Annotated in this window: 122 protein-coding genes and 3 pseudogenes (1 of these 125 running past the window's edge); 32 read left to right on the top strand and 93 right to left on the bottom strand. The window is 37.9% G+C overall.

Going from position 1 to position 115343, the window contains the following annotated elements; translation table 11 throughout:
- On the top strand, positions 1-397 hold the 3' portion of the coding sequence (locus BANA01_RS04025) for a metal ABC transporter solute-binding protein, Zn/Mn family (RefSeq protein ID WP_082799378.1). The gene continues 704 nt to the left of window position 1, outside the view; the window shows 397 of its 1101 coding nt (coding positions 705-1101); the start codon falls outside the window, past its left edge; its stop codon occupies positions 395-397.
- 55 nt (positions 398-452) lie between these two features.
- Here BANA01_RS04025 and BANA01_RS04020 read toward each other — a convergent pair whose 3' ends face one another.
- Positions 453-1250: a CPBP family intramembrane glutamic endopeptidase gene (locus tag BANA01_RS04020; RefSeq protein ID WP_063251766.1), complete on the bottom strand. Its 798-nt coding sequence runs from the start codon at positions 1248-1250 to the stop codon at positions 453-455.
- Between the two features lie 341 nt (positions 1251-1591).
- Here BANA01_RS04020 and BANA01_RS04015 point away from each other — a divergent pair, with 341 nt between their 5' ends.
- Complete coding sequence (locus BANA01_RS04015; RefSeq protein ID WP_063251765.1) at positions 1592-2899, top strand: cytosine permease; 1308 nt, start codon at positions 1592-1594, stop codon at positions 2897-2899.
- Between the two features lie 314 nt (positions 2900-3213).
- On the opposite strand, the gene BANA01_RS04010 is transcribed toward BANA01_RS04015, so the two are convergent.
- Positions 3214-3507: a hypothetical protein gene (locus BANA01_RS04010; protein ID WP_063251764.1), complete on the bottom strand. Its 294-nt coding sequence runs from the start codon at positions 3505-3507 to the stop codon at positions 3214-3216.
- A 392-nt stretch (positions 3508-3899) separates the two neighbouring features.
- Positions 3900-4079: pseudogene (locus tag BANA01_RS04005) on the bottom strand (nitronate monooxygenase); the annotation flags it as partial.
- A gap of 206 nt (positions 4080-4285) precedes the next feature.
- Between BANA01_RS04005 and gltC the strand changes: the two are divergent.
- Entirely contained in the window at positions 4286-5197 is a 912-nt protein-coding gene (gltC, locus tag BANA01_RS04000) for a glutamate biosynthesis transcriptional regulator GltC (protein ID WP_063251762.1), read from the top strand.
- Positions 5198-5280: 83 nt separating this feature from the next.
- Here gltC and BANA01_RS03995 read toward each other — a convergent pair whose 3' ends face one another.
- The 17 genes from BANA01_RS03995 to BANA01_RS03920 all read right to left on the bottom strand — a co-directional run bounded on the left by BANA01_RS03995 (position 5281) and on the right by BANA01_RS03920 (position 23922).
- A complete protein-coding gene (locus tag BANA01_RS03995; protein ID WP_063251761.1) occupies positions 5281-5808 on the bottom strand; it encodes a YceI family protein in 528 nt (175 codons plus the stop codon).
- 617 nt (positions 5809-6425) lie between these two features.
- Entirely contained in the window at positions 6426-7844 is a 1419-nt protein-coding gene (locus BANA01_RS03990; RefSeq protein WP_063251760.1) for an MFS transporter, read from the bottom strand.
- Positions 7845-7988: 144 nt separating this feature from the next.
- A complete protein-coding gene (locus BANA01_RS03985; RefSeq protein ID WP_063251759.1) occupies positions 7989-9461 on the bottom strand; it encodes an aldehyde dehydrogenase family protein in 1473 nt (490 codons plus the stop codon).
- 42 nt (positions 9462-9503) lie between these two features.
- Entirely contained in the window at positions 9504-10640 is a 1137-nt protein-coding gene (locus BANA01_RS03980; protein ID WP_063251758.1) for an acyl-CoA dehydrogenase family protein, read from the bottom strand.
- A gap of 21 nt (positions 10641-10661) precedes the next feature.
- Positions 10662-11858 carry an acyl-CoA dehydrogenase family protein gene (locus BANA01_RS03975; RefSeq protein ID WP_063251757.1) on the bottom strand — a complete coding sequence of 399 codons (1197 nt, stop codon included), beginning with the start codon at positions 11856-11858 and terminating at the stop codon, positions 10662-10664.
- A gap of 32 nt (positions 11859-11890) precedes the next feature.
- Complete coding sequence (locus BANA01_RS03970) at positions 11891-12310, bottom strand: Zn-ribbon domain-containing OB-fold protein (protein WP_063251756.1); 420 nt, start codon at positions 12308-12310, stop codon at positions 11891-11893.
- An 11-nt stretch (positions 12311-12321) separates the two neighbouring features.
- Positions 12322-13485 (bottom strand): thiolase C-terminal domain-containing protein, encoded by a 1164-nt coding sequence (locus BANA01_RS03965; protein WP_063251755.1) that lies wholly within the window; start codon positions 13483-13485, stop codon positions 12322-12324.
- A 76-nt stretch (positions 13486-13561) separates the two neighbouring features.
- Positions 13562-13978, bottom strand: a complete 417-nt coding sequence (locus BANA01_RS03960; protein WP_063251754.1) for a MaoC/PaaZ C-terminal domain-containing protein — start codon at positions 13976-13978, stop codon at positions 13562-13564.
- Positions 13979-14038: 60 nt separating this feature from the next.
- Positions 14039-14488: a MaoC family dehydratase N-terminal domain-containing protein gene (locus tag BANA01_RS03955; RefSeq protein WP_063251753.1), complete on the bottom strand. Its 450-nt coding sequence runs from the start codon at positions 14486-14488 to the stop codon at positions 14039-14041.
- A 4-nt stretch (positions 14489-14492) separates the two neighbouring features.
- Complete coding sequence (locus BANA01_RS03950) at positions 14493-16679, bottom strand: acetate--CoA ligase family protein (RefSeq protein WP_063251752.1); 2187 nt, start codon at positions 16677-16679, stop codon at positions 14493-14495.
- 293 nt (positions 16680-16972) lie between these two features.
- Positions 16973-19021 (bottom strand): helix-turn-helix domain-containing protein, encoded by a 2049-nt coding sequence (locus BANA01_RS03945; protein ID WP_063251751.1) that lies wholly within the window; start codon positions 19019-19021, stop codon positions 16973-16975.
- Between the two features lie 172 nt (positions 19022-19193).
- A complete protein-coding gene (locus BANA01_RS03940; RefSeq protein WP_063251750.1) occupies positions 19194-20009 on the bottom strand; it encodes an SDR family NAD(P)-dependent oxidoreductase in 816 nt (271 codons plus the stop codon).
- A 23-nt stretch (positions 20010-20032) separates the two neighbouring features.
- On the bottom strand, positions 20033-20464 hold the full coding sequence (locus BANA01_RS03935; protein ID WP_063251749.1) for a MarR family winged helix-turn-helix transcriptional regulator: 432 nt from the start codon (positions 20462-20464) through the stop codon (positions 20033-20035).
- 409 nt (positions 20465-20873) lie between these two features.
- Positions 20874-21179: a hypothetical protein gene (locus BANA01_RS03930; RefSeq protein WP_063251748.1), complete on the bottom strand. Its 306-nt coding sequence runs from the start codon at positions 21177-21179 to the stop codon at positions 20874-20876.
- A gap of 467 nt (positions 21180-21646) precedes the next feature.
- Positions 21647-22195 carry an NAD(P)-dependent oxidoreductase gene (locus BANA01_RS30265; protein WP_218008375.1) on the bottom strand — a complete coding sequence of 183 codons (549 nt, stop codon included), beginning with the start codon at positions 22193-22195 and terminating at the stop codon, positions 21647-21649.
- Positions 22192-22479, bottom strand: a complete 288-nt coding sequence (locus BANA01_RS30260; RefSeq protein ID WP_218008374.1) for an NAD(P)-binding domain-containing protein — start codon at positions 22477-22479, stop codon at positions 22192-22194. The genes BANA01_RS30265 and BANA01_RS30260 overlap by 4 nt, the downstream gene beginning before the upstream one ends.
- A gap of 123 nt (positions 22480-22602) precedes the next feature.
- A complete protein-coding gene (locus tag BANA01_RS03920) occupies positions 22603-23922 on the bottom strand; it encodes a GntP family permease (RefSeq protein WP_063251747.1) in 1320 nt (439 codons plus the stop codon).
- Positions 23923-24218: 296 nt separating this feature from the next.
- Here BANA01_RS03920 and BANA01_RS03915 point away from each other — a divergent pair, with 296 nt between their 5' ends.
- A complete protein-coding gene (locus BANA01_RS03915; protein ID WP_063251746.1) occupies positions 24219-25100 on the top strand; it encodes a LysR family transcriptional regulator in 882 nt (293 codons plus the stop codon).
- 57 nt (positions 25101-25157) lie between these two features.
- Here the strand turns inward: BANA01_RS03915 and BANA01_RS03910 are convergent, their stop codons facing one another.
- From BANA01_RS03910 to BANA01_RS03900, 3 genes are all read right to left on the bottom strand, one after another.
- The gene (locus BANA01_RS03910) at positions 25158-26069 is read right to left on the bottom strand and encodes a nucleoside hydrolase (protein ID WP_063251745.1); all 912 of its coding nucleotides are present in this window, start codon (positions 26067-26069) and stop codon (positions 25158-25160) included.
- A 15-nt stretch (positions 26070-26084) separates the two neighbouring features.
- Positions 26085-26990: a ribokinase gene (rbsK, locus tag BANA01_RS03905; RefSeq protein WP_063251744.1), complete on the bottom strand. Its 906-nt coding sequence runs from the start codon at positions 26988-26990 to the stop codon at positions 26085-26087.
- 155 nt (positions 26991-27145) lie between these two features.
- Complete coding sequence (locus tag BANA01_RS03900; RefSeq protein ID WP_082799376.1) at positions 27146-29179, bottom strand: YhgE/Pip domain-containing protein; 2034 nt, start codon at positions 29177-29179, stop codon at positions 27146-27148.
- Between the two features lie 278 nt (positions 29180-29457).
- Here BANA01_RS03900 and BANA01_RS03895 point away from each other — a divergent pair, with 278 nt between their 5' ends.
- From BANA01_RS03895 to BANA01_RS03885, 3 genes are read left to right on the top strand one after another with little or no spacing between them, the layout of a single operon-like run.
- Positions 29458-30456 (top strand): ABC transporter ATP-binding protein, encoded by a 999-nt coding sequence (locus tag BANA01_RS03895; protein WP_063251742.1) that lies wholly within the window; start codon positions 29458-29460, stop codon positions 30454-30456.
- Positions 30453-31244, top strand: a complete 792-nt coding sequence (locus tag BANA01_RS03890; protein WP_063251741.1) for an ABC transporter permease — start codon at positions 30453-30455, stop codon at positions 31242-31244. Before BANA01_RS03895 ends, BANA01_RS03890 begins: the two co-directional genes overlap by 4 nt.
- A gap of 3 nt (positions 31245-31247) precedes the next feature.
- Positions 31248-32033, top strand: a complete 786-nt coding sequence (locus tag BANA01_RS03885) for an ABC transporter permease (RefSeq protein WP_063251740.1) — start codon at positions 31248-31250, stop codon at positions 32031-32033.
- A gap of 165 nt (positions 32034-32198) precedes the next feature.
- Here BANA01_RS03885 and BANA01_RS03880 read toward each other — a convergent pair whose 3' ends face one another.
- From BANA01_RS03880 to BANA01_RS29815, 6 genes are all read right to left on the bottom strand, one after another.
- Positions 32199-33464, bottom strand: coding sequence for a mechanosensitive ion channel family protein (locus BANA01_RS03880; RefSeq protein WP_063251739.1), 1266 nt, complete (start codon positions 33462-33464; stop codon positions 32199-32201).
- A gap of 253 nt (positions 33465-33717) precedes the next feature.
- Positions 33718-34518 (bottom strand): DUF817 domain-containing protein, encoded by an 801-nt coding sequence (locus BANA01_RS03875; protein ID WP_063251738.1) that lies wholly within the window; start codon positions 34516-34518, stop codon positions 33718-33720.
- 37 nt (positions 34519-34555) lie between these two features.
- The gene (locus tag BANA01_RS03870) at positions 34556-34774 is read right to left on the bottom strand and encodes a helix-turn-helix domain-containing protein (protein WP_063251737.1); all 219 of its coding nucleotides are present in this window, start codon (positions 34772-34774) and stop codon (positions 34556-34558) included.
- 10 nt (positions 34775-34784) lie between these two features.
- On the bottom strand, positions 34785-35261 hold the full coding sequence (locus tag BANA01_RS03865; RefSeq protein WP_063251736.1) for a DUF2975 domain-containing protein: 477 nt from the start codon (positions 35259-35261) through the stop codon (positions 34785-34787).
- 181 nt (positions 35262-35442) lie between these two features.
- Complete coding sequence (locus BANA01_RS03860) at positions 35443-36375, bottom strand: VOC family protein (RefSeq protein ID WP_063251735.1); 933 nt, start codon at positions 36373-36375, stop codon at positions 35443-35445.
- Between the two features lie 113 nt (positions 36376-36488).
- A complete protein-coding gene (locus tag BANA01_RS29815) occupies positions 36489-36665 on the bottom strand; it encodes a hypothetical protein (protein ID WP_169803645.1) in 177 nt (58 codons plus the stop codon).
- A gap of 145 nt (positions 36666-36810) precedes the next feature.
- Between BANA01_RS29815 and BANA01_RS03855 the strand changes: the two genes are divergently transcribed.
- The gene (locus BANA01_RS03855; RefSeq protein WP_063251734.1) at positions 36811-37503 is read left to right on the top strand and encodes a Dph6-related ATP pyrophosphatase; all 693 of its coding nucleotides are present in this window, start codon (positions 36811-36813) and stop codon (positions 37501-37503) included.
- A gap of 353 nt (positions 37504-37856) precedes the next feature.
- On the opposite strand, the gene BANA01_RS03850 is transcribed toward BANA01_RS03855, so the two are convergent.
- The 4 genes from BANA01_RS03850 to BANA01_RS03835 form a co-directional block, all read right to left on the bottom strand.
- Positions 37857-38918, bottom strand: a complete 1062-nt coding sequence (locus BANA01_RS03850) for an alpha/beta fold hydrolase (RefSeq protein ID WP_063251733.1) — start codon at positions 38916-38918, stop codon at positions 37857-37859.
- A 19-nt stretch (positions 38919-38937) separates the two neighbouring features.
- Complete coding sequence (locus BANA01_RS03845; protein WP_063251732.1) at positions 38938-39420, bottom strand: hypothetical protein; 483 nt, start codon at positions 39418-39420, stop codon at positions 38938-38940.
- 173 nt (positions 39421-39593) lie between these two features.
- On the bottom strand, positions 39594-40502 hold the full coding sequence (locus BANA01_RS03840; RefSeq protein WP_063251731.1) for an alpha/beta hydrolase: 909 nt from the start codon (positions 40500-40502) through the stop codon (positions 39594-39596).
- Positions 40503-40637: 135 nt separating this feature from the next.
- Positions 40638-40862 carry a YdbC family protein gene (locus tag BANA01_RS03835; RefSeq protein ID WP_063251899.1) on the bottom strand — a complete coding sequence of 75 codons (225 nt, stop codon included), beginning with the start codon at positions 40860-40862 and terminating at the stop codon, positions 40638-40640.
- Between the two features lie 179 nt (positions 40863-41041).
- On the opposite strand from BANA01_RS03835, the gene BANA01_RS03830 reads away from it, so the two are divergent.
- Positions 41042-41365 carry a BC1872 family protein gene (locus tag BANA01_RS03830; RefSeq protein WP_063251730.1) on the top strand — a complete coding sequence of 108 codons (324 nt, stop codon included), beginning with the start codon at positions 41042-41044 and terminating at the stop codon, positions 41363-41365.
- Positions 41366-41478: 113 nt separating this feature from the next.
- Here the strand turns inward: BANA01_RS03830 and BANA01_RS03825 are convergent, their stop codons facing one another.
- From BANA01_RS03825 to BANA01_RS03815, 3 genes are read right to left on the bottom strand one after another with little or no spacing between them, the layout of a single operon-like run.
- Entirely contained in the window at positions 41479-42117 is a 639-nt protein-coding gene (locus tag BANA01_RS03825) for an NAD(P)-dependent oxidoreductase (protein WP_063251729.1), read from the bottom strand.
- 29 nt (positions 42118-42146) lie between these two features.
- On the bottom strand, positions 42147-43208 hold the full coding sequence (locus tag BANA01_RS03820) for an LLM class flavin-dependent oxidoreductase (RefSeq protein ID WP_063251728.1): 1062 nt from the start codon (positions 43206-43208) through the stop codon (positions 42147-42149).
- A 17-nt stretch (positions 43209-43225) separates the two neighbouring features.
- The gene (locus BANA01_RS03815; protein WP_063251727.1) at positions 43226-44077 is read right to left on the bottom strand and encodes a VOC family protein; all 852 of its coding nucleotides are present in this window, start codon (positions 44075-44077) and stop codon (positions 43226-43228) included.
- 179 nt (positions 44078-44256) lie between these two features.
- Between BANA01_RS03815 and BANA01_RS03810 the strand changes: the two genes are divergently transcribed.
- Positions 44257-44574, top strand: a complete 318-nt coding sequence (locus BANA01_RS03810) for a winged helix-turn-helix transcriptional regulator (protein ID WP_063251726.1) — start codon at positions 44257-44259, stop codon at positions 44572-44574.
- 117 nt (positions 44575-44691) lie between these two features.
- Here BANA01_RS03810 and BANA01_RS03805 read toward each other — a convergent pair whose 3' ends face one another.
- From BANA01_RS03805 to rarD, 3 genes are all read right to left on the bottom strand, one after another.
- Positions 44692-45684: an LLM class flavin-dependent oxidoreductase gene (locus BANA01_RS03805; protein ID WP_063251725.1), complete on the bottom strand. Its 993-nt coding sequence runs from the start codon at positions 45682-45684 to the stop codon at positions 44692-44694.
- Between the two features lie 45 nt (positions 45685-45729).
- Positions 45730-46590 carry an HAD family hydrolase gene (locus BANA01_RS03800; RefSeq protein WP_157411715.1) on the bottom strand — a complete coding sequence of 287 codons (861 nt, stop codon included), beginning with the start codon at positions 46588-46590 and terminating at the stop codon, positions 45730-45732.
- Positions 46591-46777: 187 nt separating this feature from the next.
- Entirely contained in the window at positions 46778-47707 is a 930-nt protein-coding gene (gene rarD, locus BANA01_RS03795) for an EamA family transporter RarD (protein ID WP_063251724.1), read from the bottom strand.
- Between the two features lie 249 nt (positions 47708-47956).
- Between rarD and BANA01_RS03790 the strand changes: the two genes are divergently transcribed.
- Complete coding sequence (locus BANA01_RS03790) at positions 47957-49369, top strand: vWA domain-containing protein (protein WP_063251723.1); 1413 nt, start codon at positions 47957-47959, stop codon at positions 49367-49369.
- Positions 49370-49834: 465 nt separating this feature from the next.
- Positions 49835-49912: pseudogene (locus BANA01_RS30815) on the top strand (YjcZ family sporulation protein); the annotation flags it as partial.
- 256 nt (positions 49913-50168) lie between these two features.
- On the opposite strand, the gene BANA01_RS03785 reads toward BANA01_RS30815, so the two are convergent.
- Both BANA01_RS03785 and BANA01_RS03780 read right to left on the bottom strand, forming a co-directional pair.
- Positions 50169-50930, bottom strand: coding sequence for a TerC family protein (locus tag BANA01_RS03785; protein WP_063251722.1), 762 nt, complete (start codon positions 50928-50930; stop codon positions 50169-50171).
- A gap of 71 nt (positions 50931-51001) precedes the next feature.
- Positions 51002-51439: a MarR family winged helix-turn-helix transcriptional regulator gene (locus BANA01_RS03780; RefSeq protein ID WP_063251721.1), complete on the bottom strand. Its 438-nt coding sequence runs from the start codon at positions 51437-51439 to the stop codon at positions 51002-51004.
- Between the two features lie 194 nt (positions 51440-51633).
- Here BANA01_RS03780 and BANA01_RS03775 point away from each other — a divergent pair, with 194 nt between their 5' ends.
- A complete protein-coding gene (locus tag BANA01_RS03775; protein ID WP_063251720.1) occupies positions 51634-53055 on the top strand; it encodes a Na+/H+ antiporter NhaC family protein in 1422 nt (473 codons plus the stop codon).
- A gap of 122 nt (positions 53056-53177) precedes the next feature.
- Here BANA01_RS03775 and BANA01_RS29810 read toward each other — a convergent pair whose 3' ends face one another.
- The 4 genes from BANA01_RS29810 to guaD form a co-directional block, all read right to left on the bottom strand.
- Positions 53178-53336, bottom strand: a complete 159-nt coding sequence (locus BANA01_RS29810) for a hypothetical protein (protein ID WP_169803644.1) — start codon at positions 53334-53336, stop codon at positions 53178-53180.
- 59 nt (positions 53337-53395) lie between these two features.
- On the bottom strand, positions 53396-54085 hold the full coding sequence (locus BANA01_RS03770; RefSeq protein ID WP_063251719.1) for a DUF421 domain-containing protein: 690 nt from the start codon (positions 54083-54085) through the stop codon (positions 53396-53398).
- Positions 54086-54195: 110 nt separating this feature from the next.
- Entirely contained in the window at positions 54196-55446 is a 1251-nt protein-coding gene (locus BANA01_RS03765; RefSeq protein ID WP_082799373.1) for an ATP-binding protein, read from the bottom strand.
- A 277-nt stretch (positions 55447-55723) separates the two neighbouring features.
- Positions 55724-57079 (bottom strand): guanine deaminase, encoded by a 1356-nt coding sequence (gene guaD, locus BANA01_RS03760; RefSeq protein ID WP_063251717.1) that lies wholly within the window; start codon positions 57077-57079, stop codon positions 55724-55726.
- Positions 57080-57319: 240 nt separating this feature from the next.
- Here guaD and BANA01_RS03755 point away from each other — a divergent pair, with 240 nt between their 5' ends.
- Positions 57320-57736, top strand: a complete 417-nt coding sequence (locus tag BANA01_RS03755; RefSeq protein ID WP_063251716.1) for a DUF1284 domain-containing protein — start codon at positions 57320-57322, stop codon at positions 57734-57736.
- A gap of 56 nt (positions 57737-57792) precedes the next feature.
- Here the strand turns inward: BANA01_RS03755 and BANA01_RS03750 are convergent, their stop codons facing one another.
- Positions 57793-59160 (bottom strand): amino acid permease, encoded by a 1368-nt coding sequence (locus tag BANA01_RS03750; protein WP_063251715.1) that lies wholly within the window; start codon positions 59158-59160, stop codon positions 57793-57795.
- Between the two features lie 230 nt (positions 59161-59390).
- Positions 59391-59753 (bottom strand): group I truncated hemoglobin, encoded by a 363-nt coding sequence (locus tag BANA01_RS03745; protein WP_063251714.1) that lies wholly within the window; start codon positions 59751-59753, stop codon positions 59391-59393.
- Positions 59754-59921: 168 nt separating this feature from the next.
- Between BANA01_RS03745 and acpP the strand changes: the two genes are divergently transcribed.
- Positions 59922-60158: an acyl carrier protein gene (gene acpP / locus BANA01_RS03740; protein ID WP_063251713.1), complete on the top strand. Its 237-nt coding sequence runs from the start codon at positions 59922-59924 to the stop codon at positions 60156-60158.
- Between the two features lie 97 nt (positions 60159-60255).
- On the opposite strand, the gene qacH is transcribed toward acpP, so the two are convergent.
- The 6 genes from qacH to BANA01_RS03710 all read right to left on the bottom strand — a co-directional run bounded on the left by qacH (position 60256) and on the right by BANA01_RS03710 (position 64272).
- Positions 60256-60633, bottom strand: a complete 378-nt coding sequence (qacH, locus tag BANA01_RS03735; RefSeq protein WP_063251712.1) for a quaternary ammonium compound efflux SMR transporter QacH — start codon at positions 60631-60633, stop codon at positions 60256-60258.
- 209 nt (positions 60634-60842) lie between these two features.
- Positions 60843-61094, bottom strand: a complete 252-nt coding sequence (locus tag BANA01_RS03730; protein ID WP_063251711.1) for a hypothetical protein — start codon at positions 61092-61094, stop codon at positions 60843-60845.
- Positions 61095-61237: 143 nt separating this feature from the next.
- Complete coding sequence (locus tag BANA01_RS03725) at positions 61238-61795, bottom strand: cysteine hydrolase family protein (protein WP_063251710.1); 558 nt, start codon at positions 61793-61795, stop codon at positions 61238-61240.
- A 229-nt stretch (positions 61796-62024) separates the two neighbouring features.
- Entirely contained in the window at positions 62025-62264 is a 240-nt protein-coding gene (locus tag BANA01_RS03720; protein WP_063251709.1) for a hypothetical protein, read from the bottom strand.
- A 252-nt stretch (positions 62265-62516) separates the two neighbouring features.
- Positions 62517-63575, bottom strand: a complete 1059-nt coding sequence (locus tag BANA01_RS03715) for an LLM class flavin-dependent oxidoreductase (RefSeq protein ID WP_063251708.1) — start codon at positions 63573-63575, stop codon at positions 62517-62519.
- 127 nt (positions 63576-63702) lie between these two features.
- Positions 63703-64272 (bottom strand): TetR/AcrR family transcriptional regulator, encoded by a 570-nt coding sequence (locus BANA01_RS03710; protein WP_063251707.1) that lies wholly within the window; start codon positions 64270-64272, stop codon positions 63703-63705.
- A 151-nt stretch (positions 64273-64423) separates the two neighbouring features.
- On the opposite strand from BANA01_RS03710, the gene BANA01_RS03705 reads away from it, so the two are divergent.
- Both BANA01_RS03705 and BANA01_RS03700 read left to right on the top strand, forming a co-directional pair.
- Positions 64424-65341, top strand: a complete 918-nt coding sequence (locus BANA01_RS03705; RefSeq protein ID WP_411834765.1) for a DsbA family protein — start codon at positions 64424-64426, stop codon at positions 65339-65341.
- Between the two features lie 13 nt (positions 65342-65354).
- Positions 65355-65658: pseudogene (locus tag BANA01_RS03700) on the top strand (monooxygenase).
- Positions 65659-65777: 119 nt separating this feature from the next.
- Here BANA01_RS03700 and BANA01_RS03695 read toward each other — a convergent pair.
- The 3 genes from BANA01_RS03695 to BANA01_RS29425 all read right to left on the bottom strand — a co-directional run bounded on the left by BANA01_RS03695 (position 65778) and on the right by BANA01_RS29425 (position 68035).
- Positions 65778-66467, bottom strand: coding sequence for a hypothetical protein (locus BANA01_RS03695; RefSeq protein WP_063251705.1), 690 nt, complete (start codon positions 66465-66467; stop codon positions 65778-65780).
- A 90-nt stretch (positions 66468-66557) separates the two neighbouring features.
- On the bottom strand, positions 66558-67679 hold the full coding sequence (locus tag BANA01_RS03690) for a cysteine desulfurase family protein (protein ID WP_063251704.1): 1122 nt from the start codon (positions 67677-67679) through the stop codon (positions 66558-66560).
- Positions 67680-67879: 200 nt separating this feature from the next.
- A complete protein-coding gene (locus BANA01_RS29425; RefSeq protein WP_157411714.1) occupies positions 67880-68035 on the bottom strand; it encodes a hypothetical protein in 156 nt (51 codons plus the stop codon).
- 162 nt (positions 68036-68197) lie between these two features.
- Between BANA01_RS29425 and BANA01_RS03685 the strand changes: the two genes are divergently transcribed.
- Positions 68198-68389 (top strand): hypothetical protein, encoded by a 192-nt coding sequence (locus tag BANA01_RS03685; RefSeq protein ID WP_063251703.1) that lies wholly within the window; start codon positions 68198-68200, stop codon positions 68387-68389.
- Positions 68390-68455: 66 nt separating this feature from the next.
- On the opposite strand, the gene BANA01_RS29025 is transcribed toward BANA01_RS03685, so the two are convergent.
- The 5 genes from BANA01_RS29025 to BANA01_RS03670 form a co-directional block, all read right to left on the bottom strand.
- Entirely contained in the window at positions 68456-68632 is a 177-nt protein-coding gene (locus BANA01_RS29025; RefSeq protein ID WP_082799372.1) for a DUF2187 family protein, read from the bottom strand.
- 71 nt (positions 68633-68703) lie between these two features.
- On the bottom strand, positions 68704-68859 hold the full coding sequence (locus BANA01_RS29420) for a hypothetical protein (protein WP_157411713.1): 156 nt from the start codon (positions 68857-68859) through the stop codon (positions 68704-68706).
- Positions 68860-68863: 4 nt separating this feature from the next.
- Complete coding sequence (locus tag BANA01_RS03680) at positions 68864-70111, bottom strand: Ger(x)C family spore germination protein (RefSeq protein WP_063251702.1); 1248 nt, start codon at positions 70109-70111, stop codon at positions 68864-68866.
- On the bottom strand, positions 70086-71195 hold the full coding sequence (locus BANA01_RS03675) for a GerAB/ArcD/ProY family transporter (RefSeq protein WP_063251701.1): 1110 nt from the start codon (positions 71193-71195) through the stop codon (positions 70086-70088). Before BANA01_RS03675 ends, BANA01_RS03680 begins: the two co-directional genes overlap by 26 nt.
- Before the next feature lie 6 nt (positions 71196-71201).
- Positions 71202-72743 (bottom strand): spore germination protein, encoded by a 1542-nt coding sequence (locus BANA01_RS03670; protein ID WP_235847051.1) that lies wholly within the window; start codon positions 72741-72743, stop codon positions 71202-71204.
- A 161-nt stretch (positions 72744-72904) separates the two neighbouring features.
- Here BANA01_RS03670 and BANA01_RS03665 point away from each other — a divergent pair, with 161 nt between their 5' ends.
- Complete coding sequence (locus BANA01_RS03665) at positions 72905-73834, top strand: DMT family transporter (RefSeq protein WP_063251700.1); 930 nt, start codon at positions 72905-72907, stop codon at positions 73832-73834.
- Between the two features lie 62 nt (positions 73835-73896).
- Here the strand turns inward: BANA01_RS03665 and BANA01_RS03660 are convergent, their stop codons facing one another.
- The 6 genes from BANA01_RS03660 to BANA01_RS03635 all read right to left on the bottom strand — a co-directional run bounded on the left by BANA01_RS03660 (position 73897) and on the right by BANA01_RS03635 (position 79695).
- Entirely contained in the window at positions 73897-74442 is a 546-nt protein-coding gene (locus BANA01_RS03660; RefSeq protein WP_063251699.1) for a GNAT family N-acetyltransferase, read from the bottom strand.
- A gap of 13 nt (positions 74443-74455) precedes the next feature.
- Positions 74456-75616 (bottom strand): DUF3800 domain-containing protein, encoded by a 1161-nt coding sequence (locus BANA01_RS03655; protein ID WP_063251698.1) that lies wholly within the window; start codon positions 75614-75616, stop codon positions 74456-74458.
- Between the two features lie 691 nt (positions 75617-76307).
- Positions 76308-76508, bottom strand: a complete 201-nt coding sequence (locus BANA01_RS03650) for a cold-shock protein (RefSeq protein WP_026568674.1) — start codon at positions 76506-76508, stop codon at positions 76308-76310.
- 167 nt (positions 76509-76675) lie between these two features.
- Positions 76676-78190, bottom strand: coding sequence for an acetyl-CoA hydrolase/transferase family protein (locus tag BANA01_RS03645; protein WP_063251896.1), 1515 nt, complete (start codon positions 78188-78190; stop codon positions 76676-76678).
- Positions 78191-78310: 120 nt separating this feature from the next.
- Positions 78311-78955, bottom strand: a complete 645-nt coding sequence (locus tag BANA01_RS03640; protein WP_063251697.1) for a LytTR family DNA-binding domain-containing protein — start codon at positions 78953-78955, stop codon at positions 78311-78313.
- Positions 78952-79695: a DUF2161 domain-containing phosphodiesterase gene (locus BANA01_RS03635; protein WP_063251696.1), complete on the bottom strand. Its 744-nt coding sequence runs from the start codon at positions 79693-79695 to the stop codon at positions 78952-78954. The genes BANA01_RS03640 and BANA01_RS03635 overlap by 4 nt, the downstream gene beginning before the upstream one ends.
- A gap of 200 nt (positions 79696-79895) precedes the next feature.
- Between BANA01_RS03635 and BANA01_RS03630 the strand changes: the two genes are divergently transcribed.
- A complete protein-coding gene (locus tag BANA01_RS03630) occupies positions 79896-81467 on the top strand; it encodes a hypothetical protein (protein ID WP_063251695.1) in 1572 nt (523 codons plus the stop codon).
- Positions 81468-81514: 47 nt separating this feature from the next.
- On the opposite strand, the gene BANA01_RS03625 is transcribed toward BANA01_RS03630, so the two are convergent.
- The 3 genes from BANA01_RS03625 to BANA01_RS03615 form a co-directional block, all read right to left on the bottom strand.
- Entirely contained in the window at positions 81515-82615 is a 1101-nt protein-coding gene (locus tag BANA01_RS03625) for a threonine aldolase family protein (RefSeq protein ID WP_063251694.1), read from the bottom strand.
- A gap of 132 nt (positions 82616-82747) precedes the next feature.
- Positions 82748-83737, bottom strand: a complete 990-nt coding sequence (bioB, locus tag BANA01_RS03620) for a biotin synthase BioB (protein ID WP_063251693.1) — start codon at positions 83735-83737, stop codon at positions 82748-82750.
- An 18-nt stretch (positions 83738-83755) separates the two neighbouring features.
- Complete coding sequence (locus BANA01_RS03615) at positions 83756-84355, bottom strand: biotin transporter BioY (RefSeq protein ID WP_063251692.1); 600 nt, start codon at positions 84353-84355, stop codon at positions 83756-83758.
- Positions 84356-84594: 239 nt separating this feature from the next.
- Between BANA01_RS03615 and BANA01_RS03610 the strand changes: the two genes are divergently transcribed.
- The gene (locus BANA01_RS03610; protein WP_063251691.1) at positions 84595-85035 is read left to right on the top strand and encodes a GNAT family N-acetyltransferase; all 441 of its coding nucleotides are present in this window, start codon (positions 84595-84597) and stop codon (positions 85033-85035) included.
- Positions 85036-85095: 60 nt separating this feature from the next.
- On the opposite strand, the gene BANA01_RS03605 is transcribed toward BANA01_RS03610, so the two are convergent.
- From BANA01_RS03605 to BANA01_RS03595, 3 genes are all read right to left on the bottom strand, one after another.
- Positions 85096-85650, bottom strand: coding sequence for a GNAT family N-acetyltransferase (locus tag BANA01_RS03605; RefSeq protein WP_063251690.1), 555 nt, complete (start codon positions 85648-85650; stop codon positions 85096-85098).
- A gap of 13 nt (positions 85651-85663) precedes the next feature.
- Positions 85664-86347, bottom strand: coding sequence for a phosphatase PAP2 family protein (locus tag BANA01_RS03600; RefSeq protein WP_063251895.1), 684 nt, complete (start codon positions 86345-86347; stop codon positions 85664-85666).
- 151 nt (positions 86348-86498) lie between these two features.
- Complete coding sequence (locus tag BANA01_RS03595) at positions 86499-87587, bottom strand: FAD-dependent monooxygenase (RefSeq protein WP_063251689.1); 1089 nt, start codon at positions 87585-87587, stop codon at positions 86499-86501.
- Between the two features lie 357 nt (positions 87588-87944).
- On the opposite strand from BANA01_RS03595, the gene BANA01_RS29020 reads away from it, so the two are divergent.
- A complete protein-coding gene (locus BANA01_RS29020) occupies positions 87945-88106 on the top strand; it encodes a hypothetical protein (protein ID WP_157411712.1) in 162 nt (53 codons plus the stop codon).
- 64 nt (positions 88107-88170) lie between these two features.
- On the opposite strand, the gene BANA01_RS03590 is transcribed toward BANA01_RS29020, so the two are convergent.
- The 5 genes from BANA01_RS03590 to BANA01_RS03570 form a co-directional block, all read right to left on the bottom strand.
- The gene (locus BANA01_RS03590; protein ID WP_063251688.1) at positions 88171-88566 is read right to left on the bottom strand and encodes a DUF3147 family protein; all 396 of its coding nucleotides are present in this window, start codon (positions 88564-88566) and stop codon (positions 88171-88173) included.
- Between the two features lie 16 nt (positions 88567-88582).
- Positions 88583-88945 carry a DUF3147 family protein gene (locus BANA01_RS03585; protein ID WP_063251687.1) on the bottom strand — a complete coding sequence of 121 codons (363 nt, stop codon included), beginning with the start codon at positions 88943-88945 and terminating at the stop codon, positions 88583-88585.
- A 201-nt stretch (positions 88946-89146) separates the two neighbouring features.
- A complete protein-coding gene (locus BANA01_RS03580; RefSeq protein WP_063251686.1) occupies positions 89147-90079 on the bottom strand; it encodes a D-2-hydroxyacid dehydrogenase in 933 nt (310 codons plus the stop codon).
- 22 nt (positions 90080-90101) lie between these two features.
- Positions 90102-90293: a hypothetical protein gene (locus BANA01_RS03575; protein WP_063251685.1), complete on the bottom strand. Its 192-nt coding sequence runs from the start codon at positions 90291-90293 to the stop codon at positions 90102-90104.
- Between the two features lie 74 nt (positions 90294-90367).
- Positions 90368-91813, bottom strand: coding sequence for a DEAD/DEAH box helicase (locus BANA01_RS03570; protein ID WP_063251684.1), 1446 nt, complete (start codon positions 91811-91813; stop codon positions 90368-90370).
- A 370-nt stretch (positions 91814-92183) separates the two neighbouring features.
- Between BANA01_RS03570 and BANA01_RS03565 the strand changes: the two genes are divergently transcribed.
- Together BANA01_RS03565 and BANA01_RS03560 are read left to right on the top strand one after the other, a co-directional pair.
- On the top strand, positions 92184-92774 hold the full coding sequence (locus BANA01_RS03565) for a guanylate kinase (protein ID WP_063251683.1): 591 nt from the start codon (positions 92184-92186) through the stop codon (positions 92772-92774).
- 194 nt (positions 92775-92968) lie between these two features.
- Positions 92969-93421, top strand: a complete 453-nt coding sequence (locus BANA01_RS03560) for a S1 domain-containing RNA-binding protein (protein ID WP_063251682.1) — start codon at positions 92969-92971, stop codon at positions 93419-93421.
- A gap of 70 nt (positions 93422-93491) precedes the next feature.
- Here the strand turns inward: BANA01_RS03560 and BANA01_RS03555 are convergent, their stop codons facing one another.
- Both BANA01_RS03555 and BANA01_RS03550 read right to left on the bottom strand, forming a co-directional pair.
- Positions 93492-94499 (bottom strand): DUF3231 family protein, encoded by a 1008-nt coding sequence (locus BANA01_RS03555; protein ID WP_063251681.1) that lies wholly within the window; start codon positions 94497-94499, stop codon positions 93492-93494.
- A 300-nt stretch (positions 94500-94799) separates the two neighbouring features.
- Positions 94800-95591: an HAD family hydrolase gene (locus BANA01_RS03550; protein ID WP_063251680.1), complete on the bottom strand. Its 792-nt coding sequence runs from the start codon at positions 95589-95591 to the stop codon at positions 94800-94802.
- 287 nt (positions 95592-95878) lie between these two features.
- Here BANA01_RS03550 and BANA01_RS03545 point away from each other — a divergent pair, with 287 nt between their 5' ends.
- The 4 genes from BANA01_RS03545 to BANA01_RS03530 all read left to right on the top strand — a co-directional run bounded on the left by BANA01_RS03545 (position 95879) and on the right by BANA01_RS03530 (position 100738).
- Positions 95879-97615, top strand: coding sequence for a sensor histidine kinase (locus tag BANA01_RS03545; protein WP_063251679.1), 1737 nt, complete (start codon positions 95879-95881; stop codon positions 97613-97615).
- 1 nt (position 97616) lies between these two features.
- Positions 97617-98348 carry a LytR/AlgR family response regulator transcription factor gene (locus BANA01_RS03540; RefSeq protein WP_063251678.1) on the top strand — a complete coding sequence of 244 codons (732 nt, stop codon included), beginning with the start codon at positions 97617-97619 and terminating at the stop codon, positions 98346-98348.
- Positions 98349-98492: 144 nt separating this feature from the next.
- The gene (locus tag BANA01_RS03535) at positions 98493-99941 is read left to right on the top strand and encodes a carbon starvation CstA family protein (protein ID WP_063251677.1); all 1449 of its coding nucleotides are present in this window, start codon (positions 98493-98495) and stop codon (positions 99939-99941) included.
- A gap of 242 nt (positions 99942-100183) precedes the next feature.
- Positions 100184-100738, top strand: coding sequence for a YitT family protein (locus tag BANA01_RS03530; protein ID WP_411834757.1), 555 nt, complete (start codon positions 100184-100186; stop codon positions 100736-100738).
- An 8-nt stretch (positions 100739-100746) separates the two neighbouring features.
- On the opposite strand, the gene cysC is transcribed toward BANA01_RS03530, so the two are convergent.
- The 5 genes from cysC to BANA01_RS03505 are packed head-to-tail and all read right to left on the bottom strand — an operon-like array spanning position 100747 to position 104589.
- Positions 100747-101346 (bottom strand): adenylyl-sulfate kinase, encoded by a 600-nt coding sequence (gene cysC / locus BANA01_RS03525; RefSeq protein WP_063251675.1) that lies wholly within the window; start codon positions 101344-101346, stop codon positions 100747-100749.
- The gene (sat, locus tag BANA01_RS03520; RefSeq protein WP_063251674.1) at positions 101336-102508 is read right to left on the bottom strand and encodes a sulfate adenylyltransferase; all 1173 of its coding nucleotides are present in this window, start codon (positions 102506-102508) and stop codon (positions 101336-101338) included. Before sat ends, cysC begins: the two co-directional genes overlap by 11 nt.
- 56 nt (positions 102509-102564) lie before the next feature.
- Entirely contained in the window at positions 102565-103266 is a 702-nt protein-coding gene (locus BANA01_RS03515; protein WP_063251894.1) for a phosphoadenylyl-sulfate reductase, read from the bottom strand.
- 31 nt (positions 103267-103297) lie between these two features.
- Positions 103298-103837 carry a histidine phosphatase family protein gene (locus BANA01_RS03510; protein ID WP_063251673.1) on the bottom strand — a complete coding sequence of 180 codons (540 nt, stop codon included), beginning with the start codon at positions 103835-103837 and terminating at the stop codon, positions 103298-103300.
- Complete coding sequence (locus tag BANA01_RS03505) at positions 103822-104589, bottom strand: phosphosulfolactate synthase (RefSeq protein WP_063251672.1); 768 nt, start codon at positions 104587-104589, stop codon at positions 103822-103824. Before BANA01_RS03505 ends, BANA01_RS03510 begins: the two co-directional genes overlap by 16 nt.
- A gap of 162 nt (positions 104590-104751) precedes the next feature.
- Between BANA01_RS03505 and BANA01_RS03500 the strand changes: the two genes are divergently transcribed.
- From BANA01_RS03500 to BANA01_RS03485, 4 genes are all read left to right on the top strand, one after another.
- A complete protein-coding gene (locus BANA01_RS03500) occupies positions 104752-106002 on the top strand; it encodes an MFS transporter (RefSeq protein WP_063251671.1) in 1251 nt (416 codons plus the stop codon).
- Positions 106003-106032: 30 nt separating this feature from the next.
- Positions 106033-106320 carry a hypothetical protein gene (locus tag BANA01_RS03495; RefSeq protein ID WP_063251670.1) on the top strand — a complete coding sequence of 96 codons (288 nt, stop codon included), beginning with the start codon at positions 106033-106035 and terminating at the stop codon, positions 106318-106320.
- 125 nt (positions 106321-106445) lie between these two features.
- The gene (locus BANA01_RS03490; RefSeq protein ID WP_063251669.1) at positions 106446-107210 is read left to right on the top strand and encodes a sulfite exporter TauE/SafE family protein; all 765 of its coding nucleotides are present in this window, start codon (positions 106446-106448) and stop codon (positions 107208-107210) included.
- Positions 107211-107324: 114 nt separating this feature from the next.
- Positions 107325-107600, top strand: a complete 276-nt coding sequence (locus BANA01_RS03485; protein WP_063251668.1) for a YqhV family protein — start codon at positions 107325-107327, stop codon at positions 107598-107600.
- Between the two features lie 44 nt (positions 107601-107644).
- Here the strand turns inward: BANA01_RS03485 and BANA01_RS03480 are convergent, their stop codons facing one another.
- The 8 genes from BANA01_RS03480 to BANA01_RS29015 form a co-directional block, all read right to left on the bottom strand.
- Positions 107645-109120, bottom strand: coding sequence for a spore germination protein (locus BANA01_RS03480; protein ID WP_063251667.1), 1476 nt, complete (start codon positions 109118-109120; stop codon positions 107645-107647).
- An 85-nt stretch (positions 109121-109205) separates the two neighbouring features.
- Entirely contained in the window at positions 109206-109886 is a 681-nt protein-coding gene (locus BANA01_RS03475) for a BsuPI-related putative proteinase inhibitor (RefSeq protein WP_063251666.1), read from the bottom strand.
- Positions 109887-109994: 108 nt separating this feature from the next.
- The gene (locus BANA01_RS03470) at positions 109995-110702 is read right to left on the bottom strand and encodes an ABC transporter ATP-binding protein (RefSeq protein ID WP_063251665.1); all 708 of its coding nucleotides are present in this window, start codon (positions 110700-110702) and stop codon (positions 109995-109997) included.
- A complete protein-coding gene (locus tag BANA01_RS03465) occupies positions 110695-111477 on the bottom strand; it encodes an ABC transporter ATP-binding protein (protein ID WP_063251664.1) in 783 nt (260 codons plus the stop codon). Before BANA01_RS03465 ends, BANA01_RS03470 begins: the two co-directional genes overlap by 8 nt.
- A gap of 1 nt (position 111478) precedes the next feature.
- Complete coding sequence (locus tag BANA01_RS03460) at positions 111479-112417, bottom strand: branched-chain amino acid ABC transporter permease (protein WP_063251663.1); 939 nt, start codon at positions 112415-112417, stop codon at positions 111479-111481.
- 13 nt (positions 112418-112430) lie between these two features.
- On the bottom strand, positions 112431-113309 hold the full coding sequence (locus BANA01_RS03455) for a branched-chain amino acid ABC transporter permease (protein WP_063251662.1): 879 nt from the start codon (positions 113307-113309) through the stop codon (positions 112431-112433).
- A gap of 87 nt (positions 113310-113396) precedes the next feature.
- A complete protein-coding gene (locus BANA01_RS03450; protein ID WP_063251661.1) occupies positions 113397-114578 on the bottom strand; it encodes an ABC transporter substrate-binding protein in 1182 nt (393 codons plus the stop codon).
- A gap of 412 nt (positions 114579-114990) precedes the next feature.
- Complete coding sequence (locus BANA01_RS29015; protein ID WP_082799371.1) at positions 114991-115143, bottom strand: YpzG family protein; 153 nt, start codon at positions 115141-115143, stop codon at positions 114991-114993.
- Positions 115144-115343: the final 200 nt, after the last annotated feature.

Below are 115343 nucleotides of genomic sequence, written 5' to 3'. Positions count from 1 at the left end.
TTATGGTTATTGGGAAAAGCGGTATGGCATAATAGAAATACCTATTTCAGGCTTATCACCAACACAGGAGCCTTCCCAAAAAGAATTGCAGGAAATCATTGCTGAGTCCACAGAACACAATATTCGGTATGTTATTTTTGAGCAGAATGTATCTCCAAAGGTAGCAGAAATCATCCAAAAGGAAATTGGAGCAGCATCTCTTACTCTTCATAATATCGAGTCTTTAACAGAGGACGATATCAAGCAAAAAGAAGATTACTTCAGCATTATGAGACAAAACTTATCAACCATCAAGACTGCATTTGAAAAATTAAAAACAAATAAATTAACTACACCTATTTTCTCTTACATCCCTGCCTACTTTCTTGCGGCAGGGATTTTTTTAAGTGAAATTTAACTTCCAAAAATTCGGGTAAAAAAGTTTCTCCAAATTCATTTGTAGTCTTATTGTGTTAGATTATAAATCCGCTATATACCATTCCAATATTTATTACGATATGAAAAACAATACTCGGATAGATACTGTTTGTTTTAAGTGTGATTAAGGCATATATTACCCCGGCAACTGAAATTAACAAACTAAGAAAAATACTAAAACCAATTGAGAGATGAAGAAGTCCAAAACCAACACTTGTAACGAAAACAGCAAACCCTGTTGATGTATGTTCCTGAAGAGCAGATAGCAATATCCCTCTCCAAATAAATTCCTCAAAAACCGCATTAATAATTGAAAAAAATAAACAAAACAAAAATAGTGTTTGAATATACTCTATATCCTTTTGAGCAATAAAAAACACATATATTATAACATTAACGATTATTCCAATTAACCAAAACCAAAATGTATTAACTTTATGAAACGGTAAGACGATAGGATTTTTCCAATCAGGTTTGTTATTGTACCAAGTAACCTTCTTACTAAATAAGAGTAGGTTAGAAACGATTCCAATGATAATAAAAACAAGAAAAAGTCGATTAAGAATGATTTTTATTTCTTTTGAGATGTTCATCGTTCCAACGAAATCATTAGAAACCATAAATATCACAAAACCGATTAGGAAAGCTAACAGTAGTGATTGAACGAATCGTTTTTCTTTATCAACAAGTAGTAACAAAATCACGAATCCCATAAATACCAATAAGGAGAAACCAACTTGTTGGTAGGAAATAGAAGTAATCCCTAGAAAAAATAAAGCCGCCATAATAATTAACAAAAAAAAATGCCCCATTTCCATGTTACGCTTACACATTATCTATTTAATTCTCTTAATAAGAGAGATAATCCTTCTTCAACTAACAGCCCATACGAAAAAAAGCGACTGCTCATATTGAACAATCGCCTCCGTAAGTTGAATTACTCCCTTACAGCCTTTCCTGTAGCCAAACAAGTGGTACTATCTAGGGACTGGCTCCATTATTCAATAAAAGTAATGTTTTCAAAATTTATTCACAAATTTTCGTATGAAATGACTAAATGTTTCAAGTATTTTTAGTTGCAATATCCAAAGACTTCTATAATTTTCCTCCTTAAAATAAGCATATAGGATCCTATTGAAAGCGCTTAAAAAAATAGAAAAGATGGGGGAAAAGTATGTCTATCAATAATGTGGATCAAAAGCTATTGGATCCAGAGTTTGAAACCACTCCTGTTCCAAAAGAATATAGAAAACCTTTAGCATCAGTAGCAGCAGTTTGGTTTGGTTTCCCAATGGTTCTGACAAGTGCCGTAATCGGTGGTGTTATTACAGCAATGCTTGGATTCAAAGTAGGTGTAACTGCAATTCTAGCAGGAAATATGCTGTTATGTCTCATTGTGGGAGCATTAAGCTATTTGGCGGGAAAAACTGGAGAAAATTTTGCCATGACTGCTCAAAGAACTTTTGGACGATATGGATACATGGTTGTATCGGGATTACTTTCCACAGTGGTAGTAGGATGGTTTGCTCTAATGACAGGGCTAACCGGTGATACAATGGCTCGCTCCTTTGGTGCTCCAATGCTATTAATGACCTTAATTGGCGGGGTTCTTTATGTTGCTGCGACTTTTATTGGAATTAAGGCATTAACGATTTTAGGATGGATCGCAGCACCTCTGTATCTCATTCTCGGAATTGTGTCTATTATTATCTCTTTTAAAACGGGAAATCCAGATATTTTTAATTTTGAACCCACTACTAGTGTAGGGCTTATGTCTTTTGGGGCAGCAGTCACCTTGGTATTTGCAACGTTTGCTGATTCTGGTACGATGACGGCCGACTTTACACGTTGGTCGAAAAATGGACGTGAAGGATTTCTAGCTGCATTTACAGCCTTCCCATTTGGGAAGTTTATCGCCGAAGTAGTAGGTGCAATTATCGTTGCGACAGGTGTGATCCAAAATCCTGCCTCGAATGGCGGCGACTTTATGCCTATATTATCTGGACAAGGTCCTCTTCTTTCCTTCTTGGCACTCATCTTTGTCTTCATTAATCTGGGTGTTGGATGTACACACTGTTTGTATAATGGTGCAGTTGGTTTTTCTCATATGACTGGAAAAAGCATGAGATTTTTAACAATCTTACTAGGTATTATTGGTATCATCGCAGCTGTATCAGGCGTTTGGAGCGCTTTCCAAAGCTGGCTGGAACTTCTAGGTTTAATTGTCCCGCCAATCGCTACCATTATCATTATAGATCAACTTATTTTAGGTAAAAATCAGACGCTAGATTCAGCAAAGTGGAAACCACTTCCTTTCATTGCATGGGGAATGGCTGCTATAGTAGCATTATTGGTTAACTTCTATGCCCCACATCTTTCCGTGGTGGTATTCGGTATAGGTTCCTCTGCTATCTTCTATTACGTGGGGTCCCTATTAACTAAATCTAAAATTACTGAAAGTGCTGAAAAGACAGTAATGTAAATGAAATAACAAGTAGAAGTAGGGGGAAAAGTTAATTTAACTTTTTTCCTTTTTCACTTTTTCACTTATGACTTTTCCATTCTTTTGTTTTCGAAAGCCTTTAAAAACCGTTGTGTAAAAACGACCATCTTTAAAGATTTATAATGGCCATTCAGCCATTAATTTTACAGTTCAGTTTTTAGTTACTTCTTCATTTCCTTGCCTATAGCTGTTTGTAACTATCTTTAGAAGCAAAATGGTTTGAGAGGTGACAGGAGTTAACACCAGACAAAATAAAAAATGGATGTTCCAAAAGCAAAGCTTTTGGAACATCCTCATTCATACTGATTATCATCTGTACCAGAGTAAGACTCAATCGCATTTTGAATCGCATTATGAGCTTGACCGAAGGCTGCGGCAGAAGATACATCCCCTGCATTCTCCAAGGCAATAATCGAATTTCTCGCTTGTGTTACGGCTGTGATACAGTTCTCAATCATATTACCTTTATCCCCATACTGTTCTCTAGCCGCCTGAAGTTGAAGAAGGCATTGATCTAAATTGTTGGATTGTGGATTATCATATGCCTTTTCTAATTCCTCTTTTACCTGTTGTAAAATTCCCTTCATTATCTGTCCCCATTTCATCATTGTTAGTAACAAATGGTATTTTGACCAAGCATTCCTAAAAATATTCGAGAGAAAGAGTACAAATAGAATAATAATAATAATAATAAGGAACAGTATTCGGATGGAATCCCTGTACTTTGATTTAGCAATCACCATATATTATTTATGTGTCCGCTTTTTCAAAAAGATTACCTATATGACTTAATCCTTTTTCTGTTGTTAGAATTATCTCATCAAATAATTCCTGAACCGTAGGAATATTGTTGATAAGACCAATTACCTGCCCTGCCCAGCCCAGCCGAAGCCTTCTGATTCATTTCCATCATAGATATAGCTACAATTGGCTTTACCGCTAATCACATCTTTCGGATCACAGAGTCAGCGACATGCTGATTTACACCGAATGGCTTATTGGTAAGTGTTCGCACTCTACGAACTTCATCCCGTAAGTTTTCAGGGATTTGAAGCGTTGCTGCCGTAATCTGACCGAGTCCTCCTGCAGTCGAGATCGCTGCCGCCAGTTCGGTATAGGCGAGGTAAGCAAGTCCTCCCTGCACGATCGGGTATTGTATTTCGCTTACTTTTCATCGTTTCTTCCATTCCTTTAAATCTTTTGGCAAAACAACACGAAGTTTCTAATTGTAGAAATATAAAACCTAAATAAATTTTCACAATTTCTTTTCTAAAATGTGTTTACAATATATAATTTAATAATTAATTGTTGAGAAATTTTTGATGCATTTCATGCATTAAATGCATGAAGGTGGAGTGGTAAAGAATGGAGACAAGACAAATTCAATATTTCCTGGAAGTAGCAAAGAGAGAGCATGTAACAGAGGCAGCAGACGCGCTTCATATTGCCCAATCTGCCATTAGTAGACAAATTTCTAATTTAGAAAAGGAATTAGGAGTAGAGCTTTTCATACGTGAGGGCCGAAGCGTGAAATTAACCCCTCTTGGCAAAATTTTTTATGAACGAATTAAACAAGTGTGGTATTTGATGGAGGATTCAAAGAGAGAAATTAGAGAATATTTAAATCCTGAAAAAGGAACTGTTCGAATTGCCTTTCCAATTAGCATGGCAGCCCATACATTGCCTCACATCATTTATTCTTTTCGTACTCGTTTCCCAGAAGCAAAATTTCAAATGAGCAATGCCCTTTATTACAAATTAATCGATGGTGTTGTAAATGGACATTTTAATTTGGCGATGATTGCCCCCATGCCAAATCTTGAAAAAGAAAAAAAGATTAAAGGGGACATTCTTTTCACAGAGCATATTGTGGCACTCATCCCCCTTCATCATCCGTTATCAGACAGGGAATCGGTTCGATTACGGGATTTAATAAATGACTCTTTTTGCGTTCTTCCTGAAGGGTTCGTGTTTCGTGAACAAGTGGTTCAAGCATGTAACGGAGCAGGTTTTTCACCAAACATAGCATTCGAAGGGAAGGATATTGACGCATTAAAAGGGTTAGTTTCCGCAGGATTGGGTGTAGCCTTGATGCCTGAGATGACATTGGTCGATAACACACCACGATCTACTGTCGTTATTCCCCTTTCAGATTCGAGACTCACGCGAACAGTTGGTGTAATCTACCCTGCTGAACGTGACCTGCTTCCAACTGAAAAGCTTTTTTATGATTTCCTCATTGAAACCTATGAAAGATTGAATGAGTTTAAAAAGTAGAAAAAAATCATTCCGAGTAAAGGAAATAGAAGAACCGGGCAAAAACCGCCCGGTACATTTTGAATAGATATTAATCGAAACAATTAATCTGCAGGGTTAACTTCTAATTCCACTTTAATTTTAATGTCTTTCCCTACAAGTACGCCGCCTGTTTCAAGAGCTGCGTTCCAAGTAAGACCAAATTCTTCACGGTTAATTTTTGCTTCTGCTTCAAATCCGTAAACTTCTACGCCCCAAGGATTTGTACCTTTACCATTATATTCTACAGAAAACGTAACTGGTTTTGTTACATCTTTAATGGTTAAGTTACCCGTTACGCTATAGTCATCTCCATCTTTTGTAATGCTTGTTGATGTAAATGTAATCGTTGGGTTATTTTCTACATCAAAGAAATCTGCAGATCTTAAGTGGTTATCACGATCTTCACTGCGTGTATTGATACTTGCAACGTCTATTGAGAATGAAATAGAAGCTGAAGTTAAATCTGTTAAGTCTGTTGCTTCTACTTCCGCTGTGTAAGATTCAAATTGTCCTTTTACTTTTGATACCATCATGTGTTTTACTTCAAATCCTACGCTTGAGTGTGATTGATCTACTGTCCATTTTGTCATTTTAAAATTCCCCTTTTTGTTTTTTGTCGTTATCTCGAAATCAAGATATATATCCAAAAAAATTGGTTTTTGGCAATCTAACTAATTTAAGAATTAAGTTAGATTATCTCGAATTCATTTATTTTTAACTTGAGATAAATTTATCATAGATATATTTAGAGTGTCAACACATTATGAAATTATTTTTTTGATTATCAAAATGTTCTTTCATAAAAAAGTAACCTGTACCTGCCAGTTGCTCATACATAGGGACTGGGTGACAACTATTTTTTCCTTTGTCGTACTGATTCCTTCTATCCGGTGTCGTGATGAACCTTCATTCAATAAAATATCTCCTTAACCATCAGACTTGACTCATCAACGCCAATAATATTACTAACTGACGCCCTTCCCTTGCTTCGATAAAATGTTTTAGATAGATAGTAAGTTCGGTTTTTCCATCTTTCTTATCAACAAACGCTAGCCGTTTGCGTTTGTGACCAAATCTAACGTTACCTCATAAAAGGCTGGAAGTATCCTTCCCTTTTGAACCGCATGATAACGGTATTTCCACTATAAAAAACAGACAGAAACATAATATTTCTGTCTGCTTTTTCATGTTTTATGGAATAAGCAAATTATAAAGGAATGGTTTCTACTGCTTCAGTTTGTTCCGCCAAATGTTCTGTTTCCTGATAATTCCCCTCAATTCTTTTTGGAATAAATACAAGGAACAAAAAGGCGCAAGCTGTAAAAACCGTTAATAACAAGGCAGTACTTGAGAGAGCACCTACCGCGTTTCCACTAGCGGCAAATAAAGCGAAAGTAACAAGGGCAAAAGAGGCACCCACACGGGAAGCAACATTTTCTATTGTTATATACGTAAAAGAAACAACACCGAGACGTGATGGGCTTGCCTTTGAGACAATGACCGATTTCACTACAGGACCAACCATACCAATCGCTGTACCAATGATACTCATGGAGAGGAATAAATAGAGGAAAGGGGTATCCATTTTAGCCATTGATAACATGCCTACTCCGGCAACCAATAGTCCAATACTTGAGCCAATTAATTTACGAGTTGAGATTTTACTCATTAATCTGCCACTTATGATATTTGCTATGGCCATAGTTAGAAAAAGTGGAAACTGAAGCAGACCGACCACTGTGGAAGACTTCCCTTGCACACTTTGCACAAAGAAAGTTAAAACATACATGACACTGCTAAAAGACATAAACATAATAACCGCAATTGCCGAAGGTGCCCAAAAGTTCTTTGTCTTTGCATATTCAATATCTAGTAAAGGTTTTTTCTGACGTTTCTCCACCAAAAGCAATAATAGAAACGAAACAACGGATACAATAAACGCCGGAACCCACATCCAGGAAGAAAGCCCATAGTTATTAATAAAGGTTGGAATCGATAGCAGTCCTCCAAGTAACAAAAACACAAATAATACACCTGAAAAGTCAAATGAAGCAGATTTTACCCCTTTTATATTCGGAACCCCAAAGGCAAATAGCAGGAGGGCAACTACACCTAAAAGGCTGCAAAGGAAAAAAATCGAGTTCCATCCTAGACGATCTACAAAAATTCCACTTAATATTGGTCCTGCCAGGCCGCCAATAACTGTATAAAACCCATAGATACCCATCGTCTTTCCGCGTTTTTCATGGGAAAAGTATTTTCCAACAAACGATACTCCGGAAGGAATGACAGCCGCACCGGAAAACCCTTTTAAAAATAGCCCTAAAACTAACACCCAGAATGCCGGAGCTATCGCGATGAGAAGTGAGCCAATTGTTAGAAGAGCGGCTCCGAACAGAATGACAATCTTTTGTCCAAGAGTGTCAGATAGCCACCCCATTAATGGTTGAAACCCTGTTAAACCTAATGCAAATCCCAGTTGCATATAGACGGAATATCCCGCCCCCAATTGGAAATGTTCAAGCATTTTAGGATAGGCCGGTATATGTGTAGCTTCCGCAAACACGACGAGAAGAATTCCAAGACATAAAAAATGAAAAGACTTGCGAACCGATTTTTCCCCCATTATTTTCCCCTCCGTTTTTAAGTAAAAAATATACCGACCAACTGGGTAAATAAAGACAACTTTCTTGTTGCCCTTTTGAATTGTCCAGCTCCAGACGCCATCGGCTCGAGGACGGAATCTGATAGCGCCTAGAGCTTTTGTTATTCACCCCACATCTATCACACAGGTTTTTTCCCGTGTATTTTCAAGAATCGAATCTTTTCCAAATCCGCTATCTTTGAAACCGCCGAATGGTAATTCCGGTCCAACTCGGCGATACGTATTCACCCACACATTTCCAGACTCTAATTTCTGAATCATCCGATGTGCACAATCTAAATTGGTGGTCCAAACACCTGCTCCAAGACCAAAAGAGGTATCATTGGCAATGGCCAGTGCTTCTTCCTCTGTATCAAATGGCATGACCGTTGCAACGGGTCCAAAGATTTCTTCTTGGCATATACGCAGAGAATTCTGTCTAACACGAATCAAGGTCGGCTCTACCCAATAACCATTAGAGAGCGATGGTTCATCCGGTAAAACATCCTCCCCGCCGGAACGGCCGCCAATAACAATTTCTCCACCTTCTTGTATTCCTAATTCAATATAACGGCGCACTATGTTATATTGTGCTTCATTTGCTAACGGTCCCATGGTGGTTTGTGGGTCCACAGGAGACCCCAGTTTAATATTTTTCTTTATTATGTCAGTCATTAAAGAAATCATTTCTTGAAAGACAGATCGCTGAATGAGGATTCGTGATCCTCCCACACAAATTTGTCCCGCATTGCCTGTAAAAATCCCGTTTGTTGTTACCCCCTCAGCTGCCTTTTCTAAATTTGCATCTGCAAACACAATATTGGGAGACTTTCCACCTAATTCAAATGTTAGTGGTTTAGGTGCCTGTGCGGTTGACCTTACGATTGCTTTTGCCGTATTTCCTGAACCGGTTAAGGTCACCCGATTAACGTCGTGATGGCTAACCAAGGCTTCTCCAACAATCCCGTCACCGGACACTACATTTAAAATACCAGGCGGAAGAATCTTGTTTAATATTTCGCCATAGCGCAAACTAGAAACGGATGCATATTCGGAAGGCTTGATAATCACGGCATTCCCGGACGCAAGTGCATAGGCCGCTTTGATGGTAAACGTAAAAAGTGGTGAATTCCATGGTAAAATTCCGACGACTACACCTAATGGCTCCCTTAGTGTATAGCCAAAGCTATTTGCACTCAACTGAATGGTTTCGCCTCGGCTGGCGATAGAGGCCGCCTGTGCAGCGTCATACCAGATACTTTGTAACACAGGGATTAATCCATAAGTTGTTTCTCGGATCACCCAGCCGCAATCCATCGTTTCTAACATAGCTAACTCTTCAGCATATTTAGATAATAGGTCACCTATTTGTCTTAAATAGGCTGCTCGTTCGATGGCAGAAAGTACAGCCCACTTGCCAAATGCCTGTTTGGCTGCCAGAATAGCCTCTTCTGTATCTTCCACTGTACTGGAAGGAATTTTTGCCCATACTTTTCCATCTGCCGGATTGACACTTTCTATCCAATTTCCAAATACAGCAGGTACTACTTTTCCATTTATGAGATTATGAAACTCACGAATCTTATTGGCTGTTTCCAACTAAGTTCCCACCTTTTTTATTACGAATAGTAGAAGACTTTTTTACCACCCTAACGCAGCTGCCACTTTCTCATAATAATAGTGAGTGCTGCCTAAATAGTGTTCATAGTAGCGGGCTCGTTTCACAAAGAGATGGCAATCGATTTCTTCTGTAAAACCAATTCCGCCATGAATTTGCACATTTTGACCGGCTGCTCGGTTAAAGGCCTCTGCGGCGAATAAACGGGCACCTGCAATTGCCTGAACACGATCGTCGGTACGATTCTCTAATGCCCAATTGGCGTAATAAGCCAAAGATCTTGCTGTCTCTAAATCTACTTTCATATCAGCAATCCGGTGCTTTATGGATTGAAATCGTCCAATTGGCTGGCCAAATTGTACTCGGATTTTTGCATATTCTGCGGCCATTTCCACCACTTTTTCTATTCCTCCGACCATTACAGAGCATAACGCTGCATTAATCGCTAATAACCCCTCTTCGAGAATATCCCATCCGTTACCAAGGGATCCTATCAGGGACTCTTTACTCACTCTTACATTCTCCAACTTTATTTCCCCTAGCTGCCTTGACTCATCAATATTGCTTTGCCGGCGAATTTTGATCTGCTCTGTTTTGTCCAGTAGTAAGAGTGAAATCCCCTCCTTGTCCCCACCGTCACTACTAGTTCGTACAACCAGAAGAAAACTATCCGCTAACTCAGCATCTGGTATTAATGTCTTCGTACCATTTATTAGAATCTCATCACCTTCTACTGTTGCTGCCATGTGGATATCCAACGGATTGTAGCTGCCTCCTGGTTCAAGCCAAGCAATAGAGAAAGTTTGGGTTCCTTCCGCAATGGCAGGAAGATACGTTTTCTTCTGCTTATCTGTTCCAAACATCTCAAGAATGGGCACAGCAAGTGCATTGGTTTCTAAATACAATCCGGGCATGTTGCTGCGGCCCCATTCTTCAAGGACAGGAACAAGGTCCAATGCACCCAGACCCATTCCTCCATATTCTTCAGAAATATTAATACCTGCACAGCCTAACTCAACTAACCCTGAATAGATAGATTGATAGTATTCTAAATCACCCTTCATAAAATTCCGGGCAATATTCGTTTCTCCCTTGTCTTCTAAATATTTTCGTACATAATTGCCGAACATTTCTTGTTCTTCATTTAATGAAAAGTCCATCCTCTAACACCTCCATCTTCATTAGCGTCCCATATCTTTAGGCAGTCCAAGTATTCTTTCTGCAATCGTGTTCCGTTGGATCTCACTTGTACCGCCGCCAATGGTCATTCCGAAAGAATAAAGATAGTTTTCCTGCCAATAGGAATCTCCATAAACGGCATCTTCTTTCCATAAAATTCCCCGATGACCTTGGATGGAAACGGATTGAGCAAACAGTTCCTTTGTTAATTCACTAACAATGAGTTTATCCATAGAGCCCTCCGCACCTGGATGGCCGTTTTTTAACGTCTTTGTTAAGTTGCGATAATAATTTAATAGAGAACCACGAGATCGAGTATATAAATCAACCATCGTTTTTCGAATAAACGGATTTTTGACTAATGGACGGCCATCTTCCTCTAATTCTTTCGTCAGACCGACTAAATCCTGGAACTGCTGTTCAAGGGTAAATACTTGCGCTCCAATTCCTGTTCTTTCATGCATAAGCAGCGCGATCATGACTTTCCAGCCTTCGTCGACCTCACCGATAATATCGGTGTCATAAGCGATAGCGTCATTTAGATAAACTTCATTAAACTCATGTTTGCCATCCATCTGGATAATCGGACGTGTTTCTACTCCTTGCTGGTTCATATCTAATAGGAATACCGTAATTCCTTTATGTTTCTTTTCCCCTCTGCTTGTTCGTGCTAAAAGGAAGCAACGATCTGCTAAATGCCCAAAACTAGTCCAGACCTTTTGTCCATTGATGATCCATTTGTCACCATTTTTTACCGCGGTTGTCTGAATAGCCGTTAAATCAGACCCTGCATTTGGCTCAGAATATCCCTGACACCATACCTCTTCACCTGTTAATATTTTCTGAATATAGGCATCCTTTTGTTCTTCTGTCCCTATTTGCATCAGGGTAGGAGCAACCATGTGAATGCCGACATAATTAACTAGCGGCGGGGCCTTCACTCGAACCATTTCCTGCTGATAAATAATCTCCTCTATTAAAGTAGCAGCCCTGCCTCCATATTTTTCTGGCCAAGCAATGGCTGCCCAACCTCCTTCATATAACTTTTTCTGCCAATCTCTTAGAAACCTAGAGTACTCACCTAACTCCTTCGGCAGCTGTCTATCTCCTTTGTGCCAGCCCTCCGGTAAATGCTCTTCAAGCCATGTTCTGAGTTCTTGGCGGAATGCTTCTTCTTTTTCAGTAAAAGAAAAGTCCATTTACTTTTTCCTCCTTTCAATTAAACGTACCCTTATGGTGCTGGAATCCAATGTGGCAAAGCACGATCATCGGTGATATCCACCCATGTCATCTTTACAGGCATTCCAATTTTGACATCATCGGGATTACATTCCTGAATATTTCCAATTAACCTGACAGTTGTTGCCTTCTCAAGCTCCACTATCGCAATAATAAGCGGGAGGTCATTTTGAAAGCCTGGAAGAAAAGGGCGATATGAGACGACAAACGAGTAAATGGTACCCTTTATATCACTGCCAAAGTTTTCCCAACTAAGCTCGGTGCTTCCGCATTTAGCACATGCCGGGCCAGGCGGGTGTGCATATTGATGGCAGCTTTCGCAGGTTTGGATGAGGAGCTCGTGGCGATCCGCCCCATCCCAATACGGTTGATTATCCTGATTTTTTAATGGAATTGGTTTTTGATAATCCATTATTTTCCCTCCTAGTTTCGTAGAATCATAGCACCAGCAATATCCGGGCCTGCCCATCCGGTACATAGTCCAATTTCACAATTATCTACTTGCCGTTCCGTCCCTTTATAGTCATGGCGAATCTGCCGGACAATTTCCAAAACATTATTCATTCCATGGGTATACCCTTCTGAAAGCATTCCGCCTGCAGTATTACTTGGAAGCCGCCCTCCCATTCGGAGGTTACCCTCTGCTACAAAGTCACCCACTTCGCCGCGCGGTGCGATACCAAAGGCTTCAAGCTGCCGTAAAACAACCCAGCTATAGCAATCATAAATCGAGGCAACATGGAGATCCTCCGGTTTCACACCTGCCATTTTGTAGACTTCAGCTGCTACATAGTCAGATGCCACTTCCGATAAATTGGACCAGTAATGAGCGTGGGAAACACACTGTCTAGCAGCAATCCCCATAATATAAGCAGGTCTTGATTTACATAGCTTTGCTCTTTCCGCAGAGGTTACGATAATGGCATTTGCCTCATCTGATTCCAGACAGAAATCATGTTTATTAAAAGGTGAACTTAAATTTGGTGTATTTAGATACTCTTCCATTGTAAGTGGTTTTCCATAGAAATAAGCCTTTGGATTTCGCTGTGCATGTTCATAAAAACTAACGCATACATGACCTAGATGTTCTTTCGTAAGACCGGTTTCATACATATGGCGTGTCGCAAATAAACCAAACCACTGACTCGGACTCCCCGCTCCATAGGGGATAATAAAGCTTCCTCCATCTATAGCCGATTGAAGCATATCTACATCCCAGCCGCCGCCGCCCATTCTTACACCGGAGCGGCCATTCATCGAACGGAAAATGAGGACCGTGTTAACCTGCCCTGTTTCAATTAAACCGATGGCGTCAGCAACCAGCATTTCTGTACTGCTGCCTCCACCTAATATATCCTTCACATATTTTGGCCGAACACCTAAGTAAGTTGCCAACTGATGCGATGTACAGGAGTCATTTTCACTGTAACTCATAAAGCCATCGATATCTTTGGGTGAAAGTCCGGCGTCCCCAATGGCAGCCCTAGCTGCATCCAAGGCAAGATGCAACGGAGTAGTTCCGGAATTTTTTGACCGTTCGCTTTCTCCTACCCCTACAATGGCATAGCGTTCTTTTATATTTGACACGAATAAACACTCCTTTTTTTTGGCCGTATAACCATGCCTGTTGGTTTCTAATTCAATCAACATGTAGCTTTAACTTTTAAAAAAACTGTAAAATGGCTTTTCCGGACCCGACAACTTTCTCAGTAGCCTTTTGGGCATTGAGTTCTAAGCTCGCAAACCTCTTTCCATCTTCTTCATAAAGGTTTCGGATCACAGCTGTACAGGTAATCTGGTCACCTGGTCTTGTAATGGCACCAAATCTCATTCGTAAATTGGTCACTGCCGCGGTAACACCCGCAAGGCTGTTTACATATTCACCCAAGAACCCCATGACTAGCATTCCGTGTGCAATCACACCCGGCATACCAATACTTTGAGCAAATTGATCATCCGTATGCAGCGGGTTGAAATCCCCTGAAGCCCCAGCATATTTGACTAACTGAACCTTGGTAACAGTCTCTTTTACCAATGGCTGAAGTTCTTGCCCTTCCTGTAACTCTTCATATTTCAGCAACTTCTGCTCCTCCTTTCTATAGACAATCACAAATAAATTCGTCTTTCTTGGACAGAATCATTACCCAATCTGCTGTTTCGGCCGGTAGATAATGTTCATTCGGCTGATTACCACCATATTTCCACCTTCATCCGCAATCTCTGTATCTACTACTAAGAATTGCATTTTCCCACTCTTCCCTTCACGCTCATATAAATCTGTCACCTTCATTTGACATATCAGCGTGTCTCCAAGTCTAATCGGACGTGTATAGATGAATTCCTGCTCACCATGGAGCATCCTTTTAGGATCCAGTTCAAGCTTGATTCCTTCTCCCTCTGCGCCAATGACAATTGGAAAAGTAGGAGGAGCAATAATCCCACCATAAGGAGTTTGGGCTGCGTATTCCTCATCTAGATAAAGCGGATTATAATCCCCAATGGCTAGAGCAAATTGACGAATATGTCTTTTATCTACTTCAAACGTAAAGGGTGGACCTGTTAAGCCAATAATACTAGTATCTAAATCCATCTTCTTACCCCCTAACCTCCGTTTTTTCTTGAACGGGTTGACTAGAAATAATTAGTGCGTCAGCGGCTTTAAGTCCAATTTCATAGGCAATCATCGGATTTATATCCAGCTCTTCTATCAAACCGTCAGCGTCCGAAATTAAATCAGAAATATTCATTAAAACATCGATAATGGCCTCCACATCAACAGGAGCCTGTCCCCGAACTCCTTTAAGAATGGCTTTCGCTTTAATGTCTTCAATCATCTCGGCAGCATCCTGTCTTGTAAGGGGCGCTATCCGGAAAGAAATGTCTTTCAATGTTTCTACAAAAATTCCACCCAATCCAAACATGATTACAGGTCCAAATACAGGATCTTTCGTCACGCCTACAATTACTTCCGTACCTTTTGAGAGCATTTCATGGACTGACACCCCATTAATGATGGCGTCAGGTTTATATTCTTTAGCTGACCTCAGAATTTCGGAATATGCAGCCTTCACTTCTTCATCATTTTCAATATTTAACCTAATTCCATTTGCTTCTGTTTTGTGTGGAATATCATTAGAATCAATTTTTAAGACAACCGGATAGCCAATCGAATTGGCGTGCTGTACGGCTTCTTCAGAGGAAGCAGCCAACGCCTTTCTCGCTGTAGGAACTCCATATTTTGCTAACAATTGGCTTGCTTCAAATTCACTTAAAGCAGCACCTGGCTTCAGTAATGTGTGCAGCTTTTGTTTGGTCTCTTCCCGTTCTAGTTTAGAGGGTACATGATGATCACGTAGAATTTGATTTTTACGGTATTTCTCACTGTACTCGACGAGTTTGGCAAGTGAACGAATTGGACTTAGATTACCTGGTATTACAGGAATGCCGTTTTTCTCCAATTCTGGGGTCCCTTTCGGAATTGACATTCCTTCTAATGGAAAGCTGGTCACGAGAACGAATTTATCTGATTGTTTACATGTGTGAATAAATTCCTGAAGGTGTGGGTTGTCGCCTTCCCAAAACATAGGAAATTCAGTAAAAATAATATTATGAACATCCGGGTCCTCTACTAGCGCCTTAAGCGGAGCAGTAAATAACTCTGGATTCGTCACGGAAGCGGCGGCAGTCAAATCAATTGGGTTAGCAGCACTTGCAAAAGACGGGATGCATTGCTTAATTTTTGCCTTTGTTCCCTCACTAAGCGGAATAATATGTAGCCCATTCGCTTCACAACGATCTGCTTCATTGATTCCTCTGCCACCTGAACTGGTAATAATGACTGTTTTTCGACCTGTTGGCAGCTTTCCTGACAAAAAGAGCTTGGAAAATGAAATGATTTCTTCATAATCATTTGCTCTCACAATCCCTGTTTGTTTGAAAAAGGCGTCATAAATTTGATCCGAACCAGCAAGAGAACCCGTATGTGAAGCAGCTGCCCTGCTCCCTGCAGAACTTCTTCCTGTTTTCATGACAATAATGGGTTTATTGCAATCTAAGGCCTCTTTCGCTAACCTGCGCAGTTTTACCGGATCTTTCGCCCCCTCAAGATAACCACTAATGACCTTGGTCTTCGGATCATGAATCATGTACTCCACCACATCAGCAAACTCTGTATCCATTTCATTTCCTACGCTGACAAAATAATTAAACGTAAGTCCGTGCTGGGCTGCTGCCATATAGGTTAAAACGCCAAATGCACCACTTTGTGAGACATAGCCTACTGCACGTTGATCTTGAAGGGGATGGCTCATAACCGCCGGGGAAAAAGTGCCAACCAGCCCGTTAATGGTATTAACCAATCCAACACAGTTCGGACCAATTAATCGGATACCATTATTGCGTGCGATTTCTGCTATCATCTTTTGCTGCCTAGCTCCATCTTCACCTGTTTCAGAATATCCTGAGGCAAAGATAATCGCCGCCTTTACCTTTTTCTTCGCGCAATCCTCTAAACTTTGCTGCACTTGACCTGCACTTACACAAAAGATTGCTAAATCTACATGGCCTGGAACATTTACTAATGCAGGGAAACAAGTTAATCCAGCGATTTCTTGCGATTTTGGATTAATTGGGTAAATCTCTCCAGCAAATTTTCCATCCAATAAGGCCTTTACTTGGATAAATCCAAGCTTGTTAGGGTTTTCGGATGCACCTAATACTGCCACAGAACGAGGATAAAATAATGGTTCCAGACTTTCGTAGGAAGCGTTTTCATTTCGCACGATTTCCAACCCCAATCTCAAATATGTGAACTTGTTAGTAATCATAATGGCTTAATTTTAAAAATTCAGAAAACAAAATCTCTTATATCATTTAATTATTAGGGAGATAAAAAAAGAAAAATGAAGTAGAATGACTATTCTATCCACTTATAAAAAAATTTGGACAATATTTATGTACAGAATCATCCCGACAATCGTACACGAACACCTCGACATTGGAGGAGGATATTTTTTCATTTTGAAATAAAAAAGAACCCTATGCATAGTAACGGTGCATAAGGTTCTTACATTGTTTATTGAAAGTGATCCAGCCAATTCATTAGCCTAATTTTAATTTTCTTAGATGGAATTTTGATTCCTCTTTCAATATTGCTTAAATAAGAGGTAGAAATCTCCAATTCTTCTGATACCAGTGATAAAGATAAATCAAATTTTTCTCGGAGCTCTCTAACACGTATTCCAATCCTATCATCTACCTCTTCAAAAACGTCTCGGGGTAGTTGTCTGATACTTTTTCCTGGTGGACTTTTTCTAATAGAACGATATTGTTCCTTTATATATTCGGGCGGATCAATGATGATTGTAGCGTTTATCCATATACGGCCCCATCCCTTTTGATCCGCTATTGCTTCATGCCATTTTTCATAATACCATGAACCAATTACCCCATCCTGTTGCAAGGTATCTAATCCTATTTCAAGGCGTTCACGCGTTCGTGAAGGAGTCCGTTCATTTATCTTTACACCTATAGCGTCGAGTAACGTGCTAATTTTATTGGGTTGTAAAAACTCGCCTTTTCTTGCCTGTATCCTCCAACGCCAGCTTAAGTATCTGGTCAGTCTCTTTTCCCATGTTTTACGGTAAGGATCATAATGTAATCCCTTTAATGGCAGCAGTGCCACTTGCCGCCCAGAACCAAACAGATACTTCGCAAACACTTGATCCACCTTGTATCGTATCTTTTTCTGACTGGACTCTTCTGTGATGGGATATTCACTCCCCTTTTGATCCACAAATATAAACGCCCTACCTTGCAGACTTGTCTTAACGGGTTTTCCCTTTTCATAAATCACCGTCTTGTTTAGGTCAATCCAAAGTTTTTGAATAGTTGAAAGCGATTTCAATATTTGACGGCGTTGTTTTTCTTCGTAACCTCCACGACGGCCTTCCCCACCTAATTTGGGCTTCAGACCTCGAATCGCTAGCAAGTCATCTAATTGGATGTCAACGATATCATCATGATGCTTTGCTTTTGATAAAAAGAAAGTACAAAGAGCGTCAAAAACATCTGCTCCTAAGTCCGATAAAGATTGGGCTTCCTCCCACGTTTCTTTGACAATGGAATGGTTTTTGTTAAATGAGTAATGATCTTTTTTAAAGGGTTTTATTTGGAGAACTCCTTCTACACTGCCTTTAACTAACGATGCTGTTGGCCACAATGATGATTCATCCGGGTGGAAACACATTTTATAAAATACTTCGCGTACAGATTGATAGGGAGCATTATTCATAACATAAATACAGTCGTGTACCGCCAAATGATACGTTCGTTCGTACATTGGGGCCGTTAATGGAAACTCAAGAAAGGAAGTTTCCTCCTTTAAATTAAGCATGGCATCAACCTGTTGTACGGTGCAATCATCCAGATTCAAGATCGTAATAATCTTTTTCACCCAGTCTATTGTATAGGTATTGACAATGTTGGTAAAACGGGTAAGGAAATCCTTATTTTCAGATAAATTAAGTGAAATATATTGATAAAAAAGTTCATTTAATTCTTTTTGATCCAATTCTATTAACCGCCGAGAACCGATGGATTGTATCATTTCATTCAAAACCCATTCCGTCAGATGAATTCGGAACCAATCACAGAAATTCTGCCAAACATCATCACTCACTAAGAAAGTATCCCTTTTAAGGATCTCCTCAAAATATTGGACAGACCGGTCCTTCAAACTCTTGTCATTCTGAATATTTGCGATAGTTGGAGAAAACTTTTTATACTTCGTTAAAATGTACAGAACAATATGTTCAGCAATCTGCCTAATTAACCGATTTCTAGCTATTAATCGAAGGCTATTAAATACATGGGCACTCTCTTGATAAACCCGCTCCCAGATCATAAATGAATTTGATCCACTAACATCCTTAAAAAGGGGAAGTGCCGTAAGAGATCCTTTCCATGATTCTATTTCCATCCCTTTGTCATCCTGCTTTTTATGTTCCTGTTCATAAACACAAAGTACGAGAAATTTATCTATTTTTCCTGATAACTTTTTAGACAATTGGTCAAGGTCCCTACTATCCAGCTGATTCTGACTGGCAACTGTTTTATCTACCATATTACCTCCTCAACTTTATACATCAAATCTACTAAGGGGGTAGGTCATGTTGTTTGGTACATTTAACTAGTTTCAAGTGTATCATGTGATTTTTTATTATTCAATATTTTCAGAAAACAGTAGATAAAGGTAAAGTAAGAGCTGTGAGACTCTTACTTCCCTTGGTGTAGATTTACATTGTTTCTTTATGAATTCGAGCCATATATTCATTAAAATCGGCGATACTTGGATTTGCCATATAATGACCACCTTCCACCTGTATCGTTTGACCAGTAATAAATTTAGACTCATCCGATGCGAGAAATAGTACGGTAAATCCAATATCATCGGCTTCCCCATGATAAGGAAGTGCATTAAACTTTTCAAAAATTCCAAGGACAGCAGGAGGAATATTATTCGCTGCTGCTGGCGTTAAAATTAAGCCTGGAGCAACGGCATTACAGCGGATATTATTTTTCCCGTACTGTGCTGCAATATAGCGAGTTAAGTTGACTACAGCAGCTTTTGAAGCACCATAGGCTGAACGCAACACATCACCAGAAAATCCTGCCATGGACGCTGTATTAATAATCGAACCGCAACCAGCATCTATCATGTGGGGAATTGCATATCGACTTCCTAATAGTACACTCTTTACATTCACATTCATCAGACGGTCCCATTCATCCAGATCGATATTAACGACATCTAAATCTTTCTTTAAGTTAGTTAATCCTACATTATTAAACAGAACTGTTAACGTACCGTACTGTTTCACAGTAAAATCAACTGCTTCTTTAATCGATTCTTCTTTAGAAGCATCTAAGAAAATTGCACTAGCTTCATAGCCTTGGTGTTTCAGGTGATCAGCTGCTTCTTTAGCTCCCTCAAAATTAAAATCGCCAATAACGACTTTGGCACCTTCCCTTGCTAAGAGTGTTGCAGCCGATAAACCAATTCCTGATGCTCCTCCGGTCACTAAGGCTACCTTCCCTTGAACTCTCCCCATTTTCTTCCACCTCTCAAAAATATTTACTTTGATTCACTTAGTGTATTTACTAGTTTCTTATGAATAGCTAGAAACTGTTCTATTTCTTCTTCACTCAATTGTTGAAACAATTCTTTTCTTAATTCCTTCCCTACTCTTTGTGCTTCTTTAAGGACGTTTTTCCCTTCCTCTGTAATCTCCAATAAAACAATCCGACGATCTTCTTCATTAAATTCACGCTTCGCAAATCCTTGGCTAATGAGTCGATTAGCAATATTCGTCATGGCGCCGGGTGTATATCCTAATTCATTTGCTAGGGTGGTCTGTTTTTGCGCACCATTTTGTTTCAAAACAGACAGTACAAGAATTGGTGAAATTCCAATTTTATACTTAAAGGCCTTTGTCCACCTGATGATAGACTCGTTAGTAAATAATTCAACTGTACGTATAAGTTCAAAAATATTGTTATGTTCCAAATATGTCCTCCCACCGGGATTTACCAAAGTTTGATTGAACCACCGTCCACCATTATCGTTTGTCCCGTAATATACAATCCATTTCCGATTCCACTCGCACCACCAGTGATTACTGCTATTTTACCAAATAATTTCCCCACTGATTAAACTCTCCTATTAACAAGTTGGTTACATTATTTATTTTAACACTAAAATATTTAATGTTAAAGTATTCTTACCCTTCGTACCAATAAATCAACGAAAACACAGACTGATTCAATACAAATAAACATTTATTTAAATAACAAAACAGACCAAGAGAACCAAGATTGTGTTATTTAACAATATTGGTTCTCTTGGTCTGTTTTATAATCTTTTTTCAACGGCTTAATCCTTATTGAAGGCATTGCTCGGCCGCCTTCTATACCCCTTACTTTCCGTGCTCTGTAATAATAGGTATCTTAATCGTTTTATTATAGAAATCAATCTTTGGAGTTAAGCCATATGAATTTTTTTTAAATTCAATTACCCCTGCACTGGTAATGCTAAAGCGAGCTATATAATCATCCCTATTATCAATAATTACAAATTCATCTTTGTTTTTAAATAAAGTAAAATTAAATTGCATGATGATTTTCCAATTGTGAACTAAGTCATATTTTTCTAAAGGGATAATTTGTTGTTCCTCTATTTTTTCGTCGTTCGACTTTAGTTTTTGATTACTTTTATTCCGCACCTATGCCTACTTCTCCTCTCTTTTCTACTCATTAAGATAAAATATGATTGGCTCTGTATCTGAGTGTGGATGTTTGTACAAAAAGGCATAAATCTTTGCAATATAATAATTTCTGGATCAAATGGTTCTTTTATTATTATTCATTGTTGATGCTCGTGCAGGTATGAGAATTTATAGGCGGAGAAATTCCGGCTAATGTATATAGGTGCTGCTTAAGCAGCACCTATAAGCGAAGATATTCTGATTAACTGCTGTCAATAAGGAAAATTCCAAAGATTTGGTTCATATAACCGGAAAAACTTCCTTTATTTTTAAGTAACTATAGGTGTTTTCTAATTTAGACGGAAATTTTCCGTTTATTTTTCAAATACAGTGAAATTAACATTAAGTTAACGGAACTACAGAAATAAGGAAAGTATTCTGTTTTAAACACAGAATACTTTCCTATCTTTAGGTAACTTTATTCATTAAGCTTTTGGTTTCTCTTTTCCCATTGAGTTGAATAATTGTGTAGATGATAAGGCATTGAAAGGTAAGGTTACATTGTGTTTTAGACCTTCATTGTATGCCGCTTTTAAGTCTTTAAGTAAAACAGCCAAGGCAGTGTCCGCTGTCCATTCTGAAACATCACTCCAATTTCTAACTACCCAGCTATCACCTGTACTTACTTTTAATAGATTTAATATCTCTTGTTCAGGTAAGTTATAGTGGTTTCCTAATTTAAGTCCTTCAGCTACCGCATTCATGTTAATACCTAGAATCATATTATTAACTAATTTTGCTACTTGGCTGTTGCCTGGTTCCTCGCCATAGTAAAATGTATTGGATCCAATGGCATCAAAGTATGGTTGGAAAGATTTAACTATTGTCTCTGAACCTGATGTCATTATTGATAATGTTCCAGCTTGTGCACCTGAAGCACCACCACTTACTGCAGCACTAATTAATCTAAATTCACTTTCCTTTTCAACTTTTTTTCCTAATTCATTCATTGTATCAGGGTCAAGTGTACTCATAACAATAATGGTTTTGTCTTTAGGTTGTCCGATAATAAACCGCCTTCATTAAAAATAATATCCACATTTTGGGCATAATCACGAACCATCGAGATAATCGCTTCGTCAGCTTGTTCTGCCACTTCTTTTAACGTTTCTACCATTGTGATTCCAGCAGTACTTGCTTTCTCATAAACACCTTTATAAGCATCATAACCGATTACTTCAAAACCAGCTTTCTTTAAATTAACTGCCATTGGAAAGCCCATTGTTCCTAATCCTACAAATCCTATTTTTTTACTCATGATAAATTCCTCCTATATTGTCCTACTATTTTTTAATAATTACATCTATCACATAAAAAACTTTAGAATAAAGTTCTTAATGTTCCGTCATTTAAATTATGAAACCTTGCTGCAGTTAAATAGTTAAGCTAAACCTAGGAGAGCCATCATAACGATTACGGTCATTGCGATCCAGTGGGTAACACTAATACTGATAAAACCATTTTTGAAGGTGTCTTTCATCGTTAATCCCGTTAAATTGTTAAATATAATCAAGAATCCAGAGTAAGGCACAATGGATAGAGCTCCAGATCCGATGGCGACTGCGCGGTGAACCGTTTCCGGATCTAGTCCCATTTCTAAATAGATAGGGGCAAAATTCGCAACAGAAATCCCGATTGCTCCAACAGCTGAAGCCGTAATTCCTCCTATCAGACCTGTGCCAATCATTAATGAAAGTATTGGAGGTCCAGGAATCGATTGAATCAATTGAAATACACCCTTGAATGCAGGAACACTTGTTGCAATGCTACCAAATGCAATGGTACTACCAGTTGTGATTGTTGATGATAACGATTCAGTAGCACCTTGATTTAAAATCTCTTTTTGCTGAGCAATTTGTTTACGGAATAATATCGCACTCAATAGAATCGCTACAATTAAAGCGACACTAATGATGTTACTCACAGAACTAAATAGTAAGATTATGCCTAATAACACGAGGATAGGCAGTAAACTGATAATGAATGATGGGAGTTCGCGTTTAATTATCTCATCGCTACTTTCAACCTTCTCATCTGCATTAAATGTCTCGTTTTTCCGCAAGCTTTTGGACAACGAGAATTTCATAAAAACTAGTAGGAAGACAATTGCTGCTATGCTAGTTAAGATTCCGATTAGCGGCGCAGCAGTTAATGTTGTTCCCAAAGCTGTTGAAGGCACAATATTGTGCAAGGAAGGTGCCCCAGGCAACATCGTCATCGTGAACGTTGAAGTCCCGCCAAACACAGGAATGGTAACTAATTTCCATGAAATATTAAGTTGTCTGAAGATCGGTTTAGCCATTGGTATTAAGGCGAATATGATGACGAATACATTAATGCCACCGTAGGTAAGAATTGCAGATATAATAAATAATGCCACCAATGCGTTGTAGGGGTTCTTGGTTCCTACAACAGACAGGACTTTATTTGCAATTGAGACTGTTGCCCCACTTTTGTCCATGTATTTCGCTAGTAATGAACCTAATAAGAAGATAGCGAAATTTGAAGCAACAAACCCGGCAAGCGCTGTCATATAAGAATTTTCTTTACCAAATACGGTTTCAAGTATTGGTACACCATTAAACAGCAGCACGACAATCGTCGCTATAGGTGCAGCAATGATGATATTGAACTTTTTAATAATAAAGAGAATGATAGTTAGTATGCCTAACAATATCCCCAACAAACCTAATAGATCCATTTCAAACTTTTCCCCTTTAAATTAATAAAATAATTCGTATCGGAACCCTTTGAATTCAAATTAAACCAGAATAGGAAATATATATTTAATTAATAATTCTTGAATTCAAAATAAGTAACAATAACTATTTCACTTCCTGTCCCTTTTGAACCGGTCTCTTTATCCTATTTCACTCCTAGCATTTATATTTTTGTTCACATTTTCGACACACTTAGTATACATCTTAAGTTTATATGAGTAAAATGAATAATAGGAATGATAAACATGCAAATTTTTCATGAATAGAGACTACAATTGTGGACATACGTCACCTTACATACTTTATAGAAGTAGCCAGATACAAAAGTTTTACCAAAGCTTCTGAATCCCTTCACCTATCACAGTCTACCCTAAGTAAAGTAGTCAAAAGTCTAGAAGAAGAATTAAATGTAGGACTGATTGACCGCTCTGCAAAGAAAATAAAATTAACGGAAGCAGGAGAAATTGTATTAGCAGAAGGCGAAGTGATTATGGAATCACTAAATGATTTGTCAATCCACCTATATGATTTAATGAACTTAAAAAAGGGGAAAATAAAAATCGGTATACCGCCAATTATTGGTTTTTTATATTTTCCAAAAATCATTAAAGGGTTTAATAACCTCTATCCCGATATCAAAATAAATATCTTTGAAGATCATTCAAATAAGGTGAAACAGGATGTGAGAGACGGAATATTGGATTTTGGTGTGGTAATGCTGCCGGTGGATGAAAAGGAGTTTGATGTGATTCTCTTTGTTAATGAAGAACTGTCGCTTTTCGTCCATACTACCCATCCATTAGCACAGAGGGAAAAAGTTGATTTAAGTGAGTTAAAAAATGAAAACTTTATTTTATTTAACCAAGAACTTATTTATAACCTCATTATTCAAGAATGCCTACGAGCTGGATTTCGTCCGAAAATTGCCTATGAAATTTCTGAGTGGGGTTTTATTAGTGAAATGATTGGCGAAAACATAGGCGTTTCCATTTGTCCAACACCAATTGCAAAAAAAGTGAATACAGACTTAATCAAGGTAATTTCCATCAAAAATCCAAGCATTCCTTGGAGTTTAGGATTTATATCAAAGAAAAGAAAACATGCGTCACCTGCAGTTCGTGAATTTATTAAGTATATTTCAGCTGAATTACCTTTTTAAACATAAACCACCTGTATTTCATAAATGGGTATATGAAATACAGGTGGTTTTCTTATACTAAAAAAGCCGACTTAGAAAATGGTTCAAAAACCTGTCTGCTTCTACTTGCCTACAGACTTGTATTTTTGGTTCACCTTCAGCGAGAGCTACTGTTCGCCCGGTCTCTTCCCCTTCTAAGACAACCTTAACATTCCATTTTTCCTTTTTAACAAAACTAGGGTCTATAACAACTCCGACCGCAAGAGGATCGTGCAGCGCACAGCCGCCAATACCCGGGTGGAATGTTTCATATGCTTGCATATAAAAACTGGTCATATCCGCAAAAAAATGGGACTCCTCCCTATCCCTGGCACGCCAATCAGCTAAAATGGCATTTGGTAATAGTGTCTGCATCGTAACATCAAGACCTACAACCGTTACAGATAACCCTGATGAAAATACACACTCAGCTGCTTCAGGGTCGGCAAATACATTCGCTTCACTAAACGGGGTGGTATTACCACCGGTAAAAACCGCTCCACCCATGATCACTACCTCTTTTACAAGAGAAACTATTCCAGGTTCCTTTTTAACCGCAAGTGCTATATTCGTTAGTGGTCCTACCGCAATGATTGTCATCTCGTGAGGACGCTGTTTTACTTGGTTAATGATATAAGCTACTGCACCCTCAGACTCTGCTTCCATGAGAGGAGCTTTTTTTACCGTGTTACCTAGTCCATCCTCGCCATGAACATGTGTCGGAAATTTTTTAGCAGGCCGGTTTAGTGGTTTATCTGCTCCTGAATAGACAGGTACCTTTTTTCCTAGCTGTTCTAAGACCAATAATGTATTACGAGTGGTATTTTCAATTGGTCCATTTCCAAAGCATGTTGTTAGACCGATGATCTCTAGCTCCGGAGAATTTAATGCATAGGCAATCGCCAACGCATCATCAATGCCTGTATCCACATCCAATATAACTGGCTTCATTAAAACTCACTCCATTTAAAATGATTTATGTATGTGTAAGAATTCTTCCACTTGTTTTTTGGTTGGCATTCCCGTTTGTGCCCCTAGTTTTGTAACGGAGATGGCACCAGCAATATTGGCAAATCGACATGCCTGTTCTAATTCAAGCCCGTCACATAGAGCAGTTGCCAAAGCACCATTAAATGTATCCCCTGCACCTGTTGTATCAACTGCCTCAACACGGATGCTTGGAATTTCTATTTCTTCGCCATTTTTAAAAATCATAACGCCTTTGGACCCTTTGGTTACAATACATTTTTCCTTTAATTTTTCTAACACTTCATCTGTCCCATCTACGGAAGTAAATAACAATGCCTGCTCATGTTCATTTGGTGTCAGATAATCCACCATATTTAGTAATTCGATTGGAAGTTTTTGAATTGGTGCTGGATTTAATATCGTTCGAACTCCATATTTTTTTGCAAGCTCTACTGCTCTGATAACACTTTTAAGGGGAATCTCTAATTGTAATAAGAGAATATTGCTATCCTTGATTTTATCTTCATGTTTATCGATTACTTCTGGAGTTATATGGTGATTTGCTCCGGGTACAACAATAATGCTGTTGTCTCCATTCGATACGATTATAGTAGCAATTCCAGTTGAGGTATCCTCCACTTTCATGATACTTTTTGTGTTAATTCCTTGGTTTATTAGATTTCCCACTAATAAATGACCAAAAGAATCGTTCCCCACAGCTCCAATCATCGTTACATCAGCTCCAAGCCGAACTGCGGCCACAGCTTGGTTAGCACCCTTCCCCCCCGGTATGGTATGAAAGGAATCTCCTAACAGTGTTTCTCCCACCTTAGGTATTTGATTGGTATTTGTCACTAAATCCATGTTAATACTTCCAATTACCGTTATTTTCTTTCCGGCCATATCCCCACCATCCTTATCATTACTCGAAACACACATTACGATCTAAACTTACCTAAACAGGATTAATTTTCTTGAAATGCTTTTTTATTTATAGTACTAATCACCTTAAAACTTCTGCCTTTAGTTGTAAAGATGATAGATACAAATTCATCTCCTTATGAAACTATTTTGCTTGATTTTGCCCTTTCTGCTGTACGGTGAATCCACGTTCCCAACGGCCGTTTTAAAGCTAGGGCCAAAATGAAGCTCATGCCGATAAAAATGAGCAGAAAAAGAGTGTCTTTTATCACGATTGCCTTAATCATTCCACCTACCGATTCACGCAATATGCTCACCGCATATGTGAATGGCATGTAAGGGTGCAAGGTTTGAAAAAAGGCAGGTATCAAACTTACCGGAAAGGTTGCCCCTGAACTGGAAATCTGCAGTACCAATAAAATAATGGAAAGTCCCTTACCTATATTGCCAAACACCGAACAAAGAGTATAAATAATAATAGTGAAAACAATGCTGATATAAATACAAAATAGTACAAACCATAGTTTGTCCGCGACATATGCATGAATGATATACAAATCTCCTATTGATACAATGACCGCTTGGAGAATGCTAATGGTCAAAAAAGTTAATAGTCTTCCGAAATAGATTTGGTAGTGCTTGTATTGACTTTCCACGTCCTCTACATCGACTCGTAGTGAAGACACCAAGAGTGTACCGCCTACCCAAAGTGCCAACATGGTATAAAAGGGTGTCATTGCAGAACCGTAATTTGGGATTGGAAAAATCCGCTCTGTTTTTAACAGAATTGGTTTTGATAAGAAACTGCTTTCCTTTTTCGGATCATGCTTCAAGTATGCAATCAAATCATAAATATTAACACTGCTCTTAAACTGTCTAAGTCGATCTGCCGCATTTCTTACTTTTTCTTCAAATCCCGGTAAATCATTTCTAGCAAAATCAGCTGCCTCATGAATTGCTTGTTCTGCTGCTGGAAGCTTGGTACGCATTAGACCTGCAGCTTGACGAATATCGGACTCCACTTTAGGCAGGTCGTTCCGTACAAAATCAGCCGCTTTATGGATTTTTTGTTCGACCGTGGGCAGTACATCTGTCGCAAAATCTGCGGCTGTATTAATCCCACTAGTAACCTGATCTACCTTTTGCTGTAAATCCGTCTGGGTATTTTGGATGATTCCGTGAATGTTTATTAATTCATTGTATAATGAAGTTACCTGTTCTGAATTTGTTGTTGTACCTGATTGATTCGCCTCATTGACGCTATCCATTGCTTGTTTAATTTGTGTCTCTATTTGGGTGATATTGGTCACAACGTCATTGATGATGGCAGTCGTTCTAGAAATATCGTTGAGCCATTTCTGCATAGCTAACACTTGTTCCCCCGCCTCCTTTACTAGCGGCAAGCTTGCCTCCACTTTTAGAATACTAGCCCCCACCTGTTCAAGTTCAGGAATCCTCTGTTCCAAGGCAATTATTTGTTGACCTTTTTTATGAATTTCAGGTAATTTCCCTTCCAATTCAATGGCTTTACGCCCCATTTCTTCAATTTGCGGGAGTGCCTTTTCAAGCTCGAAAATTTGGTTTTCTACAGAAAAAATCGACGGTAAATCCTTTTCAAGCTCCACTCCTGCTTTATAAAATGCCGTGAAAATCGCGTCTCCGACTGTTTTGATAAAAGCTTCACTAATTTGGGCGGTTACACCTGTTGCACCCGTGGCAGCAATTTTAGGAGCAACGGCATTAATTTTTTCATTTACACCAAAAACGATTTGTGGCTTTTCAGGATTCTCTTCTAAAATACTTGTAATTTTATTAGAAAATTCTTTTGGGATAATAAGATAGGCGTAATAGTCTCCATGTTTTACGCCACGTATAGCTTCTTTCTGGTCGACAAACACCCAGCCAAGCTTTTTATTCTTTTTTAGAGCTTGTATTGTTTCTTCTCCAATATTAATCTTCTTCCCAGTTAAACTAACTACAGCGCCTTCATCTTCATTGGCAACGGCAACGATGATGCCTGAAGTATTCCCATACGGATCCCACATCGACTTGATGTTAAACCAAGCATACGCGGAAGGCAGCAGCATAAGTCCAACCACCAATAATGCTACTGTTGGAACACTGAAGATATTTCTCCAATCAGTCCTATATATACTCCATATTTTCCTCATTTATAAAAACACACCCATTTCACAACATCCTATTTCTATTGTTGTAAATAACGGCGTTTTTATCCTAAAACCTTAGTCGTACGAATAACTTAATTTGGGGATTACGTTTAACATTGTTCTTAATGCTAATCGTTGTATTTGTTGTGAATAATAATTAGAACATGAAGGAAAGTGCACCTTACTTGCATGAAAAACTAGCAGAGGTTATTATTTAAGATTGGTACGACCGTTTTCAATATCATGTTTTTCTTTTTAAACTCCTGGGAGGCGGCAACAAAATGAATGTCATTGAGGTTCAAAATTTACGAAAAGAATTTAATTCTTATACAAGCAGACCAGGTTTAGCTGGAGCTTTTCGCGATTTATTTACGAGAAATTATAAAGTTCATGCAGCAGTTGATAATATTTCCTTAACGGTAAAACAAGGAGAAATGGTTGGATATATCGGAGAGAATGGTGCTGGTAAATCAACGACTATTAAAATGTTAACCGGCATTTTAACGCCTACATCCGGTTCGATTATGGTAAATGGGATGAATCCCCATAAGCAGCGGGAAGAATTTGTGAGAACGATTGGTGTAGTTTTCGGTCAACGGTCACAGCTATGGTGGGATATTGCCGTTCAAGAGTCTTTCCGGTTATTAAAGAAAGTGTATAGGGTTTCAGATGAGGATTATAACCGTCATATGGGTCATGTGATTGAGACATTAGAAATCGGTCCTTTACTAGATAAACCGGTACGAAAATTATCACTTGGTCAACGGATGCGCTGTGAATTAGCCGCCGCACTTGTCCACAATCCTCCACTTCTTTTTTTAGATGAGCCAACGATTGGACTAGATGTTTTAGTGAAACTAAAAATCCGTAAGTTCCTGCAGGAAATTAACGAGCAATATAAAACCACGATTCTCTTGACGACACATGACTTAACCGATATTGAAGCACTTTGTGAACGTGTAGTGTTACTAGATGAAGGAAAAATTATTTATGACGGCAAGCTAAATCAACTTCAAGAACATGCGGTGGAAGGGAAACAAATTGAATTTGAATTTTTATCTGAAGTCCCTCGCAGTTCCTTGCCTCGTGTTGAAAATATTCAATGGGAACAAAAGGATGCCACCACCTGGCTTGGGTATATCAATGGAGATGAACAAATGGTCTCTCGATTGATCAGTGATGTCGTCCAAAGAAACCCGATTAAAAATGTTCGAATAAACGAGGTTTCTACCGAAGAGATCGTCCGAAAGATTTATGAAGAAGGTATGGCCTTAACATGAGTATGTATTTAGAAATGATCCGGGTTCGCTTTTTAATGATGCTCGCCTACCGGACAAACTATTATAGCGGCATTTTAATTTATAGTATCAATATTGGAGCTTACTATTTTTTATGGTCTGCGATTTATGGAGGAAAAGAAGAGATTCAAGGGTTGTCCGTTGCTCAAATGACTACCTATGTGGCAGTAGCGTGGATGGCACGAGCGTTTTATTATAATAATATTGATCGTGAGATTGCTGCAGAAATCAAGGACGGAAAAGTCGCGATTGAAATGATACGACCGTATAATTACTTAGGGATGAAAACCATGCAGGCACTAGGGGAAGGCGTCTTTCGTTTACTGTTTTTCTCCGTCCCAGGGATGATTATTGTAGCCTTGATTTTTCCTGTTCGCTTTGATGCTAATTTTACCACGTGGATATTTTTCTTTATCTCACTGATTTTTAGTTTTATCGTCAATACGTATATCAACTTATTAACAGGTATTATGACGTTCTTTTTATTTAATAATTCTGGTTTGATTCGAGCAAAACGTGTGGTCATTGATTTGTTTTCAGGTTTACTTCTCCCGATCTCTTTTTATCCGGACTGGGCTCAGAACTTGATGTCCTATCTGCCTTTTCAAGCAATCAGCTATGTTCCTAGTATGATTTTTACAGAAGGCTTTACGGGTGAGGAGATTTATCATGCTTTGCTCTCACAAGCAGTCTGGGTTGTCATTTTACTGATTCCTATTCGTTTATTATGGTCGCAGGCAAAAAAACATTTAATCGTACAAGGAGGCTGACCAATGTTTTATCTTTCATTGTTCTTTCAATACGCCTCTCAATATTTAAAAACAAGGCTTACTTATCGTGCTGATACAGTAATTGAAATTCTATCTGATCTATTGTTTCAAGCTGTTAATTTAATTTTCATTTTAGTCGTATTTCGCCATACAGCTTTTTTAGGCGGCTGGAATCGAGATGAAATCATCTTTATTTATGGATTTTTTCTAGTTCCTTATGCAATCTTTTCATCCTTTTTTAACATTTGGGACTTTAATGACCGTTATATAATCAAAGGGGAAATGGACCGTATTCTGACACGCCCTGTCCACAGTCTTTTCCAAATTATACTGGAAAGAATTGAGCTGGAATCATTATTCGGTGCTGTTACAGGCTTATTGGTAATGGGTTATTCGATTGTGAACCTAGGCTTAACCTTTACTTGGTACGATGTTTTGCTCTTTATTGTCATGGTGTTTGGCGGTGCCTTTATTTATGCGGGGATCTTTATTTCAATTGCAAGTATTGGATTCTGGTCAGACAGCCGTACCGATATAATGCCGATGATGTATAATATCAGCAATTACGGCCGCTATCCCGTTAACATTTACAACAAGGTAATTCAGTTTGTGTTAACCTGGATTTTACCTTTTGCCTTTGTCGGTGTGTATCCAGCATCCTATTTTTTAAATCGTGAAGAATGGTATGGCTACGCCTTTTTTACACCCGTCATGGGAATCCTTTTCTTCGGTATTGCGATTCTTCTGTGGAATGCGGGAGTCAAGAAATATCGAGGAGCGGGGAATTAAATCTACCAATCCTGTTCATGATTTAAGCTACGAAAATTAAGTTACTGTGTAACGTCTCATGGTAAATAAAAGAGAATAATTTCCTGTACAATGTGCCAGGCACCTACCAAAAAGTCGGAAGATACCTGGCACTCTTCCATTTGTGGAAAGCATTGTTTTGAGTAGTTATCTATTACTCCTCTCTCTCATTCCCTCCAAATTGTCTTCCAACATGTTTCTAAAGTCATTCCCAGATGGATTCTGGAATAAATGAAGTCCAAATTCAAATGCTACTGCAAAAAGATGATCAAAAATATCGGATTGTATGGTTTCATACACATCCCAGCGAATATCATTGGTAAAAGCATAAACTTCAAGAGGTAGCCCATTTTCAGTTGGCGCCAGTTGTCTTACGAGTAAAGTCTTTTCTTTACTAATTCCCAGGTGATGTTGAAGATATTGAATAATATACGCTCTGAAAACTCCGATATTGGTCAGAGCACGGCCATTGACTGGATTATTCCGGTTAATTTCATTCTTAGCATTGTGTTCAGCAATTTCACGTTCCTTAGAAGTTATGTACTCATTAAGAAATTGGATTGTTTTGAACTTCTCTATCATTTCTTCGGTGCAAAACTTGATACTGTTGGTGTCGATAAATAAAGAACGCTTAATTCGGCGTCCCCCAGAAGCTTGCATCCCTCTCCAATTTTTAAAAGAGTCTGAAATAAGAGCGTAGCTTGGAATCGTCGTAATCGTTTTATCAAAGTTTTGAACTTTTACCGTATTCAAAGAAATATCAATGATATCTCCATCCGCCTCATATTTAGGCATTTCAATCCAATCACCCACTCGCACCATATCATTGGCCGCTAACTGAATACCAGCTACAAGTCCTAGAAGTGAATCTCTAAACACGATTAGAAGAACAGCTGATAAAGCACCAATCCCGCTGAGAAGAATAAAAGGACTCTCTCCCAGCCAATGTGCGATAATGACAATTCCCCCGAGAATGAAAATGATCATTTGAACTACCTGAATATACCCCTTGATTGGCTTAATCTTGGAGATTTCAAAGGTTAAATAAATATCATTAGAAGCTTTTAAAAAACTATTCGTGACCATTAACGTAACCACGATAAGATAGGTCATTGCACCTTTTTCTATCAACAGTTGAAAGTCAGGGAAGGTTGGAGAAAAGTAATAAATAATAATGGCCGGAACAATATGTGATAATCTATGAAACACCTTCCTTTCTAACAGCATATCATCCCACTCGAATTTGTTATGAGTAATAAAGTGAGTAATGACTCTCATTACTACCTTTTTTGTGAGAAAATTTGCAGCTATACAGAGGAACACAATAAAAAGAATCATAAGAATAACCGAAAGATAATCAGTTTGAACTGGGTCCATATTGTATTCAAGCAGTCGGGTACGAATATGCCTCATACCTTGCCTCCCTTTCAAATCATCGTTTCGTAGTCAATACCACCACTAGCGCATTCTACATTTATATTCCCTATTGGTCGACGTAATCATGTATTACAATGGAAATCTTCTACCTAAAAAGGTCGGAACCTTACTAATTCTAAGGATCCGACCTTTTTTAGAAGGCTATTTTCGCATTAAATGTTGTTTTCGGTAAGATTTAACCTTGGGCACTTCAAAAGACTGCTAGATTAGGAAAAGGCAGCCTTCACATTCACAAGAGCTGTCTGAATGCACCCCTATCTATTTTGGTGGAATTACTTCCCTTAACCAGCTTTAGCGTGGCTACGATAAGGAAACTTACAATCACTAATAACAGCCATGAACTCACCTTTCCTAGATGAACAAGACTCCAAGCCTCTGTTTGGTTTGGATATTCCCAAGCGCCAAAGAACGTGGCAATATTTTCAGCTATCCAGATAAAGAATCCGATGAGTACGAAAGCAAGTGCGAGTGGCATACGGTAACGAGTTCCACCAACCCCATAAGTAACCCATGATTGCCAAAAAACAATTATGACAAAAGCTGTTAAATACCAACGAACATCAATCCAAAAATGATGGGTGAAAAAATTCAAATAAATTGCAGCACAAAGAGGTACAACGACCAAGAACGGCGGCCACTTAACGAGTTCTACTTTCATCCTCCGCCACGCCTGACATAGATAACTTGCGACACTGGCATACATGAATCCGCTGTACAAAGGAACTCCAAATATTTTGAAATATCCTTCCTCTGGATACGACCAGGAGCCCATGTGTGTCTTGAAAAGTTCAAGAGCGAGTCCAATTAAATGGAACAATGTTATCACCTTTAATTCATCAAGAGTCTCAAGCCCTGAACGCACCATCCACCACTGCATGAGAAGGCAGATGATGAGCAGCCAATCATACCGCGGCAGCAAGGGAAGCGGCAAAATTTTAGTTAAAGCCAAAGAGGCAAAAATAACAACAGGAAACAAACAAGATAGGGCCTGCTCCCAACCAAAACGAACGAGTTGTTTTAGTGCTTTCACAATTTGCGCCTCCAAAATTATATATGAAAAATTAGTCTTATGGAGTGTCCTCATCACTTCTATATTCCAAGATATCTCCCGGTTGACAATCTAACGCCTTACAAATTGCCTCTAAAGTTGCAAATCGGACCGCTTTTGCCTTTCCATTTTTCAATATAGAAAGGTTCGCCATCGTGATTCCAACTCTTTCAGAAAGCTCCGTTACGCTCATTTTCCTTTTAGCTAGCATCACATCAATATTGATTATAATTGCCATCGTTATCACCTCAGACCGTTAAGTCATTTTCAGATTTTATATCAATCGCTTCTTTTAAAAGTCTTTGAAGAACAGCAGCAAAGACGGCAATTACCATTGAAGCAAAGACAGGAACCATTCCGATTATGATAAGACCAGGGGCGTCATCGAGCTCTGCTACGACATAAACAAATGGTAATAGGATCACATATAAAACACTGATTGTGATTGCACAGATTTTGATATTCTTAAGAGCTTTAACAGACAAATCAGAGAAAGCTTGGTTTTTGTCAATATAGCTTAAAAGTTTGAAAGCCTGAACCAATGCTCCGAAAAACGGTATCACCGATAAATACATACCAATTACGATTGGATATAGTATATGGTCATAATCTGGATTTACTGGATTTTTAGGTAACCACGTTAACCCGAATATACCTAAAGCAAGAACTGGTGTTCCAATAAGAAATACAGCCATTCTTAAAAATAATGTTGACCCTATTTTCATAAAAAGCACCTCACTAATTTATTTTCTATTTGATAGTATCACGATATTTATCGTTTTACAATAAATAATTATCTTTTTTTATGTTATTATTATTGTTAATACCCATAAAAAAAGCATTCCTCATGACAAGGAAATGCTCTTTAACTGTAACTATTCAATTTATAACCTGTCTTCCAATTCTTTATAAGCTTTCCTTCTCATTATCCTCATATGCTTTCTGTAATTCGGCAAGATCAAATTTCTTCATTTTAAGAAATGCTTTTGTTAGACGCCCCTTTTGCTCTGGTGTGCCCTTGCTCATCATCTCATCCATCTTACTTGGTACAATCTGCCAGGATACGCCAAATTGATCTTTCAGCCAACCACATTGCTCTGCTTCTGGAACAGCAGAGAGCCTTTCCCAGTAGTAATCAATCTCTTCTTGTGTGTTGCAGTAGACCATAAATGAGATTGCCTCGTTAAAATTAAATTTATGCTTGTGCGCGCTGTCCATTGCGGCAAACCATTGATTTTCTATTCTAAAATCAGCGAACATGATGGTTCCTTCTTTATCCGGTTCCATGCCATTAGGGTAACGGACGATATGTCCAGGCTTTGCGTTTTTAAATACTGATAAATAAAAATTAATCGCCTCTTCTGTTTTGCCGCATTGATCTCCCACGAACAAAAGTGACGGCACGATGGTAGGTCGCTCCTCACCTTCTGGATTGGTAAGCATTAATTGCCACGATAAACCAAATTTATCCTGAATCCAACCAAACTTCTCACTAAACGGATACTTATCAAGTGGCATTAACGGAGTTCCGCCATCGGATAATTTGTTCCATACCTCATTAAGTTTTTCACTTGCGTCATTTTCTCGGGATGGGTCAAAATTAACGATAAAGGACACAGATGGATTGATTTTGAAATATGGGCCTGCGCTGATTGCCATGAACTTTTGTCCCCAAAGCTCAAACGTGACGATATCGGAATCGCCTGATGGTGTGTCATGGATGGTTGTTACGTTCTTAATTTTTGAATCCGGAAATATGGAAGCATAGAATTCGGCTGCTTCTTTTGCCCCCTTGTCATACCATAAATGCGGAACAATTATCTGTTTAATATTTGACATGATTTATTTCTCCTTTATTTCCCACTAATATTTAGTCAATATGAGTATGACCAATTTTCGGGTATTTGTAATCATTTCACCCATATGTTCCCCTTGTTGTATTCCTTTACTTTCTAAAAAATAGCAGGAGATTCTATCCTTATGGAAATTACCTCTCCGCAACTCAAGCAAAAGGTATAAATTTTATTGGAGCCCATTGAAAACTTCTTGTCCACTGGTTTTACGGACATAAAATCTGTCCCTTCTGCAAATTCAACACCATTACACTTAGGGCATTTATTTACTTCCATTGAATCATCTCCTTTTATTTTTCCTAATAACCTAAACGTATAAGGTGATAAATAGTTTCATTTTCATTAATTTTATAGTTTAATATTGAACAATCCTGATAAAATGATATAAGTTTGTAAAAAGCAATAAAGGGGATAGATGCGAATGACAGAAGTAAAGGATTGGAAAAATGGTGCCTGCGGGCATAAATTTATAGCTTCTTTTAGTGGAGGGAAGGATAGTGTCTTAGCTCTCTATAAAGCTATGAAAGTTGGAGAAGCAGTTGGTCTCATAGTCATGCTGGAAGAAGAAGGGAAACGTTCCAGATCCCATGGAATGCCTCCGGAGCTCATTGAAGCCCAGGCGAAATCGATAGGTTTACCGGTATATACAGCAGCTGCAAGTTGGACAGATTATGAAACTGTATTTATGAGCCTTCTATCAAAAGCTAAAATTCAAGGAGCAGAAGTGTTAGTAACTGGAGACTTGGATATTCCAGAACATGGCTGTTGGCATGAAAAAGTTGCGAACAATGCTGGTTTGAAGCTTGGAATGCCTTTATGGGGAATGAATCATCGCGAAGCTGTCGAAGAATTTATTAATCTAGGATTTACTACTGTGATTGTAACGGTGAATTTATCAATGGGAATGCGCGAAGCAGACCTAGGGAGAACATTTACACATGAATTTGTGAAGGAACTAGAAGCACGTGGTATTGACCCATGTGGAGAAGGCGGAGAATTTCATACCACAGTACTAGATGGACCCCTTTTTAAACATCCTATTCCCGTTCGAAAAGGAGATATTATTCGAAACGGAGAATATGCCTTTTTGCCTTTGGAGCTTAGTGAGATTTAGCTTTTTCTATTTGTTACCGTCTAGCTCCTTTTCAAACTAAGAAGGGAACGATTAATCTCTATTCATTACAACAAACGCTCTCTTCTAGCTTTAGTCGGCACGATTTGACTGTATTCGTTACTATTAAACTCTTCTTTCAGCCTGAGCGGGCACGATTCGTACTTTATCGTTACCGCTAACCTCGTTTTTCCAGGTTAACGGGCACAATTACACCTTTTTGAAAAAACCACTTAAAAACGGCAAAGGATTAGGCTGAGTTCTCAACAAACCTATGCACATCGTAGGTAGCGTGTCCGAAAAAATTCAAAAACCTTAGTCCGCATACGAAGGGCTAAGGCTTTTCCAATTAGCGGTTATATTAATCTAGTAGAACGAGCCGACAGCCATGGATCAATCGCATAAGCAAACTGGCCGGTTAAGCATAGAGATACATGCCCTGCCTCAATATGCTGATAAGTTTTATCTTCACTTGAAATAAGCTCCATGATAGGAAGGCTTTGTGATTCTAAGACTAGTTCATCCCTTGTAGAGGTGATCACCAATGTACTGCATTTAATATTGGTTAAATCCACCTTCTTACCGCCAATCTTCATTTCACCTTTTACTAGTTTGTTATCTTTGTATAATTCATCCATCATTTGCTTAAATGCTGCACCCGAAAATGTAACGGCATCCTTCATCCATTTGTCCATATTCCGCCACTTATCAACATACTTTTGATCGTTAGCACGGGTAACCAGATTTACAGTTGGTCCAATGTTAAATCCTTGAAGCGCCATAAAGATGGCATATAGAAACTCTGATGGAATAACTTCGTACGCATCTGCAAAACGATCAAAATTCAGTGTGCCGTTTTGAAGAGCTTCCACCCATTTATTTGGAACGATTGCATTGCTGTAGTCAATGGGGACTGCTGCCAGAACAAGATTTTTAATGGGCAAATTGGTTAGTGATGTTAGCATTGCCGAAAGCATGCCACCAATACAATAACCCACCATAGATATTTCTTTTGCATCTGAATGTCTTAAGGCCCTTTTTACAGCAACTTCCAAATAGTCTAGAAGGTAGTTATCTAATGTGAGATCCTTGTTCTCCAATCCAGGTGAGCCCCAATCTAGCAAATAAACATCGTAACCCTGTTTTGTAAGATTGCCAACCACACTTCCTTCTTCAGAGATATCAAGAATATACGCTTTATTTAAGAGAGAATAAACTAAGAAAAGGGGCGTGGTATACTTCTTCTCTGGAGCAGCGTGATACCACAAAACCGCTTTACCTTTTTTCCATACAGCTCTTCTAGGTGTAGATTCAATATCAGGCTTTGGTTCGCTCAAAACTTTATAAATATTATTCCACCGCCTTTTCTCACTCTCTAGATCAAAAACAGGGATATTTACTAGTGATTTAACCGCCATCATGTTTTCTCCTTCACCTTTATTTGGCTGCTAGAACTGGCTCTTTCTTTTCTTTCTCCAAAAGCTTCTTCATTTGCTCAAATTCACTTTTCACTTGTGTTAATGCAGCAAGCTCCTGTGACGCTTTTTGCCATTCCATATGAATATGCTTCGTAAAATCTAGTATTTCTCCAAGCACCTTATTCTGCTCTTGTGTAGCTAAAGTAAATTGATCTTGTAAATTCCAGATTTGCTCTTCGAGAATATCTATCTTTTCTTCTGCCTGCATCGTTTGTTTGACCGCATTGGCTACATCATTTTTTGTTGGCAAATTCATATAATTAGCCATCAGTTCTCGATTTCTTTTTAGCAACTCTATGTATCTAGAGTTCGCCTCAATTCCTATCTTCGTTACTTGTATTAAGGGGTTGTTATTTATAGATTGAAATAATAATCCATTTAATCCCTTTTCCAACATTATACTTATTTGCCTAAAAGAATCGTAAGGATTCGTTTCTGACATGTTCCGTCACCTCTTTATTAAATATTTGTGTACTACAACTCTTTCCTTTGTAAAAAGTATTTCTCCTTTCAATGAATGAATACTCATTCACTACTATTTACCTGTATTTTACATCCATAAATAGTTCCTTACAATAGGAGAAATTGAAGATTCTGAAAACAAATTATAGAATTTTATCGACGTACGCTAAATGTCTTCTTGACAAAGTCACCGATTTCTTTTATAGCCTTTTTTGCTTCAGGTAATCCGGCACTGATTTGCCATACATGCCACATACCTTCCCAGACTTTAAAATGAACCTTCACTCCTGCCTGATCTGCCTTATCCGCCAGCATTTGTGCATCACTTAACAAAATTTCAATACTCCCCGCCTGAATAAACAGTGGTGGAAATCCACTAAGGTCTGCAAATACGGGAGAAATAAAGTGATTGTCAAGGGACTCATCACCCGCATATGCTTGAGCCGTTTTTCGAACAAGATCACACCTCAAATACGGATCTTTCTCGTTGTTTTTCCTATAGCTAGTACCCGAACTCGTTAAGTCAACCCAGGGGGATAAACATACAAGCGCAGCCGGAAGTGGTTCATATTGATCTCTAAGCACATGAGTGGCTGCCACCGATAATCCTCCTCCTGCTGAATCTCCGGCAAAGATGATATTCGATGAGTCATAGCCCTGCTTAAGCAGCCATCGATAGATAGTAAGAATATCTTCAATCGCTGCAGGAAATGGATGTTCGGGTGCAAGTCGATATTCTGGAAGAAGGACTTTAACACTTGAGTCAATCATGACTCTTGCAGCTAACGTCCGATGGGTATCCGCTGAACAATAAAGATACCCTCCTCCGTGTAAGTAAAGAATTACTTTATCATCCACACTTTGCTTGTTGGAAATCCACTCTGCGTATATTCCTTCGATTTCAATTTGTTCAACCTTACAGCCGTTTGGAAGCTTGGAGAATTTCCGAGCAAACAAATCAATTACCTGCCTGCTTTCAGCTACTTCTTTTTCTTCCAACTTCAGTTTTTTTGCGCCTGCCTTAATACCTTTTTTTATAAAATAACTACTTATACTAGGCAAAACAATCCTCTCCCATGTGTTTTTAAATCACAACCATAGTGTTCTTACCCTAATTTTACCAAAAAAACATTTAAGGGTATTTGTCAATTTGGGCATTTTTATGAAAAAGCAATATTAAATATATTTCACTAATTCCTAATTCAAGTCCATTTCACTTAACAATTTCTTTAAGTGAATTAACTCTTCTTTAGATAGAGTAATCCCTTTCCCCATTTTCTCATGGTTTTGGTCCCAGTCACGCAAATCATATTTTGCCTCGCGATCATTCCAACTGATTAAATTCAGTTCCTTATTCCATCCCTTTGCACCCTCTGAAATAATTCCTATCGTTTCTTTTATTTCATATTTCAAGTTTGCCATGATTACACTCCCTTTACGTTGTATACAATATTTTTCCCTTTTTACAACATAGAAACATTGAATCCTGAAAAAATATCTAGATTTTTTTAAAAAAATGGTGGTCATTTTCGCTTCCTGTGTTATATAATAACTATAAATAATAAAACTGTTATATAACATTCAGAAAAGGGGTAATCAAAATGACCAAAACAGATTCAATTGCACGGAGAATTCTAGGTTGGAAGTTAAATCGATGGGACCGTTGGTTTGATTATGAAAAGGGTGTTTTCATTCATGATTCGGAATTTCAACCTGAACATAACCTTGAACATGCGATGCTAATTGTTAAAAGGCTGGAGGAATTCGGCTTTACTTTTTCAACTGCCGGAGAATCTGAAGTTAGCTTTAATAACATTCGCGCGAAAGGTGAAACATTAGCACAAGCCATTACCAATGCAGCCTATTCCATCATTGAACAACACTCCGTCGCCAACACCACTAGAATCTGGAGCACCCTGTGCTAATACATTATTTGTAATGCTCCCCCCCTTTTAAAAAAACAATCTACTACAGCCTGAGGTAAATAAATAGCAAAAAGAGTCCTAAGACACTTGATAGTCTCAGGACTCTTTTTAATTTATTCTTTCTCACCGACCACTGTAAATCTTTCATTAAGGTGCTTTGGATTTTCAACTTCATCTATTACTGCAATGGCAAAATCCGCATAGCTGATATAACTTTCTCCTTTTGAATTAACAAGAAGGTGATCTTTCCCTGAATTGTAAGATCCTGTTCTTTTTCCTTCTGCGTCAAATACTGCCGAAGGACTAACAAATGTCCATGTTAAGTCGGTTACATCCTGTAATTCTTCCAAGTTCCTTCCTTGACCGTTTGCTGTTGGTTTAACAAAATCCGGAAATTCAGGAGTGTCAATCAATCTTACTGTTTTATTCTCGTCAACAAAAAGACTTCCAGCCCCTCCGACAACCACTAATCTTGTTTTTGTTCCTTTTAACGCCTCAATTAACGCATGACCTGCATCTACATGAGCTTGTTCCTCTCCAAGCGGTGCTCCAAAGGCATTTACAACCACATCAAACGCTGTTAAATCATCAGCTGTTAAATCGAATACATCTTTCTCAATGACTGCTGTATTTTTATACTGAAGTTTAGAGGAATTTCTTACAATCGCGGTTACGTTATGCCCTCTGCTCACTGCTTCTTTCAATATCAGACTTCCTGCTTTTCCACTTGCTCCAACAATTCCTATTTTCATTGTGACTTCCTCCAATTAATTGTTTATCTTTATCTACTCGTTGCCTTTTTAATCGCTGGGGCAACCTCAGTTGCTAGCAGTTCGATGTTTTTGGCTACTTTATGATAAGGTAACCCGCCTATATCCACTTGTGCTAGAAAACGTTTATGACCAAAAAGCTCATGCTGACGAAGAACCTTCTCCACAATTTGCTGAGGACTTCCTACGAACAATGCGGTATTAGGACTTGCCATATGCTCGAAGTCTGCCCTTGACATCCTTGATCCCATTCCTCTTTGGCGATTCACATAGGACCAATAATTTGAATAATAAGGATAGAACTCGTTTTTAGCTCGCTCAGTGGTTTCAGCGATAAAAGTATGCCCTGTTACTCCCACCTTTAAATGATTTAATGAATGACCTGCTTCCATTCCCGCCTTCCGGTAAAGATCTACCAGCGGTTTGAAACGCACTGGATCTCCCCCTAAAATTGCAAGTGCCATGCCAACCCCAAATTTACCGGCACGGACAGCACTCTCAGGCGTCCCGCCAACACCAATCCAAATCGGTATTTCCTCTTGTATAGGTCGAGGTGAGATTTCTGCATTTTTTAATGGAGACCGAAAATTACCTGACCAAGTGACTCTTTCATTTTTATTTAACTGCAAGAGTAATTCCATATGTTCAGTAAAAAGCTCATCATAATCGTTTGTACTATATCCAAATAGCGGGAATGATTCGATAAATGCTCCACGGCCCGCCAAGATTTCTGCCCGGCCACCTGAAAGCAAATCCAGTGTGGCAAAATCCTCGAATAAGCGCACTGGGTCAAGCGTACTTAACACGCTGGTAGTACTGGTTAGTTTAATCTGATTGGTTGCTTGTGCAATAGCAGCTAAAATAACTGCAGGTGATGAGGAGGCATAATCCAAACGATGATGTTCTCCTATTCCAAAGACATCGAGACCCGCTTCATCCGCAAGTTTTGCTGCTTGAATGATTTCATTCATTCGTTGTTTTGGTGTTATCGTTTTGTTTGTCAAAGGATCCGGACCGATATCAGCAAGCGTATAAATTCCTATTTCAATGCCGTTATGTTTACTAGTAAACATTTGGATTCCTCCTTAACTTAAACTGCTAGCTCGACTTTGTTTCCAGAAGGGTCATACGTGACAAAAGAACCATTTACTTCCCTCACATTCGCACCAATTTTTTTTAAATTAGATACGGTTTTGTTCCGTGCTTCTTCATTCGGTAAAATGAGCGTAAAGGATTCTAAACCTACACTGTTTACAGAAGGAGTTGGTGCCCCTAGCCCGTTCCATGTATTAACGCCAATATGATGATGGTACTTTCCAGCTGAAAGGAATAGTGCCTGCACACCATACCGATTGACCACATCAAATCCAAGTCCTTTTACGTAAAATTCTTCTGTTTTCTTTAATTCCGAAACATGTAAATGAATATGACCCATTACGGTTCCTACTGGCATACTCTGCCACATTTCCCCTGGTTTAACAGTAGTCAATAGATTTTCAAAATCTAGTGGATCCACCGTCATGGCCACTTCTTCGCCTTTCCAGCTCCACTTTGAAGGCTCCCGATCGATATAAATTTCAATACCGTTTCCATCTGGATCATTTAAATACAATGCCTCACTTACAAGGTGATCGGAAGATCCAAATTTTATCCCCTTGTTCACCAAGTGAATAACAATATTGGCTAAATCTTTTCTTTCTGGTAAAAGGATGGCGAAATGATATAAACCTGTTGTTCTCCCCATTTTTGGAATGACATTGTCAGGTTGTTCAAGTGATAAAATGCTTGTTTTTCCATCACTTGTTAGTTTTACTGTTGAATTGGTTTTTTCTAAAATATCAAAACCAAGAACGTCTTGATAAAATTTTATTGAACGCTGTAAATTTTCTACCTTAATTCTGACATGCCCTACAAATGTAGTTGGTTTCGTATGAAATCTCATAAAAACCCTCCTATAGTTATTTTTCTTATGATAATTTGTTATCTACAAACAAAAAAATGTTAGTTACTTTATGTAAGTAAGTATATTAATGTTATTAAATATTGTCAAGTAACCTAGTTTCCTTTTGTAAAGGAATGATAATTTATGCTATACTAAAATTAAGAGAGGTGTAATGTAGTATGAAACAACCTACTATCTGTCCAAAATTCGAAAAAGCCATCTCCCTGCTTAGTCAAAGATGGAGTGCATTAGTTATTTATCAGCTATTATCTGGATCGCAGCGGTTTTCTGAAATTCAGTCTGCTATTGGCATAAGTGGAAAAGTGTTATCTGATCGTTTAAAGGACTTAGAACACCAAGGAGTAGTAAAACGTGAGGTAATACCCGAAACACCAGTGATAATTGAGTATTCATTAACGGAAAAAGGTCGTTCACTAGAATCGGTCTTACGAGAAATAGAGAGCTGGTCTCAGCTTTGGGTAAAAACCGAAGCATAACTTTATAGGAAAGAAAGACAAAACGAAAAAAGACATCTTTGTTTCTCAACAAATAAGAGCAGGATACCTAAGTTAGGTTCCTGCTCTTGTCTATTTTCCAATAATGTTTGTGAACGTTCATTTAAACTCTTCAGCTAATAAAGTATAGGAACGGATTTTGTCCTGAAAGTTAAAGATATTTGTAATGATCATGAATTCATCGGTATGGTATATTTGACTCAACCGTAGAAGTTCCGTTTTTACCTTTTTTGGTGTACCAATAATCATTCGTCTTCTATTATTCTGAAGCTTCATTCGTTCATCTGCTGTTAAGGAGATTTTCTTTGCCTCATGGATGGATGGTATCCTGGTATCAATCCCCTTTTCCACTCCAAGCAGCCATAAATCCTGGCTCAACACTAATTCTTCAGCCTCTTCCTGAGTTTGTGCACACACCACAAATACACATACATTCGTTTTAGGTTTCTGTAGAAAAGGGGATGGCTGAAAATGAGTGTAATAAAAGTCCATTGCCCGTTCACCATTATCTGGGGTAATGAAATGTCCAAAGGTGAATGCAGTCCCATGCTCCGCAGCCATCCTTGCCCCCCGATGCGTAATTCCTAGAATCCACAATTCCGGCAAACTTTCTATGGCAGGATAGGCTTTAACATCATGAAAACCGTGCTCAATAGGCAGTTGATTTAGAAAAAACCCCTGTAAATCTTCAACCTGCCTAGGGAATTCATTCAGGCTTTTTCGTATCCCATCGGTTAACGCCATCCGTGTGCTGGGGGAACCGCCGGGGGAACGTCCGATTCCTGCGTCAATTCTGTTTGGAAATAATGCTTCTAATACCTTGAAATTCTCGGCGATTTTATATGGGCTATATTGAGGAAGCAGTACACCGCCTGATCCCACCCTAATTTTTCTGGTGTTCGAAGCGATATGTGATATTAATATTTCTGGTGAGGAACCCACCAATCCATTTGTATTATGATGTTCAGCCACCCAGAATCTTGTATAACCCAGCTCTTCTGTTAATTGAGCAAGTTTTACCGTGTTTTGTAAGGCTGTACTTGCTGAATCCCCTTTGCTGATCACTGATTGGTCGAGAACGCTTAATTTCAATAGATTCCCTCCGGCATTTGAGATTGTTTATCACCATTAGCATGACTATTTTTCAGACAAAAATCTTGACCTAAGGTAATAAGACACCCCATCTTCATCACAAGTGAATTCTGTAACGTCATCCACGATTTCTTTAATGCGATCATGAGCATTTTTCATGGCTACCGAATAATTTACGAGTCGCAGCATTGGCAGGTCGTTATCACTATCTCCTATTGCCATTGTTTCAGTCACTGACAACTCAAAGTGCTTTAACATTTGTTGTATCCCTGTTGCCTTGTTCACGTTTGCTACCATGACCTCGACATTATGATCGGACGAAATCGAAGTTGTAAAGTCTATTTCTCTCTTTAATTGTTCTAGTTCTTCTTTCCAGCGATTGATATGTTCCTTTGACCTAGCAAAGAAATAGAATTTAGAAAATTCATTTCCAACAATGTCGTCTACCCACATAATTTCCTCTTTAATCGCTTTCTTACGGGAAAGCCACTCATTCATGCCGACACTTTCCGGCTTTGGCTCTGTTATTTCATTTTCAACATATCTTTGATCCTGTTTTAAGGTAATACGGTCCTTTCCATACGGAAATAGTTCGTAATAGACTTTGTTGTCCCTTGCTTTTTTAATTACTTCCTCCACTAGGTGAAGTGGAAGGGAATGTTTAAAGAGCACCTCATCGCCCACATATCCAGCCATACCATTAGAGGTTACGATTCCATCTACTTGAAAACCTGCCGGGACAATTCCCTCTATTTCGTCAAACGCTCTGCCCGTAGCAATAAAAACATAAAACCCTTGATTACGCAGTTGGTCAATAACCTCTTTTGTATGTATACTTACTTGATTTTGATGATTTAATATCGTTCCATCCATATCTAAAAAAATGGCCTTTGGTTTAAATTCCACCTGTGTTTTCCCCCTCAGACACTCAATAGTTGTTCATTTTGTAAGTATACACTTTGAGAATACTCTAAACAATTTAATCAACTTTACCTCCAGAGGCAAAAAAAGTAAGGACAGATGTCCCTACTCTTTATCAATTAACGTGTATTGTATTTAATAATCATAATGAAGGTTTATTGGTACACCTTATCTAAGCGCTCTTTGCTTTTGCAGCTACTGTTACCATTTGTCTTTTCTTTAGCACTTGACGAATATTGGAAATACTGAAAATTACTAAAGCAATCCATATGAATGAAAAGGTAATGGCATGGTCCTTTGTAAAGGATTCACCGTATATAAGAACTCCAAGAAGTAAACTTATCGTCGGAGCAATGTATTGTAAGAAGCCCACGAGATAGAGTGGAATCTTTTGTGCCCCAATCCCAAACCATAATAGCGGCAGTGCTGTAGCGATACCTGATCCTAGTAAAAATAAATCATTCCTCAGGGACCCGGTTGCGAAACTATGCTGACCATTTACACCCAAATATGCTAAAAACAATAAAGCGAACGGTACAATAAACAATGTTTCCAGAAGTAAGCCTAATATGGAATCTACTTTTATTAGTTTCTTTGACAGCCCATAAAAACCAAAGGATAAGGCCAATATCAACGCGATCCATGGGAAAGTCCCAAGCATCACCGTCATATAGACTACACCCATTCCCGCCACAACAAATGAAATTGCCTGCCACTTATTCATCTTTTCACCTAAGACAAATACTCCTAACAATACGGCAACTAGCGGATTAATAAAATAGCCTAAACTAGCCTCCACAATGTGGTTCGAATTGACAGCAAATATATAAACGAACCAGTTAATACTAATTAATAATGAAGCAAGTAATAGTCCAAACCATGTTTTTTTCTGTTTCATTTGAACCTGAAAAAAGTTTTTTAATAGTCTTCGCTTCAAAAGACCAACAATTAGTAAAATAAAAATAAAAGACCAAATGACTCGATGAGCTAAAATTTCCAGGGCTGAAACTTGATCTATAAATTTCCAGTAGATAGGTAAAACTCCCCAAAATATATACGCACCCGCAGTAAAATAAATACCTTTTGTTTTTTCATGTTCCATCTCTTTTTTTCACCTAGTTTCTGTTTAATCATGGTTGTTAATCAACACGCTTCTAAAAAACACATGTAATTATATCACACTATTCTTCTTATGCCAGGATTATTAACCTTTGCAATTATTCTGTCTTTAATACTATTAATTTACTATTACGAATGACTCATTAATAGGAAGTATCTTCATGTTAAACTTTATAAGAATGTTTTTTTATCAACAACATACATAATTTGTAAGAGCAATAGGAGGATACACGTGAAACGACATAGCTTTTTATTATTGCTGCTCATTTCGTTTGTCCTGTCGGCATGCAATAATGAAAAAGAAAATTCCGCAACCAAACCTGCAGTGAAGCAAAACATGGAACAGGAAGAAAAGCAGGAAAATAGTTTAGTTGAAATAGAAAAAATAAATTTAAAAGTTTCTGAGGTTAGTTTGATGAGTCTTCCACCAGGGACTTTAATGACAGATTTCTCATATGAAGAAGATATCAAGGATATTGGCAATAGCATCCCAGAAATGGACCCTGAAATTAAAAATCAATTACCATCCCAGTTGGAACAATTGACAAAAGACTCGCGTGATTTAGAAACAATCAAAAAAGGATTGCTGGCTCTTCTTGCCAGCCCTCACTATAAGCATATCCTTGAAAAAAGCATGGCCTATCAACCTCAGTTTGATGAACCCTTTCTGCCAGATCCGACAAGGTCTGGGGGTGACGAGGAAGAAAAAGCTGCAAAAAAGGCGATCATTTTACTCGACGCCAGCTCCAGCATGCTGCTACAGGCAGATGGCAGAGAAAAAATGGACATAGCAAAGCAGGCTGTAAAAAGCTTTGCGCAAACTATCGGACAATCAAGTGAGGTTTCTCTCGTCGTTTATGGCCATAAGGGTTCGGAAAACGATAAAGATATGTTCGAATCGTGCTCGGCGATTGAGGAAATCTATCCAATGGGTAAGTACTCGAAACAAGCTTTCCAGACGGCAGTTGACTCATTTGAAAGTAAAGGATGGACACCACTCGCAGGAGCTATTCAAAAAGCGGCAAAAATGAGTAGTAATTATCTAGAGGGAACGACCATTTATATTGTCAGTGACGGAGCTGAAACCTGCGGCGGTGACCCCATTCAGGCAAGTAGAGACTTGGCTGCAAAGAACAGTAACAATACCGTCAACATCATCGGCTTTGATGTCGATGGGGATACAGAAAGTCAGTTAAAGGCTGTTGCCGAAGCAGGAAACGGCGAGTACTTTAAAGCCGACAGTTCGGAAGAATTAAAAAATACCATTCAATATGAATGGCTTCCCTCCACACTTGATCTTGCCTGGGCCTTTACCATGGCACCTGATGGTTGGGAAATAGGTGATGAGTACAAAATTGGAGAACAATATCCATTACAGCTATTGACCATTAGCAGACGAGAATCCCACCGTTTAAGAGATGCGATTACCATAATGGGTGAAAATAAATGGATTACAGATGACGAGCAAACGGAACTAAAAGATTGGGCGATGGAACGAAGCGAAGCTATCAAAGAAGTCTATATCGCAATGGCAAAAGAAAATCGAGAAAAAGCAGATGCAAAAAGCAAGGAAATTCGGCAGCGAGTCGATGAATGGGTTGAAAAGATGAAGGCATTGAAAAAAGAGCGTGGAGATATTTGGTAGGCATTAATGGATAGTAGAATAATATTTTAGTGTTAAAATCAACGAAAAAAGCTTTATCAAAAATTATTTATGTGTTCCGTTTAGCTAGGCTTTTCTAAAAATTCAAGTCGAAGTGATACCTGTTTTGGATTGGGTATTGTCATATAAAAAGAACTCGCTGCATAATTGTAGCGAGTTTTCTTGTTTTTATACATACTGTTTGGTTTTGTACTGTACCAGAGTGTGGATGTTTGTACAAAAAAAATAGTCTATAAAAATAACCTCAGTTGAGTTTCTTTCCATTTTTTAGACATTATAATCGAGTCGTTGATTTTGTCTTAACACTATGGTAAATGTCCAATCGATTCTTGTCTCACGAAATATATATAAAAGGAATAGTTTTATTTACGGATTTTTACAAAAGGTGGTGAAAATATGGGCTTTGGATTCGGCTGTGGCGGCGGTTATGGCTATGGTGGTAGCTATAACGGCAGTAGCTTTGTACTGATCGTTGTATTGTTTATTCTCCTTATCATTGTTGGAGCTTCTTTTATGAGTTACTAAATTGGACGGAACAAATTGACATGTTAAGTTCATTATAAGAAAGGAGAATGAATAATTTGCCAAACTTCGGAATTAATCGAAGAAATCGATTTAGAAGAAGACTGTTTTTTCCTTTTCTATTTGTATTTGATATAAAAAGAAGAAGAAGACGTAGATTCTACTAAAAAGGTAATTTCCATGTGACAACGGGTAAGAACGAGCTGCCACCATGGCAGCCGTTCCTATTGAGTTGCAAAAATGGTTGATAACTTCATTCTTAATGAGAGTACTTTTCTGCTCTGGATTTGCGAATATAATGGATAATGAATGTCACAATGAATGATAAAACCAAGAAACCGATAAAAATCTCGTTCGCAATATGAATATCCACCAGTGTTAACCCCATCTTAATCGCAATAAAACTAATTAAAATATAAGCCGTTGTTTCGAGCTCAGGTACCCTATCCATTAAAGCAATGAAGAATGTTGCTACACCCCGCATTAAAAGTATCCCAATCATTCCGCCAAGTAAGATGACCCAAACTTCTTCGGATACCGCGAGTGCTGTCAAGATACTGTCTACCGAGAAGGCTAGATCCATAAGCTCAACACTTATTACAGTTGCCCAGAAGAAACCAAATGTTTTTACCAGCCACCCTTTTGGTTGTACTTGCCCTTCCTCTTCTCCTGCACCCTTGTGAAGCAGCTTGTCCTTAAAGAATTTGACTGCAAGCCACAACAAGTAGAGGGCACCGATTAATTTAATCCACCAAAGTTTAATTAAAAATGTTCCTAATCCAATGAAAATAAATCGAAATAAATATGCTCCCCAAAGTCCGTATACTAAAGCTTTTTTTTGCTGCTCTTTTGGTAATGGCTTTACAAAAGCAGACAATACTAACGCATTATCCGCCGATAAGATACATTCAAGGACGGCTAAAGAAAGTATTAATCCCCAAGCTTTTGGTGAGGTTAACACCTCCGCCCACATATGCCAATCTAACATCGACGCATAGGTTGATACAATCCCTTCCCACATTATGCATTTCTCCTTTTAGTTTTAAGTCTACGTTCATTATGCTTATCTTCCTAAACAATTAGTCACTTTGCTCAATCCATTTTTTCAAGCAATTGATTTAAATGTTTTAGACCGTTTATGATTTCGTGCAATGATTGGACTGTTTCCCCTTGAATGGCTTTTGAAATTTTCTCAATTAATTCTAGATTTATTTCCTCTACCACTCTTTTTCCCTTATCTGATAAAGCTACCTTGACTACTCTTTCATCGCCTTCATCTCTTACACGCAAAATAAGTCCTTTACCTTCTAGCTTTTTACACATGGTTGAAATATTGGTTCCGGCAATATGCAGCCGGCTGGCTAAGGTGCCAATTGTGTGCCAACCATTCTGATCTATTTCTAAAAGAATTCTCCCTTGCAGCGTGGTAATTCCATGATGGTCACATAGAGAAATAATTAAATTACTTGTCCTTTCATTTATTTGCCTAGTATAGCTCCAAAGGATATTTTTAAAATCAATAACATCCATGATTACCTCCAATTAACAATAATGCATATTATATATGATTTATATATATTATAAATCATCCTATTTTCTTTATCAAATATATTGGGAATCCATATTTTTTAAAATATCTCCCTATTTAAAGAAAATTATCAGCTAGTTTATGGAAATACTAACTGAATATGCAGAATAACAATCTCAAGAAGGAGGAAGAAGTTTTGGAACATACATGGCTTTCTCTTTTACCATTTATCATTGTTATTGCCATGTCCATCTGGCTAAAAAATATCCTACCAGGTCTAGTAGTTGGACTAGTAATTGGTTCTTTGATTTTTACCTCAGATTTGTTAGATGGAACGATTCAAAGTGTTTCCTATATGGTCACAACCCTATCTGATAAGACCAATATTAAAATTATTGGGTTTCTCTACTTGTTTGGCGGTCTGGTTGGAATGATGAACATTTCTGGAGGGATTAAAGGATTTTCAGAATGGGTGGGGACAAAGATAAAGAATGAACGCGGACTGCTAGGATTAATCTGGCTTACCCTTCCTTTTACCTTTATGATGCCGATGTTCCGAATCATGATGATTGGTCCTGTCGTCAAATCCCTTGCGAAAAAAATGAAGGTGTCGAAGCAAAAAGTCGGACTGACGATGGACATTTCAACAGAATCAGTAATAGTCCTCTTACCAGTCGCAACCGCATTTGTTGGTTTCATGGTTTCTTTGGTAGAAGGAAGTATACGGGATTTGAATTTTGGTATGTCTCCCTATGAAGTTTTCTTACTAAGTATTCTGTTTAACTTTTTTGCAATTACCACGCTCATTATCGGATTGATACAAACCTTTTGGAATCATAGCAAGAAGGATTCGAATGTAAAAGGTGTTCAAGAGCAGTTGGAAGAGGAAGAGCATGCATTTCACCGCATTGGCATTAAGAAAGAATTGTCAATGGTAAAAGCCCAGCCTTGGAACCTGATTGTTCCTGTTTTTTTACTATTAGGGTTATCACTTTTTTTGTTGTGGCAGGATGGAAGGAATAAAGGAGCAAAAACAGTATTCGATGCTTTTTCTATCGCGGATGCCACCTTTGTCATGCTATTAGCCGTGTTTATCACACTGATCCTGTCCTTCATTTTTTATATAATACGACGGCAACATCTTAGTGAGCTTTTGTACCATTTTTATGATGGCGGAAATCAGATGATGGAAGCTATTAGTCTGCTCGTTCTGATTTGGTCATTAACCCTTTCAGCCGAGGACTTAGGTTTTTCTAATTTTATTAGTTCAACCTTGGGTGCATTTTTACCAGCTTGGCTAACTCCAGCTACGATTTTCCTGCTTGGTTCAGTAGTGGGCTACTTTATTGGATCCTCTTGGGGAACATGGGGATTATTTATGCCATTGGGTGTTAGTTTGGCAGTTTCAACCGGTGCCTCTATCCCGTTAACTGTAGGTGCTGTGTTTGCTAGTGGAGCCTTTGGGGCACTCGCCTCACCTCTAGGAGATACTACCATTACAACCGCTTCCATTATGGATCTGCCAATTGTTGAGTATGCAAGATATAAATTGAAAGTTTCTATCATAGGCGGATTCATTTCAATCATTTTCTATCTAGCAGCTGCCTTAATTATTTAACTAGCAAAAGAATTTTTCCGTCATATAGGATCTTTAGGACAAATCTCACAACGGGTCTCTTAGATTTGTCCTCCATAAAGAGATGTTTAAAAGTCACAAAAAAAACCACTAATTGTGGTTTTTTAATCTTGCATAGCCCCTGCCTCTCGGGATGTCATTGCACCTTGTCCTTGGCTGACATCTTTTTGAATTTCTTGTTTTACCTTTTGTGCGTCAGTTCCAGCAAAATCTGGCTTCATAATAGAACCTATCTTCTTTTTAGCTTGTTGATTAGATTGCATTTTAAGCCCTCCTCCATTATCGTGTATCTGTCTTATTATTTACAAAAATTCCAACGAAATTAATTTAATTGATCCCGAAGCAAATCAATATATAAATTTCCTTTTGTCCCTACCACAGCATACGAGATGTCACCTACAGCAAGATTTCTTTTTTTCAGTTCAGCCATTAACCATTCCTCATCGTAGGTGTTTTTGGTTAAGTTTTCATATATGATTTCCCCATCATGGATCAGCTCTACCGGTACCCTTTCTGCAGCGGGCAGTATACTTAAATCCTGCTTGGTAGTATTTTGGTATTGTGGTTTTTTTAAAACAGAAAGCGAGCCATTTACCTCCAAAATAGCGACCTCTACCTCATTTATATTAAAGATATCTTTCCCACGCAAAGCCTGTTTTAGAGAATCTAATGAATATCCCATTCGTTCCATCGATTCTTCTAGAATTTGTCCTTCTTGAATTAAAGTTGCAGGTTCACCCGCAATCCATTTTTGGAAACGAGGATTACGAACCGCAACAAGATTCAGCATGAACACAATGGTACCCATAATAATAAAGGCAATGATAAAATACAGGAATCTAACTTTTATATTGAAAGCTAGATTCCCTGCAATTGTACCCATTGTAATGGAAGCGATATAAAGGTGATAGGTCCTTTGAGCAATGGTCTGTTTACCGAGAATTTGGATAAATATCCATAATAAAATAAATGCAGTAAAGGTTCGAAAGATAATCTCAACAGAATCTAACATTAATGTTCTCCCTTTTTAAATCAAGAAAGTTCGTTTGTATAGTTTGTTCATAACGCATGAGCATTATGAAAGATAAATTAAAAAGCCCAGTTGTTAAACTGAGCGGTCCTTTAGGTTATCTGAGGTAACAGAATAATAAATTCAGTCCCAATATCCTTTTTACTGTTCACTTGTATTTTACCTTTGAACGAACGAATAATTTGAAAACTTACCATCATTCCTAATCCTGTCCCACTTTCCTTTAAGGAATAATACGGTGAACCCAGCATATCGATTTGCTTTTTGGTCATACCAATTCCTTGGTCCTTAATATTAATCTTTATATACCCATCATCCGTAAAAGAACAAATAATCCAAACAATTCCTCCATTAGGCATCGACTCAATGGCATTTTTCAAAATATTAATCAAAGACTGGTTCAATTTTTGAGGATTAGCATAAATCCAACAGTTATCTGAAATATCCGTTCTAATCTCAACATTTCGGTTCAAAGTATAGCTTTGAATGATATTAACCACACGTTGGATCTGAAAACCTACGTCGATTCTTTCATTATCCTGAATGGATGGTTTTCCAAAAGATAAAAAGTCATTAATAATTGCATTTGCTCTGTCTAATTCTTCAAGGGATATTTGGATATATTCCTTCTTTTTATCAGGCAAATCCGGCTCGTTCAAAAGTTGCAGAAAGCCTCGGGTTGCTTGCATTGGATTTCTAATTTCATGAGCAAAAACACTGGTTAACTCTCCTATTACCTTCAATTTTTCCGTGTTTTGCATTTCTAAACGAAGCTGGTGTATCTCCCTTATAGTTTCAATTAACAACGTAAAGCAAAAAGTAACTGCCACTGCAAAGATAAGATGAATAATCGGAACGATGAGATTTTCTATGGAAAAGCCTCTCAGTGTACCAAACCAAGTAATTCCAATAAGACAATAGTAAAAGGAGAGGCTCATAGCCATTTTTACCCTTAAACCTTTTTTCGAACTGGCAAACGATTTTTGAAAATACAATATGACAGGCAGGGATAATACTAATACGAGCACTGTGTTATAAAAACCTATATCGATTCCAAGAGATAGACGATAAAGGATGATAAGTCCGGTTAGGAGAATTCCTGAAAAAACTCCACCATATAACGTACCTAACAATAGTGGAATAATCCTTAATTCTAATCGAGCATTTTCACCAAAAACCACCGGGAATGACATGCATGCTAAGATTGATAACCCCCACAACATGGTCATGATTACTTTTCTATTTTTATCATTCTTAACCCTTTCAGTAATAAATGTATAGTAGATAAATATGGGTATTACCATAAAAGTAAGCTGCAGCAAAAAATCCTTGATTATACTCATCTTCGTTACCTTTCATATCCCTCAAAATTGGAATCCTGCAATAATGATGTTCATTATGTATATGACTATTTAATTAAATATTACTATTTAATACCTTTCACATTATACTTTATTATTCCCATAATTTGTCGTATTTGTTTTCTTATATTTTATATTCAACGTCTTTTTCAAGAAACAGTTAAAATTGAACTCCATAAAAGCTCAACAAAAAATGCCTATCAAGTTACATTAATTGATAGACAGTTTTTTAGTTCGTATTTATTGTTCACGGTCCTCCTTAATACCGAGAATGTACTTTTTCACCTTGCACCCAAACTTCAATGATATTTTCTGGACGAACTAAATACATGATTTTTTGGAAGATGTCTTGTAGGTCCTCCTCAAAAATTGGTAATTTTGCTGTTGCTACTGTGGTATCAATGATTTGAACATCCCAGGCAAAGTTTTCGGCTAATCGGCCGATTGGGAGGCTTAAGCTTTCTCCCCCGCTGGCAGTTGCAAAATAAAAGGCTTCATTAATGGTAATTCGTGAATTTGGTACACCACGTTCCTTAGCTGGCAGTGAGGTATTTACTCCATCCTCTAACATTCTTGAGGAAATAACAGCTTGTCTGGCATTATCATAAATGCTCGGGGAAAAACCCCCTGAGATATCAGAGCCTAAGCCAATTTCTACGCCTTTTGAATGCAAATGGGCGATAGGAATAACGCTATTGGCAAAGTAGGCATTCGAGATAGGGCAATGGCAGACTGCAGTACCTGTTTTTACAAATAAATCTGCATCGTCATCATGTAAGAAATTGCAATGCGCCATAACCGACTTTTCACGTAATAGTCCAAAATCATGTAAAGCGAAGGCATCATTTTTTTGGAACCGATCCTTTACATATCCATGCTCCCAATCACTTTCACTGCAATGCGATTGTACATATGTATCATACTTAGCCGCTAATTCTCCCAGACCCTTTAATGCTTCATCGGTACAGCTCGGAATAAACCGCGGTGTCACCACTGGGTATACACCCTGTTTCGTTGTTTTAGCTAATTCGTTGACCGCTATAATGAAATCCTCGGTATCCTTTAATGCGGTTTGCGTATCAGCGTCTCGGTAGATTTCTGAAGTTTGATCAGGATTATCCATTACAATCTTACCCACTAAACCGCGCTGCCCTTTTTCTGCACAAAATCGAGCTAACAATAAGCTTGCCTCTTTATGGACCGTAGCAAAATAAAGTGCTGTCGTGGTGCCATTTGCCAACAGCGTGCTTACAACCTCCCGATAGACCTTTTCGGCAAAATCAAGATCTGAGAATCTTGATTCCAACGGGAAGGTGTACCTATTTAACCAATCGTACAGGGGAATATCCAAAGCTGTTCCTGATTGCGCCCATTGAGGCGCGTGCACATGCAAATCAACAAAGCCTGGTAGAAAATATTGACCTTCTTTTAAAGTCTGAACTTTATTTTCGTATGTTTTAAGTATTGCATTATATTCTTGTTCTGCAGGCGCAATGACTTTCACGATCATTCCTATGTCATCGATACAGAAAAGATAATCTTTTAGTATATGTATTTCTGTTGGCGACTTGCTCGTAAAAGCAGTCCCTTTAAAGACCCTCGAATAGTTTTTCATTAGCTTCACCTTTAGTTCGTATTATGTTTTTACTATTTGATATTATAGGTTATCTACAATGGTAAGTCTATTTTGCAGGACCTTTATGCATTATTATCTAAACTTTGTTTAATTCTAATTTTCCCCAGAAGTACACTCTAATTTTGTAAGATATGGTATCATAAAAGCAATTAGTAAACCAATATAAATTTAAGGTTAACATATGAATGTTGATCGAATTGTTTTAAATGGGGGAAATTTATGTTCAAGCTACGGGGTCATCATCTATTTTGTCTTTTGGGCTATCGAGGAATGGGCTATTCCGAAGAATATGTGGAAAATATGACAAGACTGCACCAAACTTTAAGAGAAAATCCCAAGATAAATATTCAACTTGTAGAGGGTCCTGATCAGTTATGTGAAAAGTACCCAAACTCAGGAGTATACCACTGTGAAGATGGCAATATCTATAAAAGAGATGCCTTGATTTTAGAGAGATTAGGACTGCAGATTGGTCAAACTCTGGCATGGGAGGACATTGAGTTGCGCATTCGAAAGTATATTGTACCTTCCGATATTCAAAAAGTTTGTAAATCTTGCTCCTGGAGGTCTTATGGAGTTTGTGAAGAAGGTATTCAAGAGATTCTGAACGGTAATGGCTTGAGGGAAGTTAAATAATCTTCCCTCTTTAAATAACAATCGAGATGTGAAAGTTTATCTCATCGTTTAATTCATTAAATTGCTGTACCTTTGTTTTTAAATTTATATCCTAAATATAGAATTAGGAACCATACGGGTGCAACAATTAATGCTATTCGCATTCCTTCAATAAATGCCATTAAGACAATCACAAGGGCTAAAAAAGTCAAAGCTAAATAAGTGGTAACTGGATATAATGGCATTTTGAATGCTAGTTTTTCGATATCTTGTTTTGTTTTTGATTGTCTGAATTTTAATTGTGTTATCAGAATAATTGTCCAGCTAGTAATGACGGCAACCGTAGCGACTGATGATATATATATAAATACTTTTTCGGGAACAAAGTAATTTAATACAACTGCCACTAATAAAAACAAAGATGAAAACAAAATTCCACGTCTAGGATTACCATTCTTATTAAGTTTTCCGAAGTACTTTGGGCCATTATTTTGTAGAGATAAATTGTATAGCATTCTTCCAGAACTGAATAGCCCGCTGTTAAAAGCAGATAATGCTGCTGTTATCACCACGAAGTTAATAATGTGAGCAGCACCTGGAATTCCAACATTATCAAAAATTAATACAAACGGACTGCCATTTGCCCCGATCTCATTCCAAGGATATAAAACCATCATAATTCCTAATGCACCAATATAAAAAATTAATATTCTCCAAACCACATTATTAATTGCTGATGGAATCGATTTTTGGGGATTTTTCGCCTCTCCTGCCGTAATACCAATCAATTCTACCCCGCCAAATGAAAACATCACAAGTACCAACGACATTAAAATACCTGTGACCCCATTTGGCATAAATCCTCCATGAATCCATAGGTTTTCGAAGCCGATTGGCTTTCCACCGTTTCCGATTCCAAAGAAGATTATCCCTAATCCAAGGAGAATCATACCGATAATGGCTACAACTTTAACCATCGCAAACCAGAATTCAAACTCCCCGAATGCTTTTACGTTTGCAAGATTGATCATGGTAATCAACACTAGTACAGCCAGTGCTGTCAGCCATTGTGGAATGTCTGGGAACCAGTAATTCACATAAACACCCACTACTGTTATTTCTGCCATTCCAACAACAACCCACATAAACCAATAGGTCCAGCCAGTAAAGTACCCTGCAAATGCCCCTAAATAACGATTTGCATACGAACTAAATGAACCCGAAACAGGTTCATCTACCGCCATTTCCCCAAGTGCTCTCATTATGGTGAAAATAACTAAACCTCCTACTAAATAGGAGAACAAAATCGATGGCCCAGCCATTTGAATCGTTGCGCTGGAACCATAGAATAATCCAACTCCAATTGCACCCCCTAGGGCAATTAGCTGGATATGTCTGTTATCTAACCCGCGATGTAGTTTCTCACTTTGATGAATTTTCCCCAACCTATACTCCTCCAATAAAAACTTTCTTTTATATCTATTCTTTAAGAGATTATAAACTTCTTAGAATTTTCTAGCAATGGACCGTATTAACGCATTACTGTATTATTGCTTCTTCGTTTTAATTTGTTGAATCATAATAGTTTTTATTATATAAACGTTTTTTATTAATAAAGAAAAAGCCACCAAACGGCAGCCTAACCTTCTTTTCTGAAATTCCTAAATTTATTTTGTTATTTATACAATATGTCGTCTCGCAATGTTGCCACTTTCGTTAATGCTGTATCTATATCTGTTTCATCTACTCCAAAGTGAGCAAGCGCGTCGTGTAAATGTTTTTCGATTGCACTATAATGAACGGGTTGAAGATTCATCCCTTCGTGAGCTTTTGCCATAGATTGTCCAGAATATTGATTTGGACCTCCTAATGCAAAACTAATAAATTTAGACTGATGACGGCGTTGTTTTTCCATATCTGTTTCTTTAAAAAATTGATTAACTGTATCATCTTTAAGAACCAACTCTGAGTAAAAATAGTCCACCACTTTTGCAATGGCTTCTTCTCCACCAACTTTTTCATAAAGGTTCTGTTCCATCTGTACACTCCTAACTAGAATTAATAGCAGTAGTTTTCTTCACAAAAATTGTTTTTATCCTTTAATGTTTAAAATCTTCACGAGAGCAAACTCAATTTTTGGTTTTTGTTTTATGTTCCTTAATAGGTTGTTATAATAGAGAGTATGAAAACGTAGGAGGTTGTCACCATGAGCACATTTGAAAAGTTAAAACCTATTATTGCAGACCAACTAGGAATCAAAATGGAAAATATCAAACTGGAATCATCCTTCAAAGATGATTTTGAAGCTGATTCACTTGATATGGTCGATCTGACAATGGAGATAGAAGATGAATTCGCAATTGAAATTAGTGACAAAGTTGCAGCGACACTTCAAACAGTCGGCGATGTCGTAAACTATATTCAGAACCAACGTAACAAATAAGAACCAAAAATGACTAACAAATTGTAGGTTAATTTGTCAGTCATTTTTTATATATACGGGGGGCGTCTAAATGAGTAAAATAATCCTTCTCTATTCGTTATTCCATTTTTTCATTGATTGTTATAGTTTCACTTGTTTCATGACCAGATTCGCCATGTCCTGGCCCGAACAAATTTAATATTACAACACCAACAAGAATAAGTATGATTCCTAAAATGCTAGCAGTGTTAATTTTTTCTTTCCAAATTAAAACGGAAATAATTGTAGTAGCAACCATTCCAATTCCTGACCATATTGCATACGCAGTATTTAAAGGGATGGTCCTTAATGACAATGACAAAAAGAAAAAACAACTAACAAAAGCTATTATTACCCCTATCGTAGGAAACAGTTTTGAAAATCCTTCAGATGCTTTTAATAAAGAAGAACCGATAAGTTCCCCGATTATTGCAAGTGCTAAATATAGGTACGACACTGTTATTCCGTCCTCCTGGGCAACTTTATTTCTAATACAAAAAGCACCGCAGTTTGCGATGCGTTTTGACCTACTCTTTAGCTACAATTATATACGATATTGTTACTGAAAGGTTCCAAATATTTAATACCTTATCTCGTTCTACCAAAATTCCATGGGCATAAGCTACGTGGCTAACCCTCATAAAAGCTATTGGCTATTACAAGTAATTACCAAAAGATAGTATCTAAAGGAGGAATGGGCATACAATCGATTATCTTAACCTCCTCTGTTATATCCACTGTTCCATTTACAATAACCTGTTGGATTAAGGTTGTACGATAACCCGTGTCTCGCTTAATGTCTCGTATCATCTGATATGCCACCAATGGAATTTCACTTTTTTTCCTAGCTGCAATCCTTCCCTTCGATAAAATTCCTGTTCCTTCGATGCAAAGATGGACTTCAAGATTGAAATACACTCTAATTCCCCCATTTCGATTGACACTCTTAATTATAGAACATATGTTTGATTTTCATGTAAAAAAAGATAATTTTTTTAAAATGACCATTAAAATAGACCAACAAATCTAATTACAATTTGTTGGTCTATTACAAACCCTTTTTATCTGTAGTTATTATGTGTAGGTTGAAACAAGTCTTCTTCACTTTTTCGAACGAGCACAAAATGGTCAACGTTGTCATGTCCATGAAGTGTATTATTATGATGATTGATGATTTGTTCGGCAGTAAGGACGGACGAATCCCTTGTGGAATGCCCATCTGCTGCAAGGGTCACATCAAAACCATTAATTGTTGCGGTTCTTACAGCCGAATCTATACAGTATTCAGTTTGGCATCCCATGACGACAAGATGATCGATTTCATTATCTTTCAAGTAATCTAGCAAACCTGTCCCATAAAATGAATTGGTTGCTTTTTTATTAAAAATCATGGAAGCAGAAGGAATATTAATTTTTTGATGAACTTGAAACCCTTTTCCTTCACCAGAAGCCACATCTTTATCCCTTACAAAAACCACCAATGCTTCAGCTTCTTTTGCTTTTTCAATAACCAAGTTAATATTTTTCAAGAGTTCCTCTTTATTAAAAACACTGGTCTCATTTTCATTTCCCTCAATCAATTCCTGCTGGGCATCAATTACAAGTAAAGCTTGATTCACTGGCAAAACTCCTCTCAACATAATTTGTTCAGGTCCTTCATTGCTTTGTAAAAAATGTATACTGGTTAATCATACTTCCCCTCCATACTTATGTCGATCATTTATGAACCTGTTCTATAAAAGAGCACTGAGTTATGACCTAATGGCAAGTTAAGGTAGTAAACTACCAATACCATTTCTTTTTAAAGAGTTAGTATGATATCACCTGCCAAACTTTATTTTAAATCAGTTAAGCTAGTTTTATTTTGGCTTTATTAAAGCTATCTGAAGCTGCTTCCTTGTCTTCTTTAATTCTCGTAAAAAATGTTCCCGTAAATATAATTGTACCGATAAAAAAGAATAGTGATCCTACACCTGTAGCTGTACCAATTCCCCCGAAAACAAATGGCGCTGAAAATTGTGAAGCCCTGTTAATGGTGAGTCTTAGACCTAATACTTCTCCTTGTCCCTCCCATGAATGTAATAACAATATTAAACATCAACGCAAGAAACATGCCAAGGTGAACTTATGAAGACTTCAGGAACAAATTGAACGGATTTGATTACAAAAGCAATGATTGACCGAAGAAATGATTCCTACTAAAATAGGGCCACAATTCACTTCGAATTGTGACCCCAATTATATATTTTCAAATTTTAGGTAACCTTGTACGCGCGATTGTTACCCACCAAACTTTCCTCCGATTTTCGGGTGCAATTATTAAAAATCGTTATTTCTCTATTACTTACCCTCGTTTTCCTTTTCCCACTTAGCAACTTCTTCACGAACAATCGGTGCAACTTCTTTTCCTAATAATTCGATCGACCTCATTACATCCTCATGCGGCATGGTGCCTACTGGGCAGTGGAGCATAAAACGAGTGATTCCAACAGTTTTTCGCAGATTAATGATTTTTTCAGCAACCACATGTGGATCACCTACATACAAGGCTCCATGTAGACTGCGTGCCGCATCAAAAGTTGTTTGGTCATATCTTCCCCATCCACGCTCGCGTCCTAATTTGTTCATCGCCTGTTGGGTAGATGGGAAAAACTTCGCCGCGGCTTCTTCTGTGCTTTCGCCTACAAAACCATGCGAATGCGAGGCAATTGGCAATTTTGAAGCATCATGACCAGCGTGTTCAGCTGCTTTTTTATAAAGCTGGACGAGCGGAGCAAAATGCTGTGGACTTCCACCAATGATTGCTAGTACAAGTGGCAATCCGAGCAGACCCGCACGAATAACCGACTCCTGATTACCGCCGCTTCCAATCCATACTGGGAGTGGATCTTGAACAGGTCTTGGATACACACCCAAATTATTTATGGATGGCCGATGTTCACCTTTCCAGGTTACCTTCTCAGACTTCGTTAGTTTTAATAGAAGATCAAGCTTCTCTTCGAATAACTGATCATAGTCCTTTAAATCATAGCCAAACAACGGAAAGGATTCGATGAAAGAGCCGCGACCTGCCATAATCTCGGCACGTCCATTTGAAATGGCGTCAAGTGTCGCAAAGTCCTGAAAAACTCTTACTGGGTCATCAGATGAAAGTACGGTAACCGCACTAGTTAACCGAATTCGCTCTGTTTGTGACGCTGCTGCGGCTAACACGACCGCAGGTGATGAGGCTGCATAATCCTCGCGATGATGTTCACCTACTCCAAAGACATCAAGCCCCACCTTATCAGCGAGGACAATTTCCTCCACCACTTCACGTATTCGTTGTGCATGACTAATCACCTTACCAGTCTCAACATCCGGTGTTGTTTCTACAAACGTACTTAATCCTATTTCCACGAAATAGCCTCCTACTACTTATGTATTCTTTAAAAGTAATCTTTCTAGTTAACCCTATCATTATCTTAACAATCTAACACTAATTGACAAGTAATTGAATTTACTCAACTGACAAAACCATGACTTGTCAGTTATTGGAATCTAATTCAATCCCTGACAGTAAATATGGAATGGCCGATTTAATAAATTTTTCAGGCGGTATCGTCATACCCATTCGTTTCCATTCAACTGAAGCCCCGTAAAGCCCCCAGCTTAAAATGATTGAATGAATCTTTGGTGAATCCTTATCTACTGTTGTCGTTTGTTTGACTAACATTTTGTAAATAATGACTTCGAGCTGTTCTCGAATAATACGGGCAATGGTATCCTCGTATCCTCTATGACAACGATTCGATAATGACTTTTGAAAATTTGTTATGGCTGTGAAAATACTAACAAAAACTTCTTCGTTAAGTTTGTCATACTTGTACACATCACCATTTAAATTCACTAACAATACTTCGGATAATGCCTTCTCTAATAAATCATAGATATCTTCAAAATGATAATAAAAAGTAGCTCTATTTATCATCGCCTCTGTGGTTATATCTTTTACGGTAATATCCTTAAATTCTTTTTTAGCTGAAAGTTCAATGAAAGAATCTATAATTAATCTCCGAGTACGCAGAACGCGCGGATCCGTCTTTGATTGAGTCATTCTGTTGTCACTCCTACTTTTTCAACAATTTCTTCAAAGTGTTGGATAAACGACAAATCGAAGGAACTATTGGTATTGATTTCTTTCATTATTTACTAAAATTCAATTATAAAGCAAATACAAAGAACTTTAGAGGAGTGAATATCAATTGATGAACGATAATATGATATGTGATTTAGAAACAGGTGTATGTGGAGTGGCTGGAGAGGAACAAATGGAGATGATTGATTTTAATCAACCAAAAAAATCTATTGAAGTTTATTATGTTACGGATCCTATTTGCTCACATTGCTGGGCAATTGAACCCGTTTTACGTCGTTTCAAAGAACAGTATGGCCACTATTTTAACTTTCAGCCTGTGATGGGTGGATTGCTGGAAAAATGGCATGATGGTCCCATTGATCCTGCGAACGGTATTTATAAGCCCGCGGACGTTGCCCCTCACTGGAGGGAAGTTGGAGTACATTCCCGGATGCCAATAGATGGATCACTCATGATTGACAATCCCGTTCAATCATCCTACCCGCCTTCGCGTGTATATAAAATGATTCAAAAAAATCATAATGACGCAGTGGCTTATGAATACTTACGACGTGCTAGAGAAGACCTTTTCGCATTCAATCGAAATATTTCAGATCAATCTGTTATGGTCGAACTAGTAAATAAACTTGGTCTTGATGGAGAAGCGATTGTAAAGGAAGCAGAACAGCCAGCAGGACAACAATTATTAAATGAAGATTTTAGTCTTGCCAGAAGCCTTGGTGTTAGAGGATTTCCAACGATTGTTATGATTAATGCGGAAAATAAAGGGGTAAAAATTGTTGGTGGACGTCCGCTTGAATCTTATGTAGACGGATTAAAGCAGGTTCTAAACATGGAAGAACTGCAGCCAAAACCACAACCTTCCCTTTCTAGCTTACTTGAAAAAGAAAAACTTTTATTTTCAAGAGAAGTTGAAGTAATGTACGACATTGAACAATCGGATCTGAGTGCTTTTGTTGAAAAAGAACTTACACCAGGCAGTTACGTTAAGCAAGAAATACTGGGCGAATCTTATTTTACAAAATAAAGGGGAATGATTTATGGCATTCGTATTACAAGTTGATTTTAAAATGAATGGACCATTCGGAGATGAAATGGCAACGGAGTTTTCCGGATTAGCACATAGTATTAATGAAGAAAGGCTTCTTATGGAAAATCTGGACAGAGAGTCCTGAAACAAACGTAGCGGGCGGCATTTATATTTTTGAAACAAAAGAAACAGCAGAAAATTATTTAGATATGCACTCAAAAAGATTGGTTGGATTTGGAATAACAGAAGTCAACGCAAAAATCCTTTCCATCAATTCTAAACTTACTGCAATTACAAAAGGGACCGTCAAATAATTCATTGTTTAAAAGAACAAAAGCAATTACTAATATATGAGTTGCTTTTGTTCATTTCTATTTGTTCTCTTTCACACGTTTCTCTACAGTAATGAACCGGACATGCTACAAAAGGCGGCTCATTTTACATATTTTAGGCTATCCGTGATTTTTACCGCTTCTTTAATGGGACCATAATAAGAAAAGTGATAAACATATCCATCTGTTGTTTCCCAAGAAATGCTTGTGTATGCTTCGTGTCTCGTGCCTAATATCGAAATATGTCCTTTATGAATGATTTTGCTTTTTAGCCAATCGGCTTTCTTCATCGCTTTAAACAACTCATCTGCCTGTTGATACGGCTCATCCCCATTATCCCCATCAAAACGCAAGGTCCAAGGTCCGCGCTTTGCGTAAATGATAGATTTAATCCACGGTTGAATCCATAATGAAACGCCATCTTTCTTTTTATAAAAAACAAAATTCTTTGGCCGCTCGCTAGCTGTCATATTGCCAACATACCCGGACAGTTCTCCTGTTTTACTCGACTCTCTTGGATGAAATAACGCCGGGTCATTTGCTCGATAGTGCTTATCCATCGATAAAAAATATATCACATAGCCATTTTCATAGGCTTTTACTTTTACGGCTGTATGCCTCTTTGGCTTCTTCGTTTGTTCTTTCCAATAAGTTGGAAGAAGCACAGGGACATTAGTCTTTTCTGGTAATCCTTTTGCGGACGATTGCAGGAAAGGGACGACTTCGTTAGGCTTTGCGAATCCCGTGAGATACACTACAACAATAAGGGTTGTTAGAACTAGCTTTTTCATAAAAGACCTCATTAAAGAAACATTTTTAATTAGTATTTAACACAGCAAAAGATCTATTTATGAATTTACTTTATTTATTAAATATTTTAATTAAGGTTTCAAGATTTCTTTAAATGCTTTCAGAACACTATCAATTTCATCCTTTGTTGTATATCTACCCAAACTAAATCGAATGGCACCCATCCCTACCTCTTCAGGTACCTTCATTTCTTTTAATACCGGTGATAATTCAATACTACCAGCATGACATGCCGATCCGGTGGATGCAGCAAGATGAGGGATTGTATCTAATAGTTCTTGGCCTATCTTTCTAACAAAACTGACATTTAGAGTATTCGTTAATCGTTCTTGAGGATGTCCATTTAACACAACCTGATCACCAAGCGCACCTTTTAATTGTTTCCAAAAATAATTGGTCAAATCCTTTTGCTTGTTATTGTCTAATTGAGTACGCGCAATTTCACATGCCGCTCCTAATCCTACAGCTAATAAAGTATTTTCTGTACCTGCACGTAGTCCATGCTCATGCCCGGCACCATGAATCAGTGGTTCTAACTCAACACCCTCGCGAACAAACAAAGCACCAATGCCCTTTGGTGCATACAGTTTATGACCAGCAATGGTTAGCATATCCACTTTTAATTCATTCACATTCACTGGAACTTTTCCGATGGATTGCGAAGCATCTGTGTGGAATGTTATTCCATGCCTATTAGCGATGCTTCCAATTTCTTGAATAGGCTGCAAGGTGCCGGTTTCATTATTAGAATGCATGATAGTAATTAAGATGGTATCTTTTGTTATTGCCTTCTCAATTTCCTCGGGTGAAACTCTACCGTATTGATCCACACCTACGTACGTTACAACCGCTCCAATTTTTTCTAGAAACTTACAAGGATTTATGATTGCAGGGTGTTCAATTTTTGTGGTTATAATATGGTTCCCTTTATGCAGGTTTTTAATATAGGAACCTTTTAATGCAAGGTTATTGGCTTCACTTCCACCCGATGTAAATATAATCTCTCCAAAGGAACAGTTTAAAAGTTCGGCAACTTGTTTTCTCGCTTTATGTAATACTGCTTTCACAGGTTTTCCGGCCCAATGCAATGCTGAAGGATTCCCGTAAAAATCATTCAAAAGTGGCTGCATTACTTCCACCACTTCTGGTGCCAATGGTGTGCTGGCATTATAATCTAGATAAATTTTTTTCATACGAATAATCATTCCTTCCGCTAAAAAGAATTACGTCTGTCTTATCTTATTCTACTAAAAATAGAATAATAGTTCTAAATTTAATTGATATTCAAGTCCATTCCAGCAAGTACGTTTCTGAAATGGACTTTTAATTGTAGCGGCTTGGAAGGAATTCTCTTTTAGTTTACATAATATTTTTATCGTTAAATTTGTGTGCTCTAGGATTTTCCTGCTGTGAAATCGTTATATGGCAGAATCAGCTTTTTCACTCGATCATAATTCATTGAACTAATTTCACGCATTAATCTTGGAATGGCTTTTTCAGGATAGCCATACTCGCGAAGCAGCTTTTCCATTTTTTTATTTTCTTCCATTCTTTTTCCTCCTATTTTCTTGTTCATGGTTCCATGTAGTCTCACACTTACTATTCCCTTAATGAATAAAAGGGTTAAATGAAAAAATTTTCCCAGTTGCTTTCCTACTGAATAGTCCCTCGATAACTACATAACCTATTTCTGTTTAGGAGGTGAATCAACATGGCAAATAGACAAAATGATAAAGGTGTTGCTGAAGGCATTAAAGAAACAGCGGGTGCTGCTTTCCATGCCGTTCACAGTGCTTTAGAAACAACTGAAAACGTCGCTATGAATGCTGTTGACGCGGCCAAAAACGTTACAAATAATTTAACTGGTAACAGGAACGAAAAAGGTCAGCGCAATCACGATTAGAAATGAAAAAATCCCTTTGGACTAAGGGATTTTTTCTTTGTATTTCTTTGATCATATACGGCACATTTATTTTGTGATCTTGTAATTTTTATGATTGACAATCGTAATTAAAGGTTCATCCTTATCCTTTGAAATTCCGTATTGTACCATAACGGAATTTTCCCTTACTCCCGTGACTACACCTTCTAAAGCATTACCGTCGCGTTTAAAGGAAATCTTATCGCCAACTTTTGCATGAGCCATTTTATCACCTCGAAATTATATTTTCCAAAAATTACTGTTTCAATACTTGCATTTCTCCTTAAACATACTGTTTAAAATATCGAAAAAAAAGGAAGAACGATGATAGCTAGGGTAAGGAAAAATACGGCTATTGCACTTATTTTTTGTTTTCCTTTCCATAAAGTTACCCCAAATCCAAAGGTATAAAACGTAATTGCAGCTAACGTAACGAAAATGAATAATTGCAATCTCCTACCCCCCTAACCTTTTAGCCTTTTTAGTTCGATTTCCATAATCTACAATCGTAATATCCACTTTTACTTTGATGTCTGCACGAGGGTAAGCTTTTGCCCAATTAAATTTTTTGTATTCTTGAATTGTTGCAAAATATTTTTTTGAATATAATGGAAGAGGGTATGGTATTCCTTTGAATTTGGTTTGGGTTTTCTTTAAAAGGTCTTCATTCACTTTTGCAATGTGATCAGCAATAGATTTTTTTAAGATTTGTTGGTTTTTTTCTTTTGAAAAATCCACCATACTTGGATTAGACATAATTTCTATTTGTAACGGGATGTTAATGAATATCTTAGGAGTTATCCCTTTCAAATTCATTTTCACTTTATTGTTTTCCGTCTTCATGATTCTTGCTGCAAATTGTCTTTTTTTATCAGAAAAAGGATCAGGCATATTTACTAATATATCTTTAATATTCGTTGTATCATCTAGAATATTGATCGTTCGGGTTTCTTGGCCAGTTAGTGTATCGAACATAACTCCATTCTTAAAAACAGCTGACCCGATAAATTGTGTATCATCAAGTTCACCCGTGGCATTCAGTTCGCCTGCCGTGTATTCATCCTCCCTTTTTATCTCAGGGTTCTTTTGCCTTTTTGCAGTCGTATACATGGCCAAAAAGAGATCGCTTCCTCTTTCGATCGTGTTGAAATAACGGAATAGGTTAGAATCCGGAATGAGCCCATTTTCAATTCCGTGATCAACCATAAACTGAAAATATTTGTGCGGCCGGGTTTCCATTCTTGGTTTATTTTTCAAAAAATACTGTGATGCCTTTTCTTTCGAAACCGCAATATAACTATTTAGGCGGATTTCTTTATCTTTTAACACTTCGTCAAAGGTAGTAGGAAACATTGGATCCCTTGCAAATTCTTCGGAAACAACAAAAATCCTTAATAGTTCGTAACTTATGTTACGTGAAATGACTGAATTGGCAGTCGCTTTCGCCGCGATAAAATCATTCGCATCAAAAGTGATGATTTCTCGCGGTTTTTCTGTTGAACCGCCACCGCCTTGCATACTACCCACTTCAGGGTTGGCAAGCAACATGGTGACTTTTATTTTATCTTTTTCTTTAGAATGGTCAAGACCTAAACCGATGACATAAGATTTATCCTCTAGTTCTTCACGATCCCAACAGCCAGATAATAAGCAAACCATGACACAAAACAACCATAATTTAAATAATGTCTTTGTTTTTTGCATGTTTAAATTCTCCCTTTAATAAAGCAACTAACCATAAAACAAACGAAATGACGGCAAAAAAAGGTCCTGCTGTACTCACTATTAATGGTTTAAATACAAGGCTGACATTAATAGGTGCTTCGGGAATCATGCCAATCATTAAATAAAGCGTCGCCAGTGATGGAATCAAGTATTCAAAGTCTTTAATTTTAAATAGATGACCGAACATCATGGCATTTATGTATAAAAAAGCAGTAAAACGAATAAATGCCGCCATTATCCAAATGATGAAAAAAATGATTTCTACATTCGGAATATATTGACCTAGAGAAATAAAACGAATAACCGTGTGAAAAGGGTAGGCAATTCCCGCTAAGCCCTCATCAAACATGCAGACATAAGTAAGAATAGCTATACTAATTTGAAAGGTGACATAAAAATAGGCTAACCAAGTACCTCTTTTAAATGCCTTTTTTGATGTGAGATAAGGTACGAGCATGGTTAAGAGAAAAAAATCTGCAAATAAAGTTAATTTTTGTGAGCCTTCTTTCACGAGAGCAAGTGGGCCTGGACCCCAAATGGGAAACATCGAATTAATATTAGCATTCTGAGTACCCAGTAATAAGGCTATATACAAAGAAAGTACGCCATAGAACACAATTAAATAAGACACCGACCCAATATGTTGAAGTCCTTTCTTGGCTCCATATGCACAAATTAATATTAGAAGTGCATAGACGATGAGAGTAGGGGTGGTAGTAAAGTAAAAGGCTCGAATGATGTTCGTATACGTTCTCGTATCAAACGATACAGCATATGAACTCATGATAAAAATAATGAGACAAACCAAAAATCCGATGTATTTTCCGAGTATTATTTTAATGACCGAAAACAAATCTTTTTCATCATACACTGACATCGTTTTTATTAATAAATAAAGAGGGATAAAAAAGATTCCCGCTGATATGAACGGAATCATCCATGATGCATTTTGTGCTTGACTGTAAAGAATAGCTGGAGTATCCTCCGTAGCTTTAGACCCAACCATCAATACTGCAATGGAAACAAATTCACGAATTCCAAGTTTTCCAGATTGCTGTTTCATAAGATTTTATCCCTTTCTTTGTTTAACCATATCCTTAGGTTTTAAATATCCTGGCCGGAACCTTTCTTTCATTGGAATATGTCGGATAAGTAAATCCTTTGACGAGAAGGAATGCGGCGTCATCGGTGCAAAATAAGGTGTGCCAAATGATTTCAATGATACTAAATAAAAGAGTCCTCCTATAAATAAGGCAGTGATTCCATATATTCCAATAAATCCGGCTGAAAAAATAAATAAAAAACGGGTAATTCGAATTGCGAAATTCATACTTATATCAATGATAATAAAAGAGCTTAGCCCGCTTAAGGCAATGACGATAATGACGATGGGGCTTATGATATTCGCTTGTACAGCTGCTTGACCTAGGATTAATGCACCCACAATCCCAATCGTGGGACCAATCGGGGATGGAACGCGTAATCCGGCTTCACGAATAAGCTCGAAGGCTATTTCCATCATCAACACTTCAACGATCGATGGAAAAGGTACTCTTTCTCTAGTTCCTGCAATGGCCATCAATAAATCTGGAGGAATCATCCCAACATGAAAGTTTGTAATTGCAAGATAGATGGGGGAGGTAAAAACAGCAACAAACAAAGCAAAGAATCTTAATATTCTAATGAAATTACCATAGGGTGCCCGCAAATAATGATCTTCTGGTGAATGAAACATCGCCCAAAAGGTAGCAGGCAGAATTAAACAACTTGGTGAATTTTCCATCAGTAAAATAATATGACCTTCTTCGATAAAAGAGGCAGCGCGGTCTGGACGTTCTGTATATACAATGGTTGGAAATAAAGATCTTGGCCGTTCCTCTAGCATTTGCTCTAATATACTTAAATCAAGAGTACTATCAATATCAAATGAATTTAGCCTCTCTTTTACATTTTTCAGCAGATCGTCATTTACAAGGTCCTTTTGGTAAACAAGAAACACACTATTCCTCGATCTTTTTGAAATCGTTTGCGCTTCAACGAGAAGGTTTTCATTTTTAATTTTTTTCCGGATCAAGGCAATATTATCAATTACCTTTTCATTAAAAGATTCTTTACCCCCTTTTACGATTACTTCATTATCAGACTTTTCAATTGAACGGCCGCGTATTTTTGTTGTTTCAAATAAATAGCAATTGGAATCACCATCAACAAACAGTGCCGTGACACCTGCAGTAATGAATTCTGTGATGTCTCCAATCTTGGTAGCGGTTTTTTCAAGTGGGTAGGAAACGATATCTTGGATTTTTGTTGAAGGGTGCTCACTATCAATTAATGGCCCCTCAATACCATCCATAATGGCTTTTAAATCTGCCATCGTACTGATATAAATGATAAAAGCCTTACGATTTAGTTGTTGAATCGTAAACTCACGTAATTTAACATCTGCATTATCCGGTATCGTAAATAATGACTTAAATGTCTCTAAATTTTTCTCGATATGAGTACTTATTTCTTGTTTTTTTATTTCAATTTCCTCTGCATTGGTTTCTTCTTTAAATTCAGGTTCAGTGTTGAGACTTTTCTTCAACAACTTAGTCATCCTTTTCCTCACAATAAACCCCTCCCAGTTTTTATATCGTTTTCCATCTAAAGGACTTTTATGTATGAATTGGTCTAATGAAATAAATTGGTGTTCAAATGATTTTTTTATTTCGAATTTTGAAAAAGATGGTACAATAAAACATAGCAAAATGACGGGTTAGGGGATTGCGAATGAAAAAGAAATGGATGATTTACGGAATGTTGTTCATTGCAACGGCTACATGGGGAAGTGCATTTATCGCAGGTAAAATTGCGGTTCAGAGCTTTGAACCGGCAACTGTCGCATTTTTACGGTTTTTAGGGGCTGCAATCCTTTTGTTTCCGATGATGTGGATGATGGAAAAGAACCGAAAGAAACCAACACTCAAGGATTATGGATTATTTGCGGTCCTAGGATTAACCGGAATTGCCCTCTATAATATCTGCTTTTTCATTGCCACCAAACAGGCACCGGTTATTAAGAGTTCTCTATTTATCGCCTCGAACCCTGTATTAATCGTCCTTTTATCTGGGGTCTTTCTAAAAGAAAAAATCACGAAAAACCATATCATTGGCATGGTAATCGCATTATCAGGGGCAGCCTTTATTATCACCGATGGGCATTTTCTAACCTTGTTTCAATTAGGTTTTCAGACTATTGACTTGGTTTTATTAGGCGCCGTTATTAGCTGGGCCTTGTACAGTGTGGTTGGTAAAGTCGTATTAAAAAAATATAGCGCTGTTGAATCAACCACCTACGCAGTTGCGTTTGGTACGGTTTTCTTAGCACCGTTTGCTTATGTAGAATCATCATGGCAGGACATCGCACAGGCCAACTTCTCAACCTGGGTGGCGATTGCACATATGAGTATATTCGTGACCGTGGTTTCTTTTATTATGTATTATTACGGAATTAAAGAGGTAGGTGCAGCCAAGGCATCGATTTTTATTAATGTCATGCCGGTTTCTGCAGTGTTGATGGCAACCATCTATTTAGGAGAAACCTTCACCTGGGCTCACGGAATTGGAGCGGCGTTTGTTTTAACCGGAGTTTATATTGGAACAAATACGAAGTTATTTAATCGGAAAATACCTGCCGTAAAGGTGGCGGATTTCCGGTAATGAAAATGCTCTAGTGGATTCTCCCTCTAGAGCATTTTTTGATTTAAGATTGACTTGACTTACTATAGTTTTATCCAATCCCTTGCTAACAAACTATAAGTCGCGATGTCCTCATAATGGTCATGCAGCCATTGCCCGTCTCGTTTCATACCTTCCTTAACAAAACCCAAACGTTCAGGAATCGCAATACTCTTATGATTATTAACAGCAACTTGGATTTCAACTCTATTTAGTTTCAAGGTTTCAAATAAGTATTTTAGTAAAGAAGATACTGTCCGTGTGATAATCCCATTTCCCTGGGCATCTTCCGACAGAAAATAGCCAATACTGGTTGCGCTATTTTTCCAATCAATATAATGGAGCCCTATCATGCCTACTAATTTTCCGTTGTATCGAATGCCGGCATCGAATCCATTATTGTCTGCGTAGTTTCTAATCCAAATTGGAATGATTGATTCGAAATCATCTGCTGATTTCCGTTTATCCACCCACAATAACCATTTTCTTAGATGTTCACGATTTGAATCGATAAGGTCATATAGTTCACCCTTATGGTGCTGCTGTAATAATTCAATTGCTATTTCTTCATCTACTTTGTATGAAAACATGAAAATTCCCCTTTTACTCATTGTTCATCAATGCTAGTTTTTCCAATTCAATTACTCTTTTTAAATAGTCGTATTCTGATTTTTCAAGGATGTCTATTTCACGGTTTGTTGCTAGAAGAATTTGGTCCCTGCATTTTGCGACTCGTTGAATCATCGGATGGATCGTTAAACTTGATAGATTTACAAAGTCGTACAAATCATTTAAACAAACAGGGAGCTTATAGCCTTTATTGCTGGAGGCAATTAATAACCCCTGGTCCCGCAGCTTCGAAACAATATTTGAGCGAAAATAATGCTGCTTGATTTTATTGATTCTAATTGCATTAAGATTATCAAGGATCTCTTCGGTATAAACATATTCATCAGGATTTTCCTTTAAATTGAATAATAGAAACTTCAATAAATCAATCCTGACTTTTTCATCCTCTTCTTCACTTTTCCGATGTTTCTCAATGTATTGATAAGCCAAATTAACTGCTTGTTTAATAATAATCTGTTCTGTTTCTGAGTCTGTTTTTTCAAAATGGTAGTCATATAGATAGTGCTTGTAATTATGGGGCCAAAGATTAATGGTGATGATTTTATTTTTCAACAATCTATAAAAAGATGGATATTGATTAGAGTGATGTTTTACGACATAACCTTTTGCAATCGTCTCAGCGATAAATTCCGCCAGTTCCAGAAGAATATCAGACTCGCTGCTGTTAAAACCAAAGGTTGAATAATTAAATAAGTCTGGGATGCAATTCGTTTTTACATAACCAATAAATTCCTGCGTAAACTCCCTTGCTCCCTGTTCATCGGCGACAAGGTCAAGAGTGTCAAAGGTACGAAAGAGATCTTCAAAAATCTTTCTAGAAAAAAATTTAATAAATGTCTTCTCATATGTAACGCCGCTGTCTTCCCTAATTTTCCGCTTGTCAATGACATACGCATACACCTTAAAGGGTAAGTCCTTTAAATCTCGTAAGATTTCCAGTCGAAGACTATCATCAATATCCCCTTTTTGGAGATGTTTTTGTTTAATTTTCTCAACTTCCTGTTCGAGGAATTCTTTATCAGAACCTTTTACTAAAATAGAAACGATTATAAAGTGGGTCGAAGTCTCAGGTTGATCAAAATCGAATCCATAATGGCCAAATTCATTTATAAAAGCGTATTGGATATTATTCAATTTTTATCCCACCTCACCAATGGAAAAACTTACTATACTTATTTCAACAAAAAGTCCTCTAAACCTTTTAAAATTGCTATTTTTCCTTAAAAAACCTTTGGAATTCATTTGAGTCTTTTGTATACGATAAGCATAATTATTTGTGAAGTCTGGGGAGTTTTTGATTATTTTCAAAAATAATTAGGGAATGTGTTCAATGTGTGCTATACTGTGTCTACCATTTGCTTTACGTAATACGTTTTTCGGTTACTTGCCCTGCTCATTACTGAGCAGGGTTTTTTTGTAAAAAGTGAACATTTTTAGAAAGCTTGGGCTTGATTGATTTTTATTCGTTACCGCTAACCCTGCTTTTTCTCGTTCACGGGGACGAATATCACCTATTCGTTACCGCCATTCCCACTTCACTCATTCACGGACACGAATAGCACCTATTCGTTACCACTAACCCCACTTTTCCTTATTCACGGGCACGAATAGTACCTATTCGTTACCGCCAACCCCACTTTCCATCATTCACGGGCACGAATATCACCTATTCGTTACCGCCAATCTCACTTTTCCCCGCTGACGGGCACGAATAGTTTCTAATCACAGCCACTAACCCTGCTTTTCCTCAACCCAGGCTACAATTCACCCTTTAAAACACAAAAAAAGACTCTCAAAAGAGAGTCTTTTATATATGTCGGTTCAATTATGCTTTACGAACGTTAGTAGCTTGGGGTCCACGTTGACCTTGTTCTACTTCAAAAGTAACTGCTTGACCTTCGTCTAAAGTTTTGAAACCTTCGCTTTGGATAGCTGAGAAGTGTACGAATACATCGTCTCCTGCTTCTCTTTCGATGAATCCGAAACCTTTTTCTGCATTAAACCATTTTACTTTACCTTGTTCCATTTGTTGTTTCCTCCTCGTGTGCTGTGCACACATTGTGTTACTATCCTTGCTCAGTTCTTTAGACGTAAAGTTTGAAAACTTTTTAATCCAACTGACAAACAAAAATAATTCTTCTTTACTATAACAGAGATATCCAATTAAAGCAAATGAATCTCCAAAGTTTTTTTCTACACCGTTTCAACTATCTTTTTTAACATTGTCCCCTGTTCGGCAAAATGGGTGTGCCAGGAGAAAGCTTTTTCCAATACATGCGGAGTTTGACCGCCTCTCGTTAATGCCTCTTGGTAATAGTCACGAAGCTGCTCACGATACAAGGGATGGGTACAATTCTCGATAATTAATTCCACCCTTTCTCTTGGTGCAAGTCCACGCAAATCTGCATAGCCCTGCTCGGTGACGATTACATCCACATCATGCTCCGTATGATCCACATGAGAAACAAATGGAACAATACTCGATATGTTTCCACCTTTTGCAATCGACTTTGTGACAAAAATAGCCAATCTGGCGTTGCGGGCAAAGTCTCCTGACCCACCGATACCGTTCATCATTTTTGTTCCTAATACATGAGTAGAATTAACATTTCCATAGATGTCTACTTCTAAAGCCGTGTTGATAGAAATCAATCCAAGACGACGGATAACTTCCGGATGATTTGATATTTCCTGAGGTCTCATGATTAATTTGTCACGATACTTATCAAAATGAGCAAATACCTCTTTCATTTTTCCATCTGAAAGGGTAATCGAGCAGCAGGAGGCAGTCCGGACTTTCCCTGCATCAATCAAGTCAAATACGGCATCCTGTAATACTTCCGAATAGACCTCTAAATCATGAAACTCAGAATCAATCATTCCGTGTAGAACTGCGTTAGCTACGGAGCCAATCCCTGACTGTAAAGGAGCAAGTTGTTCAGTAAGTCTGCCAGCGTCTACTTCCTTCCTTAAAAATTGGATTAAATAATGGGCCATGATTTCCGTTTCCTCATCAGGCGGTACAATCGTTGACGGAGAATCGAGCTGGTTGGTAAACACGATCCCTTTTACCTTATTAATGTCGATGGGTATTCCGTGTGTTCCAATCCGGTCGTCTGTTGCTGTTAACGGAATTGGATCTCGTTCTCCTTGTTTACCAGGTTCATATAAATCATGGAGCCCTTCAAGATTTTCATTTTGAGCTACATTGATTTCAATGATGATTGACTTCGCATTTAATGCGAAGGACAACGAATTTCCAACAGACGTTGTTGGTATTACCATTCCATCCTCTGTAATTGACACCGCTTCCAAAATTGCATAATCAATAGGGGTAATCACATTTGCACGAACCAACTCAGCTGTATGTGACAAGTGCTGGTCGACAAATAACAACTCACCGCTATTGATCTTTTTTCTCATAGTGGGATCTGCCTGAAACGGAAGTCTTTTTCCAAGAATACCTGCCTCCGCAAATAATTTATCTACATCAGATCCTAAAGAAGCCCCTGTATACACGTTGACTTTAAATGTTTCGGACTTTGCACGGTTTACCAATGCAAACGGAACCGCTTTCACGTCACCCGCACGTGTAAATCCACTTAACCCCAAAGTCATTCCGTCTTCAATCCACTCTGCCGCTTCTTCTGGTGTCACGACTCGGTCCCAAAGCCGAGGGTCTCTAATCCGCTTTAAATTACTTTCGATCATCCATCCCACTCCCCTTTGCACCTATTTTAACTGAAAGGTTTAAGTTAGTAGGAAAATATGGAATTAACTACGGAATTTTCAGATAAAACAGCAAATTTGATTTCTAAAACAGCAGATTTAAAACCCAAGCAGCCGTCGAAAATAACTGGAGTAGGATTGACTGACTGGAACTCTGTCTCCATTATTCATTGAAAGAATAAAGGTGGAATGCGTATCAGGAAATATCTCCTTAATATGATTAACATTAACAATATACGAGCGGTGGCAACGGATAAAATGATCCTTTGGCAACAGAAACTCAAATTCTTGTAAGGTATTTTTATGGGTGCCCGAATGGTCCTTTCCATTTACAAATGTTTTTTTCTCCTTCGCCTCTAAGTAAATCACATCGGAAAAAGGCATGGGAATCCAGCCATCCTCGGTTTTAATAGTTACCACTAATTTACCGCTGGTTAATGAAGGGAAAATCGCTGTAACGCACCCTTCTAGGTTCCCTTCATGAAAGAAGGGGACTGCCATCCCATGATAGGGAACGCCAAATACATCACGGTCAATAAATTCGGATACCTTCTGACGAGAAGTTATAGCTTTATGGGCTATGGTCCCCTCCTTCAAAACATCTCCTCGCCGGATCTTCAAATCCACCCTTTTACTAGGGCGGTAATAGATGTACTCACTCGTATCTGAGACTGCTATTGAAATTTCCTCCGAAAACAATTCACTAATTACATCTAGAAGGGAAACAACTGTAATACTCTTCAATTGGATTCTCCCCCATTACTTATGACTAGTTTTTCTAAATAATAGTTTACAAGCTCCTGATACTCCTGCACCTCAAGCCTGCCCTTCTCAGTAATAGCATAGGTACCTCTTTTAATCCGTTCAAACCATCCATAATAGTTATTCGTTAAGATGGAGGGGATTTTATCACCCGCCCCCATAACTTTTAACGCCTTGGGAGATAATGGTCCCATTTTATTTAGAATACATGCAATTTGAATGCAATTTTCTTTGTAAGCGGTCATGATTTTAGTCCTGCTGCTGCCCCCTATATTGAAATCCGCACTGCGTCCGCTAATTTCTTTCAAGATGGCTTCTCTCTTCATCTTGTTACGACCGGCAGCTATTTTACGATGAAAGGAAGTTGGGTGGATAAGAATATCTGCTTTCGAGCGGTTGCCTGGAAAGGAAACGACAATTAAGCCAAGCTCCAGCCTTTTAACTAAATGGCATTTATCAGCCCATTGCTTAGAATTCAACCGTCCTTTTGGTCTAGGAATGGCAATGTATACTTGGTTCGTTAATTTTTGCCGTTTGGCTGCCTGAATAAGAAGATCCACACTTAGGGTGAGTTTTAATTCAACAATAACCAGGTCATCCTCTTTAACTGCGACCATATCACAGTCCTTCACTTCCCCATATACCTCATAGCCTTCTCGTATAAAATACCTCTGAATTGGTTTATATAAATCTGCCTCTTGCAGTTTTTTCATTTCTGTCATATGTATCTCCTAAAAAACATTTTTCCTCTAAGTTATCTTACCATGAAATTATACTGATTTTTATCGATTGGCAAGCTACGTTTAAACTAACAATATTTTACAACAGCGCTGTGTTTGGTATAGCCTATTCTGTCAGAATTATGTTACTATTATTTTTGTCAAAATATATAGAGAACTAAAGAGTAACATGGGGGTCTAATATGAACAATAAATTCACTACTAAGCTTTATTGGTTTGTACCTGCGTTCATGATCGTTTTAGCAATATTTCTATTATTCTATGAAAACTTTTCCGATGTGACGGAACCTCCAGCTGATGATTGGAGCAGGGCCCTAACGGTAGGAGAAACAAATTTGAATCACTTGCCTCCTGTAAAAGTCACGGAAAATGGTGATTTTGTTTTCACAAGATTTGAAGATGGAAAATTAGCCACAACCACTTTGAGCAAGGATTTCACCGTAAAGGAAGAGCAAACTTACAACATACCGGTAAATAAATGGACTCAAGTTTACCAGCAGAAAGATACGATTCTTTATTTTGATTTTAAAAATATTTATGACCAAGAAAAAAATATGATTGTCTCAGACGTAGAGAAGTTTTATCCTTTGGAAACTACCACTCTTTATGTAAAAGGTCATGTTCTCTATCAACTTTCACCCGGAACAAAGAATTCCGAAAAAATAATGGATATTGATTTGGATAAACTCAAGCTCAAAGCTAAAGAGAACAAAAATGGAGTAAGTATATTAACCTATTCATCTCATCCAACAGGTGTCGATATTACACTCCAACAGCATGCAAATGGCAAAATAAATACCATATATCAGTCGAGTCTAAAGGTTGATCCGGGAAAAGTTGTAAATGATATTTCATTTGCATTGAATGGTCAAAAGTTAGCACTGTTTCTTCAGGAAGAGCTTCAATCGACTCAAGGCGGAAATCCAGAGTTCTTTAACTATTTTATGCTAACAAGTTTATCTAGTCCAAACACCCAAACGTTAAACGAGTTAACCCTTGAAGATCCAGCAGGAAATAACAGCTTGAAGGAAGTTTCTGATGTCATTCTTACCTTTCGTAATGATAAACCAACGATACTTTTTCATGCAAACGGGAGAACACAAACCCAATTCAATGACAGTACAACCTTTAATATCTATTCTGCAGAAATAAACGAAAGTGGCACCACTAAAACAGAACGACGCAGCAATACACCTGAGATTTCAACGAACCCGCAATGGATTAATGAAAAAACGATCGCATGGATTGATTTAGACGGCGATAGCTATAAAATTAAACTATCATCTGCTGACATTAAATCTGTCAATCCATTAATAGAGTATACTCAAGATGATTGGCTGCAGGCACTAGGTAAAACGTTTGGGATGATAACCTCATCATTTTTCGGTATTGCCTTTGCCGTTATATGGTTTATTTGGCCGCTTCTGTTTGTTGTATTTATGTATATCTTTAGGAATAGAATCGCTGATCGCGATCCAATTTGGTATTTTTATACAGGGATTGGACTTTACGCGATAGCATCTCTCATTTGGAAAGATCGTTTTTTTGTAGATAACATATATACAAATGCACCGAGCTACTTAACTTTTACTGGCAGTTCGTATCTTTACATGATTTTATTTGCCATCATCGCATTGTGGTTAACGATTCATTCAAAAAAGGTAAATCATTGGGCTGGTACGGTAAGAATAAGCTATTTTGTCGGACTTCACATCTTACTATTAACGATTTTCTTTGGTCCTTATATTATCTAATTAGTAATCCCCATTTCGGTGTTGAACTGAAATGGGGATTTTTATAATCATAGCGTTATAATGGTTTTCATTTTTTCATCTAGCAGTTGAAAAACCTTTTTTAAATCCTCCTTAGGCAGTTGAGCATACAATTCACCAATACTCGCTTCGTAGTAACTAGTCGTCTTAGTGATTTCGCGCACGTAACTGGTTAAGCCTATACCTGTTTCTTCGTAGATGGCTACTAGAATCCCTTCTATCTCCTCTTTTGGTGCTTCAAAATGGATATGAAACATATTAGAAACTGGTTCCAATGGCTTTGTCGAAACTCCATGACATCGATTAAAGTATTGGGCAAGTTCTTTTGCTTCTTCATAGTACTGGTTCATTTTTCCCACTCGTTGTTCGAAATAAAAATCAGCAGTTAAGGAATATGGATAAAGACTAATTAAATCGCCGCCATGACGCCTTTTCCAAACTTTTGATTCTTCCGTAAAGGTTTTTTCTCCAGCGAGTATTGCCCCTGCGATACCGCCAATTCCTTTGTAAAAAGACACATACACACTATCAAAAAGAGAACTAACCTCTGCTGCTGTTTTTTGATAATAAGGTAGAATTTCAAACAATCTTGCACCGTCTAAATGTAATTTAATTCCACTATCCTTACAGTATGCCGATATATCTTCCAATGTTTTGTAATCCGGCAGCTGACCTCCAATCTCCCTTTGCGGAAGCTCAAGCAATAAACAAGAGATTTCCTCTTTTAAGCTAACCACATCTTCCTGTTGAATGACTCTGTCTTTATCAGCCAATAAGATCGTCTCGATATGATGCAATTCCTTTAATCCATCTTCTTCATGAATTTCTAAATGACTTAATGGATGGTAAGCGACTTTTTTGACCCCTTTCCGGTCACACCAAATACGTAAGGCGATTTGCTGTGCCATCGTTCCACTTGGAAAAAATACAGCGGATTCCTTACCAAGGTACTTTGCCATTTTCTCTTGAAAGTCATCGATGATTGTACCTTTTCCATACATTTCGCTTTCCGTTTCACCATCGATATCCATGAGTGCATCTTTAAGCACCTTAATATTTCTAGGACCATGACCAGGTACCTTATATTTTGCTTTTTTATAGGCTTCTCCTAAAACATTAATTTCTGACATTACTGTTCTCCCTTCAAGCTACTATGTAAATTTAACAAAAATAACTTCTAACCCTTTTAATAATATTTTATAATAAAACATGTAAAAAGGGCATCATCTACTAGATGATACCCAAATTTTCTTATATCCTATTTATTGAACAGTTTCTTTTACAAAATCGACTTCAAATCCTAAATCTTCAAGCATTTGGTGATCTGCAGTTGTTGCTTGGCCTGACGTTGTTAAATAATCACCTACGAAAATTGAATTCGCTGCATATAATCCCAGCGGCTGTAAACTTCCTAAGTTAACCTCTCGTCCACCTGAAATTCTGATTTCTTTTGTTGGATTCACATAACGCATGAGAGCTAAAACCTTTAAGCAGTACCTAGGATTCAACTCCTTCGTACCTTCTAGCGGAGTACCATCTATTGCATGCAGAAAATTAACAGGAATAGAATCTGCGTCTAAAACTCTTAGACTCATTGCCACGTTCACTAAGTCTTCCTTCGTTTCCTTCATGCCGACGATAACTCCTGAACATGGAGAAATTCCGGCTTCTTTTATTACCTCGACAGTATCCACTCGATCCTGATAAGTGTGTGATGTCGTGATGAAGTCATGGTGGTTTTCTGAGGTGTTAAGATTGTGATTGTAGCGATCGACACCAGCTTCTTTTAGCATTGCGGCTTGTTCTGGTTTTAAAATTCCAAGGCAGGCACAAACCTTCAACTGATATTTGTCCTTTATTTCCTTTACTGCTGAAACCACTTGATCCACTTCATGATTACTTGGACCGCGACCGCTCGCTACTATGCAATACGTACCAGCGTTAAGCTGGTATGCTTGCTCAGCTCCTTTAAGGATGGTATCTTTATCAACCATTCTATATTTTTCAATCGGTGCATTGGAAATACTAGATTGCGAACAGTAGCCGCAATTCTCAGGACAAAGACCTGACTTTGTATTAATTAGCATATTAAGTTTAACCTTATTCCCATAATAATGATGGCGAATAACGTATGCACCTTGCAAAACCTCTAGTAAATCCATATCAGAGGAATTCAGAATCTCTAAGGCTTCCTCTTTAGAAATAACATGACCATTTAGCACCTCTAACGCTAATTCCTTCCACTTACTCATCGAATCCCTCCGCTTATCTTAACTCGCTTTTCTAACATTTTTAAAAAATTGACTTTTGGATAAGGTTCGTTTTAGGCGATGTCCCATAACACCTGCTAAAATAGCTAGAATAATATCTTTTGGAAGAGGAACCACCATCCATAACCAAGCCATTTTATAGGTAAAACCGTCTGGTGCTGCAGCCCAAATTTTATATGCGGCGTACATCCAGTTCGTACCGAAAAGATAATTAATTGCCATTCCTACAAGTGATGCAAATGCAAAAACCCCAACCGTATTTTTCATTTTTTCTATTATGTAACCGGTGATAAAAGCTGTAAAAACATAAGAAACAATAAAACCGAATGTAGGCTTTAAGAAGGTGCCAAATCCACCGCCAAATTGAGCAAAAACAGGAACTCCTACCAAACCAACGAATGCATAGACCATCATTGCAATCGCACCCAATCGGCTGCCGAGAACGACGCCTGCTAAGATAGCAAAAAATGTTTGCAGCGTAATGGGTACCCCCCCTACGACCATGAATGGAGCGATGGAAGTAATGTTCGCCCCAACAGCCATTAGCGCAACAAACATGGCCGCTGCTGTTAAATCTGTTGTTTTAAGTTTCATAAACATCCCCCTAAATATTCTTTAAATTAAGAATAATAGGTTCATCTTTTTATGTCAACTTAATTTATTCATAAGTTAACATATGATAAAAATTTGTGTTTAGCGTAACCTTCATTCAATATTTCAGACTTTAGAGAAACCATTTATGATTGCCACCTTACCAGCAACAAAATTTATCTAATTTCATACTATAGTCTAGGTATTCAACTAGTTTTTTATAGTCTTTGAAGGGGATGGAAAGGGAAATGACGATTAGAAAAGCAACCTATGAGGAGACTCAAAGTATCTTAAATTACCATTTACAGGTATTAAAAGAAGCCACTATGGGGTACGTAAAACCTAGCCGGGAAAAAGCAATGGAAATGATGACCCCTTTTTTGAATGGCGGTGGATATTACCTTGTTCGAGTAAAACATAATGTTATTCAAGGTTGGGTAGGTTTAGGGCAAATCATCGATCAAAATACAGATGAAACAGTTGGCTTTATCAATGAAATGTATGTACTCCCACCCTATCGCAAACAGGGTGCAGCTGAGAAGCTATGTAAGGCTGCGTTCATACAATTAAGGGCTGAGGGTCTTAGAAAGGTCCAATTAAACGTTTATGCCGGCAACCAGGCAAAGCGCCTTTATGAAAAGCTTGGATTTACAGACGTATCTACTTTAATGACAAAGAACCTAAATTAAAATCATTATCTTTAAGCAAAAAAGGTCGTCAGAATAAAATCTGATGACCCCTGCCAGTAACTAGTTTAATTTGTAGGATTCTTTATGGAAGGAAGCCATATACATAAGACAGTCTTTTCCTTTTAACGGAGTGGAAGGCTTACTCTTAAGGTAAAGGACCATTGCCATATAATGCTGCGGTCCCCATTTGTAGCAATGTTTATAATCGTCTAACAAGTGAAACCCGCATCTTTCCCAGAAATGGATTCTCGCATGATTTTCTGGTATGTCATCACATTCTACTTCAACCAATATTCGGTTGTATTGATGCTGCGCTCTGGCCCATTCTTTTATGTAATCAAAAAAGTCCTTACCAATACCATGACCTCGCATATTCTTCCGTACCGCCAAATAATCCAACAGCAGTACGCTTGAGTTAGGCATAGATCCAGTCAGTGCCATCGCCAGAACCATATCGTTCTCCATTAACACATGAAGAGTACTAAGACCTCTCGCCAACATATTGCGGATAATCCTTTCCGGCTTGGTAGCATGTTCGCCAAAAGCAACATTATAGATATCTCTTGTCTTTTGCCATAAATCTGCATCCCATTGGTGTGTTGTGATAAATTCCATCGGTCTAGTTCCTTTATTTAGAAGTTTTTACTGCTCTTTTTAGCATTCTACTAGCAAGGTGCGGTCGTCGCTCCATAACCCATTGAAAAAACCAAATGGATGTAGCAAGCCAAAAACCACTTGCAAAATAACCGCCGATGATATCACTAGGATAGTGGACTCCTAAATAAATCCTGCTTACCCCAATCATGATAATGAAAAAGGAGCTACCAAGAAGCAGCAGGGTACGTCCACTTCTAATAAAAATATGTCTCCACAGTAGAAAGGTTATAATTCCATATACGGTAAAAGCATTCATGGCATGGCCGCTTGGAAAACTATAACCGCCAATTTCAATCAGCCGGTGTAAATCTGGGCGTGCGCGTCGGAAGATTTCTTTCAGCACTTTATTTAGGATTGGGGATCCTATAACAACCCCAATAAATAATAGTAATTCCATTCGGTGGTGCAGCACCTTATATAGAAAAAAGATAATCAAAAGGCATAAGATCACAACGATTTTAGTTGACCCAATCTCTGTGAAAAACTTCATAATAGATGTAATAAAAGGTGCCTCCTGCGATTGAACCGCCTCAATGACAGCACGATCAAAATCAAGCAATTTATCTGCCCTAATCATGGCCGCCACTAAGCTAAAAAACAATAGTGAAAATAAACTCACAACAAACAGACTTGTAACCTGAAACTTCACATTCATATTGAAAACCCCTTCATACTGGTTAAACATATAATTTCCCATTTACTGCATTCCTACTATTTATACACAAATAAAAAAGGCACCAAATATACAAAAAACGCTGCATAAACAGCGTTTTTTGTATATTTGGTGCCTGTCACCGTATCAGTTATCACCCTACAAATTTCTCGTAAAAGGTTGTTTCTTGTTTTACTTGCATGATTTGTTGCGATTTAATTTCGTTTCTTCTGTTCATTTCAAATATTTTCAAATGCTCAGATCGGATATTATTATCCATTAGTGCTTTGGTTAAGATTGGTGCTAGGATATGGGCATCTTTCATTCCACAATTTATTCCAATTGCACCTGTTGGTGTCATGGTATGAGCAGCGTCCCCTATGAGGATTAATCCGTTCTCTACCCATGTTTCACAGCGGGAGCTTTGTACTTTTAAACAAACAAAGTCATTCCAGGATTGAAGGTGTTCTTTCACACCATCTTCTAGCTCTGGAAAACTTTCAATCAATGGTTTTAGAAAAGGCTGTATAGAACCTTTCCTTAATGCAGAAAAAGATCCTTCAGAAATGTTCCATCCTATTTGGATTAATCCTCCCGTTTGGCTAAACAACGCCAACTGATGACCATTAACTAACGCCATTCTTGTTGTGGGTTCCCATCCCTTTGGAGCTGGGATTTTTGCCCACAGGACATCATATCCGTGTGTCATTTCAATGGTAGGAATCTTAGCAAGCTTCCGAACGGTGGAATAACGACCATCTGCCCCTATTGTCACTTTGCTTGAGATCATAATTTCTTGACCGTTTTGGATTGCTTTTACACCCCTATAGATTCCTTGTTCATCCAGGATTAATTCCTTCACTGTTGTATTAAATAATAACTGGAAATGGTTATACACCTCTGACTCTTGAATAATAGCACTTAATAAATGTGCTTGAGGTACATGAATGCCAACGTGATCCTCATGGACACCAGGTGAGATACTTTTCACCATTTTTCTGCCAGAAAAGTATTCAACTTTTTTCATTTTGAGAATCCCGAGCTCTTCTATTTTCTCAAATAATTTATGCTCTTTTAGGATGGCTTCAGTTTCTGCATTAATATGCTCGCCTCTGAATTGCCTATTCACTCCAGCAGATCGTTCTATTATGATAGTTGATACACCGTTTTTAGCTAATAAATGTCCGAGTAATGTCCCTGCAGGTCCGCCGCCAACGATACAAACATCTGCTTGTAAGTTCATTTTACCCACCTTCTAATGTTAATAAATTTTCTATATAATAATGTATTTTCAACTAAATGTTTGGTTTCAAAAAGTTTCATGATAAGAAAAAAAGTTAAGTATAGAGTAACAAAATTATTGAGAACGGTCAATTAATTATTTTACATACCTATTACCATTTACCCATGTAATAGATTCTGATTATATACTCAAAATAAGCATTCTAAATTATTTGTAAATTTTACTTCAAAGTGTTTGAGTTTTTTTAAAGAAGAGGTTAACAAATGTTAAGAAATGGCAAATCAAATCTAATTCCTTTCAAAAGCTTGTATGATAATCCTGTAGTACAAATTATAAGCATTCAAGGAGGATTTTAAGATGAAAAGTATCAAGACTTGGTTAGTTGCTTCAATGTCTGTTTTAATGTTGCTTGTAGTTGCCACTGGATGTGCTGATACAGGAAATGATGAAACAGAAACAGAAGAAACAGAACAAAACGAAGAAGGTACTGAGGAAGGTACAGAAAATACAGAGGAATAAGCATTATATAAAATACACACTATGTAACCTTAAACAAGGCGGCTAACTGCCGTCTTGTTTGTTTTTACTTGTGTCTAATGAGTAAATTTACTCTAAAAGTATTTCTTCTACTATTTTTAAGCTTGTCTTTAAATGTGGATATTATGATAGAACTGCCCAGCCAAAACAGAAGCCCAAGTACAATACTTAACATCCAGTTACCACTTACTTGTAATACAGTCCATACTGTCGCTACGCAAACCACACCGCCAATCATCCCAAAAACCGACCCATTTGCAATCTTCGCTGCATTCTTTGATCCAGAAGCAATCCCTACCATTAACACCGCTGTTATCATAACGGCTGGGAATGCTGCAAAGATTCCGGCTAAGATTTTCCAAGGAGATATAACCGTTATCAAATAGCTGACCATTACCGCTGCACCGCCAAGAATGAAGCGGATCAATAAATCTTTATACATAAGTAACACCCTTCCCTCAAGAGTATGTTGTAATCATCACGACAGCCATTGATACAACCAACCAAAATCCCATAGCCTGCAACAGACCGCGTTTCCATCCTTGCCTTGGCAAAAGATATCCCGCAAGAATGGCAACCATAATATTAATTCCCATGCCGACTATGGCACCTTTCGATAAAATTATCGAATGGGCTACTAGTTCATTACCACTGAAGTCCAAACCTACTGTCAATAATGCGGCTAAATACACTGCTGGAAATGCTGCAAAAATGCCTCCAGCCTTTTCACCTAATTTCCTAGCAACAAGTGTTGAAACAACTACGGCTCCTCCTCCTAAAATAAATCTTATCAGTAAAGCACTTATTGATAGTTCTCCCATGGTGATTCACCCCTGTTATTTTTGAAAGACCAAATGATTTATTGTGAATTATTTCACATAAATATGATACATGTTCATTTTACCGCATTTTCACTCCATCACATGTGAACATTTCTTTACTATTTTTAAAGCGTTACCATTGTGAAGCGTGTAAGAAAATCTAAAAAAAACCCTTTCGCAGGGTTTTGGATGAATTCTATGCTAATAACCTTTGTTTGTATTAACTTTATTGGCAAGCAGCCTGTTATCGTCAATATTTTTAAGTGTTTTAAGAAAACAAGCAGCCCCCTCACTCGGAGTCGTTATGGCAGAGATATGTGGAGTTATTTGAACCCTTGGATGATCCCATAACGGATTGCTATCTGCAAGCGGCTCCTGTTCGAATACATCAAGTATAGCAAATCTAATTTTGTTAGTGGTTAAAGCCTGAAGTAAGGCATTATCGTCTACTGAAGCACCTCTCCCTACATTAATAAATCCTGCATTAGAAAGTCCACTAAAGATGGCATCGTCAAATAATTTTTCTGTTTTGTCCGTTAAAGGCAATGTATTAATCACATAATTCATTTCATTTAAAACAGAAAAATGAGTATCAAGAGTCATAACCTTAGTAAAACCGGCTTTTTCCTTCCCGCCTAAAGATACCCCGTAAACGTTTACTCCTAATCCAGAAAAAACCTCCGCAATCCTTTGACCGATTTCACCTGTTCCATAAACAAGAACTTTTTGTTCTCGTATTAATTTCGGGGTCGACTGAACCCAAATTTTTTGCCGCTGTTGCTCTTGAAAACGGTCATGGAGCTGTAAATCTTTTAGGATATAGCTCAAGCAATATTCTGAAATTCTTTGTCCAAAAGAACAAATGGTTCTTGTTAATAGTACCTCTTGACTCCAATCTTTCTTATGTAAAAAACGGTCAACGCCTGCGCCCAACGAGTGAACCCATTTCACAGTGCTGTAATCATATTCCGTTTTCAGATTAAAAGAGACCAGTGCGTCCGCCCAGCTTAAATCGTCCTGTGAAAGCTCTTTCTCCGGCATAAAACGGAAACTCTTATGCGGGGCTTCCTTTTCAATTAACGCTTGTAGTTCTCTATACATTGGACTGACAAGTAAAATATTCTTTATATTCAATTCTTTCCCTCTCCTAAAAAGCTCAAACTTTCGGCACGTCAAGTGCCTGATAGGCAGCCTGATATTTTCCGCCATCAGCCACTTCTGAATGGTACAAAGCCTTAAGAGCATAGTTTTTTTCAAGCTCATGTTCATTGATCAATTCCTTTAAGTGCTGCTGCAATTCCTTGTTGTCTTTTACTAACTGCTTCATTTGTGATTTAAAATATTTCATTGGGATGATTCCTCTCTGTTCATTATAAAAATAAGGACGATTATTGTATATTTAATCGTCCTTATTTGTTCAGATTATTTTAACGCTTTACTCACTTTCAATTTCTTGCCTTTTACCGTTGTGTGTTCCATGGCTTGCAGCACTAATGAGCCTTTGCCATTTAGTATGTCAACATAAGATAAGTTGTCTTGGATGGTAATAATGCCAATATCGTCTGCTGAAACACCTGGAATATTGGAAATGGTCCCAACAAAGTCGACTGCTCGAAGCTTCTTCTTTTTACCGCCGCTAAAGTGGAGCTTGGTAATGTCCTTGTTAATTCGAGCTGTCTTATTATTTCTAACTACCCTTCGCCCGCTTCGTTTTTCTTCAAATGCCGCTTTTCCACTCAACACCTCATCCTCGGAAGGAGCGTCCATTGGAGGAATTTCAAAGCCAATATATCTTTCAATTGCTTTTAGGAACTTCCCTTCAAATGGTGTTGCGAAAGTAATCGCTTTTCCTTTGTTCCCAGCTCGACCAGTTCTACCTGTTCGGTGAACATAGCTCTCTTTTTCCATCGGAACATCATAATTAATAATGAGCGTCACATTATCAATATCAATTCCCCTTGCAGCCACATCCGTTGCCACTAAATAACGGAAATTCCCCACTTTAAATCCGTCCATGACAGCAAACCTATCCTCTTGTTCCAGGCCGCCATGTAATCTTTCACAGGAATAATTGGCTTTGTCCAATTCCGCATAGACATTTTCTACATTTTCTTTTGTACGGCAAAAAATGATACAACTTTCTGGATTTTCAACTACTGTTACATCTTTCAACAGTGAAATCTTATCTTCTTCCTTCACTTCGATAACACTGTGTTCAATCGTATTCGTTGTAACACCTGTAGAGGCGATCTCAATATGAATTGGATCTTTCATATATTGATGGCAAAGGTTTTCAACATCCTTTGGCAGGGTTGCTGAAAAGACCATTGTTACCCGGTTCTCTGGGAGTTCTTTAATGATAGCTTCAACTTCGTCAATAAACCCCATATTTAACATTTCGTCCGCCTCATCAATGATTAGATATTTTACTTTATCTAATTGGAGCGTTCCCCTTTCGATGTGGTCCATCGTTCGGCCAGGTGTACCAACGACCACATGTGTCTTTTGGTTCAATTCTTCTTTTTGTTTCGAGAATGGTTCTTTTCCATAGACCGCCACTGCTTTGATTCGTTTAAATCTACCAATATTCGTTACATCTTCACGAACCTGAACCGCAAGTTCACGAGTCGGTGTAAGGATTAAAGCCTGTGGCTTTTTCTCTTCCCATTCCATCATCTCGCAAATCGGTATCGCAAAGGCTGCTGTCTTGCCGCTGCCTGTTTGCGATTTTACAACCAAATCCTGACTCTCCATAGCCTTTGGTATCACTTCTGTTTGTACTTCAGTGGGACTTTCGTATTTAAGCACCGTAAGCGCCCTTCTTATTTCATCGCTTAACGAATAATCCTCAAACTTTTTTTCACTCATGCGGCAACCCCATTTTTTATTATTATCCAACTTCTCTATAGGATTTCTCTGTGAGAAATATCATATGCAAAATCTGAATATGTTCATTATACTTGAAAAGCTAGATAATTCGACTTTTATTTTAATACTCTCCTGCACAACAGCTTTACAACATCATAGAGAAAATGTACAGTAGATTTAGAAGCTGTCTGATAGTTATAGTGAGATACTAGAATTAAAAAACAGAAAAGTCCAAATTTTCGTCAGAATCTGTTATAATAGTAATATCCTGTTATAAGGATATTACGAATCACTCACTGGACAGCAACTTCATACATCAGTGGATCTCTTTTTTTATTTACTAAAAATCTTTTTTATTAGGAGGTAATCTATGTATAAAATTAAAGATAAGGAAAAGTTATTCATTTACACTGGACCCGATGGCTCAGGGAGAAAAACGATTGCTAAGATGGTCGCAACCGCGTTTGATATGGAAACTGTCCTCTCTTACACGACTCGTCCTCCCCGTCATTACGAGCAAGATGGCGTAGACTACCATTTTGTTTCGGAAGAAAATTTCAACAAGCTGAAAGACAACGAAGAATTTCTTGAGATCGTTGAAATCGATGGAATTCATTATGGAATCCGTGAAGAGGATATTGTTAAGGCATTTGAAAATCATAATCTTGTCTATTTAACGTTAAATCCAGAAGGTACTGAAAAATTAAAAAACATGTATGGTGACAAAGTTATGCGCTTTTTTGTTTTTGCTGACCGTGATACGGTTATTGAAAGACATAAGGCTCGTAATGATAAAGAAGAAGATATTCAAAGACACTTAGCACACTATGATGAAACCCTGGCATATAAAAATCAATGTGAACATATATTTGAAAACTATGACTCCCCACAGGTTTCCTATCAAGTGAGTGAAGTTATTGAAGCTTTTCTCGATCGAAATCGAATTGTCACAGATTACTAAAAAATAAGGTCCAATCGATAGGATGTTATCCTGTCATTGGACCTTTTTCATATTTACTGCCTTATAATTAGGAATCACCATAAATATTTCCAAAAACTTTTAAATGAAGTAAATCAATATAGATAACAGCTTGAAATTGTCTAATTGACCGTGTATAATTAAGTGTTGAAAACATTATTTAGGGGGAACTCTTTTTGTCGATCGAAGTAGGCAGCAAAGTACAAGGTAAAGTAACGGGTATTACTAATTTTGGAGCGTTTGTAGAATTACCAGGTGGCACAACTGGTCTTGTGCACATCAGTGAAGTAGCTGATAGCTATGTTAAAGACGTGAATGATCATCTAAAAGTAGGAGATCAAGTTGAAGTTAAGGTAATTAGTGAGAAAGACGGTAAAACTGCCTTGTCCATTAAAAAAGCTATTGATAAGCCAGAAGGTCAAACTTCTTCTTATTCCCAGCGCCCACAACGCCAAGGAAGAGATAACAGGCAATCAAAAGACTTCCGTTCAAAAGGCGGCAATTTTAAGCCAAAAGAGAACTTTGAAGATAAAATGGCTAAATTCTTAAAAGCTAGTGAAGAAAACTTATCCAGCTTAAAACGCAACACCGAAACCAAACGTGGCGGCAGAGGCGGAAGACGCGGATAATTATAGATAAAGAAGGCATGCCCGCTGCGGCATGCCTTCTTTTATTTTTTAAATATAGGAAAATCCTCCACTACCCCTTTGACAAATCTCTCCGATTTGCAGCTAAAGGCGGCTGCTCTAACCATTCATTTTCAATCATAAGATTGGCTCCATCTTCAGATAGTTTCAGAACCTCCATATTAAATCGTGTATAATCCACAACTAAATCGGTTCTCTGACTTTCGGAAACCGCAATCCCATAGTTACCTACCCCAGCATATATCATGAGATTAAAGTGAAACATCATTAATTTATCTGAAAATGGGGATTCCATAGAGTCTGTCACTTCTTGTTCGAACGCAATCGGAAATCCTAGTGAGTCCATTTCCAAATAGCTGCTTAAGACTTTTATATGCTTCAATGAAACTTCTTTTCCTCTCAAGAAATATTTTCGGACCTTATCGGATTTCGCGACTTGGCTAAAAGCAGTTGTGATTGCGACACCTAGGCGATTGGTCAGAACATTTGCATAGAGATTGGTAACCTCTGTTCCCGTTAGTGCTTCCCTTCTTCCTAATCCCTCTAAGATAAAGGATTGTTTATGGACGAACTCTAATTTTTGTGGATAAGGAATAATAGGAGGGCGCATAGCGAGCCCTTTTTCTAATAAAATGGTCGTTGCCTTAGAATCCAATTCAAGGGTATCTGTCATACATTCAGCATAGAAAAAACGAATATCCTTGCGATAAACGTTTTGTAATACCCTACCATAGGTAACTAAACCGCCCTTTGACATGTTCCGAATATACCTTAGATAAAAAATATCCGAGAATAATCGTTTAGCCAATAAATTTACATCTCGTTCGGTAAATCCTTGTGGAATCTGAATTTGTTCCTGGGTAAATAGCTCACGAATAAAATCAAGATGTTTTTGCGATAATTCTAATGCTTGATTGATAAGGGATTTAATGTCAAGGTCATCGATATGTACTAAAAAATACTTCAAAACGCAGATAGACATACTGTCTGCAAGATAACTGGTCCAAAGATAAGACAATTCAGCTGCCGTTAACTTAATAGGATTGAGGTTATTATTCATATTCATTTCCTCCTAATTTCTTCAGGCATAATATTTCCAGAATAGGAGGGAATTATTTACACGGCTCTACCATTCAGCTTGCGGTTTTACTAGATGAATTCTTATTTGATTGTTACCAATATCGAACGCTCCTGATTTTATCGTAACAATCCTAGCATGATTCTTACCATAATTAATCGTTACAAATTTCTGGGTAACACTCTCGCCTGATTGTTACCCTAATCAAATGCCCCCTCTTTTACGGGCAAAAAAAATAGGCTGTCCAAAAGTCTAGTATACTTTTGACAGCCTTTTATTATTCTATTTCTTGTTTAACTCATCTAATAGTGGAAAAAGCTCTTCGAGGTGGTGGATTTCATAGGTTGGAATCACTTCATTTCTTTCTTTATCGTGGCGGTTGATCCAAACGGATTTAATTCCTGCCCTATTGGCACCCAAAATATCAGTCATTAAGTTATCCCCAACCATTAGTACTTCTTCCTTCTCTAATTCCATCAGTGATAATGCATGCCCAAATATCGAAGGATCCGGTTTTCCTCTTCCATACGCACCTGAAATGACAATCTGGTCAAAATAGGGAACCAGTTCAGGCGTAATTGATAATTTCGTATTCTGCAAATCTGGGGATCCATTTGTCAAAAGAAGCAATTGATACTTCCCTTTTAATGAATCAAGAATTTGAAACGTTTCCTCATATACGAACGGTAAATTCCTGCGCTCCTCAGGGAACCTTTCCGCTAACTCATATCCAAATTCAGGGTCATCAACTCCCAATGCCTTAAGTCCTGCTGTCCATGCCTCTTTTCGATAGCCAGGTACAATTTCCTTCATTTTTCTAAAATCATCATGATCATCTAAAAAATTTCCCCATAAACCTTCAAACGGATTAATTCCAATCATTTGTGTAAACGAATATGTCTCATAAGAAGAGTATAAATTTCTAGCAGCCTCACGAACTGCATCTTCTAGTACAGTGGCGTCTACTCCATATCGTTCCTCTGCTACTTTACAAGTCGCAACAAATGCTTCCTGAATACTTTTTTGATCCCAAAGCAGTGTGTCATCTAAATCAAAAAAAATTGCTTTTATCATTTCCTAAGCATCACCTTTCACACAAATATATTTTTCTAGTTTACCATTTTTAAAATTAAATGAATATTCTTTCACAAATAAAAAATAAAATTCTCATATCTAAACGGATGAAGGACTAGAAGAAATTTAAAAACTGAGAGTTTGATCAACAAAGACTACACCCCTCGGTGGTGATCGCGATGAGTTTTAATAGAGAAACCGAAATACTATTCCGAATATTCCTAACACTGATATAATAATAAGAAAGATTTACTAGCTGGTAATAGTCACCATTAAGGGGGATTGCCATGTTCAATTTATTAATAACCATGGTGGAACGATTAGGCATTCTCGTGATGATTGCCTTTATTTTAACGCGATTTCCGTTTTTTCGAGATATGATTTATCAGGAAAAACTGAATCGCAAGCAGCAATTAACAGCCATCCTTTTCTTTGGTTTTTTCGGAATCATAGGAACATATTCTGGATTAACGCTCAATACTGACAGCCTGGAAATAAACCGTTGGACTTCCAATTTAAATGCCGATGAAGCGATTGCCAATTCCCGTGTAATAGGAGTTGTATTAGCCGGTCTACTTGGAGGATATAAAATCGGACTAGGTGCAGGTTTAATTGCAGGTATACACCGCTTTACACTAGGCGGTTTTACCGGGTTATCCTGTGGTTTAGCAACCATTATCGCGGGACTCTTGGCAGGAATCTTCTATCGAAAAAATAAAATCGTAAAACTAAGATCTGCTTTTGTGATTGGTGCTCTTGCAGAATCATTGCAAATGTTGGTTATTATACTCATTTCCCGCCCTTTTGAAAAGGCTTGGACATTAGTTGAAATCATTGGTTTGCCAATGATTTTAGCAAATGGATTAGGCTGCGCCCTATTTCTGCTTATCATTAAAAGTGTTATAAACGAAGAAGAAAAAGCAGGTGCCCTGCAGGCACAAAAAACATTGAGAATTGCGGAAAAGACCCTTTCCTATCTAAGAAACGGACTTACTTCCCATTCCGCAAAAATAGTCTGCCATATTCTCCATAATGAAATGAATACAAGAGCTGTGGCGATGACAAATTTATCAGAAATATTGGCTCACATTGGACTAGGACATGACCATCATCGTTCTGAAAGCCCCATCCAAACCGAAATTACGATGGAAGCCATCGAAAAGGGAGAAATCGTAACAGCAAACCAAGAATCCATTCATTGCCGCGAAAAGGGCTGTCTTCTTGGTGCTGCTGTTATCGCCCCCTTAAAACAACGAGGAGACACAATTGGAACGTTAAAGTTCTATTTTCGCTCAGAAAAGGAAATTACACCCGTCACGATGGAATTAATAACAGGGCTTAGCTCTCTTTTAAGTAACCAGCTTGAACTAGCAGAAGCTGAAAAATCCTATCAATTAGCTAAGGAAGCAGAAATCAAGGCTCTTCAGGCACAAATTAGTCCTCACTTCCTATTTAATACATTAAATACGATACTTTCTCTTATTCGAGTCGATCCTGGTAAGGCTCGGAAGCTGCTTGTTTCTCTGTCCCATTTCTTGCGGCAAAATCTTTCCGTCACGACTCAAAGCGTGACCACGCTAGAACAAGAATTAAAGCATGTTAAGGCGTATTTGGCTATAGAAGAAGCTAGATTTAAAGATAAATTGAAAGTCATATATGATATCGAGGATAGTGCGCTGCTAGAGACGATCCCCCCACTCACCCTTCAGCCAATCGTTGAAAATGCAATTAAACATGGCATGAAGGATACGGAAAGGAACGGATTGGTGAAAATTACAATACAAAAACAAAACAAAGTAACCCTCGTAAAAGTAGAAGATAACGGGATTGGTGTGAGTGAGGACCGCGCCAGCCAAATATGCAAATCACCTATTCTTTCGGAAACCGGAAATGGAGTAGCCCTTTACAATGTTAACCGCAGGCTGACCATCATGTATGGTAATTCTTCACGTCTACATATAAAGAGTGAGTTAAATAAAGGGACTGAGATTGAATTCTGTGTCCCCTGCATGGAGGTAAGTTAAAATGGAAACACCTGTTCGAACACTAATTGTTGATGATGAACCCTACAGTCGGGATGAATTAAAACATTTATTAGCTACCTACCCCAGTATTAAAATTGTCGGAGAAGCTGAATCAGGGGAATCTGCCATCCTGTGTGCCATTCAACTTCAACCGGATGTCGTCTTTTTGGACGTAGAAATGCCAAAAATGAATGGAATGAAAGCAGCTAAAGCACTCTTGGAATTAAAAAAGGCACCTTTGGTTGTTTTCGCCACTGCCTATCCACAATTTGCTGCTGAGGCTTTCCGCTATGACGCAATTGATTACCTATTAAAGCCCTATGATGAAGAGCAATTACAGGAAACGATAAACCGCATAAAGAGGAAATTTACCACTCTAATCGAACCGGATAACGGAAAAGCTCCAGGAAAACTCGCACTCGAAGTCGATGGTGAAATCATTTATCTGGAACCAAAAGAAATTCTTTATATCCTTAAAGACGATAAAGTCACCAAGCTGATTACAAAAAGTCGTGAATTTGAAACGAAAACTCCTCTTAAGGAGTTGGAAATCAGACTACTAAACTTTGGATTTTTTAGAATTCATAAAAGTTTTCTTGTAAATTTGGAGTATGTGAACAAGCTGTCTCCGTGGTTTAACGGTGCCTATCAGTTGGAAATTCAAGGCAGGAAGGAATTACTTTCCGTAAGCAGAAATTACGTGAAAGCATTAAGGTTACGATTAGAAATTTAATCATTTCAATTTTTGCATCTTAAATCCTATTATAGGCATGATATTCTTATTTTTTTACTTGTTAATCTAAAATCACTCTATTCTGCCTCTAACTCTTTTAAACTAATATATGTAACCGTATTCATTAAAAAAGGGGGAGAAGTATTGTATACATTTTTAGCTGGTATTGCACTTTTAATTATTGGTTATTTTACCTATGGAAAATTCATAGAAAAAATGTTTGGCGTGAAAGAAGATCGGGCAACGCCTGCCTATGTTAATAACGATGGCGTTGACTATGTGCCAATGAGCACGTCAAAAAATTCCTTAATTCAACTCTTAAATATTGCCGGCACGGGTCCGGTTTTTGGTCCCATTATGGGAGCTCTATATGGACCAGTCGCCTTTATCTGGATCGTGATTGGCTGTATTTTCGCAGGAGCAGTACATGACTATTTAACTGGAATGATCTCAATCCGTAACCGAGGTGCTCATTTACCGGAGCTTGCAAGTAAGTTCTTAGGAAAAGTGATGAAGCACGTGGTAAATGCCTTTGCAGTTCTGCTTCTTTTATTAGTAGGTACCGTATTTGTTTCCACACCAGCAAGTCTGCTTCACGTCTTAATGGATGGAAAAATCGCATTAGGAATTATTATTACGGCTATTTTCATTTATTATATTGCAGCTACATTACTTCCAGTTGATAAAATCATTGGTCGACTCTATCCGTATTTTGGTGCTTTGCTTTTAATCAGTGCTTTAGGTGTAGGAATTGGAATGGTTGTAACAGGGGCACCAATTCCTGAATTATCACTAACTAATTTCCATCCAGCTAATGCCCCAATTTTGCCATTATTATTTTTCACGATTTCATGCGGCGCGCTATCAGGCTTCCATGCGACACAAACACCTATTATTTCACGTACCACACAAAATGAAAAACAAGGACGTAAAATTTTCTACGGTATGATGATTGCAGAAGGTGTCATTGCGATGATTTGGGCTGCTGCAGGTATGAGTTTGTTCAATGGTTATAACGGATTGAATGATATTTTAGCAGCTGGCGGTCCTGGTGCGGTTGTCAGCCAAGCATCTACTGCTCTTCTTGGAGCCATTGGCGGAACGTTAGCTGTTCTTGGCGTGGTGGTCCTGCCGATTACCTCTGGAGATACTGCTTTCCGCAGTGCACGCATGATTATTGCAGAATACCTAAATATTGCCCAAAAGAAATTTTCAAGCCGCTTATGGATTGCACTACCTTTATTCGTGATTTCAGCTATACTTACTCAAATTGACTTTAATTTATTATGGAGATACTTCAGTTGGGCCAACCAAGCAACAGCTGTCATTGCGCTCTTTGTCGGTGCCATGTACTTGTATATTGCTAAGAAAAACTACTATACAGCATTGGTGCCAGGCTCGTTCATGTTAGTGATGGTCATTACCTATATATTAAATGCACCTATCGGGTTTGGATTGCCGATGACATTTTCTTGGATTGGCGGCTTCATCGGTGCTGCTGTACTTATTGGGTTATTCTTCCGTGCTGCTAAAAAGGCACGAGCAACTAATATGCCGCTTGAAGATGATATTTCTGGATGGAAAGTTGCGTAATGTACTTTCCCCTCTGAAAAATTAAGTGTACGCTGCAGCGTGCACTTTTTTTATTGTAAAAATTAATTCAACATATTCCTTTTTCCTTTCTCATAAAATGGACAAGGAGAGGTAGTCCAAAGAGGAGGAATGAAAGTGGAGATCACGATTATACATTTGAGGATCCATTTCTATTAGTTATGAAAAAAACATTGCTGACATATTTTTGCTTAGTAATAGGAGCAACCCTTCAGGGTTTTGCTATGTCTGTATTTTTATTTCCACATTCCATTCCGTCTGGCGGGGGTGCTGGTCTTGCCATCCTAATCAATCATTTTTCCCATCTATCACTTGGATTTTCCTTATGGCTGGCGAATGTTGTCTTTTTATTATTTGCTCTCCCTTATTTTGGTTTTACCTGGACCTTTCGCACTATTATCTCAGTTGCGATTACCGCTATGACGGTAGGTTACATAACTTCTCACTATCCTCACCCGCACATTAATATTTTCATCTGTATTGTGGCTGGGAGTATTGTTTTTGGCTTTGGAGTCGGATTATTGATTCGGGCAGGTGCATCAAGTGGTGGAATGGTCATTCCATCGTTAATGATTGCCAACTATAAAAAGTTGAGCCCTGGAAAAGTAATGATGGGAATTAACCTTATTATCTTTTTACTAACCGCTGTGGTAATCGACTATAACATCGTTTTATATGCGATTATTTGCCAATTTTTTTCTACCAATATTATTGATTTTATCTATGATTTAAAGATCCATAGAATAAGGTTTTTAACAGCAAATTGGCGAAAAAGGTAAGAAGACCCTTATAGAATCTTCTTATCTTTTAGGTATTTTTTTATGATTTCAACTGATTGAGTAATCGTCATATGATCTGTTTCAATTACAATCTCAGGTAGATCAGGAGACTCATACGGAGAAGAAATCCCTGTAAACTCTGGAATTTCTCCCTTTCTTGCTTTTTTATATAACCCTTTGGGATCCCTATTTTCACAGACCTCAATAGGGCATTTAACAAAAATCTCAACAAATTCTCCTATATCAAACATTTGACGAACTAGCTCTCTATCCTCTTGAAACGGAGAAATAAAGGCAGATGAGACGATAATCCCGCTGTCTACAAATAGCTTTGCCACTTCTCCAATCCTCCGGATATTTTCTTTTCGATCTGCAGGACCAAAACGTAAATCACTATTTAAGCCATGGCGAATATTATCACCGTCTAATACATAGCTGCTATATCCCTCATGAAATAATGAGTGATCCACTGCATTCGCCAAAGTAGATTTCCCAGACCCAGATAACCCTGTGAACCAAAGAACACAACTTTTATGACCATTCTTCACATGACGTTCTTTTTTACTGACACTCGAATGGTGCCAAGTGATGTTTTGACTATTTTTCATGTTCAACACCCTTTATTTCCTTCGTGTAAACATGCTTCATACCTTGAATTAGAATTTCAATTACCTCAGGTCGACTGAATTCCTTAGGCGGGTGCACTCCATTTTTTAACATGGCTCTTACCTTTGTTCCGGACAGGACAACATGATCACGAGAATCATGTGGACAGGTTTTCTCAGAGGCCATGTTTTCACACTTTTTACAATAAAAACTATGTTCAAAAAATAGTGGCTTAATTCCTAGGTCCGCTTCGTTAAATTCACTAAAGATTTTCTGAGCATCATATGTTCCATAATAGTTTCCTACTCCCGCATGGTCCCGCCCAACAATAAAATGAGTACATCCGAAATTTTTCCGAACGATGGCATGAAAAATCGCTTCTCTAGGTCCTGCATAACGCATAGCAGCCGGGAAAACAGATAAGAAAACACGATCTTTTGGATAGTAATGTTCAAGTAAAACCTGATAGCTTTTCATCCTTATATCACTTGGGATATCATCCGCCTTTGTCTCCCCAACTAAAGGATTTAGAAAAAGACCATCAACCGTCTCTAAGGCTGTTTTTTGAATATATTCATGTGCTCTGTGCACTGGATTTCTAGTTTGGAATCCTACTACTGTCTGCCAGCCAAGATTCCTAAATTTCTCCCTTGTTTGGATTGGATCTAGATAAAAACGTTCAAACTCACTGTTATTAATCCTTCTAGCCATCATAATGGGACCTGCTACATAGAGTTCATCCCTTGCGAACAGTTTTTTTACACCAGGGTGCTGCAAGTCCGTTGTTTTATAAACCATTTCCGCCTCTACGATTTTATCAGGAATATAGATTTCCTCCACATTCATTTCACCATAAACGACTCCATCTTTTATCAGATTAATCGTTTCCCCAACCTTAAGTTCGATAGCTTTATTCTTATCTATCGCTAATGTAATCGGTAACGACCACGGAAGACCGTTGGATAACCTCATTTTTCTTACAACCGACTCATAATCGGCTTTTCCCATGAACCCTTCTAAAGGGCTATACGCGCCATTTGCAATTAACTCCATATCGCTTAATTCCAAATTATCGAGCAAAACATAGTTTCGTGATAAGTCAATAGAAAGACCATGGTTAATACGATTGATTAATTTGCCACCATGTGGCACACTCTCACTCATCATTCTTCCCTCCCAATTCCAACTGAATCATAAAACGGCCGAATAGGTAAAGCCGATTATGATTCATGTAATCCACATTCTGTTTTTGATAGACCCGCCCATCTGCCCGCACGCGAATCCTTTTGGTCTGAAACAGGCTTCGTGCAAGGAGCACAGCCGATACTTGGGTACCCTTTGTCATGGAGTGGATTATAAGGCAGCTTATTAAGTTGAATATACGTCATGATATCTTCTGAGGTCCAATGGATGAGGGGACATACTTTGATTTTTTGAAATTTGTCATCTTTATTAATATATTCTGTCTTGCTCCTAGAAAGGGATTGTTCACGTCTTAAACCAGAAATCCATGCCTTTGCATCCGCTAATCCTTCCTGCAGAGGAACTACCTTTCTCATATGGCAGCAAAGGTTGGGATTATGCTTCCATAATTCTTCCCCATACCATTTTGCCTGGTCCTCCAAGGAATTCTTCGGCTTTATCATGTTGATTTTCAAGGAAGGGTATCGATTCTTAACCTCTTCTATTAATTCATAGGTTTCTGGAAAATGTAATCCTGTATCAAGAAAAATGATTTTGGCCTCTTTATTTACCTTAGAAATTAAATCGATTAGTACGATACCCTCTACACCAAAGCTGCAGGCATAGACAATTTCGTCTTGATATTCTTGATATGCCCACTTTAATACATCTAAATAATCTGGCTGGTTATTCATAAAGGAGGCAATTCGTTTTTCATCCCATTTATCATGCGTTAACATCTCAGACAATCCTCAGACCTCCATTTCTCTCCTATACCTTGGGATAAATGGCCAACGTGATACAGGCATTGTTAACCACTTCCAGCTTATTCATTTGGTTAATATCACCATACTTGACATATGAAATCATAGCTCTTATCCAAGAGCCATGGCCAAACGCTAGGATATTTCTATATGTTTGATATTTATTTAAAAACAGTTCAATCCGCTTTTCTAAATTGTTTATACTCTCCCCTAAAACCAATTCTTTCGGATTTTCAAACCAGACGTCCCCATATTTTTCTATTAGCTTATTTTTGGGTACACCTTCAAATGGTCCAAAGTTTAATTCATCTAACAATCCCTCTATTTCGTATTCAAATCCATAGAGATTGGCTGTTTGATGGGTTCTTTGTAATGTACTTGCTAAAACAAGGTCAAATGGTGCTAATTTTTCAAGTCTCATTCGATTGTCAGCAATCCCTTTTAATAATTCTTCGGAAACCTGTGAAAGTCCGATGTCCTTCCTCCCCTGAAGCCACGTTTTTTTATTCCATTCCGTTGGAAGGTGTCTAATCACAGTAATTTGCATTCATCTTCCTCCACATAAAAGGTCTCACTCCGCAGTCCACAGCGTTGTGTTTCTAATACTAAAACATCCTGAAGTCTTACATTACCTAAATTAACGTTTGGTCCAACTTCTCTAATAAAATACATTTGGTGTTTTGGGGTTGGTGCCTCAAAGATAATCTTTTTACTGTCGATATTTTTTATTAATTCCTGAATTAAATTAGATTTTATGCTGCCTGTTTTTTCATAAATCCCTGAAGTCCCTGAGTCCCTGCCTTCTGTAATCACATAGTCACACCCGGCGTGTAATAAAAGGTTTATTTCTTCCTTCCAGGCAGAAATATCCATTTCCTTAGTAGAATCCTTTGACCCAACTTCAGCAATGACGTGAAAATCCTTCTTAATACTAGAAATTAATTGGAGGCGTTCTTCAAGTGGTATGTCCAGAGTTCCGTTGGAAATTTCAATCCATTCAATTCCTAAATTACGTAAATGCCTTAAATATTCTGGCACCTTATTTTGGTAAAAGCATTTTTCAAATAGTGTTCCTCCACAATAAGGCTTTATCTGATGCTCCTTATAAAGTTCTATTTTTCGCCTTAGATTTGGAGTCACATAGGCAGAACCAATTCCTATCTTGGCAATATCAATGAGGTATCCATAATCATCTAAAATATGCTTTAACTCACCGATTGGGGTGCCAAAATCGATCACCGAGGTCAAGCCATACGTTCTATTTCCTGACGTCCTTTCTGGAAGTATTAAAAAATCCATATAAAAGCGCCTCCTCTTTTTTTCTAGGATAGATTATTCAAAAATTAGGTGAATGTGTAGATATTAGGCTTGAAAAGGAGAAATTAGGCTATTGTCTTGCATAAACTCTGCCTTCACTTGAAACAATAAAAAGGCTATTCTCACAGTTAGGGGTGTAGATCCTTGTCAAAGCAAAAACATAGCGGCTTAACGATTCTGGCCATTAGTTCCATACCGCTTATCCTTGTTTTAGGAAACTCAATGCTTATTCCAGTCCTTCCTAAAATGAAGTCAGAACTCGATATTTCACAATTTCAAGTTAGTTTAGTCATATCTGCATTTTCAATTGCAGCTGCCATATCGATACCTGTCTTAGGTTATTTGTCTGACAGGTTTTCGCGAAAGGCCATTATTATCCCAGCCCTCATTTTATATGGGAGTGGAGGACTTTTAGCGGGTGCGGCCTCCGCTTGGTTTGACAATTCTTATACATGGATCCTTGCAGGCAGGATTATGCAAGGTATGGGTGCTGCAGGAACTGCCCCTATTGCCATGGCTTTAACAGGTGATTTATTTAAAGGTGGGCAGCAAAGTAAAGTTTTAGGTTTAGTTGAAGCATCCAACGGTTTTGGAAAGGTTATCAGCCCGATTATCGGCTCTCTTTTAGCCTTAATCTTTTGGTATGCAGCGTTTTTCGCCTTTCCGATTTTCTGTGCTATTTCCTGCTTATTAACGATCTTTTTCATCAAGGAAAAGAAAACCAAAAAGGAACCCCCTCCGGTTGGTAAATATGTGAAGGGTCTTGTATCTGTTTTTAAAACGGAGGGCCGTTGGTTATTTGCTGCTTATATAACAGGAGCAACTTGTTTATTTACACTTTTTGGGATCTTATTTTACATTTCAGACATATTGGAAAAGGATTATCAAATTGATGGTGTGTTAAAAGGATTGATATTAGCTATTCCCCTACTTGTCATGACTACCACCTCATATATAACTGGAAGTAAAATTGGTAAAAAAATGAAGTTGATGAAAACCTTAATCGTATTAGGGTTATTGCTAATGACAACTTCTTTTGCAACGCTGATATTCTTTAAAAATTTAGTTCCCTTTTTCGCCGTACTTTCTGTAAGCAGTATTGGAACAGGACTTGTTCTCCCATGTATCAATAGTTTTATCACGGGTTCCGTTCCCACAGACCGAAGGGGTTTTGTAACCTCCTTATACGGTTCTGTTCGATTCTTAGGGGTGGCGATTGGTCCTCCTGTCTTTGGCTCCCTAATGGAATGGTCCAGATCTGGTATGTTTTTAGTCACTGCCGGCTTAACATTGTTTTGTGCACTGCTTTGTATGGTCTTGATTCACGTAGCGAAAACCAAACCATCGGAAGAAAATGAAAGTGATTCATTATTTGAAAAATTGCAATTCACCTAAGTCATGTTAGATATAAAGGAGTAGATTTAATTGCAAATATATTTTTCACCTGAGGTTATAACCCCGGAATATCAGGTCTTGAATGTCGTTAATTCGAAAAATAAGGGTGTAGGAAATGTTGCCTTTTTATTTGATGAAAAGAAGTTGTATGTTTACGGCATTTTAGAAGATGAAGAAGTGGGTTCTGATTTTAAAGATTTGGTCACTCCCTATATAAAAGGATTAGCAAAGGCTAAACCAGGGCTTGATATTCTATCCTGCTTGTATGTGGGTTGTAAAAAAATTAAGCTAAAAGAAGAAGAGGATGAAGAAGAATAAAGATAAGGTTAGAGGACGGTGTTGACCGCCCTCTTTTAATTTGGGTTTGGGCAGTAGTAACATGGCATTTAACCACTTCATAATTTATTGATAAGCAGTTAGACAAATATGGAGTGTGTGGCCTAATGAGTATTGGAATTATTCTAATGGGGCTATTAATCGGGTTTATGGTTGGCTTGACCGGTGTGGGCGGAGCAGCTTTGTTAACACCCATATTAATATTATTAGGGATTAGTCCATCCATAGCAGTAGGAACAGACCTGGTTTATAATTCTATCACCAAGCTTTTCGGATCTTTTCAACATTGGAGGCAAAAGACGATCAATCTAACGCTGGTAAAATATCTTGCTATCGGAAGTATTCCAAGTGCAATATGTGCAGTCGGGATTCTCCATCTGTTCGACTCATTTTTTCATAACCAAGAGGAAGTAATCAAACATGCTTTAGGATACGTTTTAATTTTAGTAGCATTGACTACTCTTATTAAAACGTTTGCTAAAGGTAAATTAAAAGAAAACTCTCTCCAAAAAAAGCCGCTTCATGAGAAACGTGGTTTAACGATTGGTATTGGGGTTATCTTGGGCTTTATTGTTGGGCTGACTTCTATTGGTTCTGGTTCTTTGTTTGCCTTGGCAATGCTTTATCTATACAGAATGAGCCCTTCAGAGCTTGTCGGAACAGATATTGCTCATGCATTTTTACTCGTCACAGCTGCCGGATTTATGCATGCTGGTATTGGCAATGTTGACTATTTATTGGTGATGAACCTGCTGATGGGTTCCATCCCAGGGGTTCTGATTGGGAGTAACTTATCCTCCAAATTCCCAGCGAAGCCATTAAGAACAATTATGGCCATCATGATTTTGATTAGTGGTGTTAAACTTATTTAAGAAACACGGTACTCACCGTGTTTTTTTCTATTTTAACGAAAATGAAAAACCTGTCCTTCTCTTGAAAAACCAATCATATACATATAGTAGAAATGGTAATTCCAGGAGGTCATTATGTTTATCATTATTGAAAAAGTAGTACTCGGAATGGCGTTTTTACGATTAATATCGGGAAGTATTGAAATATTTGCAGCAATCCTCATGATTAAATTTAATACGGTAGAAAAAGCCCTGATGGTTAACTCTTCGCTTGCACTTATCGGACCTATTATATTAGTTTTAACCACCTCCATAGGTTTATTTGGCTTAGTAGAAAAAATTTCGATTATGAAATTCGTCTGGATTGCACTTGGGGTAAGTTTTATCTTCATAGGTGTAAAGTCATCTTGAAAAAAACTACATAAAAATAAGCCTATCATCGAATGATGATAGGCTTATTTTTGTGCTTGTCTAGTCGCATCTTGTGGATTAAGTATTCTGGCACGGGTATTTTTAATTGGGATTGGTGTTCGCGCAAGCATAATTTTAAAATCCAGTGGATGAAACGGGATGAACGGGTACAAATAAGGAGTATTCATGCTCTTCGTTCTTGCAAGAAGAATAATCCACAAGGTAATTCCGATGGCTAGACCCGGTACTTTTAGTAACGCGACCATAAGTAAAAAGAAAACACGGAACAATCGGTTGGCAAGACTTAATTCATAACTTGGTGTGGCAAAAGTTCCGATTGCGGCAACCGCTACATAAAGAACTACCTCGTGCGTAAAGATACCCACTTGTACCGCCACATCTCCAATAATAATAGCAGAAACGATACCGAGCGCAGTTGCAAGGGCGTTCGGTGTATGGATGGCTGCCATTCGGAGAATTTCAATCCCAATTTCAGCAATGAGGAATTGCCATATCAACCCAATTTCACCGGTATCCTTTAGACCAATAAACTTCCACCGGTCAGATAGCAGCTGCTCATTGGTAGCATACGTGTACCATAATGGTAAGAGGAATAAAGAAGCCAAAACAGCAATAAATCGTGCCCATCTCAAGAAGACACCTACTATGGGTTTTTGGCGATATTCCTCTGCATGCTGTAAATGATGCCAATAGGTAGAAGGACATATCATCACGCTGGGTGAGCCATCTACAACAATCAGGACATGGCCTTCCATTAGATGAACCGCACTTGTATCTGCTCTTTCCGTATAACGGACAAGTGGATATGGGTTATAATTTCGGCCAAAGACAAATTCTTCAATGGTTTTCTCCCCCATTGAGATACCGTCAACAGAGATATTCTCCAGCTTATCTTTTAACATCTTTACGTGTTCCATATCAACGATACTATCAATATAAACTAATGCAATATCTGTTTTAGATCGTTCTCCAACCTGAACATAATCCATGATTAAAGAGCGATCACGAACACGCCTTCTAATTAATGCTAAATTAAAAACTATCGTTTCAACAAAACCATCACGCGGGCCCCGTACCACACGCTCAATATCCGGCTCTTGAGGTGATCGAATCGGATATTCACGTGAATCAATCAGGATAATCTCTTTACCACCCTCTGCCACTAATGCCGTTTGACCCGCAAGAATTTGGGCGATAACCTCTTCTAAATCTTCTGTTTTATTAACCTCTACATGAGGAATGAAAGTTTTAAAGAGCTTTTCAATGGGATTATCACCAAAGTCCTCAGGTTTACGCTTTTCAATCTCCTTCATGATTAAGAGCAGAATATTTGCCGCTGCAAAACCATCAATCAAGAACATAGCAAACTTGCGCTCTCCCCATACCAAAGGACGGTGAATTACATCAAAACTTTTTCCTATCCGTAATTCTTTAATTAAATAATCAACATTTTCTTCAAACGTCTCTTTTACTGGAACCTGTGTACCCTTTTTTCCCAAACCTGCCAACTCCTAAAATTTTCATAATGATATTTTGCTGCAAGTTTGGATGTTATATACTAACCTTTCGAGTTTTTATCATCGTTTAATCCAGTAAAAACGTTTTAATAGTCTTTTGGGTGTCATGTTCTGTATAAACAAATGAAGTTTCACTGCCCTCTTTTAAGGTTTGCAATTGCTGTATTGCTTCATCTGTTAACTGAAATGAAACTTTTTCTCCATTAATATCTACCTCAATCGAATGAGGATCAATTTGGCCAGTGAATATGCCAGATGCCTTTGTAAATAGTGATTTTTCAACCAATACATCCATTACAACCTTAGCTTGTTCTTCCTTTGCGGTTAAAAATACTTCAATTTTGTAACTCCCATTGTAAAGGTCTGATATGGTAAATGAGTTTTGAATTTCTTGGTTATTATCAAACGTCATCTCAGTGATTGCCTGTGTTGACATGGCTTCATCAGAATACTGTTTTACTTTTTTCCCTTCCTCATCATAAACGATGTAATCTGCCTGTAAGCCGCTTGCAAAAGATAGTTTTAGCGGTCCGCCAGATATATTTTTCACTTTGTAATTGATAATGATAGAATTGTTTTCTTCTTTTATTTCAATCGTTGGATGAACATTTGCAGCAATTTCACTTTGTTTTCGTTTATCCAATTGGTTCTCTTTCTTCACAACCTCACTGTTTCCATTTGTTTGATTCCCAGTACCACAAGCACTTAACAATCCTGCCAATAAAATTATCATTATCTTATATCCCATAAATGAAAAACTCCTTTTAATCGAATTACCTTAATAGTCGATTAAAAGGAGTTTGGAGTTACACCTATTTTATTTTTCATATAAAGATTTTTAGCGTCCTACGGAAATCTAGAGACCACCAAGGTAGGCTTTTTTGATTTCTTCACTTGCTTGCAGTTCTGCTGCTGTTCCAGAGATTTCAACCCGACCTGTTTCGATTACATAGGCGCGGTCTGCAACGGAAAGTGCCATATTCGCATTCTGTTCAACTAGAAGGATGGTTGTTCCGTCTTTGTTGATTTTTTCGATAATTTGGAAAATCGTTTTTACCATTAACGGTGCCAATCCCATGGAAGGCTCATCGAGCAAAAGCAGCTTAGGCTTTGCCATAATCGCTCTTCCCATCGCGAGCATTTGCTGCTCTCCTCCGGAAAGGGTTCCCGATAACTGCTTTCGACGCTCCTCTAGTCTTGGGAAAAGCTCGTAAACGCTTTGTATATCTTTGCGGATTTCCTTCGAATCTTTCCGTAGATAAGCACCCAGTTCTAGGTTTTCCTCTACACTCATATTGGCGAATACACGGCGACCTTCTGGTACATGAGAAATTCCGGTCTTCACAATAGACTGGGGAGCCTTGCCAGAAATTGAACTGCCTAAGTACTCAATTGTCCCAGACTTTGGCTTAAGCAGCCCGGATAACGTCTTAAGTAGAGTACTTTTACCTGCACCATTGGCACCTATCAGGGTAACAATTTCCCCTTCATTAATTTCTAATGATACACCTTTAAGGGCATGGATATTTCCATAAAAAACATTAATTCCATTTACTTTAAGCATGGTCACTCGTAACCTCCTCTCCTAAATAAGCCTCGATTACCTTTGGATGATTACGAATCTCATCAGGGGTTCCTGCTGCAATCAGCTGCCCATGATCAAGTACATAAATTCTTTCACAAATTCCCATTACTAGCGCCATATCATGTTCAATTAAAAGAATCGTTAAATCAAATTGTTTTCGGATAAAAGCGATCAATTCCATCAATTCGTGTGTCTCCTGAGGATTCATACCAGCAGCAGGCTCATCGAGCAGTAATAGTTTAGGACTGGCCGCCAATGCTCTGGCAATTTCCAATCTTCTTTGCTGACCATATGGTAAATTCTTTGCTTTTTCATCTTTAAAACGATCCAATTGAAAAATCTTTAAGAATTCTAATGACTTTTCCTCCATCACCTTTTCTTCAGAAAAATGAGAAGGAAGGCGAAAGATAGAACTTAAAATGGAATGCTTCGCTAAAGAATGGTAAGCTACCTTTACATTATCTAATACAGATAATTCACTGAATAGACGAATATTCTGAAACGTACGGCTGATTCCGTTTCTTGTTACTTGGTATGGAGCAAGACCATTTAGTCTTTTACCATTGAACAAGATATCTCCTTCAGTTGGGACATATACGCCAGTCAGTAGGTTAAAGCTCGTGGTTTTCCCGGCACCATTCGGACCAATCAATCCGACCAATTCTCCTTGATTGAGTTCCATATTAAAGCCTGAAACTGCCTTAAGCCCGCCAAACTGAATCCCCGCATTTTTAACTTCTAATAAAGCGCCCATGTTAATTTCCTCCTTTCACACTTTTCTTTTTACCAAAGAAGTCTGTAATTTCACGGGTACCCATTAAGCCCTGTGGACGATATAGCATTACAACAACCAAAACTAAACTGTAAATAATCATTCGAGTCTCAGGATATTGCTGCAGGTAGGTTGAAATTACGGTTAAAAGGACCGCAGAAATTACCGAACCAGACATACTTCCAAGACCGCCTAAAACAACAAAGATTAAAATATCAAACGATTTTAGGAAACCAAAGTTTGTTGGCTGAATAATGTAAAAGTTATGTGAAAATAATCCGCCGGCAATTCCCGCGAAAAAGGAACCAATCGCGAACGCTGCAACTTTATAAAATGTTGTATTAATCCCCATTGCATCTGCCGCAATTTCATTTTCCCGAATGGCAATACACGCTCTTCCATGCCGTGAGTTCGTAAAATTGGCAATCACTAAAATGGTAATAATGAGACAGACAAATGCACTGGTCCATGTAGTCATATTGGTAACCATCATTCCTGCAGCGCCGCCAACATACTCGATATTTAAAAACACAATTCTGATAATTTCACCGAATCCTAGAGTAGCAATAGCCAGATAATCTCCCCGAAGTCTTAAAGTTGGAATACCAACCAGTAGACCAGCTAATGCTGCTACAATTCCGCCAATAATAATAGCTAGAACGAAAGGCAGTTCAAATTTCATGGTAATTATCGCTGAAACATACGCTCCGACTGCAAGGAATCCAGCATGTCCAATCGAAAATTGTCCGGTAATCCCAATAACCAAGTGAAGACTGACTGCTAAAATGATGTTAATAATCATCAGGATTAGCATGTTGCTATAAAATGCATTTAATATTCCTGTTTGAATTAAGCCTTGACCAATTCCATATATTAGTACTGCTAAAATGAGAAATAGCCAGAATTTATTAACCTTTTTCATCTGTCTATCTCACCTACACTTTCTCTCTCGTATTTTTTCCAAAGATGCCTGAAGGTCTAAAAATAAGGATTAGGATTAAGATAATAAATGCTGCTGCGTCTCTCCATAGGGAGAATCCCATTGCACTTACCACTGATTCGACCACTCCAAGGATAAGACCGCCAACCATTGCTCCTGGTATTATTCCGATTCCACCTAAAACAGCGGCAACAAACGCCTTTAATCCAGGGATAATTCCCATTAGTGGTTCTATCTTCGTATAATATACACCAAAGATAACACCGGCCGCCCCTGCTAATGCAGAACCAATCGCAAATGTATAGGAGATGGTCATGTCTACGTTTATACCCATTAAGCGGGCAGCGTCCATATCGTGTGATACGGCACGCATAGCTTTACCAATTTTCGTACGATGAACGATAAATTGTAAAATAATCATAAGTCCAACAGAAACGCCAAGAATAAAAAGAGATTGGCTGCTAATCTGAGCACCAAACAGGTTAAAAGTTGTGCTTGGTAATACATTGTCAGGATACGCCTCTGGCTGTGCCCCACGAGCGTATATCACACCGTATTCAATTAATAGCGACATTCCAATTGCTGTTATTAAGGCCGCAATTCTAGTCGCGTTTCGAAGACGTTTATAGGCAATTCTTTCAATTAATACTCCAAATACTGCACAAAATGCCATTGAGAATAATAATGCTGGAAAGAAGCCTAGACCCCATCCCTTAATCGCATAAAACCCGACGAATGCACCTACCATAAAAACATCACCATGGGCGAAGTTAATTAATTTTATGATTCCATAAACCATGGTATAGCCTAATGCGATTAAGGCATAGATGCTACCGAGTGATATTCCGTTAATCAATTGTTGTAACCACTCCACTGTTCTCACTCCTATTTTTTCCAGATTTAACTCTTTACACAAGTAAAATGGAAGGATAATCCTTCCATTTTACTTAACTAGTACTTTTTAAGGATTTACTTTTGTGTTAAACACTTGTTTTCCATCTTTGTATTCTAAAATAGTAGCAGTTTTAATTGGATGATGATTCTCATCAATCGTTACTACCCCTGTAACTAGGCTTAGGTCTTTTGTTTTCGCCAATTCTGCCTGAATCTTACTTGAATCAGTGCTGCCCGCACGCTTAACCGCATCCGCTAAAAAGTAAACCGTGTCATAGCCTAGAGCATTAAAGGCATTAGGTGCTTCATCATTGTTCTTTTCTTTAAATGCTGTAACAAACTTTTGAACTTTTTCGTCTGGATCTTCAGATGAGTAATGGTTGATTAGATACGTATTATTTAATGCTTCTGCTCCCGCTAAATCAACCAACTTAGGCGAATCCCAGCCATCAGCACCAACTAATGGAACATCGATGCCTAACTCACGAGCTTGCTTAACAATTAATCCAACTTCTTCATAATAACCAGGAATAAAAATGAATGAAGGATTTTTCGCCTTGATTCTAGTTAATGTTGCACGGAAATCTGTATCCTTTGCTACATATGCTTCTTCCGCAACAATTTTACCTCCGGCTGCTTCAAAGGTTTCGATGAAGGCGTTAGATAGGCCTTTAGCATAATCACTTGAGTTATCAGCGAAAATCGCTGCGTCTTTAATTTTTAATGTATCTAAGGCAAAGTTTGCTGCTACTGTACCTTGGAAAGGATCAATGAAAGAAGTACGGAAAACGAATTCTCTTACTTTACCTTTTTCATCTACCGTAACAGTTGGGCTTGTTCCGCCTGGAGCAATTAGAACTGTTTTCGTATCATTGGCAATTTGCGCTTGAGCTACTGTATTACCGCTAGTTGCTGCTCCAATAACAGCCGTTACCTTGTCTTGGCTTGTTAACTTAATAATACCGTTTGTAGCCTCTGCTGCTTCTGATTTATTATCAACTTTAACAACATCAAACTTTTTACCGTCAACGCCGCCATTTTTATTGATTTCTTCAACAGCCATTTCAATTCCTTTTGCCATTGATTCACCATATGATGCAACGTTCCCTGAAAGCTCTAAATTCACACCCAATTTAATGGTATCTGAATTGCCGCCTTCTGAACTTTCTTTCGCTCCTCCTGCACATCCTGCCAATACTCCTGCAAAGATGGTAGAAGCCATAAACACGCTTGCTAGTTTCTTTTTCATGGTGTTTTCCCCCTTTGATTGAATTTTCAGATACTAAGATTCGTAGGTTAGTATCTTTCTTGCCCCCATGAGATTTGTTTATAGGCTAAATTAATTAACATTAGTTATTGTAGTACTTTTTTCATTGTTAGTCTAGTATATTATTTCAATATTTCAGAACTTTTTATTTTTTATAATAATTAAAGCGCTTTCTTGTTGATTTAAAGCTTTTTTATAAAAAATTTACGATTTTTTCGGACTTGTATTTTATTGATATTCATAAAAAACTATAGAAAATATTATTCGTATTTATGTATTTACACTTGAAATATTTTACTGATATATACTTTTTTTACCATCAAAAGGTTCCTTACATATAAAAAAAGAAAGAAGACTAAATTTCGTCTTCTTTCTTTTTACTCAGATGTATCCTTTACCACCTATGAGCCTTTGCGTTTGATCTCGTGATAATATTATGCTGAGACATTTTTGTGTGTCCATTTACCTGAGAACTAGCACGCTTAGGCCTGGTCCAATTATTGAAGAACTTTTGAGAATGTGGATCCAAATGATCTTGAGTACTCACAATGAATCACCTCAATAGTTAGGATTGGGATACTCTGAAACGCGATATTACAAGAATATCATTTATAGTATTGGATTTTAGCTATATAAAAATACACATTATTTAAAGCAAAACCGCCTTTTAGTCTGATAAATTTTAGAAAACGACGGTGTTCTTTGAACACACAAAAAAGACAACCCAATTAGGTTATCTGCTGGTTT

Source organism: Neobacillus niacini NBRC 15566 (assembly GCF_001591505.1).
GTDB lineage: Bacteria > Bacillota > Bacilli > Bacillales > Cytobacillaceae > Neobacillus > Neobacillus niacini.
Note: the sequence above shows the minus strand (reverse complement) of the source record. Positions and strands in the feature narration are given on the sequence as shown.

Excerpts from the sequence above, each read along its gene's own strand:
- BANA01_RS03605 (WP_063251690.1), bottom strand. The coding sequence starts at position 85,650 with ATGGAATTTATCACAACACACCAATGGGATGCAGATTTATGGCAAAAG.
- BANA01_RS03485 (WP_063251668.1), top strand. The coding sequence starts at position 107,325 with ATGTTTATCATTATTGAAAAAGTAGTACTCGGAATGGCGTTTTTACGA.
- BANA01_RS03785 (WP_063251722.1), bottom strand. The coding sequence starts at position 50,930 with ATGTGGGAAGGGATTGTATCAACCTATGCGTCGATGTTAGATTGGCAT.
- BANA01_RS03530 (WP_411834757.1), top strand. The coding sequence starts at position 100,184 with ATGTCTGTATTTTTATTTCCACATTCCATTCCGTCTGGCGGGGGTGCT.
- BANA01_RS03980 (WP_063251758.1), bottom strand. The coding sequence starts at position 10,640 with ATGGACTTTTCATTAAATGAAGAACAAGAAATGTTCGGCAATTATGTA.
- rarD (WP_063251724.1), bottom strand. The coding sequence starts at position 47,707 with ATGGAACATGAAAAAACAAAAGGTATTTATTTTACTGCGGGTGCGTAT.
- BANA01_RS03835 (WP_063251899.1), bottom strand. The coding sequence starts at position 40,862 with ATGGCAAACTTGAAATATGAAATAAAAGAAACGATAGGAATTATTTCA.
- BANA01_RS29025 (WP_082799372.1), bottom strand. The coding sequence starts at position 68,632 with ATGGCTCATGCAAAAGTTGGCGATAAGATTTCCTTTAAACGCGACGGT.
- BANA01_RS03450 (WP_063251661.1), bottom strand. The coding sequence starts at position 114,578 with ATGAAAAAGAAACTAGCAAGCGTGTTTATGGCTTCTACCATCTTTGCA.
- BANA01_RS03890 (WP_063251741.1), top strand. The coding sequence starts at position 30,453 with ATGAGTATGTATTTAGAAATGATCCGGGTTCGCTTTTTAATGATGCTC.
- BANA01_RS03505 (WP_063251672.1), bottom strand. The coding sequence starts at position 104,589 with ATGGATTTTTTAATACTTCCAGAAAGGACGTCAGGAAATAGAACGTAT.
- BANA01_RS03565 (WP_063251683.1), top strand. The coding sequence starts at position 92,184 with ATGTATAAAATTAAAGATAAGGAAAAGTTATTCATTTACACTGGACCC.
- gltC (WP_063251762.1), top strand. The coding sequence starts at position 4,286 with ATGGAGACAAGACAAATTCAATATTTCCTGGAAGTAGCAAAGAGAGAG.
- guaD (WP_063251717.1), bottom strand. The coding sequence starts at position 57,079 with ATGAAAAACTATTCGAGGGTCTTTAAAGGGACTGCTTTTACGAGCAAG.
- BANA01_RS03815 (WP_063251727.1), bottom strand. The coding sequence starts at position 44,077 with ATGAGATTTCATACGAAACCAACTACATTTGTAGGGCATGTCAGAATT.
- BANA01_RS03475 (WP_063251666.1), bottom strand. The coding sequence starts at position 109,886 with ATGGGATATAAGATAATGATAATTTTATTGGCAGGATTGTTAAGTGCT.
- BANA01_RS03685 (WP_063251703.1), top strand. The coding sequence starts at position 68,198 with ATGGCAAATAGACAAAATGATAAAGGTGTTGCTGAAGGCATTAAAGAA.
- BANA01_RS03945 (WP_063251751.1), bottom strand. The coding sequence starts at position 19,021 with ATGGTAGATAAAACAGTTGCCAGTCAGAATCAGCTGGATAGTAGGGAC.
- BANA01_RS03570 (WP_063251684.1), bottom strand. The coding sequence starts at position 91,813 with ATGAGTGAAAAAAAGTTTGAGGATTATTCGTTAAGCGATGAAATAAGA.
- bioB (WP_063251693.1), bottom strand. The coding sequence starts at position 83,737 with ATGAGTAAGTGGAAGGAATTAGCGTTAGAGGTGCTAAATGGTCATGTT.
- BANA01_RS03680 (WP_063251702.1), bottom strand. The coding sequence starts at position 70,111 with ATGCAAAAAACAAAGACATTATTTAAATTATGGTTGTTTTGTGTCATG.
- BANA01_RS03995 (WP_063251761.1), bottom strand. The coding sequence starts at position 5,808 with ATGACAAAATGGACAGTAGATCAATCACACTCAAGCGTAGGATTTGAA.
- BANA01_RS03540 (WP_063251678.1), top strand. The coding sequence starts at position 97,617 with ATGGAAACACCTGTTCGAACACTAATTGTTGATGATGAACCCTACAGT.
- BANA01_RS03575 (WP_063251685.1), bottom strand. The coding sequence starts at position 90,293 with ATGAAATATTTTAAATCACAAATGAAGCAGTTAGTAAAAGACAACAAG.
- acpP (WP_063251713.1), top strand. The coding sequence starts at position 59,922 with ATGAGCACATTTGAAAAGTTAAAACCTATTATTGCAGACCAACTAGGA.
- BANA01_RS03510 (WP_063251673.1), bottom strand. The coding sequence starts at position 103,837 with ATGCAAATTACTGTGATTAGACACCTTCCAACGGAATGGAATAAAAAA.
- BANA01_RS03600 (WP_063251895.1), bottom strand. The coding sequence starts at position 86,347 with ATGAATGTGAAGTTTCAGGTTACAAGTCTGTTTGTTGTGAGTTTATTT.
- BANA01_RS03910 (WP_063251745.1), bottom strand. The coding sequence starts at position 26,069 with ATGAAGCCAGTTATATTGGATGTGGATACAGGCATTGATGATGCGTTG.
- BANA01_RS03460 (WP_063251663.1), bottom strand. The coding sequence starts at position 112,417 with ATGAAAAAGGTTAATAAATTCTGGCTATTTCTCATTTTAGCAGTACTA.
- BANA01_RS03865 (WP_063251736.1), bottom strand. The coding sequence starts at position 35,261 with ATGAAAATAGGGTCAACATTATTTTTAAGAATGGCTGTATTTCTTATT.
- sat (WP_063251674.1), bottom strand. The coding sequence starts at position 102,508 with ATGAGTGAGAGTGTGCCACATGGTGGCAAATTAATCAATCGTATTAAC.
- BANA01_RS29815 (WP_169803645.1), bottom strand. The coding sequence starts at position 36,665 with ATGGAAGTAAATAAATGCCCTAAGTGTAATGGTGTTGAATTTGCAGAA.
- BANA01_RS30265 (WP_218008375.1), bottom strand. The coding sequence starts at position 22,195 with ATGAGTACACTTGACCCTGATACAATGAATGAATTAGGAAAAAAAGTT.
- BANA01_RS03830 (WP_063251730.1), top strand. The coding sequence starts at position 41,042 with ATGACCAAAACAGATTCAATTGCACGGAGAATTCTAGGTTGGAAGTTA.
- BANA01_RS04015 (WP_063251765.1), top strand. The coding sequence starts at position 1,592 with ATGTCTATCAATAATGTGGATCAAAAGCTATTGGATCCAGAGTTTGAA.
- BANA01_RS03470 (WP_063251665.1), bottom strand. The coding sequence starts at position 110,702 with ATGCTTAAAGTAAATGGAATTAATGTTTTTTATGGAAATATCCATGCC.
- BANA01_RS03860 (WP_063251735.1), bottom strand. The coding sequence starts at position 36,375 with ATGTCAAATATTAAACAGATAATTGTTCCGCATTTATGGTATGACAAG.
- BANA01_RS03810 (WP_063251726.1), top strand. The coding sequence starts at position 44,257 with ATGAAACAACCTACTATCTGTCCAAAATTCGAAAAAGCCATCTCCCTG.
- BANA01_RS29020 (WP_157411712.1), top strand. The coding sequence starts at position 87,945 with ATGAAAAGTATCAAGACTTGGTTAGTTGCTTCAATGTCTGTTTTAATG.
- BANA01_RS03590 (WP_063251688.1), bottom strand. The coding sequence starts at position 88,566 with ATGTATAAAGATTTATTGATCCGCTTCATTCTTGGCGGTGCAGCGGTA.
- BANA01_RS03630 (WP_063251695.1), top strand. The coding sequence starts at position 79,896 with ATGAACAATAAATTCACTACTAAGCTTTATTGGTTTGTACCTGCGTTC.
- BANA01_RS03870 (WP_063251737.1), bottom strand. The coding sequence starts at position 34,774 with ATGGCAATTATAATCAATATTGATGTGATGCTAGCTAAAAGGAAAATG.
- BANA01_RS04010 (WP_063251764.1), bottom strand. The coding sequence starts at position 3,507 with ATGAAGGGAATTTTACAACAGGTAAAAGAGGAATTAGAAAAGGCATAT.
- BANA01_RS03990 (WP_063251760.1), bottom strand. The coding sequence starts at position 7,844 with ATGGGGGAAAAATCGGTTCGCAAGTCTTTTCATTTTTTATGTCTTGGA.
- cysC (WP_063251675.1), bottom strand. The coding sequence starts at position 101,346 with ATGAAAAATAGTCAAAACATCACTTGGCACCATTCGAGTGTCAGTAAA.
- BANA01_RS03625 (WP_063251694.1), bottom strand. The coding sequence starts at position 82,615 with ATGTCAGAAATTAATGTTTTAGGAGAAGCCTATAAAAAAGCAAAATAT.
- BANA01_RS03545 (WP_063251679.1), top strand. The coding sequence starts at position 95,879 with ATGTTCAATTTATTAATAACCATGGTGGAACGATTAGGCATTCTCGTG.
- BANA01_RS03880 (WP_063251739.1), bottom strand. The coding sequence starts at position 33,464 with ATGAGGCATATTCGTACCCGACTGCTTGAATACAATATGGACCCAGTT.
- rbsK (WP_063251744.1), bottom strand. The coding sequence starts at position 26,990 with ATGGCCGGAAAGAAAATAACGGTAATTGGAAGTATTAACATGGATTTA.
- BANA01_RS03595 (WP_063251689.1), bottom strand. The coding sequence starts at position 87,587 with ATGAACTTACAAGCAGATGTTTGTATCGTTGGCGGCGGACCTGCAGGG.
- BANA01_RS03820 (WP_063251728.1), bottom strand. The coding sequence starts at position 43,208 with ATGTTTACTAGTAAACATAACGGCATTGAAATAGGAATTTATACGCTT.
- BANA01_RS03705 (WP_411834765.1), top strand. The coding sequence starts at position 64,424 with ATGAACGATAATATGATATGTGATTTAGAAACAGGTGTATGTGGAGTG.
- BANA01_RS03585 (WP_063251687.1), bottom strand. The coding sequence starts at position 88,945 with ATGGGAGAACTATCAATAAGTGCTTTACTGATAAGATTTATTTTAGGA.
- BANA01_RS03765 (WP_082799373.1), bottom strand. The coding sequence starts at position 55,446 with ATGAGTATAATCAAGGATTTTTTGCTGCAGCTTACTTTTATGGTAATA.
- BANA01_RS03955 (WP_063251753.1), bottom strand. The coding sequence starts at position 14,488 with ATGGATTTAGATACTAGTATTATTGGCTTAACAGGTCCACCCTTTACG.
- BANA01_RS03900 (WP_082799376.1), bottom strand. The coding sequence starts at position 29,179 with ATGAGGAAAATATGGAGTATATATAGGACTGATTGGAGAAATATCTTC.
- BANA01_RS03660 (WP_063251699.1), bottom strand. The coding sequence starts at position 74,442 with ATGTTTTCATACAAAGTAGATGAAGAAATAGCAATTGAATTATTACAG.
- BANA01_RS30260 (WP_218008374.1), bottom strand. The coding sequence starts at position 22,479 with ATGAGTAAAAAAATAGGATTTGTAGGATTAGGAACAATGGGCTTTCCA.
- BANA01_RS03780 (WP_063251721.1), bottom strand. The coding sequence starts at position 51,439 with ATGGATGTTATTGATTTTAAAAATATCCTTTGGAGCTATACTAGGCAA.
- BANA01_RS03850 (WP_063251733.1), bottom strand. The coding sequence starts at position 38,918 with ATGGCGGTTAAATCACTAGTAAATATCCCTGTTTTTGATCTAGAGAGT.
- BANA01_RS03845 (WP_063251732.1), bottom strand. The coding sequence starts at position 39,420 with ATGTCAGAAACGAATCCTTACGATTCTTTTAGGCAAATAAGTATAATG.
- BANA01_RS03885 (WP_063251740.1), top strand. The coding sequence starts at position 31,248 with ATGTTTTATCTTTCATTGTTCTTTCAATACGCCTCTCAATATTTAAAA.
- BANA01_RS29810 (WP_169803644.1), bottom strand. The coding sequence starts at position 53,336 with ATGCAATCTAATCAACAAGCTAAAAAGAAGATAGGTTCTATTATGAAG.
- BANA01_RS03920 (WP_063251747.1), bottom strand. The coding sequence starts at position 23,922 with ATGGATCTATTAGGTTTGTTGGGGATATTGTTAGGCATACTAACTATC.
- BANA01_RS03465 (WP_063251664.1), bottom strand. The coding sequence starts at position 111,477 with ATGGGCGCTTTATTAGAAGTTAAAAATGCGGGGATTCAGTTTGGCGGG.
- BANA01_RS03755 (WP_063251716.1), top strand. The coding sequence starts at position 57,320 with ATGTTCAAGCTACGGGGTCATCATCTATTTTGTCTTTTGGGCTATCGA.
- BANA01_RS03940 (WP_063251750.1), bottom strand. The coding sequence starts at position 20,009 with ATGGGGAGAGTTCAAGGGAAGGTAGCCTTAGTGACCGGAGGAGCATCA.
- BANA01_RS03895 (WP_063251742.1), top strand. The coding sequence starts at position 29,458 with ATGAATGTCATTGAGGTTCAAAATTTACGAAAAGAATTTAATTCTTAT.
- BANA01_RS03555 (WP_063251681.1), bottom strand. The coding sequence starts at position 94,499 with ATGAATAATAACCTCAATCCTATTAAGTTAACGGCAGCTGAATTGTCT.
- BANA01_RS03855 (WP_063251734.1), top strand. The coding sequence starts at position 36,811 with ATGACAGAAGTAAAGGATTGGAAAAATGGTGCCTGCGGGCATAAATTT.
- BANA01_RS03710 (WP_063251707.1), bottom strand. The coding sequence starts at position 64,272 with ATGACTCAATCAAAGACGGATCCGCGCGTTCTGCGTACTCGGAGATTA.
- BANA01_RS03610 (WP_063251691.1), top strand. The coding sequence starts at position 84,595 with ATGACGATTAGAAAAGCAACCTATGAGGAGACTCAAAGTATCTTAAAT.
- BANA01_RS29425 (WP_157411714.1), bottom strand. The coding sequence starts at position 68,035 with ATGGAAGAAAATAAAAAAATGGAAAAGCTGCTTCGCGAGTATGGCTAT.
- BANA01_RS03675 (WP_063251701.1), bottom strand. The coding sequence starts at position 71,195 with ATGAAACAGCAATCTGGAAAACTTGGAATTCGTGAATTTGTTTCCATT.
- BANA01_RS03975 (WP_063251757.1), bottom strand. The coding sequence starts at position 11,858 with ATGGACTTTTCTTTTACTGAAAAAGAAGAAGCATTCCGCCAAGAACTC.
- BANA01_RS03615 (WP_063251692.1), bottom strand. The coding sequence starts at position 84,355 with ATGTTTATGAAACTTAAAACAACAGATTTAACAGCAGCGGCCATGTTT.
- BANA01_RS03695 (WP_063251705.1), bottom strand. The coding sequence starts at position 66,467 with ATGAAAAAGCTAGTTCTAACAACCCTTATTGTTGTAGTGTATCTCACG.
- BANA01_RS03970 (WP_063251756.1), bottom strand. The coding sequence starts at position 12,310 with ATGGATTATCAAAAACCAATTCCATTAAAAAATCAGGATAATCAACCG.
- BANA01_RS03770 (WP_063251719.1), bottom strand. The coding sequence starts at position 54,085 with ATGTTAGATTCTGTTGAGATTATCTTTCGAACCTTTACTGCATTTATT.
- BANA01_RS03550 (WP_063251680.1), bottom strand. The coding sequence starts at position 95,591 with ATGATAAAAGCAATTTTTTTTGATTTAGATGACACACTGCTTTGGGAT.
- BANA01_RS03690 (WP_063251704.1), bottom strand. The coding sequence starts at position 67,679 with ATGAAAAAAATTTATCTAGATTATAATGCCAGCACACCATTGGCACCA.
- BANA01_RS03635 (WP_063251696.1), bottom strand. The coding sequence starts at position 79,695 with ATGACAGAAATGAAAAAACTGCAAGAGGCAGATTTATATAAACCAATT.
- BANA01_RS03515 (WP_063251894.1), bottom strand. The coding sequence starts at position 103,266 with ATGTTAACGCATGATAAATGGGATGAAAAACGAATTGCCTCCTTTATG.
- BANA01_RS03665 (WP_063251700.1), top strand. The coding sequence starts at position 72,905 with ATGAAAAAGAAATGGATGATTTACGGAATGTTGTTCATTGCAACGGCT.
- BANA01_RS03650 (WP_026568674.1), bottom strand. The coding sequence starts at position 76,508 with ATGGAACAAGGTAAAGTAAAATGGTTTAATGCAGAAAAAGGTTTCGGA.
- BANA01_RS03825 (WP_063251729.1), bottom strand. The coding sequence starts at position 42,117 with ATGAAAATAGGAATTGTTGGAGCAAGTGGAAAAGCAGGAAGTCTGATA.
- BANA01_RS03490 (WP_063251669.1), top strand. The coding sequence starts at position 106,446 with ATGAGTATTGGAATTATTCTAATGGGGCTATTAATCGGGTTTATGGTT.
- BANA01_RS04020 (WP_063251766.1), bottom strand. The coding sequence starts at position 1,250 with ATGTGTAAGCGTAACATGGAAATGGGGCATTTTTTTTTGTTAATTATT.
- BANA01_RS03745 (WP_063251714.1), bottom strand. The coding sequence starts at position 59,753 with ATGGAACAGAACCTTTATGAAAAAGTTGGTGGAGAAGAAGCCATTGCA.